This is a genomic window from Streptomyces sp. NPDC003077, from assembly GCF_040611095.1.
Taxonomy (GTDB): Bacteria; Actinomycetota; Actinomycetes; order Streptomycetales; family Streptomycetaceae; genus Streptomyces.
Genome location: NZ_JBEXNM010000030.1, coordinates 1 through 93,014, shown reverse-complemented (window position 1 = coordinate 93,014; position 93,014 = coordinate 1). Strand labels below are relative to the sequence as shown.

General features: G+C 71.1%; 62 protein-coding genes, 1 tRNA gene and 2 pseudogenes. 28 read left to right on the top strand and 37 right to left on the bottom strand.

Features of this window, described 5'->3' with window-relative positions:
- Window positions 1-58 precede the first annotated feature (58 nt).
- The 3 genes from ABZX96_RS20880 to rfbA form a co-directional block, all read right to left on the bottom strand.
- A complete protein-coding gene (locus ABZX96_RS20880) occupies window positions 59-925 on the bottom strand; it encodes a methyltransferase domain-containing protein (RefSeq protein ID WP_355546488.1) in 867 nt (288 codons plus the stop codon).
- A 53-nt stretch (window positions 926-978) separates the two neighbouring features.
- Complete coding sequence (locus ABZX96_RS20875; RefSeq protein WP_355546486.1) at window positions 979-2,505, bottom strand: aromatic amino acid ammonia-lyase; 1,527 nt, start codon at window positions 2,503-2,505, stop codon at window positions 979-981.
- A 293-nt stretch (window positions 2,506-2,798) separates the two neighbouring features.
- Complete coding sequence (gene rfbA, locus ABZX96_RS20870; protein WP_355546484.1) at window positions 2,799-3,671, bottom strand: glucose-1-phosphate thymidylyltransferase RfbA; 873 nt, start codon at window positions 3,669-3,671, stop codon at window positions 2,799-2,801.
- A gap of 285 nt (window positions 3,672-3,956) precedes the next feature.
- Here rfbA and ABZX96_RS20865 point away from each other — a divergent pair, with 285 nt between their 5' ends.
- The 3 genes from ABZX96_RS20865 to ABZX96_RS20855 all read left to right on the top strand — a co-directional run bounded on the left by ABZX96_RS20865 (window position 3,957) and on the right by ABZX96_RS20855 (window position 6,959).
- Window positions 3,957-5,183, top strand: a complete 1,227-nt coding sequence (locus ABZX96_RS20865; protein ID WP_355546482.1) for a class I SAM-dependent methyltransferase — start codon at window positions 3,957-3,959, stop codon at window positions 5,181-5,183.
- 12 nt (window positions 5,184-5,195) lie between these two features.
- Entirely contained in the window at window positions 5,196-5,849 is a 654-nt protein-coding gene (locus ABZX96_RS20860; protein WP_355546480.1) for a 4'-phosphopantetheinyl transferase superfamily protein, read from the top strand.
- A gap of 282 nt (window positions 5,850-6,131) precedes the next feature.
- Window positions 6,132-6,959 (top strand): phytanoyl-CoA dioxygenase family protein, encoded by an 828-nt coding sequence (locus ABZX96_RS20855; RefSeq protein WP_355546478.1) that lies wholly within the window; start codon window positions 6,132-6,134, stop codon window positions 6,957-6,959.
- A gap of 169 nt (window positions 6,960-7,128) precedes the next feature.
- On the opposite strand, the gene ABZX96_RS20850 is transcribed toward ABZX96_RS20855, so the two are convergent.
- The 7 genes from ABZX96_RS20850 to ABZX96_RS20820 form a co-directional block, all read right to left on the bottom strand.
- Window positions 7,129-8,397 carry an ATP-grasp domain-containing protein gene (locus ABZX96_RS20850; RefSeq protein ID WP_355546476.1) on the bottom strand — a complete coding sequence of 423 codons (1,269 nt, stop codon included), beginning with the start codon at window positions 8,395-8,397 and terminating at the stop codon, window positions 7,129-7,131.
- Window positions 8,390-9,592 carry an MFS transporter gene (locus ABZX96_RS20845; RefSeq protein WP_355546474.1) on the bottom strand — a complete coding sequence of 401 codons (1,203 nt, stop codon included), beginning with the start codon at window positions 9,590-9,592 and terminating at the stop codon, window positions 8,390-8,392. The genes ABZX96_RS20850 and ABZX96_RS20845 overlap by 8 nt, the downstream gene beginning before the upstream one ends.
- A gap of 10 nt (window positions 9,593-9,602) precedes the next feature.
- On the bottom strand, window positions 9,603-10,172 hold the full coding sequence (locus ABZX96_RS20840) for an alpha/beta hydrolase (protein WP_355546472.1): 570 nt from the start codon (window positions 10,170-10,172) through the stop codon (window positions 9,603-9,605).
- Window positions 10,173-10,179: 7 nt separating this feature from the next.
- On the bottom strand, window positions 10,180-10,980 hold the full coding sequence (locus ABZX96_RS20835) for an arylamine N-acetyltransferase (RefSeq protein WP_355546470.1): 801 nt from the start codon (window positions 10,978-10,980) through the stop codon (window positions 10,180-10,182).
- A gap of 179 nt (window positions 10,981-11,159) precedes the next feature.
- A complete protein-coding gene (locus ABZX96_RS20830) occupies window positions 11,160-12,089 on the bottom strand; it encodes an iron-sulfur cluster-binding domain-containing protein (RefSeq protein ID WP_355546468.1) in 930 nt (309 codons plus the stop codon).
- Window positions 12,086-13,087, bottom strand: a complete 1,002-nt coding sequence (locus ABZX96_RS20825) for a diiron oxygenase (RefSeq protein WP_355546466.1) — start codon at window positions 13,085-13,087, stop codon at window positions 12,086-12,088. Before ABZX96_RS20825 ends, ABZX96_RS20830 begins: the two co-directional genes overlap by 4 nt.
- A 281-nt stretch (window positions 13,088-13,368) precedes the next feature.
- Window positions 13,369-14,118 carry a helix-turn-helix transcriptional regulator gene (locus ABZX96_RS20820; RefSeq protein WP_355546464.1) on the bottom strand — a complete coding sequence of 250 codons (750 nt, stop codon included), beginning with the start codon at window positions 14,116-14,118 and terminating at the stop codon, window positions 13,369-13,371.
- Window positions 14,119-14,299: 181 nt separating this feature from the next.
- Between ABZX96_RS20820 and ABZX96_RS20815 the strand changes: the two genes are divergently transcribed.
- On the top strand, window positions 14,300-15,622 hold the full coding sequence (locus tag ABZX96_RS20815; RefSeq protein ID WP_355546462.1) for a beta-ketoacyl-[acyl-carrier-protein] synthase family protein: 1,323 nt from the start codon (window positions 14,300-14,302) through the stop codon (window positions 15,620-15,622).
- Window positions 15,623-15,706: 84 nt separating this feature from the next.
- Here ABZX96_RS20815 and ABZX96_RS20810 read toward each other — a convergent pair whose 3' ends face one another.
- From ABZX96_RS20810 to ABZX96_RS20800, 3 genes are all read right to left on the bottom strand, one after another.
- On the bottom strand, window positions 15,707-16,141 hold the full coding sequence (locus ABZX96_RS20810) for a hypothetical protein (RefSeq protein ID WP_355546460.1): 435 nt from the start codon (window positions 16,139-16,141) through the stop codon (window positions 15,707-15,709).
- 187 nt (window positions 16,142-16,328) lie between these two features.
- Window positions 16,329-19,121, bottom strand: coding sequence for an ATP-binding domain-containing protein (locus tag ABZX96_RS20805; protein ID WP_355546500.1), 2,793 nt, complete (start codon window positions 19,119-19,121; stop codon window positions 16,329-16,331).
- Window positions 19,122-19,424: 303 nt separating this feature from the next.
- Window positions 19,425-19,814, bottom strand: a complete 390-nt coding sequence (locus tag ABZX96_RS20800) for a hypothetical protein (RefSeq protein WP_355546458.1) — start codon at window positions 19,812-19,814, stop codon at window positions 19,425-19,427.
- A 662-nt stretch (window positions 19,815-20,476) separates the two neighbouring features.
- Between ABZX96_RS20800 and ABZX96_RS20795 the strand changes: the two genes are divergently transcribed.
- The 3 genes from ABZX96_RS20795 to ABZX96_RS20785 all read left to right on the top strand — a co-directional run bounded on the left by ABZX96_RS20795 (window position 20,477) and on the right by ABZX96_RS20785 (window position 30,393).
- A complete protein-coding gene (locus tag ABZX96_RS20795) occupies window positions 20,477-21,670 on the top strand; it encodes a serine/threonine-protein kinase (RefSeq protein WP_355546456.1) in 1,194 nt (397 codons plus the stop codon).
- Window positions 21,671-21,779: 109 nt separating this feature from the next.
- A complete protein-coding gene (locus tag ABZX96_RS20790; protein WP_355546454.1) occupies window positions 21,780-24,836 on the top strand; it encodes a helicase-related protein in 3,057 nt (1,018 codons plus the stop codon).
- Between the two features lies 1 nt (window position 24,837).
- Window positions 24,838-30,393 carry a DNA methyltransferase gene (locus ABZX96_RS20785; protein ID WP_355546452.1) on the top strand — a complete coding sequence of 1,852 codons (5,556 nt, stop codon included), beginning with the start codon at window positions 24,838-24,840 and terminating at the stop codon, window positions 30,391-30,393.
- Between the two features lie 59 nt (window positions 30,394-30,452).
- Here the strand turns inward: ABZX96_RS20785 and ABZX96_RS20780 are convergent, their stop codons facing one another.
- Together ABZX96_RS20780 and ABZX96_RS20775 are read right to left on the bottom strand one after the other, a co-directional pair.
- The gene (locus ABZX96_RS20780; protein WP_355546450.1) at window positions 30,453-30,641 is read right to left on the bottom strand and encodes a DUF397 domain-containing protein; all 189 of its coding nucleotides are present in this window, start codon (window positions 30,639-30,641) and stop codon (window positions 30,453-30,455) included.
- The gene (locus ABZX96_RS20775) at window positions 30,638-31,423 is read right to left on the bottom strand and encodes a helix-turn-helix transcriptional regulator (protein ID WP_355546498.1); all 786 of its coding nucleotides are present in this window, start codon (window positions 31,421-31,423) and stop codon (window positions 30,638-30,640) included. Before ABZX96_RS20775 ends, ABZX96_RS20780 begins: the two co-directional genes overlap by 4 nt.
- A 254-nt stretch (window positions 31,424-31,677) precedes the next feature.
- Between ABZX96_RS20775 and ABZX96_RS20770 the strand changes: the two genes are divergently transcribed.
- The 7 genes from ABZX96_RS20770 to ABZX96_RS20740 all read left to right on the top strand — a co-directional run bounded on the left by ABZX96_RS20770 (window position 31,678) and on the right by ABZX96_RS20740 (window position 45,421).
- The gene (locus ABZX96_RS20770; RefSeq protein ID WP_355546448.1) at window positions 31,678-32,136 is read left to right on the top strand and encodes an ATP-binding protein; all 459 of its coding nucleotides are present in this window, start codon (window positions 31,678-31,680) and stop codon (window positions 32,134-32,136) included.
- Between the two features lie 97 nt (window positions 32,137-32,233).
- Window positions 32,234-33,535 (top strand): DUF262 domain-containing protein, encoded by a 1,302-nt coding sequence (locus tag ABZX96_RS20765; RefSeq protein WP_355546446.1) that lies wholly within the window; start codon window positions 32,234-32,236, stop codon window positions 33,533-33,535.
- On the top strand, window positions 33,532-34,719 hold the full coding sequence (locus tag ABZX96_RS20760) for a DUF3696 domain-containing protein (RefSeq protein ID WP_355546444.1): 1,188 nt from the start codon (window positions 33,532-33,534) through the stop codon (window positions 34,717-34,719). Before ABZX96_RS20765 ends, ABZX96_RS20760 begins: the two co-directional genes overlap by 4 nt.
- Window positions 34,720-34,773: 54 nt before the next feature.
- The gene (locus tag ABZX96_RS20755) at window positions 34,774-35,715 is read left to right on the top strand and encodes a hypothetical protein (protein WP_355546442.1); all 942 of its coding nucleotides are present in this window, start codon (window positions 34,774-34,776) and stop codon (window positions 35,713-35,715) included.
- 115 nt (window positions 35,716-35,830) lie between these two features.
- Window positions 35,831-42,703, top strand: coding sequence for a DEAD/DEAH box helicase (locus ABZX96_RS20750; protein ID WP_355546440.1), 6,873 nt, complete (start codon window positions 35,831-35,833; stop codon window positions 42,701-42,703).
- Window positions 42,700-44,988: a UvrD-helicase domain-containing protein gene (locus tag ABZX96_RS20745; protein WP_355546438.1), complete on the top strand. Its 2,289-nt coding sequence runs from the start codon at window positions 42,700-42,702 to the stop codon at window positions 44,986-44,988. The genes ABZX96_RS20750 and ABZX96_RS20745 overlap by 4 nt, the downstream gene beginning before the upstream one ends.
- Window positions 44,989-45,160: 172 nt before the next feature.
- The gene (locus tag ABZX96_RS20740) at window positions 45,161-45,421 is read left to right on the top strand and encodes a hypothetical protein (RefSeq protein ID WP_355546436.1); all 261 of its coding nucleotides are present in this window, start codon (window positions 45,161-45,163) and stop codon (window positions 45,419-45,421) included.
- A gap of 720 nt (window positions 45,422-46,141) precedes the next feature.
- On the opposite strand, the pseudogene ABZX96_RS20735 reads toward ABZX96_RS20740, so the two are convergent.
- The 5 genes and pseudogenes from ABZX96_RS20735 to ABZX96_RS20715 form a co-directional block, all read right to left on the bottom strand.
- Window positions 46,142-46,689 (bottom strand): annotated as a pseudogene (locus ABZX96_RS20735) (AraC family transcriptional regulator); the annotation flags it as partial.
- Between the two features lie 948 nt (window positions 46,690-47,637).
- Window positions 47,638-48,339: a hypothetical protein gene (locus tag ABZX96_RS20730; protein WP_355546434.1), complete on the bottom strand. Its 702-nt coding sequence runs from the start codon at window positions 48,337-48,339 to the stop codon at window positions 47,638-47,640.
- Window positions 48,336-49,628, bottom strand: a complete 1,293-nt coding sequence (locus ABZX96_RS20725) for a putative T7SS-secreted protein (protein ID WP_355546432.1) — start codon at window positions 49,626-49,628, stop codon at window positions 48,336-48,338. The genes ABZX96_RS20730 and ABZX96_RS20725 overlap by 4 nt, the downstream gene beginning before the upstream one ends.
- The gene (locus ABZX96_RS20720; protein ID WP_355546430.1) at window positions 49,625-50,023 is read right to left on the bottom strand and encodes a type VII secretion target; all 399 of its coding nucleotides are present in this window, start codon (window positions 50,021-50,023) and stop codon (window positions 49,625-49,627) included. Before ABZX96_RS20720 ends, ABZX96_RS20725 begins: the two co-directional genes overlap by 4 nt.
- A 108-nt stretch (window positions 50,024-50,131) precedes the next feature.
- Entirely contained in the window at window positions 50,132-50,338 is a 207-nt protein-coding gene (locus ABZX96_RS20715; protein ID WP_355546428.1) for a hypothetical protein, read from the bottom strand.
- Window positions 50,339-50,718: 380 nt separating this feature from the next.
- Here ABZX96_RS20715 and ABZX96_RS20710 point away from each other — a divergent pair, with 380 nt between their 5' ends.
- From ABZX96_RS20710 to ABZX96_RS20700, 3 genes are all read left to right on the top strand, one after another.
- The gene (locus ABZX96_RS20710; protein WP_355546426.1) at window positions 50,719-51,417 is read left to right on the top strand and encodes a hypothetical protein; all 699 of its coding nucleotides are present in this window, start codon (window positions 50,719-50,721) and stop codon (window positions 51,415-51,417) included.
- 40 nt (window positions 51,418-51,457) lie between these two features.
- Window positions 51,458-52,357, top strand: a complete 900-nt coding sequence (locus tag ABZX96_RS20705; protein ID WP_355546424.1) for a DNA methyltransferase — start codon at window positions 51,458-51,460, stop codon at window positions 52,355-52,357.
- 300 nt (window positions 52,358-52,657) lie between these two features.
- A complete protein-coding gene (locus ABZX96_RS20700) occupies window positions 52,658-54,565 on the top strand; it encodes a recombinase family protein (protein ID WP_355546496.1) in 1,908 nt (635 codons plus the stop codon).
- On the opposite strand, the gene ABZX96_RS20695 is transcribed toward ABZX96_RS20700, so the two are convergent.
- Window positions 54,527-54,599 (bottom strand) — tRNA-Arg (locus tag ABZX96_RS20695). The genes ABZX96_RS20700 and ABZX96_RS20695 overlap by 39 nt on opposite strands.
- A 312-nt stretch (window positions 54,600-54,911) precedes the next feature.
- On the opposite strand from ABZX96_RS20695, the gene ABZX96_RS20690 reads away from it, so the two are divergent.
- From ABZX96_RS20690 to ABZX96_RS20660, 7 genes are all read left to right on the top strand, one after another.
- Window positions 54,912-56,906, top strand: a complete 1,995-nt coding sequence (locus ABZX96_RS20690) for a GTPase domain-containing protein (RefSeq protein WP_355546422.1) — start codon at window positions 54,912-54,914, stop codon at window positions 56,904-56,906.
- A 74-nt stretch (window positions 56,907-56,980) separates the two neighbouring features.
- Window positions 56,981-59,296: a GTPase gene (locus tag ABZX96_RS20685; protein ID WP_355546420.1), complete on the top strand. Its 2,316-nt coding sequence runs from the start codon at window positions 56,981-56,983 to the stop codon at window positions 59,294-59,296.
- A 318-nt stretch (window positions 59,297-59,614) separates the two neighbouring features.
- A complete protein-coding gene (gene ssb, locus ABZX96_RS20680; protein ID WP_355546418.1) occupies window positions 59,615-60,229 on the top strand; it encodes a single-stranded DNA-binding protein in 615 nt (204 codons plus the stop codon).
- A 774-nt stretch (window positions 60,230-61,003) separates the two neighbouring features.
- The gene (locus ABZX96_RS20675; protein WP_355546416.1) at window positions 61,004-62,482 is read left to right on the top strand and encodes a Cys-Gln thioester bond-forming surface protein; all 1,479 of its coding nucleotides are present in this window, start codon (window positions 61,004-61,006) and stop codon (window positions 62,480-62,482) included.
- Window positions 62,483-63,156: 674 nt separating this feature from the next.
- Entirely contained in the window at window positions 63,157-64,821 is a 1,665-nt protein-coding gene (ettA, locus tag ABZX96_RS20670; RefSeq protein ID WP_355546414.1) for an energy-dependent translational throttle protein EttA, read from the top strand.
- A gap of 5 nt (window positions 64,822-64,826) precedes the next feature.
- On the top strand, window positions 64,827-65,282 hold the full coding sequence (locus ABZX96_RS20665) for a thioesterase family protein (RefSeq protein ID WP_355546412.1): 456 nt from the start codon (window positions 64,827-64,829) through the stop codon (window positions 65,280-65,282).
- The gene (locus ABZX96_RS20660) at window positions 65,279-66,151 is read left to right on the top strand and encodes a hypothetical protein (protein ID WP_355546410.1); all 873 of its coding nucleotides are present in this window, start codon (window positions 65,279-65,281) and stop codon (window positions 66,149-66,151) included. Before ABZX96_RS20665 ends, ABZX96_RS20660 begins: the two co-directional genes overlap by 4 nt.
- Window positions 66,152-66,442: 291 nt before the next feature.
- On the opposite strand, the gene ABZX96_RS20655 is transcribed toward ABZX96_RS20660, so the two are convergent.
- Window positions 66,443-66,847 carry a globin gene (locus ABZX96_RS20655; protein ID WP_355546408.1) on the bottom strand — a complete coding sequence of 135 codons (405 nt, stop codon included), beginning with the start codon at window positions 66,845-66,847 and terminating at the stop codon, window positions 66,443-66,445.
- Between the two features lie 216 nt (window positions 66,848-67,063).
- Between ABZX96_RS20655 and ABZX96_RS20650 the strand changes: the two genes are divergently transcribed.
- Window positions 67,064-68,425 (top strand): methyltransferase domain-containing protein, encoded by a 1,362-nt coding sequence (locus ABZX96_RS20650; RefSeq protein WP_355546406.1) that lies wholly within the window; start codon window positions 67,064-67,066, stop codon window positions 68,423-68,425.
- A 215-nt stretch (window positions 68,426-68,640) separates the two neighbouring features.
- Here ABZX96_RS20650 and ABZX96_RS20645 read toward each other — a convergent pair whose 3' ends face one another.
- The 6 genes and pseudogenes from ABZX96_RS20645 to ABZX96_RS20620 form a co-directional block, all read right to left on the bottom strand.
- Entirely contained in the window at window positions 68,641-69,273 is a 633-nt protein-coding gene (locus tag ABZX96_RS20645; RefSeq protein ID WP_355546404.1) for an FHA domain-containing protein, read from the bottom strand.
- A 1,504-nt stretch (window positions 69,274-70,777) separates the two neighbouring features.
- The gene (locus tag ABZX96_RS20640) at window positions 70,778-72,151 is read right to left on the bottom strand and encodes a VWA domain-containing protein (protein ID WP_355546402.1); all 1,374 of its coding nucleotides are present in this window, start codon (window positions 72,149-72,151) and stop codon (window positions 70,778-70,780) included.
- Window positions 72,152-72,431: 280 nt separating this feature from the next.
- A complete protein-coding gene (locus ABZX96_RS20635) occupies window positions 72,432-73,787 on the bottom strand; it encodes a protein phosphatase 2C domain-containing protein (RefSeq protein ID WP_355546400.1) in 1,356 nt (451 codons plus the stop codon).
- 928 nt (window positions 73,788-74,715) lie between these two features.
- Complete coding sequence (locus ABZX96_RS20630) at window positions 74,716-77,892, bottom strand: tetratricopeptide repeat protein (RefSeq protein ID WP_355546398.1); 3,177 nt, start codon at window positions 77,890-77,892, stop codon at window positions 74,716-74,718.
- A gap of 249 nt (window positions 77,893-78,141) precedes the next feature.
- Window positions 78,142-79,455: pseudogene (locus ABZX96_RS20625) on the bottom strand (hypothetical protein); the annotation flags it as partial.
- 157 nt (window positions 79,456-79,612) lie between these two features.
- Entirely contained in the window at window positions 79,613-80,578 is a 966-nt protein-coding gene (locus ABZX96_RS20620; protein ID WP_355546494.1) for a glutamate ABC transporter substrate-binding protein, read from the bottom strand.
- Here ABZX96_RS20620 and ABZX96_RS20615 point away from each other — a divergent pair.
- Window positions 80,568-80,735, top strand: coding sequence for a hypothetical protein (locus tag ABZX96_RS20615; protein WP_355546502.1), 168 nt, complete (start codon window positions 80,568-80,570; stop codon window positions 80,733-80,735). The genes ABZX96_RS20620 and ABZX96_RS20615 overlap by 11 nt on opposite strands.
- A gap of 25 nt (window positions 80,736-80,760) precedes the next feature.
- Here ABZX96_RS20615 and ABZX96_RS20610 read toward each other — a convergent pair whose 3' ends face one another.
- Window positions 80,761-82,137 carry a hypothetical protein gene (locus ABZX96_RS20610; RefSeq protein WP_355546396.1) on the bottom strand — a complete coding sequence of 459 codons (1,377 nt, stop codon included), beginning with the start codon at window positions 82,135-82,137 and terminating at the stop codon, window positions 80,761-80,763.
- 519 nt (window positions 82,138-82,656) lie between these two features.
- On the opposite strand from ABZX96_RS20610, the gene ABZX96_RS20605 reads away from it, so the two are divergent.
- Window positions 82,657-83,313, top strand: a complete 657-nt coding sequence (locus ABZX96_RS20605; protein ID WP_355546394.1) for an FCD domain-containing protein — start codon at window positions 82,657-82,659, stop codon at window positions 83,311-83,313.
- 134 nt (window positions 83,314-83,447) lie between these two features.
- On the opposite strand, the gene ABZX96_RS20600 is transcribed toward ABZX96_RS20605, so the two are convergent.
- The 8 genes from ABZX96_RS20600 to ABZX96_RS20565 all read right to left on the bottom strand — a co-directional run bounded on the left by ABZX96_RS20600 (window position 83,448) and on the right by ABZX96_RS20565 (window position 92,140).
- Entirely contained in the window at window positions 83,448-84,431 is a 984-nt protein-coding gene (locus tag ABZX96_RS20600) for a BadF/BadG/BcrA/BcrD ATPase family protein (RefSeq protein WP_355546392.1), read from the bottom strand.
- Entirely contained in the window at window positions 84,422-85,675 is a 1,254-nt protein-coding gene (locus ABZX96_RS20595; protein WP_355546390.1) for a 6-phospho-beta-glucosidase, read from the bottom strand. Before ABZX96_RS20595 ends, ABZX96_RS20600 begins: the two co-directional genes overlap by 10 nt.
- Window positions 85,676-85,680: 5 nt before the next feature.
- Window positions 85,681-86,589 carry a carbohydrate ABC transporter permease gene (locus ABZX96_RS20590; RefSeq protein ID WP_355546388.1) on the bottom strand — a complete coding sequence of 303 codons (909 nt, stop codon included), beginning with the start codon at window positions 86,587-86,589 and terminating at the stop codon, window positions 85,681-85,683.
- A 5-nt stretch (window positions 86,590-86,594) separates the two neighbouring features.
- Window positions 86,595-87,563 carry a sugar ABC transporter permease gene (locus tag ABZX96_RS20585; RefSeq protein ID WP_355546386.1) on the bottom strand — a complete coding sequence of 323 codons (969 nt, stop codon included), beginning with the start codon at window positions 87,561-87,563 and terminating at the stop codon, window positions 86,595-86,597.
- Window positions 87,564-87,576: 13 nt separating this feature from the next.
- Window positions 87,577-88,917, bottom strand: coding sequence for an ABC transporter substrate-binding protein (locus ABZX96_RS20580; RefSeq protein ID WP_355546384.1), 1,341 nt, complete (start codon window positions 88,915-88,917; stop codon window positions 87,577-87,579).
- A 12-nt stretch (window positions 88,918-88,929) separates the two neighbouring features.
- Entirely contained in the window at window positions 88,930-89,307 is a 378-nt protein-coding gene (locus ABZX96_RS20575) for a hypothetical protein (RefSeq protein WP_355546382.1), read from the bottom strand.
- Window positions 89,285-90,421 (bottom strand): ROK family transcriptional regulator, encoded by a 1,137-nt coding sequence (locus ABZX96_RS20570; protein ID WP_355546492.1) that lies wholly within the window; start codon window positions 90,419-90,421, stop codon window positions 89,285-89,287. The genes ABZX96_RS20575 and ABZX96_RS20570 overlap by 23 nt, the downstream gene beginning before the upstream one ends.
- A gap of 630 nt (window positions 90,422-91,051) precedes the next feature.
- On the bottom strand, window positions 91,052-92,140 hold the full coding sequence (locus ABZX96_RS20565; protein WP_355546490.1) for a mechanosensitive ion channel domain-containing protein: 1,089 nt from the start codon (window positions 92,138-92,140) through the stop codon (window positions 91,052-91,054).
- Window positions 92,141-92,435: 295 nt separating this feature from the next.
- On the opposite strand from ABZX96_RS20565, the gene ABZX96_RS20560 reads away from it, so the two are divergent.
- Window positions 92,436-92,972 (top strand): HNH endonuclease, encoded by a 537-nt coding sequence (locus ABZX96_RS20560; protein ID WP_274915681.1) that lies wholly within the window; start codon window positions 92,436-92,438, stop codon window positions 92,970-92,972.
- The last annotated feature ends 42 nt before the right edge of the window (window positions 92,973-93,014 follow it).

Below are 93,014 nucleotides of genomic sequence, written 5' to 3'. Positions count from 1 at the left end.
GGCGGGGCCGCGTCCGTACGGCCCCGCCCCGGGCACCCCCGCACCCGCCAAGGCGCGCCTAAACCTCGGCGACGACGATGACGACGCCGTCGCTCTGCGGGAGCTGGTCGAAGTCCATCCACTCGATGTGCTCGTGCATGTCGTGCAGCAGCCTCAGCTCCTCCGACGGGCGGGGGTGCTCCCTGAGGTGCGCCCCGATCGCCAGGCAGAGGCGCCCCCGGGTGTACTTCGTGTGCTCGGTGATGTCGGTGATCTCCACCGGCTCCAGTCCGGCGTCCCGCAAGAGGCCCGGATAGTCCTCGGTCCGCACCATCGGGGCCGTCCGCAGCGCGGTCAGCATCCGCGCCACCGCGGCCTTCTCCTCCTCGTCCTCGGTCTCGGGCCCGAGGAGGACGAAATCGGTCAGGACGGCCCGTCCGCCCGGCTTCAGCACACGGGCGATCTCCCGCAGCACCGCCACCCGGTCGGCGGCGTGCACCAGGCACTCGATCGCCATCACCCGGTCGAAGGCGGCGTCGGGGAACGGCATCCGGGCCGCGTCGGCGCGCTGGAACGCCACCCGGCCGGACACCCCCGCGGCCTCGGCCCGCGCCGTCGCGCGGGCCACCTCCCCGGCGCCGAGCGAGATCCCGGTGACCCGCGCCTCGCACCACTTCGCGAGGCGCACGCCCGGACCGCCCGCGCCGCAGCCGACGTCGAGCACCTTCATGCCCGGCCCGACGTCCAGCCGGTCCAGCACCTGGTCGGTCATCCGGGCGCTGGCCACCTCGAAGCCGCTGATGTCGTGCGGCCCGTGCCAGTAGCCGCTGTGCATGTCGCCGCCGCACATGCCGGTCAGCAGGTGGTGGTGACGCTCGTAGAAGTCGCCCACATCGGCGGGCTCGGGCAGTGTCGGCCCGTCGGCCGTCACGGTCTCCTGACGCATCCGCGCATCACCCCCGGCCGGCTTCACTTGGCTTCATCCGTCGTTGTTCGTCTTCACTTGGTCCGGGCCTCGGCGAGCAGCCGCGCGGCGTGCTCCGACACCAGCTCCGCCGCCGCGCGGACCTCCGGCGCCATGGGCCGGTCGGCGTCCAGCGGCGGGGAGATCTCGGCCAGTCGCGCCCACAGCCCGTCCTGCGGGGCGCCGGGCTCGACCATCGCGGCGAGCTGGGCGATGCCCACGGCGAGGGAACCGACGGCCAGCCAGCCCAGCTCCAGCGCGTCGCTCACGCCGTTGGCGCTGTTGAGCGCCATCGGCACGTGGTCCTGGTTCCAGCCGTTGGTCGGCAGCGTCGTCAGCGAGGCGGGCTGGACCAGTTGGCGGATGCGCGAGATGAAGGAGGTCGCGCTGATCTGCACCCCCGCCAGGCCGCAGCCGCGGCCGGCGCGCGGGGTGAGCATGGTCGGCAGGCCACCGTTGGTCGTCGGGTTCACCAGCAGGGCGAGCTGGCGTTCGGCCAGGTACGCCACCGTGTGCATGGCCAGGCCGATCTGCTCCGAGGCCAGGCCGACGGGCATGCCGTGGAAGTTGCCCGCGTGCAGCACCTCGCCCTCGTAGGTGATCGGGTTGTCGGTGCAGCCCAGGGCCTCGCGCAGCAGCACGTCACCGGCGTACGTGAGCTGGTCCAGCGCGGCGCCGAGCACCTGCGGGCCGCAGCGCAGGCTGTACGGCTCCTGCAACGGGCGGTCCTCACTGCGCACCAGGCCCGCCGGCAGCTCGTCGCGTATCCAGGCCGCGGCGGTCCGCTGGCCGACCTGGCCGCGCGCCTCCTGCACCCCGACGTGGAAGTGCTCGGGGTTGGCCTTGAGCAGGGTCGCGAGCCGGCCGGTGAGCACGGAGACCGCCCGGACCAGCCGCACCGCCGACTGCTGGTTGAGCAGGGCGACGGCCAGGCACACGCCGGTGCCGTTGACGAAGGCGAGCGCCTCCCGGACGGGCCACTCGAAGGGCTCGACGCCCAGCTCGTCCAGGGCCTCCTTCGCCGGCCGTCTGCGCCACTGCCCGTCCGCGTCGCGCAGCCACGCCTCCCCCTGCCCGGCGAAGGCGAGCGCCGCGCAGGCCAGCGGCTGGAGGTCACCGCTCGCGCTCACCGTGCCGTCGCGGGGGATCACCGGAGTGAATCCGCGGTTCCACATGTCGGCCAGCCGGTGCCACAGGTCGGGCGAGACCGCGGAGAACCCGCTGCGCATGCTGTTCAGCCGGAGCCACAGGACCAGCCTGCTGGTCTCGGGCGGCAGCGGCGCGCCCTGGCTGGTACCGAGGTGGGCGATCAGCGAACCGCCCTGCTCCATCTCGGACGTGGCCCGGTAGAGCACCAGCGGGCCGAACCCCTGGGTGAGCCCGTAGATGGGCCGGCCGTCGGCCAGGTGCCGGTCGATGGTCTCCGCGGCCTTCTCCAGGCGGGCGACGTCCGCGTCCGTGCACGGGTCGAGCTTGGCGTCCCACGCCGCGTTGCCGACGATCTCGGACAGCCGGTCCGTACTGCTCTGGTCGATGCCCGGCGCCTCGGTGACAAGGGTCATGTCGTTCCTTCGCGTTGGAGTGGTGGGGTGTGCGGCCGGGACGGACGCGTGCGCCGGCCTTCCGTGGATGTGGGCCGGGACGGACGCGCGCCGGCCTTCCTCGGGTGTGGGCCGGGCGGGGCGCGCGCCGGCCTTCCGTGGGAGAGGGCATGAGGCGCCGGACGTGTCCCGCCGGCAGGACCGCCGCGGTGCGGCGACCGGGCGATGCCGGTCCGGCGACCGCAGATGCCGAGTCGGCGACCGGGCACAGGCGATTCGGCGACCGGGCAAGGCCAATTCGTCGGCCGCGCGTCTCAGTTCAGCGACTCGGCGACTTCCATGAGATAGCGGCCGTAGGCGGAGCCCCGCATTTCGGCGGCCATGCGCGCGCAGCTTTCCTGCGAGATGTAGCCCATGCGGACCGCGATCTCCTCCAGGCAGGCGACCCGCTCGCCCTGCCGCTGCTCGATCACCTGCACGTACTGGCCGGCGGCGAGCAGGGAGTCGTGCGTGCCCGAGTCGAGCCAGGTGAATCCCCGGCCGAGGCGTACGAGCTTGGCCCTGCCCTGTTTCAGGTACGCCCTGTTGACATCGGTGATTTCGAGTTCGCCGCGTTCGGAGGGCGTGACGGACCGGGCGATTTCCACGACTTCGGAGTCGTACATATAGAGCCCGGTGATGGCGTTGTTGCTGCGCGGCCGGAGCGGCTTTTCCTCGATCGATACGAGGTTTCCCAGCTCGTCCGTCTCACCGATGCCATAGCGCTCGGGATCGGACACAGGGTAGCCGAACAGTGTGCAGCCGTCGACGTTCGCGACGGATTCGCGGAGCAGCCGCGGGAATCCGGCCCCATGGAAGACGTTGTCGCCCAGAATCAGCGCGGACGGGCCGCCGTCGATGAAGTCGGAGCCGATCAGGAACGCGTCCGCGATGCCCCGTGGCGTCGGCTGGACGCGGTAGCTGAAGTTCAGGCCCAACTGCGACCCGTCGGACAGCAGTCCCCTGATCATCGGCAGGCTCGACGGTGAGGAGATCACCAGGATGTCGCGAATGCCGGCCAGCATGAGAATGGAGATCGGGTAGTAGATCAGCGGCTTGTTGTAGACGGGGAGAAGCTGCTTCGAGGTCCCCAGAGTCAATGGATGCAAGCGCGTTCCATTGCCACCCGCGAGCACTATTCCCTTCATCGGTCCACCTATTCGTCATGAGAGCGGGATTCGGCGGCACGCTATCAGCCTTCGGCGGCACGGCCGAGTGGTCACCGGCATACTCTTTGCCGCGAGACTGTCCTGCCGGCGGGACAGCGGCCCCATTCGATAAAACCCGGTCGGCCACCGAACGGCTCTCTTCCGCGCACGGTGCGGTACGGTCCCGTTTCCGACAGGCCGGAAGAGGCTTGTTCAAGCGTGTTGCCGCGGGTACGTTTCCCCGGAACCGTTTCCTTCTCCCGGAGCGGCAAGTCAGGAGTGTGAATGTCGCGTACTACTCGTTGTCGTGTATGCAACGGCACAGTCACCGAGTTCTTTGATTTCCGGAGGCAGCCGCTCTCCGACTGTTTCCTCGCCCCGGGCAGCGCGGTGGAGAAGGAGTTCTTCTTCCGCCTCGCCATCGGTGTCTGCGCGGAGTGCTCCATGGTGCAGTTGATGGAGGAGGTCCCGCGCGAGAACATGTTCCACGAGGATTATCCGTACCATTCCTCTGGTTCCGCCTATATGCGCGCCCACTTCGAGCAATTCGCGAAGCGGCTGATCTCCACCGAATTGACGGGGGACTCCCCGTTCTTCGTCGAGATCGGCTGCAACGACGGGATCATGCTGCGGGCCCTCGCGGACGCCGGCGTCCCGAGCCTGGGCGTCGACCCGTCCGGCGTGGCCGACCTCGCGGCGGCCAAGGGCCTCCGGGTGCGCAAGTCGTTCTTCGAGGACGCGACCGCCCAGGAGATCCTTGAGGCCGACGGCCCCGCCGACGTGATCTACGCGGCGAACACCCTGTGCCACATCCCGTACATCGGATCCGTCCTGTCCGGCGTCACCAAACTGCTCGCCCCGGGCGGCGTGTTCGTCTTCGAGGACCCCTACCTCGGGGACATCGTGGAGCGTACGTCGTTCGACCAGATCTACGACGAGCACTTCTTCCTCTTCAGCGCGCGGTCGGTGCGGTTCATGGCCGCCCGGCACGGCCTGGAACTCGTCGACGTCGAACGGCTGCCGGTCCACGGCGGCGAGGTGCGCTACACGCTGGCCCACCGCGGCGCCCGGCAGCCGAGCCCCGCGGTGGCCGAACTCCTCGCCGAGGAGGAGCGCAGGAAGATCTCCGACCTGCCGACGCTGGAGAAGTTCGGCGAGAACGTGCAGAAGATCTGCAAGGACCTGACGACCCTGCTGCTGGACCTGAAGAGCAGCGGCAAGCGGGTCGTCGGCTACGGCGCCACCGCCAAGAGCTCGGTGGTCACCAACTTCTGCGGCATCGGCCCCGAGCTGGTCGAGTTCGTCAGCGACATCACCCCCAGCAAGCAGGGCCGGCTGACCCCCGGAGTGCACATTCCGGTCCGTCCTCACGAGGAGTTCTCGGCGGCGTACCCCGATTACGCGTTGCTGTTCGCCTGGAACCACGCGGAGGAAATCATGGAAAAGGAGCAGGAATTCCGTGCCGCGGGCGGCAAGTGGATTATGTACGTGCCGGACGTCCGTGTCGTCTGATCCCGGTCCCGCGTGATCGGGGAACTCTTGCCGCCCTCCGTGGCCTGGGTGGAGCGTTTCGACGACGAGACCGCGGTCTCGCCGTACGCGGAGGAAGAGGCCGTGATCGAGGGCGCGGGCGCGGAGCGCCGCCGCTCCTTCCGCACGGCACGGCACTGCGCACGGCGCGCCATGGCCGAACTGGGGCTGCCGCCCGCACCCGTACTGCCCGGCCGCCAGGGGGAACCCCGCTGGCCGGACGGTGTGGTCGGCAGCATCACCCACTGCGCCGGCTACCGCTGCGCCGCCCTCGCCCCGGCCACGGCCCTGCGCGGGCTCGGCATCGACGCCGAACCGCACCGCCCGGTGCCACCGCGCTTCCTGCGGTCCATCTCCCTCCCCCAGGAGCGCGCCGCGCTCGCGCGCCTGGCGGACGGGGACCCGTCGATCCACTGGGGCCGGCTGCTGTTCAGCGCCAAGGAGGCCGTCTACAAGGTCTGGTTTCCCTTGATGCGGTGCCGGCTCGGTTTCGGCGAGGCGGATATCAGGTTCTCGCCGGACGGCCGGTTCACCGCGCGGTTATTGCTGCCGGGGCCGGTGGTGGGGGAGCGCCCTGTCGGTACGCTTCACGGGCGCTGGTCGGTCCGCGACGGCCTTGCTCTGACGGCGATCGGGCTGGAGGCGTAAAGGCGGACCGGCCCCCAGGCCCTTTCAAGCCTGTGTGCCCGGCCGCGAGACCGCACCGGGTGTCCCGCGCGGCGGGACACCCGCGAAACCCGGGCGCGGCGCTCGCCCGGGGCAACAGAACGGCGCGACGTCCGAATACGAAAAGCCGACGTGGTTTTCCGCCGCGCCCAACCGCAACTCGATGACGAATCACCGCTGCGGTAAGCAGCGTTTCGCTGGAGGGTTGACTCCCCATCGCCCGGCCCTGATATTTCGTCATCCATGAACAAAGGGAGGTATTCAGTGAGTGAACTCAGCCTCACCGATACCGAAGTCGAGAACTTCATTCAAGACGGCTACGTAAAGATTCCCGGAGCGTTCTCGAAAGAGACGGCGGACATCTGCCGGGAACGGCTCTGGCGGGAGACCGGAAAGGACCCGCACAATCCCAGGACGTGGACCGAACCCGTCGTCCGCATCCCCCCGATCAACGATCCCCCGTTCCTGGAATCCTGCAACACTCCCCGATTGCACCGCGCCTACGACCAGCTTTACGGCGCCGGCCGCTGGATCGACCCCGACTGGCCCGGAACGTTTCCCGTACGGTTTCCGCACCCCGGTGATCCGGGAGACACGGCCTGGCACTTCGATGCCGGCTGGCATGTCGACGAGCACTGGTTCGAGGCGCTCGAAGACGGCGGCGACCTGTCCAAGGTCGACCCCTACGGCTTCCGGGTCAACATCCAATCGCGCGGCCGGGCCCTGCTGATCCTGCTGCTCTACTCGGACATCGGACCGGACGACGCGCCCACCGTCATCCGCGCCGGCTCGCACTTCGACGTCCCCCCGATGATCGCCCCGTTCGGCGAGGAGGGCACCCCCCTGCTCCGCGACGACGTCATCGACAAGGCGACGGCGCACCGTACGGAGGTACTGGCCACGGGCGAGGCCGGCGACGTCTTCGTGGTGCATCCCTTCCTGGTGCACGCCTCGCAGCCCAACCGGAGAGGCAAGCCCCGGTTCCTGGCGCAGGCGTCGGTGGAACCGCGCGAGTTGGTGCGGACCGAGCGCCCCGACGGGGACTACAGCCCGGTGGAGCGCGCCGTCCGCATGGGCCTGGGACTGAGCTGAGAGCGGGGTGGGCCACTCCACCCCGCTCGGCACCCCACGACGGTGACCGGCGCGCCACGCGCACCCCAGGGACGGCCTGCTTCCCAGAATCCGAGAAGCAGGCCTCCAGCCCCGCGCCGACTGCTCGCGGCGCGGGGCCGCGTGCGCTGCCCGCCGGTCCGCCTCCCCGTCAGTCGGCCACCACGTCCAGCAGCGCCCCCCGCCGATCGAGATCCAGAACGCGCTCCACATCCCGTGCGAGCCGTTCCCGATCCGCGTGGGCGAGGACGACCCGGCCGTACGAGGTGATCAGGTCGGTGGTCTTCTCGACCCGGTCGCCCGGGACCTGCGGACACGTGTCGAACAGATAGCTGTCGAGTCCCCCGCAGGCATCCTTCACCCGGTTCGCCGCGACCACGCCCGCCACCGGCGAGAAGAGGAAGCACTCGACCACTCCCCGCCGCAGGGACGGCCGGACCCGGGTTCCGTCGAGGTAGTCCTCCGGGGCCACGCGCGAGGCCAGCGTCAGGTCGATCAGGGAGTGCGTGGAGGACTCCTCGACCAGCGTCGGTCCGAGGCCGCCGTGCATGCGGGCGCCCGTCTCGATGAGGACCGGGCCCCGTTCGGTGAGGACGAGTTCGCTGTGGGCGGGCCCGTTGTCGATGCCGAGCGCGGCGAGGGCCCGTTCCACGTACGCCACGATCCCGGGGTGGTCGCCGACCTCCACCGCCGTCATGGCGCGGTAGACCGGCGTCCCGTCGATCGTCTCCTTCGTGTAGCGGAACATGTCGACGACGAACGGCGTGCCGTCCAGGGACACCGAGTCGACCACGTACTCCGGCCCGACGAGACGTTCCTGCACGAGGAGTTCGGTGATGACCTCGCCGGTGAGGGCGGTCCGGCCGAAGAGCCGGTCGCACGCGGAGCGCACCTCGTCCGGGGTGGAGCAGAAGAACACGCCGTCGGTGGCGAAGGACTTCACCGGCTTCACGACGTACTCGGCCAGGCCGCTGTCCGCGCACCACCGCACGAGGGACTCGGTGTCGGAGGCCTTGTGGTGCGGGATGTACGGGACGCCCGCGTCGCGCAGCCGGGCCTGCATCAGGAACTTGTCCCGGCGGGCCTCCGAGGGACCGGAGTTGGGGCGCATTCCCCAGTGGGCGGCCAGCGCGTCGTACACCTCCACGCCCGGCTCGGACCCGCAGACGAGGTGGTCCGGCCGGCGACCGCCACACAGGCGCTCGATCTCCGCCGCCGTCCGCGCGACGTCCGAGAACCGCAGTTCCGCGGCGAAGTCCTGGCGCGGGTGGCTCGCGAGGAGGGAGGGCGGCAGGGTCTGAGAGGTCAGGACGGCGATGGCGTCGAGGCCGTACCGCTCCTTCGCGCGGCGGGCGAAGACCGAGCCGCTGGAGTACGGGTCCACCACGACGAGCGTCTTGGTGTCCGGCGCGTCAGGCATGTTCGAGAACCTTCTCTTCGGGGGCGGTCCGCGGCGCGGTCCCGGCGTTCCGTACGAGGGCCATCGCGAGGGACCCGACCAGGGCGCAGCCCGCCGAGACCCACAGGGCCGCCTGCCACCGCCCGCCGTCGAGGAGCCCGCCGTAGACCGCGGCGGCGACGGCGCCGCCCAGATAGAACGAGGACTGCCGCAGGGCGATCGAGACCATCTGCCGCGCCGGCGCGAAGCCCGCCATCGCGACCGTGTCCAGCAGCGGCATCAGGCAGTAGTTGAACAGCAGCCGCAGCAGGTAGAGCACGATGAAGACGATCAGCGGGACCGTCAGCGACTGCAGGACGAGGCCGAGGACGGCCAGCACGCCGAAGAACACGGCGCTCGGGCGCAGCGAGAACCGCTTGACCAGCACGGGCGCGAAGATGGCACCGAAGATGCTGATGATCTTGTCGCTGCCCAGGATCAGCGAGATGTCGCTCACCGATATGTCGTAGATCTGGGAGAACAGCACGTTCGCGAAACGGAAGAACAGCGCGATCGACGCGCCCAGGAACCCGGCCGCCACGAACAGCGTCACGAAGTTCCGCTTCTCGCCCGGCGTTTCGGCCGCCGTGTGCGCGACCTTCGCGGCCGTCTTCGGGACCGATCGTGCCGAGGGGATGCGCAGGACGAGCATCAGGCAGGCGGCGACGAAGGACAGCAGCAGGAAGAAGCGGTACTTGTCGAGGGCGTCGGTGTGCAGCAGGCCGCTGATCCCGGACACCAGGGCCGACCCGATGACGCCCGCGCCCAGGTAGCAGATGAAGAAGGTGCTGAACAGGCGGGTGCGCCCGGACTCCGGGACCTGGGCGCCGGCGATCGCGTTGCCCACCGAGAGCAGGCCCAGCATGCCCGACAGGATGAGGCTCAGCACGACGGAGGCCGAGGCGACCGAGGACACGAAGGGCAGACCCGCGAAGGGGACGGTGTAGAGCACCGACGCCCCGATGAGCAGGGCCCGCTGCGAGACGTACCGGCCGAGGAGGAGGAGCGGGACGACCGCGACGGCCATGGCGCCGGTGGCGATGGCGTAGATCAGGCCGGCGTCGCCCTCACTGATGCCGCGTTCGGCGAGGTAGAAGTTGAACACCACGTCGAAGATGGTGTTCGCGAGGCCCATGAAGAACGAGGCGGCCAGGTAGAAGTAGACGGGCCGGGGCACCGCCGCGAGCTTACCGCGCAAAACGGACACGTCCCTCGGTCGTCTCCAGCGTCGTGCCGGAGTAGCGCTCGATCAGCCGGGCCACGTGGTCCCACGGCCCGTAGCCGTCCCGCGTGGCCAGGTGCCCGCCACCCGGGACGACGTCGACGGTGCTGCCCCAGGTCTTCGCCAGGGCCCTGCCCCGCTCCAGGGACAGGAACGGGTCGTTGTCGGACACCACGAGGTGCGAGGCCATCGGCAGCGCGGTGGCGGGCAGGGGCGCCTGCGGCTTGATGGCGGGCAGCGTGTCGGGCGCCTCGACATCGGCCGGGGCGACCAGGAGGCCGCCGACGACCCGGCGGTCGAAGCGCGTCGCGGCCCACTGCGCGACGGTCACCGAGCCGCAGCTGTGGCCGACGAGGAAGACCTCGCCGTCGAGGGCGCGTACGGTCTCGTCGAGCCGGGCGACCCAGCGGTCGCGGTCGACGCTCGCCCAGTCGTCCTGGATCACCCGGGAGAAGCCCTCGTAGGTGCTCTCCAAGTGCGTCTGCCAGTGGTCCGATCCGGAACCCGTGTAGCCCGGTACGGTCAAGAAGTGCATGGGCTCGTTACCTTTCGATCCCGAGGTCGTGGGCGGAGACGGTGATGCCGAAGTACCGGCCGACGAGTTCCTGGAGCTCCGCGCCGTCGTCTATGGGCGTGGTGGTGCTGCCGCCGTCCGCGACGACCGTCAGGTGCCCGTCCCGCACGCTCACCCGGCCGGTGGGAGTGGGGATACTCGCTACTTTGTGCCGGTTCAGGAGGCTGTGGGGCGAGGCCGTCGTGTAGAAGTGCGCCATCTCCAGATCGAGCGCCCGGGCCGGAGTGTCGACAAACCGGTAGATGTCCTGCCATTCGGTGGCGTTGACGGCGTGCTCCTTGATGGAAACCGTCCACACCGGGGCACCACCGGCGTGGTCGAGGCGGACCCTGGTGGAAAGGGCAGGGTGGGCCAGCTCCGCGCCGTCCGCGAGCAGGACCGGGCCCCGCGGGCCCCGGGCGCCGTACCCGATGTCGAACAGCCAACGCTCGCCGTCCACGGTCACGACGAAGACCTGGTGGGTGGCCGGGGTGGGGTGCGGCTCGCAGCCGCTGCCGAGCCGGATCTCGTAGTCGAGTCCGCACGCGTCGAACAGCGACTGCATCATCCGCCCCGTCTCGAAGCAGATCCCGCCCCGGCGGCGGTCCACGATCACCTCGCGGAGCGCCTCTTCGGTGAGGCCCCGCTCGGCGTTGCGGTGCATGCTGAAGTTCTCGAAGGGGACGCGGTACAGATGCGCCTCGTGCAGGCGCCGCAGGCACGCGAGGGTCGGCTCCAGTGGCGCGTCGAAGCCGATCCGGCTCGTGTAGCCGGTGATGAGCTGGTTCACAGGGGTCTTTCCGAGGGGTGGGGGAGCAAGGGTTTTCCGAGGTGGATGGGGGCCGGGGTCTTTCCGGAGGTGTGGAAGACCGGGGTCTTTCCGGAGCAGTGAGGGAGCAAGGTCTTTCCGGAGGGGTGGAAGCCCGGGGTCTTTCCGACGGAGGCGGAGGCGGAGGCGGGGGAGGGGCGTCAGACGTTGAGGACGAGCCGCCGGCCGATCGACTTGCTGACGCACGGGAGCATGTAGCCGGACTCGGCCTTCTCCTCGTCGGTGAGCACCTCGTCGCGGTGGTCGATCCGCCCGGCGCGGACCTCGACCTCGCACGTCCCGCAGATGCCCTGACGGCACGAGGACGGGACGGCCACCCCGTTGCGGTTCAGCGCGTCGAGCAGCGGCTGGTGCTGGGCGGCCTCGAAGGTGACGCCGGTCTTGACGCACTCGACTTCCACGGCGCGGGGCATGTCGGCGGTGCCGCCCGCGGGCCCGTCGGTGATCAGCTGCCGCGCCCCGGGAACCTCGTCGACGGCGGCGCGCACGGCCGCGACCATCGCGGGCGGACCGCACACGCCGATGACGGCGCCGACCGGGATCGCGGTGACGACCTCGGCCCAGTCCGGACGGCCCTCGGTCTCGGTGTCGAGGGTGACGACGGTGCCGTCCTGCTCCCGCGCCAGCTCCCGCAGGCGCCCGAGGAACGGGAACTCCGCCGCGCCCCGGTCGACGTAGACCAGCCGCCACCCGCGCAGCCGCCCACCGTCCAGGACCGCCAGGACCGGGTTGACGCCCACGCCCGCCGCCAGGAAGTGCGTGAAGGGGGCGGAGTGCTCGGCGGTGAACCGCCCGCTCGGCGCGGAGACCCTTACGGGTGCCCCGACGTGCAGGCGGGGCGAGAGGTGGTCACGCCGGTCGCCCTGGTGACGGTTGCGGATCGCCAGCTCGTAGCCGTCCTCGTCGGCGGCCACGACCGTGAAGGTCTTGACGCGCGGACCGACCCGCAGTGTGACGTGCCGGCCGGGCACGGCGACCGGAAGCCGCTCGCCGCCGGGCGGCGGGGAGATCCAGTACCGGGTGACCGTCGGCGTCAGGACGTGCGCCGCCCGGACCATGGCCGTCCTCATACGATCAGCCCCGATTCCTGGAACGCCTCCAGGGTCGCGCCGTGCTCCAGCGCGCCGGCCTCGACGAAGTACTGCAGCGTGGGCGCGGCTCCGCGGCGCACATCGGCCACGATCGTGTCGCGCGCGTAGACGTCGCTCATGACCTGTTCCACTTCCGGGCCGGTCAGGCCGGCGGCCCGCAGCCCGAGCGCCGCGCTCGTGTAGTCCGGCTCCAGGAACGCGAAGATCAGCTGGGGGATGTACGGGCCCGCCAGCTCCCGCTCCTTGCGCGTCATCGAGGGCCACAGGTACCGCAGCAGCGTGGAGAAGTAGGTGTGGTGCTTGGCCTCGTCCACCGCGTGGTCGGCCACCATCTCGCGGACCCCCTCGGGAAGCCGCTCGTCCCGCGGAAGGTCTTCGAGCACCGAGGAGATGAGCGTCTCGCTGACGATCGCGAAGAGCATCTCGTCCAGGCCGCGGATCTCCGGCGGCAGGGCCTCGTGGATGCGGGCCAGCTCCGCGGTGAACGTGGGCGCGGCCGGGAGGGCCGGGGCGACACCGGTGCGCGTGCGGACCTGGCTGAGGATCTCGTAGGTGAACTGGGCGTGCCAGGCCTCGTCCGTAACGATCTTGAACGCGTCCGCGCGCATCCCCTCGGGCAGGTCCAGCCCGGACATGCCGCGGCTGATGTGCCCGGTGACCGGGATGACCGCGCTCTGCTCCAGGTCGATGGTGAACCGGAGGTACTCGTAGAGACGGTGGATCAGCACCGCCTCGCGGACGCGCGGCTCGGCCCGCTGGAGCAGCGGGTGGGACAGGGCGGGGACGAGTTCGGGGCTGAAGAACAGCTCACCGTCGTCCTCAAGCGCCCGCAGGGGGGCGTTCCGGACGGTGGCGACGCGTTCCCAGGTACGGAAACGGCTGCGGTACTCGGCGGTGACGAACGCCTGGTCGAGGCGTTTCTGGTGACGGCGAACGAGAATGGTCCGGTTGGCCGCACTCGCAAATTGCAGTGCCATTACTTCTCTGAAACCTTCGGGATGGTCCGAAAAAAAGTTCGCGAGACGCGGATGCTGCCAGTGGGGGAAGGGGCCGTCAACCGGCAAGAATTTGCCGCCGGCCGGTGTTGTCCGGATTCGCCACCGTTGGTGATTTCTCGAAGCTTCCCGAAGGTTTCCGAAGTTTCCCGAAGCGGAACAAAAGGAAAGGCGACCGGCAAAAAATTGCCGGTCGCCTGAGGTGAAGGGGAACAGGCAAAAACTTGCCGGTTCACACCGGGGACGCCGTGTGTAAGGTGTGGCTACGGCAGCAACAAGGTGCAGCGGAGGCCGTGTTGATAGGCGGGGAGAAGCACTTGAGAGGTCACGCTGATCTGTTCGGGGGAGACGTGCGGAAGGTTTAGCCGGTACCGGTGACCCTGGCGGAAGGCGACGACCTTCGGCCCCTGCTCCCAGAGCCGGCGGCACTGGGAATCCCGCAGGATCTCTTCGAGCAGCCCGTCGAGGAAGGCGCTGCGGGGAGAGCTCGTGGCCAGGGCGAACCGGAGCATCGCGAGATACACCTCGGCGTGCTGCCACCAGTCGAGCATCTGCTCACGGGCCGAGGGATCGGTCAGCGCCCAGCGCAGCAGATTGGCGCCCGGCTCACGCACCCACGGAAACCAGGCGGCCATGAGGGCGTTGTAACCCAGCATGTTCCAGGAACCGTCGGTGAGATAAGCCGGGAATCCGCTCTGCGCCGAGACCAGCCGCAAGAGCGCGAGCTGATTCTCGGTCTCACCCGCCTCGTCCGCGAGAGTGATCCCGGCGGCACCGGCGACCGCGTGACTGTATAGGACCATGCGTTCGTCGGGCCCCAGGGCAAGCGCCTCGGTAAGCCGGCTCAGCATATCGCTGGAAAGCACTATGGAGCCCCCGGCTTCCAGGCTGCGGTACCAGCGTTCGCTCACGCCCATGCGTTCGGCGACTTCCTTTTGCGGAATCGCCTTTCCGCGCCCGAGCTTTATTCCCGCATCGACCCGCCAGAACCGCAGAAGGTGTGGCAGTTCCATGACCTTAAATCACCCCTCGTCATGGGCGCGATTCTAAGCGCGCACGAAGAAAACGGAAAGTGACGAGAGTCTCAAGGCCTTGGCACGGGTCCCGGAAATGGCTCCCTGCAAGCCGACCACCCCAACTGCCCGCCCAACGCAAGGCAGTTGCATCACCGCGACAACAGGAAAGCGGATCCCCATGCAGTACGCGCCCCCGTCCGGCGACCGGCCGGGAGTGACCCGGACAACACCGCGCCGGGTGGTCGTCACCGGCCTGGGAGCGATCACCCCGCTCGGTGTCGGCGTCCCGGCCCTGTGGCAAGGACTCCTCGAAGGCCGCAGCGGCGTACGGACACTGGAAGGCGCGGAGTTCTCCGGCCAGCCCGTGCGCATCGCCGCGACCGTACCGGCCGACCCCGCCGAGCTGCTGCCCCGGGTCCAGGCCCGGCGGATGAACCGCGCCGCCCAGTTCGCGGTGATCGCCGCCCGCGAGGCATGGCGGGACGCGGGTTTCGCCCCCTCCGGAACCGTGGAGAGCGGCATCTCCCCGGAACGGGTCGGAGTCTGCCTCGGCACCATCATCGGCGGCGCCCCCGTCCTGGTCGACGGCGACCGGCGGCTGTGCGACAAGGGCCCGCGGAACGTGCCCCCGCTCACCGCCCCCATGACCGTCCCCTCGCAGGCGGCGGCCCAGGTCTCCCTGGACCTCCGGATCACCGGCGAGGCCCGCACCGTCGTCAGCGCCTGCGCCTCCGGCACCGAGGCCATCGGCCAGGCCATCGACCGCATCCGCCACGGCCACCTCGACCTCGCCCTGGCCGGCGGAACGGAAGCGGCCATCACCCCCTCCGTCATGGCCGCCTTCTCCGCGATGCGTGCCCTGTCCACACGCGACGACGAGCCCACCCGCGCCTCACGCCCCTTCGCCAAGGACCGGGACGGCTTCGTACACGGTGAGGGCGCCGGGCTCGTCGTCCTGGAATCCGAGGAACACGCGCGGGCCCGCGGCGCACGCGTCTACTGCGAGGCCGCCGGCTGGGGCCTGTCCGCCGACGCCCACCACATCGCCGCCCCCGACCCCACGGGCGAGGGAATCCTCCGCGCCCTCCACCGAGCCCTGGCCGACGCGCACGCGTCCCCGGCGGACGTCATCCACATCAACGCCCACGCCACCGCCACCATCGAAGGCGACCTGGCCGAGGCCACGGCCCTACACCACCTCCTGAACGAACGCGGCCGACAGGCCCCACCCCTCCCGGTAACCGCGATAAAGGGCAACCTGGGCCACCTCCAGGGAGCGGCCGGCGCCGTGGCAGCCGTGACATCCGCCCTCACCCTCCACCACGGCCGTATCCCGCCCACCATCGGGTGCGACGACCCCGATGACGCGTGCGACCTGGACGTGGTCACGCACGTTCCGCGGCCCTTGCCGACGGGTGGCGGTGTCGTCCTCAGCAATTCCTTCGGGTTCGGGGGGCACAACTGTGTGCTGGCTTTGCGGGGTGGGTGGGGTGGGGCTTGAGCGGTTTTTTTGGAGGGGGCTGGGGTCGGCCCTCCCCCAGCGCGTGACCAGCCGGCCAGCGAGTCCGGCCGGCTGGGGTGAGCCTTACGTCCGCTGGCTCACGGTGAGGAGGGAACCGAGCGTGGCCCGCAGACCGGCACGGATCTCATTCCGCGGCGTGTCGGGGCGCTTCCAGTGGACGGCGCGCACATGCCGGAATCCCGGCGCCTGGTCGGCGCGGTAGCGGTAGTCGCCGGTGAGGTAGCCGATGGCGACATGTCCGTCCTTCCGCGGAAGCACGATGAGGTTGCCCGGGGCCATGACCGACCGGAAGCGCCACAGCTGCCCCTGCCAGTTGCTCAGCACCCGCGGGCTCTCGCGCGGATAGGCCTTGCCGAGCTCGGCCCCCAGGCCGTCCCAGGACACACAGTGCGTGAGATCACCGAGCTCCGGCCACCCCGCGATGCTGAGTCCTTCGCTCAGCGAAGCCTCCTCCCGTTCCCCGTCGGCTCCGGCACGCACCATCCATGCTCTCGCCATGCCAACCCCCGTGCACCCGCCGATAGTTGTGGGTTATTGACGACTCTGAGGCGGACGGGTAGCCGAAACTCCCCGGACGGTGGACCGGCACTGCACGAAGCGCCAGATGATCTCGCGCCGGGCCTGACCGGCCGCCGAAAACCCCAACAGGAGCACCACCCCCGCCGACCGTCCCCTCTCCGGCACATCACGCCCCGGGAGACCCCAGAGCGATGTCGGTGTCCTGCCCGCCCCATCCTTCGGGGCTGTGCCAGATGACGTGGACGTTGAAGACGTCGCGAAGGGTGGCCGCGGACCATTCCTCGGCGGGCGGTTCGCAGAGAACGAGGTGAAGGCGGTCGGCCGGCGTGGGCAGCGTGTGGTTGATCTCGATCAGCCGGGCCGCGCCGGAGCGGAGGTCGGCGTAAGCGGAACAGCCGGGGCCCAAAGCCTCGTAGAGGAAGAGGCCGCGCTCGGTGACACAGCTGACGTCGACGACCGCGGAGTCGGTCGGCTGGAGGTCTGCCCAGAGGAGGGCCCCTTTCAGCGTATGCCGGACCGCCTCGTGCTTCTTGCACGCGCGGTCGGCGGCGGCAGCCGCCTCCAGCGCGCGGAGGAGGCCTTCCTGAGCGGTCGGGGTCGCCTGAGCGGTCGGGGTCGCCTGAATAGCTGGGGCCGCCTGAGGGGGCGGGGCCGGTCTGGCGGAGGTGGTGTCCGCGGTGGTCATCTGTACTTCTTCCTTCTGCTCGGGTTGCCGCGGGGCGACGGGGACCGTGTCGTCGGGTTGCTGCTCGGCCTCAGTGGCGAAGCGGGCCCGGAGCGCCCGTCCTGCTTCGGTGAGGGGCTCCGCCCAACCGGAGGCCACCATGTCCTCCTTGAGGCGCCCCGCTTCCAGGGTGCCGTCCTTGAGCGCGCGGTTGGTCGTCGTGGCGAGGTCGCGCAGAACGACGAGGCTGTCTCTGTCCGGATCACCGAACAGGTGCAGTACGTCGACCCAGTCGGCCTGGTCCCGCCTCAGAATGCGGTTGGCCATGCCCTGGAGCTCGGAGAGGCGACTGCGGGCATCGGGGACGTCGCCGTCGCTGTGGATCAGTTCACCGAGCACGCTCAGTGCCGCGAGATAGCGCCCCGCCATCCGGGCCGAGATCGGTGAACGGCCGCGCTGATCGGCCGTGAGCAGCGTCTGGTTCGTCTCGTTCGCGAAGACCCAGCAATTCAGCTTCTCGCCCAGCCCCGGAGGGACCGATCCGTGGCGGACGGTGAGAACCAGCGGTCGGTCGATCACGGGCGACAGCGGCCTGACCTTGTAGCGACCGCCAGGGGTCCGCCCGACGACCTCCACCCTGACATCGGTGCCGATCCGGGGAAGGCGTCCCTCGGCGTCATGCGGCTGGGCGTCGGATTCCGCCGGCTCCCCGTCGTTCTTGGAGCCAAGGAGCACCTTCGGGAGCGGGGCGGTGTGCAGGACGGTCAGGCTCTGGGTGCTGCGGGTCAGGGCCACGTAGAGCTGCCGCAGACCGGCGGGGCCCCGGTCGGCGATGGTGGCGGGCTCGATGACCAGGACGTGGTCGTATTCCATGCCCTTGGCCTGGGCGGCGGCCAGGACGGAGACGGCCTCGCGGTGCTGCTCGCCGATGTCGCCGCACTCGTCGATCCTGCGGCTGATCGCGTCCAGCCAGTCGGAGTCGTCGGGGACGATGACGGCGACGGAACGGAGGGTGCTGCCGTCACTGGTACCGACCAGGCGGGTCACCTGGGTGACGGTGTCGTCGAGGAGCTGCCACGGCTCGGTCGCCACCGTCCGCACGGCGTCTTCGCCCGCCTCCCGCACGGCCCGCGGGTAGGGCAGTGCCGGCGCGACCGCCCGCGCGAGCGGGGCGACGAATTCCATGATCTCGGCAGGGACGCGGTAGCTCGTATGGAGTTCGGCCACGCGCCAGTCGCCGTGGTCGGACAGGAGCGCGCCGGTGCGGTCCCAGCTCGTCGGGATGTGGGGGCCCGTCGCCTGTGCCAGGTCGCCCAGGACGGTCATGGAGCCGCCCACGGCGCGGCGCCGTCGCAGGGCACGGGCCTGCATGGGAGTGAGGTCCTGTGCCTCGTCGATCACGATGTGCCCGTACCGCCTCGGGGCGTCCCCGCTGATGAGCACCCCGAGCTCTTCGAGGCAGACCTGATCGTCGAGCGTCCACGGGTCGGCGTCGGCGCTGGCGGCGCGGGCGCGGAGCAGGGCGGCCTGCTCGTCCTCGTCGAGGATTCCCTCGGCGCAGACGCGGAGGAGGTCGGGTGAGTCGTAGAGGGTGCGCAGGGCCTCCCGAGGCCCGGGTGACGGCCAGACGCGTTCGACGAGCCGCTCGACCCGGCGGTTGCGCTCCAGGTCGCGGCGGATCGTGCTGGGCTGTCCGCGCCGGGGCGCGATGTCGGCGAGCTCCTGGAGGAGACGGTCGACGAGTAGGCCCCGGAAGCGGTCACGGCGTTCCCGGAAGGGTCCGTCGCCGCCGTGGGCCTGGTCGAGGAGCGCCAGGACCTCCGACCGCGGCACCCGCAGGGTCGTGCTCCCCGCGGTCACGACGATCGCGGGCTCGTCGCCTTCGAAGGCGGGCGCGGTGGTGAGGCCGTCGAGGGCTTCGGGACGGTAGTCCTTCTCGACACGGCGCCGCAGGACGGCCGCCATGCGTTCGTCCGACTTCACGAGCCGGGCCTGCGGGGAGTCGGTACCGAGGACCTCGCCCTCCAGCAGCCGGCTCAGCTGGACGGCGTTGACGTCCCGGGTACCGAGGGTGGGCAGGACCTGGCCGACGTAGTCCAGGAACCGCTGGTGGGGGCCGATGACGAGGATGTCCTGGGCCTTGAAGTGCTCGTTGTTGACGAGCCAGGTCACGCGGTGGAGGCCCACCGCGGACTTGCCGGTGCCGGGACCGCCCTGCACGACGAGGATGTCCGAGGGGGAGCCCGTCACCAGGTCCATCTGGTCACGGCGGATGGTCTCGACGATGTCCCGCATACGGCCACCGCGGGAACGTTGGAGTTCCCGCAGCAGGAAGTCGTCCGGCTGCGGCGGTTTCCGCCGCAGGCGCCGGACGACGTCGCCGGGAGTGGGGGCCGGCGCACGGTGCTCAGCCGGTGGCGGAACGGAGACTCCTTGCGCGTCCTCTGCCACATCCTCCGCCGCCCCCTCTCCCACTTCCTCTGCCGCAACGCCTTCGTCAGCGGCCGGCCGCGGCTCCGGGACGGTTGTGGGAGCGGGTTCGCGCACCGGCGGGGCGATCTCGTCGAAATAGCCCTCGACGACACGCTGCACGCAGCGCTACTGGCGCCGCAGGACCACCTCACCCGGGTCCTCCGGCAGTGCCTGCGCCCACCTCTTCGCCAACGGGCTGGTCCACAGCAGGACCACCGGCTCGTTGGAGGCATCCCGTACGCCTCGACGCCCGATGTACCAGGGGCGGGGCTCCGCGCCGGGTTCCTCCGGCGCGTCGACGCGGGCGAAGACGAGGGCCTGGTCGCCGAGCCCTCCGTAGGCGGCGGCACGCGCCTCCGCCTCGACCCGGTTGGCGATGCCGTCCTTGCCGGTCGCCGATGCCATGGCGGCCGAGGTCCCGTCCATCTCGGCCAGTCGCGCGGCGTAGCAGTCGTACGCGTGGTCCACGGCCTTCTGCTCGACGGCGAGGATCTCGGCCCGAGTGATGGTGCTCATGTGCGTCCTCCCTGCGGTGCCGAGGGGACACCGCTACGGGGCTGTGCCCGTACCCCGCCGAAACACCTATCAGAGGTCGTGTGGTGACGAACAGTCAGGTCCCTGGTTGGTGGACGAGGCACCGATCTCCGTCTGCCGGACCTGCGCACAGTCGTACGTGGCGTCCATACCGTGCCGGTGGCAGGGGACCCGCTCGGCCGGGACCGGGCGGTCTGAGGGCGAGAGGGCTGAGCCACCCGCTCGGCGCCGGCGGAATGGGGACGGCCTGGCACAGCCCGCGACGAGCGCTGGGACCGGTGGTCGGGGTCAAGATCATGCTCGTCGGCACCCGAGGTCAGCCCGAAGACTCGCCGGCACGGGAGCCGGGCGCACACCAGGTATGGGCGGTGATCGCGGAGACGCGGATCGTGCGTCTCCGATCCGCGCGCCTCGATGAGGGCATTCCGCACGGCTGCGGCTGCCGTCAAGGCAGCCGTCTGGAGGCGCTGGATGCGTACACCGCCCACCTCTCCGTTCTGCTCAGGTCGTATAGGCGTCGGTACGGACGAGCGCCACAGAGGGAGCCGGGCGGCCTTGCATAAACTGCTGGGACCCAGGCAGCTCGTGCCCAGAGCGGCGCGCACAGGCCGCAAGCGCACAGGCCACAAGGAGGGCACAGCACCGTGGAGCCACTGAGGGACGGGGACCCGAAGGAGATTGGCGGCTTCGCTCTCGTCTGCCGGATCGGGGCCGGCGGTATGGGCCAGGTGTTCCTCGGCGAGTCCGCGGCCGGCCACCAAGCGGCCGTGAAGGTCATCAAGCCCTCCGTCCTGGACGAGGACACCCGCGCGCGTTTCCTGTCCGAAGTGGAGAGCCTGCGCACGGTGTACGGGCCGTTCGTCGCCGCCTTCGTGGGGGCCGACGCGAACGCCGATCAGCCGTGGCTCGCGGTGGAGTACGTCCCCGGGCCGGATCTGCGCACCCTTGTCGCCGGGCGCGGACCGCTCCCGCTCGCCGAGACGGCCAGCCTCGGGGCACTGCTGGCGGAGGGCCTCGGCACGGTGCACGACGCGGGGCTGCTCCACCGTGACCTGAAGCCGCAGAACATCCTGCTGTCCCCGTACGGCCCCAAGGTGATCGACTTCGGTCTCGCCGTGCTCGCGGAGCGCCGCACCACCTTGACGGCGACCGGTTTCGTCGTCGGCAGCGTGCTGTGCATGCCGCCGGAGCAGGCCCGGGGCGAGCAGCAACTCGACCGGTCGGCCGACGTCTACGCGCTGGGTGCGGTGCTGCTGTTCGCCGCGACCGGGCACTACCCCTACGAGGGGCCGACGTGGCAGGCCGTCGCCCTGAAGATCGAGGACCCGGAGACTCCGCCCGACCTGACGGGCCTGCCACCGGAGCTCGGGTCCCTGATCACGGACATGCTCGCGCCGGACCCCGGCGCCCGGCCGGCCCTGCCCGAAGTCATCGAACGGCTGGTGCAGGTCATCCGCGGCCAGGGCCTGACCGCCCTCCAGGCCAAGTACCGCCTCACCGACCTCACGCCCGAGATCGTCGCGCCCCAGCTCCCCGCACCGGAGGCGCCCACCGCCGTCGACCCCGCCTACACACCCACCGTCGTCGACGCGGCGGCGGTGGAGGACGACGAGCAGCCGGGCGCGCCGGCACCGGCCGGGGACGAGCAGAACGCCGCCAAGGAGGAAACCGAGGAGGAAGCCGAGGAGGCCGCCGTTCCCTCCACCCCGCAGCCCGTCGTCCCCGGACCGGACGGGCCCCCGCCCCCGAGCGGCAGAGCCACCGCCGTCCGCCCCTCGACCCCCCTGCGCATCGCCGAGCGCATCCGTGCCGCGTACGCCCGCGAGGCACGCTTCTGAGCTGCTCACATTCGCTCGCCGAAGCCCGCACAGCCCCCTCTTTTTCCGCCCCGTGACAAACTTGCGGTCGCAGGACCGCACGAGGAACGGAAAGACGGAGGGGCCGCAGGTGACCGACCAGGGGGCGACGCAGGACGGGACCCGGTACCCGCCGGGGGCGCAGATCCTCGTACGGGACGAGGAGTGGCTGGTCCGCAACACCACCTCGACCGATCACGATGGGGAGCGGATCGAGGCGGTCGGCGTCTCCGAGTTCGTCCGGGACGAGGAGGCCGTCTTCTTCAGCGGGATCGACAGGGTGGAGCTGCTCGATCCGGAGAAGACCCGCCTGATCCCCGACACCTCCTCCTACTTCCGGCGCAGCCGCCTGTTCCTGGAAGCCGTCCTGCGCAAGACGCCGCTGCCCCAGTCGGAGCGGGGCCTCGCCCTCGCCGACCGCTTCCTGCTGGACCCGCTCGTCTACCAGCAGCGCCCCGCCGAGCTCGCCCTGTCCATGCGCAACCTCCGCCCGCGGGTGCTGATCGCCGACGTCGTGGGCCTGGGCAAGACGCTGGAGATCGGCCTGACGCTCGCGGAGCTCATCCGCCGGGGCCGTGGCGAGCGCATCCTGGTCGTGACCCCGCAGAGCATCCTGGAGCAGTTCCAGCACGAGCTGTGGACCCGTTTCTCGATCCCCCTCGTGCGGCTCGACTCCCTGGGCATCCAGCGCATCCAGCGGGAGATCCCGGCGGGCCGGAACCCGTTCACGCACTACAAGCGCGTGATCATCTCCGTGGACACGCTCAAGAACATCGGCCAGTACCGGCACCACCTGGAACGCATCCGCTGGGACGCCGTCGTCATCGACGAGTCCCACAACCTGATCAACCCCGGCAGCCAGCGCCGCGCCCTCGCCGAGATCCTCGCGCCGCGCACGGACGCCCTGCTGCTGGCCAGCGCGACCCCGCACAACGGCGACAAGCGTTCCTTCGCCGACCTGATCTCCCTGCTCGACCCGGCCGCCATCGCCGATCCCGAGCGGTACGACCCGGCCGAGGACCTCGGGCACCTCTACATCCGAAGGACGAAGATCAGCCCCGAGGTGCGGGATGAGATGGGCACCGAATGGCCCGACCGCGGCCCCACCGTCTCCCTGCACTGCGCCGCCACCGAGGCGGAGGAGAAGATCTTCGCCGAGCTGGCCGAGCACTGGCTCCCCGCCCCGCCGACGAGCACGGAGTTCGGCACGGCCGACCAGGAGCGGACCTCGGTCGCCACCGAGCAGCTCTTCGCCTACAACCTGCTCAAGACCTTCCTCTCCTCCCACGTCGCCCTCGGCGAGACGGTCGGCAACCGCATCGCCACGCTCGGCGACCGGGTCCGCAGGGCGGAGGAGAAGGGGCTCACGCCCGATCCGGCCATCGGCCTGGAACAGCAGGCCCTCGCCCGGCTCCAAGAGATCATCGCGGGCATGGGCGACGGCACCGCCCCCGGCGACTCCGCCAAGCTCGACGCACTCGTCGAGCAGCTCAAGGAGATCGGTGTGGGCCCCCGGTCCACCACCCGCGCCGTGGTCTTCTCCGAACGCGTCCGCACGCTCACGTGGCTGGCCGAGGTCGTCCCCGCCCGGCTGGGCTTCCCGGTCGGAGCCGACGGAACGTCGAAGGCCGTGTCCGTCATGCACGGCGGCCTCAGCGACGACGAGCAGGCCAAGGTGCTGGAGGCGTTCGGTCTCGCCGACACCTCCGTCCGGCTGCTGTTCACCGGCGATGTGGCCTCCGAGGGCGTCAACCTGCACCGCCAGTGCCACCACCTGATCCACTACGACATCCCGTGGTCGCTGATCCGCATCGAGCAGCGCAACGGCCGTATCGACCGGTACGGGCAGAAGTACGAGCCCCAGTTCCGGGCGCTGATCCTGACCTCGTCCGTCCCCGGCGCCAAGGACGACCGCACGGTCGCCGAGAAGCTGCTCCGCCGCGAGGAGGAGGCGCACAAGCTGGACGGTACGGCCGAGGCCGTGTCCGGTTTCTACCGGGCCGAGGAGGAGGAGCGCCGCCTCATCAGGGAACTCGTCCGCGGTGGCACGGTCGAGGACTTCTTCGAGCACGCCCCGGCCGAGGACACCGACCTAGCCCACCTGTTCGGCCAGGTGGACACGATCACCGAGCAGGAACTGCCCGCCCGCGCCGAGCTGATCTCGCTCTTCGAGGACGACACGGCCGGCTTCGTCAACACCGCCCTCGAAGAGGTCTACCAGGAGCGCGCCGAGGACCTGATCGGCCTGTCGTCCGGCGCCGACGCCAAGGGCGGCGCGTACTTCTCCCTCTCCCCGGCCATGGCCCCCGACCTGCTCCACCGCCTCAAGGCCCTGCCGCCCTCCTACCTGAAGGAGCAGCGCGTCGCCGAGCGGATGCTCGTCACCTTCGACCGCGCCCTCGCGCAGCGCAAGCTCACCGAGGCCAGGGACAGCAGCACCACCATGTGGCCGGAGGTCTCCTTCCTCACCGACATCCATCCGGTGGTGGAGTGGCTGACGGACAAGGTCCTCGTCGAGTTCGGCCGGCAGGAAGCCCCCGTCATCACCACCCCGCACGTCGACGGACCGGTCTTCCTCGTCCAGGGCATCCACTCCAACGCCCTCGGCCGCCCCACCGTTGTGCGCTGGATGGCCGTGTCCGGGCTCAACGCCGACGGCACCGGGACGCCTGAGGTGCGCCCCATGGCGGACGCGCTGCGCGACGCGAAGGTCGGCCCGCGGCTCGCCCGCACCGGCGGACCGGGTGACCTGGACCGCCTCCAGGCCCTCGTCCCGGCCGCCGTCGCCGCGGCCCGCCGCCACCTGGACGCGGGACGGGCCGAGTGGGAGGAGCAGATCAGCGAGCCCCTCGCCAAGTACCGCGCGCACGTCGCCCAGTGGCGTGCGGAGTCCCTGCTGCCCGGCATCACGGGCCGCCGCGAACGCCTCGTCGAGGAGACCGCCGACGAACTGGCCCGGCTCCTGGACCAGCTGCACACCACCGGCCGCCCGCTGCTGCGCGTCCTGGCCGTCCTCGACCGCCCCGGCACCCCGGACGAGACCGACTCCCCGGGCCCCTTCGCACCCGACGCCGGGAACGACGACGCCGACTCCTCGGGCCCCCACGCACCCGACGCCCACCCGTCCGACGCCCAGGCGGAGAACTGACGTGACGTACGACTCGCTGGTCAACCACGGCGACTACCTCTCGGCCCACTACCTCGCCGAAGTCCTCCCCAAGGACCTCAAGGCCAAGGACGGCCTGCTCGCCCGTTGGGCCGCCTTCGAGGAGCGGGAACGCCGCCGGCACGCCGACGCCGTCGCCGAGGCGAAGCGCCAGGGTCTCGGCGCCGACTCCGTGCCCCCGCGCGCCCGCACCCCCCGCGAGGGGCTGCGCGCCCTGCGCGGCCCCTACTTCGCGGGCCGCGCCGCCCTCGCCCAGGACGCGGAGGCGCTCGCCGCACCCGGCGCGCCCGCCCCCGCGGGCTGGCAGAAGCGCGTCACCGAACTCCACCTGGACACCCTGCACGCCCTCGGCTACACCGACGCCCACGAGCAGACCGTCACCGTCCACCGGGCCGACCACGAGTACACCGTCCAGGTCGCCCACGCCGAACCCGGCCTGTACGCCGTCTCCTGCGGCTGGACCACCCAGCCCGACGCCGCCCTCGACCCGGACGGCGCCGGCCGCCTGCTCCACCCGGTGCAACTGGAGGCGTCGGCGACCGTCGAGGACGCCAAGGCCCTCACCGACTTCCTCTTCGCCTGCGACACCCCGCCGCGCTACGTCCTCCTGCTCGTCGGCGGCGTCATCGTCCTCGCCGACCGCCTCGCCTGGCCCGAGGGCCGCTACCTGGCCGCCGGCCTCGACGCGGCGCTCAACCGGCGCGACGACCGCCACGGCGGCGAACTCGACACCATCGCCGCGCTGTTCGGCGCGGACTCGCTGCGCGTCCCCACCGAGGGCGGCACCGCGCCGCTCGCCGGCTTCCTCGACAAGTCCGGCAAGCACGCCGTCGGCGTCTCCACCGAACTGCGCGAGGGCCTGCGCCTGAGCGTCGAGTGGATCGCCAACGAGGTCCTGGACCGCCTGCGCGAACCGGTGAACGGCATCACCCCGGCCGACCTCGACGACCCGGCCCGCCTGGCCAAGGAGCTCAGCCGCCAGTCGCTGCGCTACCTGTACCGGATCCTGTTCCTCCTGTACGCCGAGGCCAGCCCCGCGCTGGGCATCCTGCCCTCCGACTACCCCGAGTACGAGCAGGGGTACGGCCTCCAGCGCCTGGGCGATCTCGTCCTGCGCGACCTCGTCGGCGACCGCTCCCGGCGCGGCTTCCACCTGTACGAGTCGCTGGACCTGCTCTTCGAGAAGGTCGAGAAGGGCCACCGCCGCTACGGCACCGAGCCCGAGGACCTGGCGGCCGAGGCCGCCGCCCGCGAGGCCGCCGAGGCGGAGAGCGAGGCGGACCGGCTGCTCGCCGACGGCGCGATCACCCAGGCCGAGCACACCGAGCGGGTCCGCGAGGCCGACCGCGTCCGCCGCGCCGCCGCCCGCAGCACGAGCGCGGGCCTGCGCTTCGAGGCCCTGCGCTCCGAACTGTTCGCCAAGGAGGCCGTCCGCCTCATCGCGGACGACCAGATCGAGAACCCGAAGTACCGGGGCGGCGAGGGCGAGCGGCGCCGCCCGTGCCTGGACACCCGGTTGCGCAACGAGACCCTGCACAAGGTGCTGCGCCGCCTGATGCTCACCAAGGGCAAGGGCCGGGAACGCGGCGGCTTCATCTCGTACGCCCAGCTCGGCATCAACCAGCTCGGTGCGGTGTACGAAGGCCTGATGTCCTACACCGGCTTCATCGCCGAGGAGGAGCTGTACGAGGTCGCCAAGGGCGGCGACCCCTCGGGCGGCAGCTGGATGGTCCCCGCCTCACGCGTCCAGGACTACCCGGACGACGTCTTCGTCCAGCGGACGAACGAGGAGACCGGCCGCCCGGAGCGGGTGGTCCACCCCAAGGGCACGTTCGTCTACCGCCTGGCCGGCCGCGACCGCCAGACCTCCGCCTCGTACTACACCCCGAAGTCCCTCACCGAGGTCACGGTCGAACTCGCCCTCAAGCACCGGCTGGACCAGCACGACACCACCACCCCCGCCAGGGAACTCCTGGAGTGGAAGATCTGCGAGCCGGCCCTCGGCTCGGGCGCGTTCCTCAACGAGGCCATCGACCAGGTCGCCGCCGAGTACCTGAGGCGGCGCGAACACGAGCTGGGCCGCCGGGTGGACCCCGAGCAGCGGCAGATCGAACTCCAGAAGATCAAGGCGTACATCGCCCTGCACAACGCGTACGGCGTCGACCTCAACGCCACGGCCGTGGAGCTCGCGGAGGTCTCCCTCTGGCTCAACTCCATGCACCCGGGAATGCGGGCCCCCTGGTTCGGCCTCCACCTGCGGCGCGGCAACTCGCTCATCGGCGCGAGCCGAAAGGTCTACCCGGCGGACGCCCTGCCCGGCGGCCAGTGGCTGGCCAAGAAGAACACCCTCCCGCCGGCCGACCTGCCCTTCCGGGACGGCCCGCTGCCCGAGGGCGCGGTGCACCAGTTCCTGCTGCCCGCGATCGGCTGGGGCGCGGTCGCCGCAGAGCCGGAGGCCAAGAAGCTCGCCGAGGACGCGGCGAAGGCCCTCGGCAAGTGGCGCAAGGGAGTGCAGAAGGCCCCGAAGGCGCCGAAGCCGTTCCAGGAGCGCGGCGACGAGAGCGACGAGGCCCGGCGCAAGCGCTACGACAACTGGCGCCGGAGGGCGGACAAGACCGAACTGGGCCGGTTGCAGGCCCTGGCCCGGCGCACCGAATTCCTGTGGTCGCTGGTCGCCACCCGGCTGGAACTCTCCGAGCGGACGGTCGCCCGCCGGATCGACGTCTGGGGCGCGGACTGGCTGGAGCAGTCCTCGGAGGCGGAGGACAAGCAGAAGGTCCTCGACGACCTGACCCGGCAGGGCACGCCGTACTGGCGGCTGAAGACCGTGATGGACGCGTGGTGCGCCCTGTGGTTCTGGCCGCTGGACAAGGCCGGGGAACTGGACGGCACCGACCCGGTGTACGGAACGGGCGGCGCGCTCGTCGACGAGTCCTCGGTGGCGGGGCTGCTGGACGGGGGCCGCGCGGCGACCACCCCGGAGGAACCGGCGGCGCCGACCGGACCCGCGCCCGGGGACCAGCTCTGGCAGGCGGCCGGACTGTTCGACAACCCGGACGGCGAGCAGGGCGAGTTGGGCGTCGCGGACGAGCAAGCTGGCCTGAAGGACCCCAAGAAAAAGCGTGCTCCTGAGGGCCGTACAGCCCAGATCACCGACGCACGCCGCCCCTGCATTCCCCTCCAGAACATGGGGGACTGGCTGGACTTCCTGGAAGCCCTACTCGGCTCAAGGGACCCGGAGGGCTCCCCCCTCGAAGGCATCGAGAACATGCCGGTGGACAGAGCGCTGGAATTCCTGTCGGACATAGAGACCCGCCTCGACGGCCTCCTCGGCATGGACCCGCCCAGCCGCCTGCCCTTCCGTTTTCCCTGGCTGAGCACGGTCGAGGACATCGCCGGCACGACGGAGAAGGACATCAAGGCGGAGGACGGCCACGGCTTCTTCCACTGGGAGCTGCACTTCGCGCATGTTTTCCGGGGGCCGGGGGGTGGGTTCGATCTCCAGGTGGGGAATCCGCCGTGGGTGCGGCCGACGTGGGAGGAGAACCCTGTCCTCGCCGAGCATGAACCGTGGTTCATGCTCACCGAGAAGCCGACGAAGGCGGAACGGACGCGGCGGCGTGAGGAACTGCTGAAGTCGGAGCGGGCACGCGCGCATTTGCTCGCCGAGCTTGCGTCGACGAGCGGTATGGGCGAGATGCTGGGTTCCGGTCCGGTGTATCCCCTGCTCGCGGGGACGCAACCGGACTTGTATCGGGCCTTCATGTGCCAGACGTGGCAGCACATGGCGAGCAACGGCTCCGTGGGCCTGGTCCACCCGGACTCGCACTTCAGCGGTGACCGGGAAGGACGGCTGCGCGAGGCCGCTTACACCAGGCTACGGATACACGGTGATTTCGTGAACGCGGGCAACAGGTTCTTCCCGCCGCCCGTCGGCCGGTCGAGTCACTTCGGCGTGCACATCTACGGGCAGGCGGGCGAGATCGGCTTTGACCATCTGTCCTGGCTCTTCTCCGTTGACGCCTTGCGCCTGTCGGCGGACGACGATGGCACGGCACCCGACCCAGGCGTCCGCTACGGCGAGAGCTGGGACGAACGACCGCACCGCAAGCGGATCGTCCGGGTGGACGAGGCGATGCTCGCCCGCTGGCAGAAGCTCACTGGCGACGAGGCACAGCCAGTGCGTCAGGCCCGGCTGTTGTCGCCGGTGAGCACGGCGGAGGCGCAGGCGATCGAGGCGCTCGCGGACTACTCGCTGCGGCTCGCGGAGTACGAGCCGCAGATCAGCAGCGGCTACCACGAGAGCGGAGCCAAGGCGGCCGATCTCATCGACTACAACACGCCGGATGACTCGGGCGTCGTCCGGCGACCGGCCAACTGGTCCGAGGTGATCCTTAAGGGCCCGCAGATCGGTCTGGCCAATCCCATGTTCAAGCAGCCGAGCCAGGGCGGCGGCGAGGTCCTGGGCCTCAACCCGATGACTCTGGCGAACGACGCTGTGCCCGAGTCCGAGTACGTCTATGTTGCCAAACCCGAGGTGTACCGGGCCGAGCAGGACGTGTGGGACGACGGCAGGACGCTGGATCAGCTCAAGGCGTCCGAGCGTGAGGTGGCGCGAGCGCGGAAGGCCGCAGCTGGACGGTTCGGAGTGGAGCCGTCGGATGTCACCGAGGAGCAGATAGAGGCGGAGCTGCTGCGGCGGCTGCGGAGGCCGTACACGGAGTTTTATCGGGTGGCATGGCGAGAGTTCATCGCTCCCGATACGGAGCGGAGCTTGTACACAGTAATTGCTCCGCCCGGACCGGCTCATATTCATGCGATCCGCAGTGCGGCGTTGACCGATAACCGGACCACCGCTCTCACAGCGGGTTTCTGGTCCGGAATCCCGGTCGACTACCTTCTGCGTACCACGCGGGTTAGGCACCTTGATGTCGCTCAGGCGCGACGGCTACCAGTCCCTTCCAGCAGTCACCCGCTGGCGTCGGCGCTACTCCTTCGTGCTTTGAGGCTCAATTGCCTCACATCCGCCTACACAGAGCTCTGGGAAGAGCTCTACGACCCGTCGTGGCGAGGCTACGAGCCATGGGCGGTGAAATGGTCGGGTATGCAGCCTCTTCACGAGGTCGGCCCAACGTGGGAGCGGGCAACTCCGCTGCGGAGTGAGCGCGCGCGCAGAGCCGCACTGGTAGAGATCGATGCCCTGGTCGCTGTTTGGCTTGGAGTGAGCGCAGACGCGCTCGCGGCCATGTACAAGTCCCGGTTCCCGATCATGCAGGACTTCGACGCGGTTACTTGGTTTGACGCCAATGGACGAAAGATCGCAGGTGACCGATACACCTTTGGCTTCGGCCAGACAAAGGACCACTACGAGCATTTCCTAGCCTTCCGGAAGAAGGAGCGGCCCGAGCCTCCCGAGGGCTACACCGCCCCCTTCTACAAGGCCAACCGCGAGAAGGAGATGCGCGAGGCGCACGCCTACTTCTCCAAACGGCTGCAAGAGGCCATCGACAAGGGGAAGTGGACGCCGCCTTCCCGGTGAACATCAGCGCCCCGCGTCGGACAGGTCCGATGCGGGGCGCTTGTCTTGCGGTCTGGGGGTCAGCTCTGGGCGGCGTAAGAGATGAAGTCGGCCCACGCGGCGGGGGAGAGGACGAGTTCGGGGCTCTGCTGGTCTTTGGAGTCCCGGACGTAGATCAGCTGTGTCCCCTTCGCCACCTCGACGCAGGCGTCGCCGTCGGAACCGCTGTAGCTGCTCTTGAACCACGCCCGTTCGTCGATGCTGCTCATAGTGCTCCTCGCAGTTGCTTCAACAGGCTCCTAGAATCCGCGGGGGTGAGGGCCTGTGAGCGCAGTCTTGCATACCGCTGGAGCATGATGCTGGCCGCTTTCGGGTCCGAGATCAGGATGCCGCTGCGCTGTCCTTCCGCGTAGCCGAACCATTTGTTGTCGGGGGACTCCAGGAGCATCAACGGCCCGTCGAAGCCCGCGTGATCCGGCTGGTAGCGCGGCATGATCTGCAACTCGACGTTGAACTGCGACGACTGCTCCAGCAGATGGTCGAGCAACTCCCGCGTCACATCAGGTCCTCCCGTGCCGCGTTCCAGGAGCGCCTGCTCGACGATGAAGCTGAACGCGATCGGTGGTTTGCGGTCGAACAGACGCTGGCGCTGCAACCGGGCCGTCACCTGCTTGATCACCTGCTCTTCGTCCTTCACCGGCGGAACACTTTCCGTTATGGCTCGCGCATAGCGCTCGGTTTGCAGCAGCCCAGGCAGAACGCGGCACTCATACGTCCACAAGGTCAGTGCGTGCGCCTCCAGGCGAGCCCACTCCCGGAACCAGCTCGCCAGTCCCGCCTTTCGCGTCAGATGAGGCGCAGCCTTCCGCAGCGCACCCGTGTTCCCGAGCGCCACCTCCCCACGCTCCACGAAGTCGTTGTCCGGCATCCGGCGGCCCTGTTCGACCGAGGCGACCGTGTGCTTCGAGTAGCGCACCATTTCGGCGAACTCCTCGCGGCTCAGGCCCGCGTGCTCCCGTAGGGCCTGGACGACCGCGCCGAAGGTGCGCAGACTGTCCGATGCCTCGGGCTCGGCGCTGGATCGCGCGCCCGTTCCTCCCTCTGCCGCTTCCGCATCGTCGTCGTCAGTGTTCTCATAGGCCACCGTCGGCCACCTCCCGCGCATCGGCCGCGCCGTACCGCTTCTGACTCGGCTCCATCGTTACGCCGAGTGATGAGTACTGTCCACTGTCCGTACGCGTACGCTGACGCTGCGTACGCGAGTGAGTGGTGGTGCCGACCTGTATCCGCCACCAGATTGGGCGCATGGCACCAAGGCCCACCTCCAAGATTCGCGAAGAGCTCGTCCCGGTACACGTCTTCGCCCAGCGGTTCAGCTCCACCCCGCGCGGTGCTCGCCTCGCCCGTCGGCTCGCGCTGCATCAACTCGACGTGTGGGGTGTGCCGTACGGCAGCGAGGCGTCCGACACCGCCGCCCTGCTCGTCGCCGAGCTCGCCGCCAACGCCGTCACGCACGGCCGTGTCCCCGGCCGGGACTTCGAAGTCGTCGTCACGCTCCTCGGCCGGACCTTGCGCATCGAGATCTCCGACACCCGGGGTGAGGCCCGGCCCGCCACTCCCGACGTGCCCCGTACCGAGCCCCCGCCGACGGCGGAGTCCGGCCGGGGCCTGCTCCTCGTGGAGGCGCTCGCCGACCGGTGGAACGTCCAGGACCGCGTCCCCGTCGGCAAGACGGTCGTCGCCGAGCTGGATCTGCGTCCCTGACCACGCCGACGGCCCCGGACGGTCGCACTGACATGCCATGACGCCGTCTATAGGGTTGGCCGGGCACGGCATCGGGCGGCGGAGGGCGACGAGGAGCATGGCGGAGTTGGAGGGTGGCGGCGGCCGGGGCACCGGGCGGGCCCAGCCGGCGGGGCCCCGGGGGTACGCCGTACCGGCGGACGTCGACGGGGAGCAGGACGCGCTCTTCCTGCCGCTGGGGCCGCCGCTGGAGATCGGGTCCGACGGCCGGCCGACCGGCGTCGAGCTGGAGCTCCCCTCCGACGAGGAAGACGAGGGCGATGGCACGGGCCAGGCCTACAGCGATTCCGACGGCATCTCCGCCCCGTTCCGGCCCGACAGCATCAAGATCCACACGGAGACCACCACCGTGGACCTGCTGCTGTCCCGGCTGCGGGAGGGCATGATCGACCTGGCACCGGACTTCCAGCGCCGGGCCGGGGTCTGGAGCGATGCCGCGCAGAGCCGACTGATCGAGTCGCTGCTGCTGCGCATCCCGATCTCCAACTTCCACATGGCCCAGGACGACGAGGACAAGTGGGCCGTGGTGGACGGCGTCCAGCGGCTCACCGCCATCGCCCGTTTCATGGCGCCCGAGATCACCGGCCTGGGCCCGCTGGCCCTCCGGGGCATGGACTACCTCTGGAACTTCCACGGCAGCACGTTCCAGGACCTGTCCGGGCGGCTGAAGATCCGGCTGCGCGAGACCCAGCTCACGGTCCACATCATGCAGCAGGGCACCCCGGAGGCCGTGAAGTACAACGTGTTCTCCCGGATCAACACCGGCGGCGTGCCGCTGAAGCCGCAGGAGCTGCGGCACGCGCTGGTGCGGGGACCCGTCCGGGCGTTCCTCGCGGACCTCGCCGAGGACCCGTCGTTCGGCGAGGCCACCCGGTGGAGCGTGTCCAACGAGCGGATGGCCGACCGGGAGATGGTGCTGCGCTTCCTCGCCTTCCGCCTGTCCAACCCGGCCGAGCACACCGAGAAGGACTTCGACCGCTTCCTGACCGACGCGATGTACCGGGTCAATGCCCTCACCGAGGAACGGCGGGAGGAACTGGCGCGGGAGTTCCGGGTGGCCATGCGGTGCGCGAAGGACCTGTTCGGCGAGCACGCCTTCCGCAAGTGGCGCGGCGGACCGGGCCGCTCCCCGATCAACAAGGCCCTGTTCGAGACGGTCGCCGTCCACCTCGCACTGCTCGATGAGCGGGAACGGGAGAGGCTGGTAGCGTCTCGGGGGGTTCTGCTCGAAAGGTTTGTCGAGCTGATGGGGGACTGGGACTTCGACCGGTCGATCTCCATCGGCACCGGGGACCCGGCGAAGATCCGCACGAGGTTCCAAGAGGTGGCACGGTTGTTCCGGGGGGTAGCTGAGCAATGATCGACCGTCTGACGCTGCACAACTTCAAGGCGTTCCGCGACACGTCTTTGCCCCTGGGCCCGCTCACCCTCCTCACCGGCCTCAACTCGTCCGGCAAGAGCAGCGTCCTTCAGGCGATCGCGCTGCTTCGTCAGTCGTACGAGACCGGTGACCTCGTGGTCTATCCATCTCTGAGGACGTGGCAGACCGGACATCTTCCCGGCCTGGCCAACCGGGGCTTCCTGCTCAACGGTGAACTCGTCGGTCTCGGGACCGGAGAAGACGTGCTGCACGAGGACTTCGCGGGGGACGAGGCCCGCATCGGCCTCAGCGTCGACGAAGGGCCGTACCACTACGGCTGGACCGTCGAATACGACCCCGAGCAGAACCTGCTGCCGCTGCTCGACGTCGACGTGCCGTTGACCTCGGAGGGGGGGTACGACCGGCCAGCCGGGCCCGAGGCTGTATCCCCGTCATTCTTCACCGCCCCCTTCCAGTACCTGCACGCCGACCGGATCTCGCCCGCCGAGTTCTACCCGCGCGACCACCACGCGGCCATCGGCCGCCGTTTCCTCGGCGTCCGCGGCGAACACACCGTCAACTTCCTCCGCCACCACGCCGGGGACAAGGTCCCCGAAGGCCCCCTGCACCACCCGCGTGCCGCCTCCGACCTCCTGGGCGACCAGGCCGCCGCCTGGATGGGCGATCTGTGCCCCGGGGTGGACATCCGGGCCGACACCATCGAGGGCGCCGACGCCGTACGCCTCTCGTACGGATTCCAGGGAACGCTGGGCCCCACCCGGCGCCGCCGCCCCACCAACGTCGGCTTCGGCCTTACCTACGTTCTGCCGATCGTGGTGGCCTGCCTCACCGCCCGCCCCGGCTCCCTGGTCCTCTTGGAGAACCCGGAGGCGCACCTGCATCCCCAGGGGCAGACGCAGATGGCCATGCTCGCCGCCGCAGCCGCTGCGCAGGGCGCACAGGTGATCATGGAGACCCACAGCGACCACGTCATCAACGGCGTGCGGCTCGCCGTCAAGCAGGGACGGATCACTCCCGACGGGGCGGTGTTCCACTACTTCCGTGGCGACGGCACCGGCGTGGAGGTCGTCAGCCCGCGGGTCGACGCGGACGGGATGCTCGACCAGTGGCCCACCGGGTTCTTCGACGAGCTGGAGAACACGCTCGACCAGCTCATCGGCTGACACCCGCCTGGGGAGGGCGGGACAAGGCGCACACATCGTCGCGGAGGGGAAGACGTGCCGCAGCTGTTCCTGAACGAGAGATCCTGTGAGACGACGGCCGATCCGGAGCGGGTCAACCGTGCCATGACCGAAATGGTCAGGTCCGTCCTCGCGGTGGCCAAGGAGGACCGGGCGGGAACCCGGCTCTTCTCCCGGGAGCCTGTCAACGCGTTGCGGCTGGCCCAGGGGCACGCCATCGGCAAGTGGGTCGGCACCCCGGGCGCCAGGGACCTCTACCTGCGCCTGCTCCAAATGCAGACGAAATGGCCCCATCGCGAGGCCTTCCCCGAGGGGGAGACCTACTCCGACGTCGAGTACCGGCACGACGGGGACACGGTCGACGGGCTCGGGGCGGCCCACCTGACCGGCGGCCTCGCCGTCTCCCTGCCGGTCGAGCCGCGCTGGGACGCCGACCGGCTCACCCTCGTCCGCGAAGAACTCCTCGACGACGAGGACGGCGGCTCCGCGCTCACTGAGGTCGAGGTGCCGCACGCCTCCAGCCGGGAGCACGTCGCCACCCACCTGCCGTGGATCCGGCGCGGCGCGAACGCCGACCGGCAGAAGGCCGTCGAAGGCCTGCGGACCGGCACCGAACTGTGGGGCCGGCGCTCGGACCTTTTCCCGCTCCTCCAGTTCACGCCGCTCGCCGAGCAGCACTTCGCCGAACTGCCCGAGGTGTGGGTGCGGCCGGTGGGCGAGCGGCTCGGAGAGCTCCAGGACGCGGTCAGCGACTGGGACCCGGTCGGGCAGCCGATCTCGCCCCAGTGGCGTTCCTACGTCCGCACCGAGTTCGAGGGCCGGCGGCGGCTGTGCTGGTTCCCCGACGTCGATGGCGAGAACCGCCTGTTCGAATGGCACTGCGACTTCCTGCCGAAGCCGGGCCGCATGCATTTCCGGCTGCTCCACGAGGAGCGCACCCTGCGCATCGCGTACGTCGGGCGGAAGCTCGGCGTCTGAGGCGCCGGAGCCGCCCCCGGGGCCGCCCACCACCCCCGATACCGTAGACCGGTGAACGGGCACCCCCGGTCTGCCCCGCTCCCACCAGCACCACCAGCACCAAGGAGGACCGCGCGTGCGTCCCACCCTCGCCGCCGATCAGGTACGGGCCAGCCTGAGCCAGTACCTCGCGACGACGTACGCGCTGGCCGACGAGAGCACCCGCCGGGCCCTGGAGAACTTCCTCGGTGACGCCGAGGACGGCATCTTCCGCGGGCCCTACCTGCGGGTCCGCACCCCCTTCCGGAGCGCCGAGGGCACGGACTGGCGGCGGCACCTGACCTGGTATCCCCGTGACGAGAAGTTCACCCCGTACCGGCACCAGGAGCTCGCCTGGGAGCGGCTGTCCACGCTGCACGGTCCGGCGCGGCCCACCCTCGTCACCACCGGCACCGGGTCCGGCAAGACCGAGTCGTTCCTGATCCCGGTCCTCGACCACTGCCTCCGGGAGCGCCAGGCGGGCCGGGAGGGCGTCAAGGCGATCCTCCTCTACCCCATGAACGCGCTCGCCACCGACCAGGCCCACCGCATCAACGATCGGCTCGACGACGCCGAGGACACGCGGCTGCGCGACGCCGGGGTCCGGGCGGCGCTCTACATCGGCGACACGCCGTCCCAGGAGTTCAAGCGGGCCAATCCGGCGGTCGCGGTCGACCGGGAGGAGATCCGGCGCACCCGGCCGGACATCCTGATCACCAACTACAAGATGCTCGACCTGCTCCTCCAGCGCCCCGAGGACCAGCGGCTGTGGCAGGACTCGGCGCTCGCGTACGTCGTTCTCGACGAGTTCCACACCTACGACGGGGCCCAGGGCACGGACGTCGCCATGCTGCTGCGCCGCCTCGGGTCGGTCACCGGGCTCGCCGAGCCGGGCCGCCCGCTGGGGCCGGTCTGCCCTGTCGCCACGTCCGCCACGCTCGGCGAGAACGGTCCGGGGGCGGCCGGGCGGCCGGGCGGCGGGCCCGGCATGTTGGAGGTCGCCGAGCAGGTCTTCGGCGTGCCGTTCCCGCCCGAATCGGTCGTCGGCGAGGACCGGGAATCGACCAAGAGCTTCACGGGTGAGAGCGACTTCACCCTCCCGTTCCCCTCGCCGGAAGAGGTCGTCGCACTCGGCGACCCCACCCGCGACGCGGGCGCCATGGACGCCCTCGTCAGCGCGTTCACACGACTGAGCGGGCCGACTCCCGCGGAACTCGGGGCCGTGCTGCGCCGTCACCGGCTCACCGCCGCCGTCCTGGAGATCCTCGACGGCGCCCCCAAGACACTCGCCGAGATCACCGAGGTCCTGCCCCGCTACGCCTACCACTGGGGCACGGCCGTGCAGCAGCGGCCGGGCATCGCCGCCCAGGCGCTCGCCCGGTACGTGGCTCTCCTGTCGTACGCCCGCAAACCGGACGACCCCGAACGGCCACTGCTGTCCATCGAGATCCACCACTGGGTGCGCTCGGTCTCCCGCGTGCTGCGGGGCATCAGCGCGGCACGCCCCGAGTTCCGCTGGGACGACGAACGGGTGACCCCCGGTGGCGCACTGGCGCGCAAGGACCGGGGCCCGGCCGCCCGGCCGTCCCCGTACGACGGGGAGGGCCCCGCCGTACCGCTCGGCGCCGCCGAGCCGGCCGCCGTACCGGCCGACGACAGCGCCCCGCAGCCCGCCGAGGTCTTCCTGCCCGCCATCTTCTGCCGCGAGTGCGGGCGCTCCGGCTGGGCCGCGTACTCGCCGGAGATCGACCCCACCGAGCTCGACCTGAACGCGACGAAGATCCGCCGCGCCTCGGTCGGCCGCGACAAGCGCCGGGTGCGCAACATGATCGCCGCGACCCCGCAGGAAGTGCACGAGGCCGCCTTCGGGGCCGGGGCGGACCGCCGGCGCGGCGGGCCCGCCGTCATGGTCCTGGAAGGCATCGGCGGACGGCTGCGCCCGCTGGCGCCCGAGTCCGACTTCACCGGCCCGGCGGACGGCGGGGGACCGCGCCGCCCGACGCTCCCGCACGACGCCGCGTTCGTCCACGCCGACCTCGAAGGCGACCGGGCGGCGGAACGCGACCAGTGCCCCGCCTGCCGCACCTTCAACTCCATCCGCTACCTCGGCACCGGCCTCGCGGCGCTCGCCGCCGCCGCCATCACCCAGCTCTTCACCGGTGGCGAACTGGACAAGAACCTGGGCGAGAACAAGACCCTCCTGTTCAACGACTCGGTCCAGGACGCCGCCCACCGCGCCGGATACGTCGCCAGCCGCTCGTACACGTTCTCGCTGCGCGCGCTCCTCGCCAGCCGCATCGACGAGGACGCGCCGATCACCCTGAACGACCTGGCCGCCGACCTGATCGCGGACGTCGTCGACAGCAAGGCGGTGCAGGCCGCCGTCATCCCGCCGGACCTGCACCTGATCCGCGGCGTGGACACCCTGCTCTCCGGCCGCAGCCGGGGTTCGCGGGCCACCTGGGAACTGATCGCGCAGCGCCTGTCGTTCGCCACCGTCATGGAGTTCGGCTTGCGGTCCCGGCAGGGCCGCACGCTGGAACTCACCCGCACCGTCGCCGCCGACGTGCCCGTCCCGGACCCCGACGCGGTGGCGGACCTCGTTCACGAGGTCCTGGTCACCACGCCGGGAGAGGTCGCCCTGCCCGACGGGTCGGCGCCCGGACCCGACCGGTACGTGGGTTTCGTCCGGGGTCTGCTGGAACGGCTGCGTACCCGGGGCGCCGTCCGGCACGCTTGGCTGGACCCCTGGCTCGACCAGGCGGGGGTGCGCCGGTGGGCGATCTGGGGCGGACGGAAACCCGGTATGCCGGCCTTCCCCCGCGGCGTCTCCGCGCCCGCCTTCCTGCTCGGCTCGCCCAAGCAGGGCAGCGAGGACTTCGACGTGCTCACCGGCCGGCTCGGCTGGTACCAGGACTGGGCCGTACGCGCCCTCGGCCTGCGCCGGGAGGCCGCCGCCGCCTTCCTGACCCGGCTGCTGCCCGCGCTCGCCGAGGCGGGGATCGTCTCCGCACGCACCGCGCTCGACGGTGCCACCCGTATCTACGGACTCCAGCCCGGCCACATCCAGGTCCGCAAACTCGCGGACGAGGTCGTGCCCGACGCCACCGCGCACTGCCCGCGCTGCTTCTGGGAACAGACCGTCCACCCCGACCTGGCCGACGCGTGGCACGGACAGCCGTGCCCCCGCTACCGCTGCTCGGGAATCCTCGGCACCGGCCGCGACCTGGACACCGGACTGCGCCAGCGGGACTTCACCGAGGACTTCTACCGGCGCATGTACCGCGAGGCCGGGGTCTTCACCATCAACACCGCCGAACACACCGGCACGCTCAGCCGCGCCAAGCGCGAGGCGGTCGAAAAGGCCTTCCGCGAAGGCACCGACGTCCACTACGCCAACCCGCAGGTGCTGTCCTGCACCCCCACCCTCGAACTCGGCATCGACATCGGCGACCTGTCGGCCGTCGTCCTCGCCTCCCTGCCGAAGGGACCGGCCAACTACATCCAGCGGGTCGGCCGGGCGGGCCGCTCCACCGGCAACGCGTACCTGCTCACCATGGTCGACCGGGGCCCGCGCGACCGCTACTACCTCGAAGAACCCCGGCTCATGATCGCCGGAGACGTCCTGCCGCCCGGCTGCTACCTGTCCGCGGCCGAGATCCTGCGCCGCCAGTACCTGGCCCACCTGCTCGACCTCGCGGGTGCCGGACGGCTGACCGCCCCCGATGGGACGCCGCTGCGGCCGCTGCCGGGGCGCGCCACCGAGCTGTTCGGGGCCTCGGCCTGGCAGGAAGAGTTCGCCGAAGCCGCGCTCGCCGCGGGACACCGGCTCGTGAAGCAGTTCCTGGACCTGTTCCCTCCGTACGACGAGAGCCGTGGCACCGGCGTCAGTCCGCAGGCCCGCGCCGCCCTCGTCACCTACGCGACCGACCCCGGCAAGGAGGGATTGAAAGGCGCCCTGGAAGCCGCGTGCCGGCGCTGGGAGGACCGCCGCGCCGACCTCCAGCACCGGATCGAGGCCATCGACCGCGCCCATGGACTGCTCGTCGCCGGCGACCCCGACCACGAACGGCAGGGCCGTGAACTGCGCGCCGAGCGCCGGGACGTGGCCCGCGTCTCTCGCGAGATCAGCCGCACCACCGCGCACGGCGCTCTCGTCGATCTCGGCCTGCTGCCGAACTACAGCCTGATCGACTCGGCCACCGAGTTGGAAGCCACCCTCACCTGGACCGAGGAGATCGACGGCAACAGCAAGAAGGACGGCAAGAGAGACGGAAAGGAGGGCGGCAAGAGGGACGGCAAGAAGGAGCGCAAGAACCACAGCAAGACCCTTCGCCACAGCCGTCCCGCCCGCCTCGCCCTCTCCGAGTTCGCCCCCGGCAACCACTACTACGCCCAGGGCTACAAGCACCGCATCACCGGACTGGACATCGGCAGTCCGGGCCGTCCGGCCTGGACCTGGTGGCGCGTCTGCCCCGACTGCGGGCACGTCCGCACCCACCGCGCCGAAGGGGACCCCTCGGCCTGCCTCCGCTGCGGGTCCCCGGCCATCGGAGACGTCGGCTGCCTGCACAAGGTGCTCGTGCCGCGCCGCGTCACCTCCCGGGACGAACGCGACGACGTGCGGGTACGCGACGACAGCGACGAGCGGGAGAGGCGGCACTACACGATCGTCCCGGCCGTGGACATCGACGCGCGCGACGTCGAACAGGCGTGGAGGCACCAACACGTCACCTTCGGATGGGAGTTCACCCGGCAGGCGCACGTCCGGCACATCAACGTCGGCGCCACCCGGGTCGACGGCGGGACGGACACGGCCTTCGCCGGACAGGAGGTCCGCCTCAACCCCTTCTGGGTCTGCGACGCGTGCGGCTTCGCCGACCCGGACGGCGGGCCCGCCGCGCACGACGCCGCCGACCCGTCCGCGTACGGCAGGTACCACCGGCCCTGGTGCCCCCGGCGGCGCGCCGGGGCCGAGGCCGCGCAACGGGGCGAGCGGGTGCTGCTCGCCCACGAACTGCGCACCGACGCGCTGCGCATCCTGATCCCCGCCGTCACCGTGCACACCCGGGAACGGCTCGCGTCCTTCAAGGCGCTGCTGCTGGCCGGCATCGCCCGCAGCTACGGCGGCGACCCCGACCACCTCGCGGTCGTCACCGACTCCATGCCCGCGGAACGCGGCGAGGGCGGGTACCGCCGCCACTTCCTCGTGCTGTACGACACGCTGCCCGGCGGCACCGGATACCTGCACCGCCTGGCGGGTCAGGACGGCCTCAAGGGCGTCCTGGAGGAAGCCCGCCAGGTGATCGAGACGTGCGTGTGCGTCGGGCAGGGCCGGACCGCGTGCCACCGCTGCCTGCTGCGGCACGTCACCGACAGCGAGTACGCCCTCGTCTCCCGTGAGCACGCCCTCGCCATGCTGGGCGACCTGTTCGGCCGCACCGCGGACGGATGGAGCGTCGCACCGGTCGCCACCACCCGGGACATCACCCTGGTGCACCAGGTGGAAAGCGAACTGGAGGCGCTGTTTAGGCGCGGGCTGCTGGAATGGGCCGAACGGATGGACGAGGTCAGCGTCCGCACCGCGCTCGGCGCCGACGGCACCAGGGACACGACGCTGCGGTTCACCGCACCCGACGGAACCGTCCGCGGCTGGCAGATGGAGACCCAGGTCCCGCTGGACTACACACGGCCGGACGTGGTCTTCCGCAGCACCGACGACGACCGCCGAGTGGCTGTCTACCTCGACGGTTACCGCTACCACGCGAGCCCGGAGAACCTCACCGCCGAGGCGGACGCGGACAAACGCACCCGGCTGCGCGCGGAGGGCTGGCAGGTCTTCCAGCTCACCTGGGACGACGTGCAGGCATGGACGGGGCGGACCAGGCCGCCGGCCGACCCCGTGTGGAAGCCGTACCCGAACACCGCGCAGAAGACGGCCATGGACGTCCACCGGCGCATGCACGCGGGGGACACCCGCGACCTGCCGCGCCTGGTGTGGGCCAACCCGGTCGAGACGCTGATCGGCTACCTCACCGACCCGGACCCCGACGTCTGGCGGCGGCGCGTCCAGAGCGCGCTCGCGGGGTTCGCGGCCGTGTCGGCGACCAGCAGGGCGCTGGCCGACGGCGAGGAGATCGGGCACCGGATCGGCGAGGCACTGCACGGGCGGCGGCTCGCCGGGGGACGGGGCGCCGTCCAGGTGATGGCCACCCGCGACGCCTCGGGTTGCCCCCTCACCATCGCGCTCGACCTGCGCAGGGGACAGACCGGCGCGGCCTGGACGGCCCTGACCGTGCTGGACGACAGCCCGGACCGGGTCACGGCCGACGAGGTCGCCCATCGCAGGCGCTGGCAGGCCTGGCTCTACTGGAGCAACCTGCTCCAGTTCCTCGACGCGGGCGAGGGGGAGGGGGCCCAGCTCACGACCGGCATGCTGCCCGGGTTCGACCCGGCCGAACTGGCGGTCACCGGCGGAGCCGGATGGCTCACCTCCCAGCGGCGCGCGCACGAACCCGAGGCGGCTGCAGGCGAACCGGCAGCGGACCGGCAGGAAGCCGAAGAGGCCCCCGCCGCCGTCCGGGATCCCGCCTGGGACGAGGTCATCGAGTTCCTCATCGACGATCCCGGCCTGCCCGCTCTCGCCCGGACCCTCGCCGCCCGGGGCGTGCCCGCACCGGTCGCCGGTTACGAATTGGGCGCGGCGGCATGGCCCGCCGAACTCGCCTGGCCCGACCGGCGCGTCGGCGTCGTCCTCGCGCACCGTCCGGAGCCGGGCGGCGAACGGGACATCGACGCCGAACAGCGGGACGAGGCCTACCGCAAGGCGGGTTGGCAGGTCCGCACCGCGACGGAATGGGACGCCGACGAACTCGCCGGGCTGGTGAGCGGCGACACCGACGAACGCGCCGGGCGGGTGGGCGGCGACGTCGACAGGGCAACGAACGACCATGAGGGGAACGAAGGATGACGGTCACCGGCGCGCCGAGGACGGGCGTGACCCTGCGCCTGCTCGACAAGGCCGACAAGGAAATCGTCAAACTGGATCGACCGGTCCTCGGGGCGTTCTACAAGTTCCAGCACGACTTCCGCCGCAACCCGGACGCCGGCGGATTCCACCTCAAGCAACTGGACGGCCACGACCGGCTCTGGTCGGCCCGCATCAACCGCGAGTGGCGGGCCCTGATGATCCGCCTCGGCGGTGACGACTGGCTCCTCGTCTCGGTCAAGCACCGCAACCACGTCTACAAGAACCTGGACCGGCTCAACTACGGCATCAACCACGTCACCGGTGCCATCGAGTACGTCGACCTCCAGGTCGTCGAGGAGAGCGTGCTGCGCCGCGAACTCGCGCAGCGACCCGCTCCCGCCCAGGCTCCGGAACCTGTTCCCGCTGTGGAACCCGACCGGCAAGAGCCGGTGGAGGAGCCGCTGTTCGCCGCGTACACCGACGAGCAACTCGCGGACCTCGGCGTCGCCGAACCGCTCGTCCCGATCGTCCGGAAACTCACCACGGACGACGAACTGCTCGGCCTCGTCGAGTACGCGCCCCGCCACACCGGGGAGGTACTCCTCCGGCTGCGCGACGGCGTTTCGTACACAGCGGTCATGGAACAGGTCACCGCGCCCGTCGCCGTGCCCGAGAAGGAGCAGAAGCACGTCACCGACGACTGGCAGGTGGCCGTCGACCGCTCCCAGACCGTGGTGATCACCAGCGACGAATCGCTGCAGAGCATCCTGGAGGAGGGGGACTTCGGGCGGTGGAAGATCTTCCTCCACCCCACCCAGGAAAAGCTGGTCCACCGGCGCTACTCCGGCCCGGCCCGGGTCGGCGGCGGCCCCGGAACGGGCAAGACGATCGTCGCCCTCCACCGCGTGTGCCACCTGGTGCGCAAGCTCCCGCCCGGCCGCAACAAGCCCGTCCTGCTCACCACGTTCAACCGGAACCTCGCCGCGGACCTGCGGGCCCGGCTCCTCTCGCTCGGCGGCCCCGACGTGCTGGCCCGGGTCGACATCACCCATGTCGACCAGCTCGCCACCCGCATCGTCAGCGAGGCCGACCCGGGCCGCGCGAAGCGGCGGATCGACGACGCGGCGGCGCTGCGCGAGTGGCGGGAGCTGCTGGTGGAGGCGGGGGAGACCCGCTGGAGCCCGGAGTTCCTCAGCGACGAGTGGAACCAGGTCATCCTCGGTCAGGCCGTGACCTCCCGGAGCGCCTACTTCGCCGTGCGCCGCGCCGGACGGGGACGCAGCATCACCCGCGCCGAGCGCGCCGGAATCTGGCAGCTCGCCGAACGCTTCACCCAGCGGCTCGAAACCAAGGGACTGGAGACCCACCGCCAGGTCGCGGAACGGGCCGCACGGCTGGAGATGGCCCGCAAAGCCAAGATCGACAAGCGGGCGGAGGAACGCGAGGACCGGGGCGGCCTGGACAACCTCCACGTCGAGGCCGGCTCCGGCGCCTGGCTGCGCTACCGGTACCGGCACATCGTGGTCGACGAGGCCCAGGACCTCAGCGCCGCTCACTGGAAGATGCTGCGCGCCATGGTGCCGTCCGAGCCCGACGACATCTTCCTCGTCGGCGACACACACCAGCGCATCTACGACAACCAGGTCACCCTCGGCAGCCTGGGCGTCCACATCCGCGGCCGGTCCTCCCGGCTGACCCTCAGCTACCGCACGACCCGGGAGATCCTCCGCGACGCCATCCGGGTACTGGGCGACGCCGTCTACGACGACCTCGACGGTGACGCCGACACCCTCGCCGGATACCGCTCGGTCCTCCACGGCCTGGCCCCGTCGCTGCGCAGCGCGCGGAGCTGGGATGAGGAGATGGACCTCGTCGTGGAGCAGCTGCGCGCCTGGCACGACGTGCCCCGTGAGTCCACGGCGATCTGCGTCCCGACCAATGACATGGTCACGCAGCTCGCCGACCGCCTGATCCGACGCGGCATCACTCCGACGGAGATCACACAGGACGGACCGCGCAGCGACCAGGGCGTCCACATCGGCACCATGTACCGCTTCAAAGGGTTGGAGTACCGCTGCCTGATCATCGCCGGGGTGGCCGAGGGGCTCGTCCCCCGCGCCTCCGTGGACGCGTGGGAACACTCGGACCCGAGCCGCCACCAGCGAGAACTTCACCGCGCGCGCTCCCTGCTCTTCGTCGCGGCGACCCGCGCCCGTGACGCGCTCACCATCACCTGGCACGGGGAGCCGAGCCGGTTCCTGGCGCCGTTGCTTCCGCCCAGGTGAGGCGGGCTTCTTTATCGACGCCGGAGTGTGCGGGTCACCGTTCGCGACCGTCTGACTCGTCACTTCGGTGTGACGAACGCTCCATCGCGGAGCAACGTCGACACGTATGCGACGTCGGCAGAGGGCTTTACGCGGCGCACGCGGTTCGGGCCGTGAGCAGGTCAGTGAAGTGATGGAGGAGGCCAGGCAAGCCCATCACGCCGCGTTCGCCGAAGCTCAGATGATCGCCTCTGCGCAGGTCCTGATCGAGCTTGACGGAATGACGGTGGCCCTCTCCGAGGTGTACCGCCGGGGCCTGTGCCTGGAGGAGGGGAATCCGGACCCGGATGGCTCTTTCGACGAGGTCCGAGCGGACTTCCAACGACTGTGGCTTCGTTGGGAAGGGATGCGTGACGTCATGCGTGTCGACCTAGGAGTGGCACCAGGCTCCTGACACGGTTGGCCGACCCGGACATTCCGGTGGGAAGTACATTTACTCAGCCTATACCTACGACCCGGCGGAAGGCCCCGGTCCAGGCGCTCGACGTGCCGCTCACCGGCAACCCGGGCGGCGGCCCCCCAAACCGTGGTAGCCGCTCGACAAGGACCTCAAAGCCTGGGCCGGCGGAGAGTCTGTGTTCCTGATCTACTTGGCGGTTTGACCAGGTCACCCGGGCGGCGGTCGCCCGTACCCGCGGCAGTTGGCTTGCCGACACGGCCGTTCTGGGGGATTGGGGGCCCGGTGCGTCGCTGGTCAGTTGGTCACAAGTTGATCGAGGCCGCTGCTGCTGCCGCCTCTGTCTTCGCGTCGGAGGACCCGCCTACCATGGTTCTCCTCCCGGTTTTCCCATGGCCCTTGGGATCCTTGGTATTTCTGTGGCCGGAATCCTTGCTGTCCCCCTTGGCTTTGTTGAACAACAACTCAATACTCTTTGAGTAGGCGGTACTTTGGCGCTACCTGCATGATGCCAAAGGTGGCTGGGTGTGAACGGCAGCGGGTCGGCAGGTCGAGGGTGGGGGCATCATCTGATTCATCGACTTGTTTCCGGGTGGCGAGGGCGGCACATCAAGGTGAAATTCGAACAAGTTCCCTAGCTTAAGTCAGCTTTTATATGCGGCTTGCCCATTGTTTGAGATACATCACCAGTTGCCGGGCCACCGCCAGCGCGGTCTACTCGCCCAGGTCCTCCGCGACCAGGGACAGGGAGAGATCGAGACAGGCACTGATCCCGGCGCCGGTCCACAGCCGGCCGCGGTCGGCACGGACGAAGATCGGGTCGGGGTCGACCGTCACGTCCGGGTGGTCGGCGGCGAGTTGGGCGGCGGTCGACCAGTGGGTGGTCGCCGTCTTCCCGTCCAGCAGCCCGGCCGCCGCCAGCACGTGCGCGCCGACACACACCGACGCGACCCGCCGGGCGTGCGGGGCGGTCTCCCGCACCCACTCCACGACGGTGCCGTCGATACGGGGGAGGGGGCCCTCGTCGGTCATGTCGACCGCGCCGGGCACCAGCAGGGTGTCCACGTGCCCGCCGACATCGTCGAAGGCCATGTCGGTCAGCAGCCGCACCCCCGCCGACGTGCGCACCTCACCCGCGACCGGGCCGGCGAGGCGGACCTCGTATCCGGCGCGGCCCGCGGTCTCCCGGTTGGCCAGCGAGAAGACCTCGGCCGGGCCGGTGACGTCGAGGAAGACGCGATGACGACACGGTGCGAACTGGGCATGCCCCCATCCTCACCACGGCACCTCATGGCCGCAATGACGATTCCCTGTCACATCCGGACGTACCGGTCGTGCGGCTTGCCGGGGGGCGGTCCCTCTGGAAGGAACGGGGTATGTGAAGCCCCGATACGGACCTTCGGTGCGGCCCGCAGCTGGTGCCGGACTCGGAGTGCGGCGATGGGCGGCCGGGGTGTTGGCGGTAAAGCGGTTGAGCCGCACGCCGTCCACGTCCGCGTTGCTCAACAGGGCCCCGGCCCCCGGCCGTCGCTTGCGGACGATTGGCCGCAAGCGACGGCCGGCCCTCCCCGGCAGATCGCCGGTGAGTCCGGCGCCCGGGGCCGGGTCGCAGATCTCGCCGCCGGTACCGATCGCCGGGGTCTTCGGGCCGATGCCAGCAGGACAGCTGGCGGCTCCGGCCGGCACCCTTGGGCGCCGGCCGGAGCATTTCCTATTCATGACCTACTGATTTGGTCGACGAAAGGCTCGAACAGCTCCCGGGTGCCACTGGTCTCGACTGTCGGGGATTAATTCTGTCGACCATCCGAGGGATTGGGCACACTGAATCGCATATTCTGGACCGACCCCCCGGAAAAATCGGGCAGGGATGGTGACAGCAATCTCGCCGCCTCTGGGTAAAGATGGATGTACAGTGTGCCAAGTCGGGTTTGCTGCTACCTTTTCAAGCCGTCCGACAATTTTCTCACGCGCATAGTGGCGCCAGGCCTCCGGGTCGCGGGACCACTCAGCTTTGAAGCGCCTCCAACTGAGCAACCCGCGCGCGGGGCTGAACCAGCTCCTGGGAGGGTTGAGCCCAGCCGAGGCGAGCACAACCGCAATGCCGAGCGCAAGTACCAGCACGCACCAGAGTGGAAAGTACACCCACTGGGTCAGGAATTGAACGAGCAGCCCGAAGCGATGTCTGGGACGGGCAACGGATGGGAGATCATTGGTCATCCGAAAACATCCCGTATGCTTTTTTGGGAGGCATTATCGTGCTGCATGGCTGTGGGCGTGTCGCTTTCTGTAAGTTCGCCTGTCCTGACCTGCACTGTGTCGGTGATACGTGCCAGCACTCCGATGTAGTCCGGTAGGTCCTCGATGCTCGGCGTGCTGAGTGTGAGGACGAAAAGCTGTGAAACCGATGGGAGCGGCAGGTAGGCTACGGCCTGAGCCATAATCAATGAGTCAGAATTTCCCGTTTCCCCCTCTAATTCTGCCTGTGTGAGCTGCATGGCTGATAGGGAGAGAACCGCTGGTCCCGCTTTCGTGTCCACCCGTGTCACTTCTGTGGAGGAGTCAACAGAAAGCGTTTCAAGGAGTCCTGCAATCGTCACTGATATCTCGGTATCAACTTCGAAGGGCCGGGCCATGATGGACAGAGTGGCGGTCGTTATCCTTTCGTCGATACGCATAGCGCAGAATGCTGCCTCCAATGCGCCATCTTGTGCCACTGCTTCGGCGATCTGCTGATACCAATTCGAAACGGTCTGCCGCTGATATTCGGTACCCGTTGCCCAAAGCTCGGCTGCAAGACGATCCAGGTACGCTGCTCGGTCGGCAGGCCCTAGCTCCAGACCCAACGAGTAAAATTCTTCGGGGATCTGCCATTGAATGGAATCGGCTTCGTTGATTTCCGCTGGTGTAACACTCACAGCTTGGCTCCTGCCGCTGGCGGGTCAGAGTTCAAGAGTCCAGGAACCTTGAGGGCAGTTCCCCCACCCGAGATGCCGAGCCAAGACCCTCGGTACCACCATGCTTTTGGATCCATCGGCACGTTGTTCAGTTTGTCGGCCAACTTACTCAATGGAGCTTCAGCAAATTTGAGTTTGTTGATCTCTGACAGCTTTTTTGCGGCATTTGTAGCTCCTTGAACGGGACGTTGGCCCGTTAGTACGAATTTGAGGCCGCCGGTGATGGCTGCATCACTCTTTACCGCATTGAACGCCTTCCCTACTTTTCCCGTCGCGCCGATTGCCAAGAATTTTCCGCCGGGGAGCGCGCTGAATGCGTCCAATCCGATGTCCTTCCAGCTGACATCTGCACCACCAATCTTCGCTGCTCCGTGTGCCCCGAGTGCACCCAAGGCTGTTACACCACCGGCGAGCGCGAAAGCTCCGGACAAGGGCGGGCACCACATCGTGAGAAGTGAAGCGACGGCAAGTACCCCGGATATCGCACTGAGAATATCTCCCAGTTTCTTCAGCTTATCGGCGTGTTTTGTGCACCAGTTCTGGATTTTATGGCCGAGTCTGGTGAAGGCGTCGCTCATGCCTTCCCAAAATCCTGGATCGGGCGCCCTGTCGTTTGCTTTGCGTAGCTGTTGGGCAATAGTTCGCGCGTCCGCCTGGTGCTTTGCCAGCAGTTTCTCGGCTTGTTTTATGATGCCGTCCAGCTCATCACGGGCATCGTTCAAGTGCTTGCCCGCTTCATCCAGTTTATTTCCCGCCTCTTGCAATCGGTTGCTTGCTGAATCAAGGCGTGCTTGTGCGCTTTGCAGCTGGCTTTGCGTAGTGAAGGTTTGCCCCGCCAGTTTCAGGTCGGGATGCGATGCCGCTTGATTGTAAGTGGATGTTGCCCGATCGCGAGCGGCTTCTGCAGAATCCAATCGGGCCTTCGCGGCCTTGGCGTCAGCCTCATATTCTCGCGCTTTCGACTGATGCGTGGTAAGTTTCCCGTGCCAGGCATCCAGTTGTTTGGAGGCTGAGCGTAGGGCATCCAAGCTGTCTTCCAAGTATTTCGGCAGATCGCCGACCTTTTCAGTGAAAGCGTTTGCTGCCTCGCCCTCCCAGGTCTTCCCTCCTCCGCCAATGCGCCGGAGTGTTGAGTGTGCACTCTCTATGCTTGATGTCGCTTTAGTTAATTGGCGTGTGAGGTTGGATACGCTTTCCAATTTCCCAGGGGCGGGGTTGAAACCAATGTTAGGAAACTGGTCAGAGCTCATTTATTTTCTCCGCTGGGACTGGGTTGGGGTGAGGGGGAAGGGGTGGAAGGGGCGGATTCTGCGGGTGGCTTCGACGGGGTTGGTCGAGGCTCGGCGGACGGTTTTTCGCCCTGCTTCAATGCATTGCGTATGGCTTCTTCTGTCGCCTCATAGTTTTTCTTGGTTGCCCTGAGTTTCTCCTCGATCTGCTCTGCCCCGTCTGCGATTTTCTTAATTGCGTTGTCCCAGCTGTCGTGAAATTCGTCGCATGAATTGTCCAAAGCTTCGCTGCCGGTGCTCTTTGGTCCAACATCCTTCAAAGCGGTCAGCGCCGAACGCATATCTGACTGGCTGTTCTTCAACTGAGTCAGCAGCCGGTCGATATCTTGCGTTTCGATGCGGAAATATCCCCCCATGTTTCTCCTTCTGCTCAAAACCTGTGATTGCTGTCCCCGTTGAGGCCGCCACGGGGGTGCTGATGTTCCAGCCACAGAGAGGCACGCTACCGACTTCGGAGTGGAGATTCAGCGGGTCGGGAACGATTTAGACGATCTCCAGTTGGACCTTGCCCTGGACAGGTGGTTCGGGGTCAGCTTGCGCCGTCCAGTCGGGCGGGTGATGACCTGGTTGCTGACGGCCTGCCAGAGCACGGTGTACTCGTCGCCGTCCGGGCCGGCCGGGGTGGGGGCGAGCGGCGGCATGGGAGACGGCGAGGTGCGGACAGTCGCCATCGCGCCAGGCACCCCTGCCACCACCGCGCCGTTCCCCGGCGATCCCCTGACTCGGTTGGCGCGATCCCGTCATCTCCCGACCATTGGGCCCGGCTCGGTGGTGGCGGATCGGCTGCAGAGCAGCCGAGATCCGCCCCATGAGCCGGGCAGGCGGAGGCACCTAAAAAATTTTGAAGAAAGTTTCCGCCGCTGAAGTCGGGTCGGGCACGGAAGGTGTCCGTCCGGCGTGGCAGGGCACTTGCACATAGGCCGTTGACCTGGGTGTTTTCCCATCGGTGCGGTGACGAGTGGCTTCAGCCAGGCGTGGGGCGAAGCGCGCAGTTGTCTCCGTCCTGGAGCCGGGTTCGTGGCATTGGCAGGCCCGGATCTGTCCATAGAAGGTGTCAGCACGAGGGCAGGACGCACCGGCGCGTTCACATGAATCCGAACCGCCACCCCGCTTCCGCCCAGCCCACCCGCCCGACCGCCGCCCAGCCCCCGGCCGCCATCTGGGTCCCCGAACACCCCCACCCGCCCCCGCCGCGACGGACGAGGCCGCACCGATTGCCGCGCGGTCCGCCGTCCTGCCGGACTGGGCCATCGACCGCATCCGGGACGAGTTCACCCGCCCCCGCCTGGCCGGCCAGCCCCTGCTGCGCCTGACCATCCCCGACGCCCGGCCGGGCATGGACGCCCGCACCCACGTCTCGGGGAAGCCCCTGGAGCCGATGGCCCGCCGGGCGGTGATCCTGGCCGAACTCCACCTCGACGCCCTGTCCACCCTCCCCACCGGGGCGCACCCGGAGGCGGTGGCGGGCGATGACTGGCCGGGCTTCTTCCACCGCACCCACCACCTGCTCGCCGGTGGCGGCCTGCTGCTGATCGCGGCCCGGCAGCAGCGCATCGCCGGGCGCCTGTGCGACCCGCTCGGCGCCCTGGTCGCCGGGGCCCGCGCGGCCGGGTTCACCTATCTGCAGCACATCGTGGTCGTCCACGGTCACCTGTCCGGCGACCGCATCGAGCCCACCCCGCCACCCGGGATGCCCACCGGGTTGGTCCACAGCGACCTGCTGGCCTTCGCCGCCGACCAACGGCACTGAGCCCCACCCCAGCACCCGTCATCTGTTGAAGGGCTTTCCCATGTCTGCTTCCGTCTGGCTGACCGCCCAGACCTCGGCCCCGGCCCAGCGCGCCGACCGCTACGTCGAGGGGTCAGCCGCCCACCCGGCCAAGATGCTCCCGGCCATCGCCGCCCAGGCCATCACCCGCTACACCGCCCCCGGCGATCTCGTGCTGGATCCGATGTGCGGCATCGGCACCACGCTGGTGGAGGCCGTCCGCACCGGCCGCCACGCCCTCGGGGTGGAGTATGAGTCCCGCTGGGCGCAGCTCGCCGCCCGCAACCTCTTCCACGCCACCCAACGCGGCGCCACCGGATCCGGGGAGGTGTACTGCGGTGACGCCCGCCACCTGCCGGACCTGGTCCCCGAACGCCACCACGGCCGCATCGCCCTGGTGGTGACCTCCCCGCCGTACGGGAACTCCCTGCACGGCCAGGTCCGCTCCAGCCGGGAGACCGGGCAGCGTGGAGTGGTCAAGCGCGACTACCGCTACGGCAGCGACCCGGCCAATCTCGCCCACACCGGCACCGACGACCTCCTGACCGGCTTCACCCAGATCCTCACCCACTGCCGCCCCCTGCTGCGCCCCGGCGGCACGGTCGCGGTCACCGCCCGCCCGTGGCGCGAGCGCGGTGAGTTGATCGACCTGCCCTCCGCCGTCCTGGCCGCAGGCGAACAGGCCGGGCTGGTACCCGCCGAACGCTGCGTGGCCCTCCTGGCCGGCGTGCGCGAGGGGCGTCTGATCACCCGGCCGTCGTTCTTCCAGATGAAGAACGTCCGCGCCGCCCGCCGCCTGGGACTCCCACTCCACCTCATCGCCCACGAAGACCTGCTCCTCTTCACCGCCCCGCCACGCCGTCACCGACGCCGATCCACCGAGGAACTGCCCGCCCCGGCAGAGCCCACCAACCGCCGATGACCAACGATCCGGAAGATTTCGGCGGACGCGGGGCGGATGGTCTTGACGACGCGGCCGAAGCGGAGCCTCCATGGCCCCCCGTCCACCCCACCGGGGACGCGACAGCCCCTCGCGCCCCGGCAAAGCCCCCGCTGACGGTGAGCGTGCGCTACGTCACGGTTGAGGGCGGCGACGGCCAGGCGCTCCAGCAGCGCCAGACCGCCGCGCTCCATCAGGCCCTGACCTGGCTCGCCGCCCACCCGACCCCCGCCCCCCGGCCACCCTCCCAAGCCGGCAGCGGCCACTAGCCGAAAGGTAGGAATGCCCATGTCCACGGACCCAGGCCCGTTCATGTCCCTCGCCCCCTCCCCGCCGGGCCTGCCGTGGTCGCCCCAGGAGTCGGGCCGGCCGGTACCGGAGGCCCCGGTGCCGGTGGCCTGGCTGGGCCGTACCTCCACCGAGGACGCCCAAGACCCGACCCTGTCCCTGCCCCGCCAGCTGCGCAACGCCCGCGCCGCCCTCCCGCCCGGCTGGGTGATCGTCGCCCACTTCTACGATGTCGAATCCGGCCGCAAGGACCTCGACGCCCGCGGCCGTGGCACCGCCCACGAACGCTTCGCCATCCCCATCCCCCGCGACGGCGGCATCAACGACCTCCTGCGCGAAGCCCACGCGCCGGACCGCCGGTTCGCCGCGGTGATCTGCGAGTCCATCGAACGAGTCGCCCGCCGCACCTACTTCGGCACCAAGATCGAGCACGAGCTGGAACAGTGCGGGGTCGCCCTGTGCGCGGCCGACGAACCGATCCTGACCAGTAAGAGTTCCAAACGGGCCACCCCCACCCTGACCCGGCGGGTCAAGCAGGCGGTGGCGGAGTGGTACGTGCTGCAGATGCTGGAGCTGTCCTGGGACGGCTTCATCGAACACGTCCAGCAGGGCTGGAACGTCGGCAAACCCCCCTACGGCTACCAAGCCGAACGCGTCCCCCACCCCGTCCCCGCCAAGCGCGAACAGGGCCTGACCAAGCATCGGCTGATCCCCGACCCCGCCCGCGGCCCGGTGGTCACCGAGATCTTCCGGCTCCGCGCCCTGGAACGCCTCGGCTACCAAAAGATCGCCGACCGCCTCAACGAGGACCTCACGACGTATCCGGCGCCGGTCGCCAACCGGCCCGAGGTCACCGTGGGCCTGTGGACCGTGCAAGCGGTGCGCGGCGTCCTGGAGAACCCCAAGTACACCGGCTACCAGGTGTGGAACCGCAAGGCCCGCAAGAAGCGCGGCAACCAGCTCAACCCCGTCTCCGAATGGATCTGGTCCCCCCGCCCGGTCCACGAGCCCCTGGTCACCCGCGAAATCTTCGACCTCGTCTGGACCAACAAGAGATTCCGGCAGGGCTCGCGCAGCGGCTCCGAACCCAACACCCACCCCGCCACCCAGCGCACCTACCCCCTGCGCTCCTACGTGCGCTGCGCGCTGTGCGGACGCCGCATGTACGGCAAGACCAGCAAGGGCCTGTCCTACTTCGTCTGCTACCGCGACGAGGTCGACCATCGCAACGCCGACTGGTTCGACCAGCACCCCAAAGCCCTGTGGGTCAGCGAGAAGATCCTCTTGGGCGCGGTCCACTGGTTCTTCGGCGAACACGTCTTCGGCCCCCGCCGCACGGAACACCTCCGCGCCCAGCTGGCCGCCGCGGCCACCGCCTCCGACGACGCGGACGCACGGCGAGCGGAGGAGCTCCGCAAGGAGATCAAGGCCATCGAACGCCGCAAGCAACGGCTCCTGGACGATCTCGACGACCAGGACGAGGACGGCGACCCGGACACCAGCCGCGAATACCGCCGCACCCTCCGCGAACGCTTCGACCGCCACGAGCGCAAGCGCCGCGATCTGCTCACCCGGCTGCACCACTACGAGAACAGCATCACCAAAGGCGACAAGAGACCCAACACGGCCCTCATCGACCTGCTGCCCCGGCTCGGCACCAGCATCGCCCATCTGCCCGAAGCCGAGCAGCGCCGCCTCTACGACGCCTTCCAACTGGAGGTGCACTATCTTCGGCCCCGGCGCGAGATCCGGCTCCAGGTGACCGTCCACGCCGCCACGGCGCAAGAGCTAAGCCGCTTGACACAACGCGTCGTGGCGCCGCTCACACCGGCCGACAACGGCTCTGACCAGCAATGTTCGAAGCGCCCCCGGCAGGACTCGAACCTGCGGCCAAGTGCTTAGAAGGCACCTGCTCTATCCACTGAGCTACGGGGGCCGGATAGTGGGCGTGGATCTAGGACCGCGGACCAGGATAGGGGGCCGCGTGCCTCGTCCCGGTTGCTTCACCTCCGTGGCACGTTGTGGAGGTTCGGTGAAGCGGTCCCGATAATCGCAGGCAGGTACGAATCCTGCATCGCTTTTGGCCTCTCGCGCGTCGGGTGTTGTGCACTCGTTATGCCTCAGCCTCTCCTGTCGCGGTCGCCTCCTGCGTCACTGATCCCTATTTGTACAAGTTCGCGTGGCGTACACGAGGGGGCATATGCTTCAAAAATCCATCAAATTTGGGCATTCTGCACGAGTGGCAATCATGGACGCACGCCCCCGGCTGATCGACGCCCTGTCCGCACTGCGCGACCGCGTCGGTGACGCACGCTTCCCGCTGCCACTGCCCGGTGCCGCGCGCGCCCGGTGTGGGCAGGCCGAGCTGCTCGCGCAACTCGACGACTATGTGATGCCCCGCCTTCGCTTCCCTCAGGCGCCGCTGCTCGCCGTCGTCGGCGGGTCGACCGGCGCGGGGAAGTCCACACTGGTGAATTCGCTGGTCGGGCGCCGGGTGACGACGGCGGGGGTGCTGCGGCCCACGACGCGTACGCCGGTACTCGTATGCCATCCCGATGATCGGCACTGGTTCGCGGGGCAGCGGGTGCTGCCCCGGTTCGCCCGGGTGTGGCTGCCGGAGCAGGACGGCCCGGATGGACCGGAAGGGACGTACGAAGGGGAGGGCGTCTACGAGGGCACCTACGAGGGCACCTACGAGGACATCTATGAGGATCTCTGCGAGGGCACCTATGGGAGCGGCGCGTACAGAGGCGTCTTTGAGGGTGCTTATGAGGGTGTCCATAAGGGCGTCTATGAGGACGGGGAGACGACGGATGGGGTGGTGACCGGGGGTGCGGTGACCACGGGCCGTCCGACGGCGGGCGGGAAGAGGTCGGCCGGGGGAGGCCCAACCGGGGGAGGGCTGGCCGGGCGCGGTCCGGGGCTGCCGCCCCTGAGGGTGGAGGTGGACGAGGCGCTGCCCAGTGGCCTGGCGTTGCTGGACGCGCCCGACATCGACTCGCTCGTCGCCCGCAACCGTGAGCTGGCCGCCGAGCTGATCTGCGCGGCCGACGTCTGGGTGCTGGTCACCACGGCCGCGCGGTACGCGGACGCGGTGCCGTGGCACCTGCTGCGGACGGCCAAGGAGTACGACGTCACGCTGGTGAGCGTGCTGGACCGGGTGCCGCACCAGTTGGCGGCCGACATCTCCGAGCGCTACGCGGCCATGCTGGAGCGGAGCGGCCTGGGGCACGTACCGCGGTTCACCATCCCCGAACTGCCCGAATCGGCGGGTGGCGGCAACGGTCTGCTGCCCGCTACCGCGGTGGCCGGCCTGCGGGACTGGCTGATCCGGCACGCCCGGGACCCGGTCGCCCGCGCCGCGGTGGCCGATCGCACGGCCACGGGGATCCTCGCCTCCCTGCGCACCCGCGCGCCCGCGCTGGCCGCCGCGTCCGCCGCGCAGCACGCCGCCACGCTGCGGCTGGCCGACCGTGTCGAGGAGGCGTACGAGGAGGCGGCCGTCCGGGTGCGCGCGCAGGTCGCGGGCGGGGACGCGCTGGCCGGGGACGCGTTGGCGCACTGGCGGGACCGCGCCGCCGGCGCGCATCACGAGGAGTTGCTGGACGCACTCACCCGAGGGCTCATCGCCCTGTTGCGGTGCGCGGTGGAGGAGGCGGACGAGCGGGCCGCGGATTCCTGGCGCCGCGACCCCGCCGCGGCGTCCCTTCAGGGAGGAGCAGGGGAGGGCGCGGAAAGGGACGAACGGGAGGCTTTCGGCGAATGGGGGGTCCGGGGGCTGGCGGAGGCATCCTCGGGGACGGAAGGCCGGTTGGGCGTCGTCGTCCGCAGGTGGCGCCGTTGCGTGGAGGAACTGGCCGAGGACGAGGTACGCGCGGCACGTGAGGAACGCGGGGCGCGAGCCGGCGAGCGTGCGGGCGGTGCCGACGCGGAAGGGGTGGCGGCCTTGCTGGCCGCCCTGCTGGTCGGTGGCCGCCGCGCTCGTAGGGCGGGGGAAACGCTGGCCGACCTTCTGGGAGCCCGGGGCGCGCTGCGGCTGCGCGACCGGGGCGGTCGGCTGCTCACCACCTGTGTGGAACGCGCCCTGGATGGCGAGCGGGAACGGCGGCTGGCTCCTTTGGGCGGGGTACGGGTGCCGTCCGCCCATCAGGTGGGACTGATCGCCGCGCTGTCCGTGGTGGAGCGGGAACGGGCCAGGGAGCGGGCGAAGGACGCGAAACGGATGGGAATGGTGGCGCGGTGACGGTGAGGGAGGGAGCCGGCGAGGCCCCCAAAGGGACGGGACCGGGATGGGACGGAGGGGCGTCCACCAGGCAGATGGCAGGTGGGCGGGCGTCCGGCGGGCCGGGCCCGGAAGGACGCGGGGCTCGGCAGCTTGGCCTCTTCAGCGGTCAGGAAGGACAGCGGAGTGGGGAGGAAGCGCGATGCGACGATCAGGATGGGCGAGACGGCGGGCGCGGAACGCAACGCGGTGATCACGTGGGGCGGGACGACGAACGTGAAGCGTTCAGTGATGAGCATGTAGGGCGCCATGACGGATCGGTAGGGCGCCGCGACGGATCGGTAGGGCGCCGCGACGGATCGGTAGGGCGCCGCGACGGATCAGAGGGGCGTCGTGGTGCGTCTTCAGGGAGCCCCCGTGGTGCGTCTTCAGGGGGTCCCCGTGGAGTGTCCTCAGGGAGCCCGGTGGCGGCGTCCGCCATCTGGGACGACGGGCTGATCGCGCGCCGGGCGCGGGAGGGGGACGAGGCCGACGCCGAACGCCGGCGGGCCGTGGACGCGGTGCTGGAAGCGGTGTACGGGACGACGGGCGCGGTCTACGGCCCGGTGGCCACGGGGCCCCGGAAGGGAGGCCGCGACCATGGCTCGTCGGAGGAAGCGGGTGGTGGCGCGTACGAACGCACCGCGCGCGAGGAACGGCACGAGGTGGCGGCCGGGCTGCGTCCCAGGCTGGAGGCGCTGCGCGAGCTGATCGGCCTCTCGCGCACGCGCCTGGACGGGCGGACGCTGGCCGAGGCGAGCCGGGTGCTGGACGCGGCGGAGGAACGGGCCCGGCTGTCGGGCGAGCACACCGTCGTCGCCATCGCGGGGGCCACTGGGAGCGGGAAGTCGTCGCTGTTCAACGCGTTGGTCGGGGCGCAGCGCTCCGAGGTGGGGGCGCGGCGGCCGACGACCGCCGAGCCGGTGGCGTGCGTGTGGGCGGCGGGTGAGCGGTCCGCCGCGGACGGGCTGCTGCGGCGGCTGGCCGTCCCGGCGCGCCGCCGCCACGCGCCGCTGTCCGGCGTCGCCGAGCTGCGCGGACTCGTCCTGCTGGACCTGCCGGACCACGACTCGGCGGCCACCGGACACCGCGAGCAGGTGGACCGGCTGCTGGAACTGGTCGACGCGGTGATCTGGGTGGTGGACCCCGAGAAGTACGCGGACGCGGTCCTGCACGAGCGGTACCTGCGTCCGCTGGCCGGTTACGCCGAGGTCAGCTTCATCGTGCTCAATCAGGTGGACCGGCTGCCCGGGGAAGCCGCCGATCAGGTGGTGGACGACCTGCGCCGGCTGCTGGACGAGGACGGGGTGGCCCTGGGGGAACACGGCGAACCGGGCGCCACGGTGCTCGCCCTGTCCGCGGCCACCGGGGAGGGGGTGGGGGAGCTGCGCGAGCTCCTCGGCCGGTTCGTCGCCGGTCGCCAGGCCGCTGACCGGCGGCTGGCCGCCGACGTGGACGCCGCGGCGGCGCGGCTGCGGACGGCCTGCGCGGCGGAGGGGCAGGTGGGGCTGACGGAGCGGGCGCGCACGGAGTTCGAGGACCGGTTGGCCGAGGCGGTCGGCGCGGTCGCCATCGGGTGCGTCGCGGAACGCGACTGGTTGCGGTGCGCCCGGCGGGCCTACGGGCTGCCGTGGCGCCGGCCCGCCGGAGTCCGCACCGGACTGTGGGCGGTGCGGCGGGCCGCGGGCCGGATGGTGCGGTGGGCGGCCGGACGCTCCGGAACGGGTACGGACAGTGGTACGGGTCTTACGGGCGCGCGGCACGGACAGGCGGGTGGGGGGACGGGGTACCGACGCGGTGCGGGGACGGTGGAGCCGGGCGCGGTGGACGGGCGGGCCGCGGCGCGTCCGGTGGTGGAACAGGCCGTGCGGGCGGTGGCGGCCGAGGCGGCGTACGGGCTGCCCGCCCCCTGGGCGCAGGCGGTGCGCGAGGCCGCGGAGCGGGGCGCGTACGGGTTGCCGGAGGCGCTGGACGAGGTGGTGGTGATCGCCGACGCGGCGTTGCGGACCGGGCCTTCTGTGCGGCCACGCTGGTGGGCGGTGGCCGCCGCTGCCCAGGCGGTGCTGCTGGTGCTGCAAGCGGTGGGGCTCGTGTTGCTGCTGGGTGCGGTGACGGGGCTGCCCGAACCCGCGGCCTGGTGGGTCAAGGCCCTGCTGCCGGTGGCCGTCGGCACGCTCGGCGGGCCGCTGGTGGCCTGGGTGTGCGGGGTCGCGGCCCGCGGCCCTGCCCGGCGCTACGGACACGAGGCCGAACAGCGCCTGCGCACCGCCGCGGCGGGCTGCGGCCGGGCCCGGGTCCTGGAGCCCGTCGCGGCCGAGTTGCTGCGCTACCGGGAGGTCCGGGAGCGGTACGCGGTGGCGGCGGGGTTCTAGCGCGAATTCAAGCGCTGGCGGGGGAGCGGGCGGCGGCTCGGTGGCGAGGGGGCGGGGCGGGTGCTGCCGTGCATCTGCGTCTTTCGTTGCCGGTGGACGGGCTGGAATGGGCCGCACGCGGACCGGGGGTATGGCGGCGAGGCGCGGTGAGCGTCCGGGGTCACCACCCACACGGGTGACGGGATTTTCCCCAGAGGGCAGTGGGCGGATTCGTTGTCCACAGGCCCCGGCGGGACTTGCCGATTCCCTGCACCATGGCTTTCACGCACGGGACACCGGTGGTCGAGGAAGCCGGTGACGACGGGGGAGGCGAATCGCATGAACGAGACGACGGTGACGCTGGTGGGAAACGCCGCGACGGCGGTGGAGCACCGGCAGACGGTGACCGGGGTGCCGGTGGCACGGTTCCGGCTCGCGACGACGACCCGGCGGTGGGACAAGGAACGCGGCTGGACGGACGGGGAGACGAGTTTCTACACGGTGCGGGCCTGGCGGTCGCTCGCGGACAACGTCGCGGCCTCGGTGGCGGTCGGCGAGCCGCTCGTCGTACGGGGACGGCTGCGCGTCCGAGAAGGGGAGCAGCCCCAGGAGCGGGGAGGCAAGCGCTGGTTCTCGGCCGACGTGGACGCCGACGCGATCGGCCACGACCTCGCACGGGGCACCGCGGCCTTCCGACGGGTGTCCCGCGTACGGACGGAACCGGTCCCGCAACACCGACCGCCGACGGCACGGGGCGCGGACACCACTGCGGGGCTGCCGACGGGGCGGGGTGAGGACGGCGCCGGCCATGACGGTGGAGAGGGAAGTGGAGGTGGAAGCGGAGGCGGACGGGCGAAGGCCGGGTCGGCAGTCCAGACGGTGGCGGTAGCGACCGGCCCCTCGGCGACAGAAGACATAGAGGGGGAGAGGGAGGGAGCAGCGGCGCGGCGGTGATGACAGCAGCCGGGGCGAAGGGGGGCCGGTGCGACGTGGGCTGCGGAGCCGCGGCGAAGGGCCCGGGTGACGCGAGCTGGGGTGCCGAGGGCGAAGGGTGCCGGGTTGCCGCAGCGGACGAGGGCTGGGCCCGGGTGAGCCTTTCTGACTATGGGCGTCACGGCTGTGGTGCGGGACGTCGGGGCGAAACGGCGGCCCGGGGAACAGAAGGTCGGTCATCACGGCATGGGGACGGAAGGCCGGCACGGCAAGGGGGACAGAGGACCAGCAGCACGGCATGGTGCGGAAAAGCCCGGGAGAGCGTCGGAAAAACGGGTTCGGTCCTCGGTTCTCCGTCGTGCGAGAAGGCGACTTGTAAGGGGAGGGGGGAGGGAAGTGGGAGGGGCGGGGGGAGGGGGGAGGGGGGAGGGGGCGCCCCAAAGTGCGGGGGAAAGTCGCCCTCGGTCGAGACGAGGAAAGCCCGATCTCGGTCCATGCTTCCGCAAAGGTGGCGGAATGGGGGATCTGGCCATCCGGGCGGGACTTGCCTGATGGGGCGTCAGTGTCCGGAAACGTCCTGACGATTTGTCGATAATCCCAGGTCAGAGGCGTGGTTGCCGGTAACGATTGTGATTCGGATCGCTTATGCGACGGTCTTACCAGGGGTTGTGGTGTAGCCGCTCTCTAGGATCCGACGGGTACTCACGGGGACTGAAGCACTGCGGCTGTTGGGCCATTGGGCCCGTACCGGCGAGGCACCCCCCCCATCACGCGCCTCGCCCAGAGGGGAAATTCATGATTTCTGTGAAGAGGCGGGGTGTCGCGCGCTTTGCCGCCGCAGCCCTGGTGCCCGGGCTTGTGGCGGTGGGCGCGATAGCCACCGCGGGGCCCGCCGCGGCGGAGGACACCGTACCTTCGCACGGAGGCGCCACCGCCACCCTCAGCGGCTTGAAGGTCTACGACCAGGCGATCGTGCGTGACGGCGGCGGGGAGCAGAGAGTCGGCGCCGGGCTCTTCGAGATGGCGGTCGACAACGGCGGGGCGTTGCAGACCTACTGCATCGACATCCACAACCCGACCCAGCAGCAGGCAAAGTACAAAGAGGTGGACTGGAGCGAGTCCTCCCTGCACGACAACAAGGACGCCGGCAAGATCCGCTGGATCCTCCAGCACTCCTACCCCCAGGTCAACGACCTCGCCGCGCTCGCCAAGCAGGCCAAGATCAAGGGCCGGCTGACCGAGAAGGCAGCCGCCGCCGGCACCCAGGTCGCCATCTGGCGGTTCTCCGACGACGTCAAGGTGAAGGCGGTGAACCCGGCCGCCGACAAGCTGGCGGACTATCTGGAGAAGGCGGCCAAGGCGAATGCGCGGGCCCTCGCGGAGCCCAAGGCCTCGCTGACGCTGGACCCGCCGGCCGTCTCCGGCAAGACCGGTGGTCGTATCGGCCCGGTGACGGTCCGCACCAGCGCCGCCGGTGTGACGGTCAGCCCGGGCGTGGGCACCCCGAAGGGCGTCAAGATCGTCGGCGCCGACGGCAAGCCGGTTTCCCGCGCGACGAACGGCAGCAAGCTCTTCTTCGATGTGCCGGCCGGCGCGCCCGACGGCGCCGCCTCGCTGACGGTCCAGGCCACGGCGAAGGTCGCGGTCGGCCGTGCGTTCACCGGCATCGGAGCGCTCGCCAAGAGCCAGACCCAGATCCTGGCCGGTTCCAGCGACTCCACGGTGACCGCGACCGCCACGGGCTCTTGGAAGAAAGAGGGCGCCATTCCCGCCGTGAGCGCCGAGAAGAACTGCGCCAAGGGCGGCGTGGACGTGACCGCCACCAACAAGGGCGACAAGCCGTTCCACTTCGAGGTGTCCGGCAAGGCCCACGAGGTCGCCCCGGGCAAGTCCGAGACGATCACCGTCCCGGTGGGCGAGGACCGGTCGTACGAGATCGAGGTCAAGGGCGACGAAGGCTACGAGAAGACGTTCTCCGGCGTCCTGGACTGCGAGACCGCCAGTAACAGTGGCGGCAACCAGCCCTCCGCCAATCTGGGTCCGGCCGCGGCCGGCGGTACCGGCGCCGACCACGGCGGCACCGGTGCCATGGAGCACGCCACGGTGCCCGGCAACGGCAACAGCAGCGGCAACGGCAACGGCGGCTCGGCGGGCGACCTCGCCGCGACGGGTGCGTCCAGCGCCACGCCGGTGATCGCGGGCGTCGCGGCCGTCCTGGTCGCGGTCGGCGGCGGCACGGTGTTCCTCCTCCGGAGGAAGAAGGCCGGGAGCTGATCGCTCCGGCAGTCGGTGCCGAGTGATCCCGGGGCCGGGCGCCGGGGCCGTGCGGTGATCGGGCGGCAGTGCGGGGCATCCCGGGGACGGGCCACCGGGTCACGGTCACGGCATCCAGTGCCCGGACCGCCGAGCGGCTGAGCGGACGAGGGTCGAGCCGCTCGGCCGCAGGCCCGTCCGACCGAGCGAACGAAGCGGGCTGGGCGAACGAAGCGGGCTGGGCGAGGGAAGCGCACGGGGCGACGGAAGCGGACAGGGGGAAGGAAGCGGACGGGCCGAAGGCAAGGCCTGAACGCCTACAAACGGCTGAGTGATCGAGCGGCCACGAACCGTCCCGTCACTCCCCGTGCCCAGTCCCCGTGGCCAGCCCCGCGACCGGTCCTCGCGGTCATCCCCCGCGGTCGGTTCCACGGCCCCCCACCGCCCACTCCCGATCACGAACCGGCGACCGGTCGGACCCCCCGCTCAGGCCCGCCGCCAAGCCCCCGATCCGGTGTCCCGCCGGGCCCTGCGGCCGTCGTCGCGCCCGTGCCCCCGGCACCACCCGTTTCCTTCGTGGGGTGGCGGTACGGCAAGATGGGGTGTATCTGCCTCGCGCGGCGGAGCCGCACATCGGCCCACGCGGCGGAGCCGCATGTTGACCATGACAGATCCAGACTGCCGGACGGTTTCTCTTGGCTGAGTACATCTACACGATGCGCAAGGCGCGCAAGGCGCACGGCGACAAGGTCATCCTTGACGACGTGACGCTGAACTTCCTGCCTGGCGCGAAGATCGGTGTCGTGGGCCCCAACGGCGCCGGCAAGTCCACGGTGCTGAAGATCATGGCCGGTCTTGAGCAGCCGTCGAACGGCGACGCGTTCCTGTCCCCGGGCTACTCCGTCGGGATGCTCCTCCAGGAGCCGCCGCTGGACGAGAGCAAGACGGTCCTGGAGAACGTCCAGGACGGTGCCCGCGAGCTCATGGACAAGCTCAAGCGCTTCAACGAGGTCGCCGAGCTGATGGCGACCGACTACTCCGACGCGCTGATGGAGGAGATGGGCAAGCTCCAGGAGGACCTGGACCACGCCAACGCGTGGGACCTGGACACCCAGCTGGAGCAGGCCATGGACGCGCTGGGCTGCCCGCCCGGCGACTGGCCGGTCACCAACCTCTCCGGTGGTGAGCGCCGCCGCGTGGCCCTGTGCAAGCTGCTGCTGGAGGCCCCCGACCTGCTGCTCCTCGACGAGCCCACCAACCACCTGGACGCCGAGTCCGTGCAGTGGCTGGAGCAGCACCTCGCCAAGTACGCCGGCACCGTCGTCGCCGTCACCCACGACCGGTACTTCCTGGACAACGTCGCCGAGTGGATCCTTGAGCTCGACCGCGGCCGTGCGCACCCGTACGAGGGCAACTACTCCACCTACCTGGACAAGAAGGCCACGCGCCTGAAGGTCGAGGGCCAGAAGGACGCCAAGCGCGCCAAGCGGCTGAAGGAAGAGCTGGAGTGGGTCCGCTCCAACGCCAAGGGCCGCCAGGCGAAGTCCAAGGCGCGTCTGACCCGCTACGAGGAGATGGCCGCGGAGGCCGAGAAGACCCGGAAGCTGGACTTCGAGGAGATCCAGATTCCGCCGGGGCCGCGCCTGGGCAACGTCGTGGTCGAGGTCGAGCACCTCTCCAAGGCGTTCGGTGACAAGGTCCTCATCGACGACCTGTCCTTCACGCTGCCGCGTAACGGCATCGTCGGCGTCATCGGCCCGAACGGCGCCGGCAAGACGACGCTGTTCAAGATGATCCAGGGCCTGGAGACGCCGGACTCCGGTGACATCAAGGTCGGCGAGACCGTCAAGATCTCGTACGTGGACCAGGGCCGCGCCAACATCGACCCCAAGAAGACGCTGTGGGCCGTCGTCTCGGACGAGCTGGACTACATCAACGTCGGCCAGGTCGAGATGCCCTCGCGCGCCTACGTGTCCGCGTTCGGCTTCAAGGGCCCGGACCAGCAGAAGCCGGCCGGTGTGCTCTCCGGTGGTGAGCGCAACCGCCTCAACCTGGCGCTGACCCTCAAGCAGGGCGGCAACCTGCTGCTCCTGGACGAGCCGACCAACGACCTCGACGTCGAGACGCTGTCCTCGCTGGAGAACGCGCTGCTGGAGTTCCCGGGCTGCGCCGTGGTCGTCTCCCACGACCGCTGGTTCCTGGACCGCGTCGCCACGCACATCCTGGCGTACGAGGGCGACTCCAAGTGGTTCTGGTTCGAGGGCAACTTCGAGTCGTACGAGAAGAACAAGGTCGAGCGGCTCGGCCCGGACGCGGCGCGTCCGCACCGCGCCACGTACAAGAAGCTCACCCGGGGCTGACCGGCGTGCGACACCTGTACTCCTGCCCGTTGCGCTGGTCGGACATGGACGCGTTCGGCCATGTCAACAACACGGTGTTCGTCCGCTACCTCGAAGAGGCGCGGATCGACTTCATGTGGCGGCTGGCGCCGGGCGACGGGGGCACGGCGTTCTCGGGCGGGTCCGTGGTGGCCCGCCACGAGATCGACTACGTGCGACCGCTGGTCCACCGGCACGAGCCGGTGACCATCGAGCTGTGGGTGACGAAGATAGGTGCCGCGTCGCTGACGATCGCCTATGAGATCAAGGACGTAGACGTTGTCTACGCCCGGGCTTCGACCGTCGTCGTTCCCTACGACCTCGACAAGGGCCGTCCGCGCCGTGTCACCGCGGAGGAACGGTCCTTCTTGGAGGTCTACATGGACGACAGCGCCGACGGGGGCGACGGAGCCGGGGCGGGCGAGAGGACCGTCGCCGCATGACGGTGCTGCGCCTGGCCGATGCCGGGGAGGCGGCGGACCTCGCCGCCTTCCTGGCCCGGCTGATCCACTACGACCGGGCCGCCGCGGTGCGGCTCCAGGTCGGTGACGGGGTGCTCGCGGTCTTCGGCCGCCCCCCGTCGTTCGAAGTGCTGGCGATCCGGACGGCGCGGCTGGCGCCCGAGGAGACCGGCACCGCTGCCGGGGCTGGTGCTGCGTCCGGGACTGGCACCGCTCCCGGGACTGGCACCGCTCCCGGGTCTGTCGGAGATCCCGGGCCTGATGACACTTCCGGATCCGGCGCCGTCCCTGGGACGGACACCCCCGGGGCGGACACCCCCGGGCCCGGTTTCGATGTGACCGTGTCCGCCGGGGAGCTGCTGGACGGCATCGCGGAGGAGACGGGCACGCTCGTCGTCCCCGGGGCCGTCACCGGGCCGCCGTGGGCGGGGGTGCTGCCGCCGCGCGGCGGCTGGCGCCAGGTGCCCGGGTTGCCCGCGCCGGAGGCGCTGGGCCGCACGTTGGCCGCGGCGGTCGGCGAGTTCCGCGCCCGTGACGAGGGGCTGCCGCCCGAGCGGCGCACCCGCGCCGAACGCGACCGCATCGGGCGCGAGATCTGGTCCCGGACGCTGGGCGACACCCACCTCCCGCTGCGGGCCCTGCACGCCGCCCAGGCCCTGGGCTTCCTGCGCGCCCCGCGCGCCGTCCCCGCGGCCCGCACCGGCGAGAGCGACGCGGGAGCGGCCACCGCCCTCGTCCCCTCCCCGTTCACGCTCCTCGCCGCGGGGAGCTGGCTGCGCCTGCGCACGCCGTACGGGTCGGTGGCGGTGCGGGTGAGCGGGATCTCGGGGCTGTCGGTCAGCCCTGCTTGAGCCGCGTCGGGCCGGCTGGTTCGTACGGTCACAGGGTGTTTTCTTGTGGCCCTGGCCCGTGTCCGACGGTGTCACTGACGCTGTACGACTTGTGGCGGGGATCCCATAACGACAACGGAAAGCCGGGCCGGAATCATGTTCCGGCCCGGCTTCCCGTGCTGTTCAGGGGCAGTTGCCGTGTCTGGGGGCGGGGCGGGCCCGGTTTCCGGGGCGGGGGCGCCGAACTCGTCCGCTCCACGGCGTCCGTCCCACGTCGTCCGATCCTCGCCCCCGTGTCCGTCTGCTGGCTCCTCAGTCCGGAGTGTTGATCATCGACGCGGCGGCGTACGTGAGGTAGTTCCACAGCTGCGTCTCGTGCTCGGCGGGCAGGCCGAGGGAGTCCACGGCGTCCCGCATGTGCTTGAGCCAGGCGTCGTGCGCGGCGCGGTTCACGGTGAAGGGCACGTGCCGCATCCGCAGGCGCGGGTGGCCGCGCCGGTCGCTGTACGTCCGGGGGCCGCCCCAGTACTGCATGAGGAAGAGCGCGAGTCGCTCCTCGGCAGGGCCCAGGTCCTCCTCCGGGTACATCGGCCGCAGCAGTGGGTCCTCGGCCACTCCCTCGTAGAAACGGCGGACCAGCCGTCGGAAGGTCTCCTCGCCACCGACCTGCTCGTAAAAGGTCTGCTCCTGAAGCGTGCCGCGCGGAATCTCGTTCACCCATCCATGGTGGCAGACGGCTCGGCGGAGGACTTCGGACGTAGGACGGTGGACGGTGGCGGTGACGTAGGACAGTGGACAGTGGGGGAAGGGCCGGACGGACGTCGGGCCGCGGCCGGGCTGGTACGGGGCTCCTCGTAGGTGCGCCAGGGCGGTGGGCGGCCCGGCCCCCGGGTTCGGCGGACGGACGCGCGTGGGGACGCGGGACGGTGCGACATGACGAACGGCATGGCGGACGGCACGGCGGGCGGCGGGCGGAACGATGCCCGGGACGGTGTGTGTGAGGTACGCGACGCGTGTGGTGCGGGTGGTCGGTGGGAGGCCGAGGGGGCTCAGCGGCGGCTGGAGTGCACCCGTAGCAGCGGGGATCCCGTGGCGCGGGAGGCGGCCGTCGCGCGGGCCGGGCTGGTGCGGTCGATCAGGGAGGCCGGGCGGCTGACGGATCCGCGGTGGCGGGCGGCGTTCGAGGAGGTGCCGCGCCACCTCTTTGTGCCGCACTACTTCCTGAACGTCCTCGGCGGCACGTACGAGCGGCTGTCCGCCACGGACCCCGATCCCCGGCGCCGGGCGCGCTGGCTGGCGGGCGCGTACGCCGACGACGCGCTGGGCACGTGGCTGCGGGACGGCGCGCTGGTGTCCTCCAGCAGCCAGCCCTCGCTGATGGCGATGATGCTGGAGGCGCTGCGGGTGGAGGACGTCACCGACCGGGGCGGGGCGGGGGCGGACGCGTACGGCTGCGAGGTGCTGGAGGTCGGGACCGGTACCGGGTACAACGCGGCGCTGCTGGCCCACCGGCTGGGGGACGAGCGGGTGACCACCATCGACGTGGACGAGGACATCACCAAGGCCGCGCGGGAACGGCTGGCCGCGACGGGTCACCGGCCCGTCGTGGTGACCGGCGACGGCGCCCTCGGCTGCCCGTCCCGGGCACCCTTCGACCGGGTCGTCGCCACCTGCGCGCTGCCCTCCGTACCGCCCGCGTGGGTCGAACAGTGTGTGCCCGGAGGACTGATCCTCGCTCCGCTGGCGACCGGTCTGATCGCGCTCCGGGTGGCGGAGCGGCGGGGTGGCACGCCGCGTGCGGAGGGACGGTTCCTGCCCACGCCGGTGTTCTTCGTCCCGTTGAGAGGGGAGGGCGCGGACGGGCGGGACGGGGGCGTTCGTGCAGGGACAGGCGCGGCCGGTGGCGCCGGGCGGGCGCGGCGGCCGGACGCCGGGGGTGGTGGCGGTGGCGGTCCCGGCTTCGGTTCCGACTTTGGTTCCGGCTTGCGATCCGCCTCTGATGGAGGGGCCGACGTCGGTTCCGGTGGCGGGAGCGGCGTCGGTTCAGGTGGCGGGAGCGGCCGGTTCCGGGGTGGTGCTCCGGTGTACGGGCTGCCGCGGGCGGCGCTGCGGGACGGGGGGTTCCGTTTCCTGCTTGCCCTGGCCGCAGGTGCCCGTTCACCTACGCAGGTGTACGAGCTGTGGCGGCGCGAGAACCGCCCGGCCCGGAACCGCTTCGGCCTGACGGTGGAGGGCGACCGCCAGTGGGTGTGGCTGGACGACCCGGGTGGGCCGGAGCGGTGGGCGTTGGGGTGAGGGAGCGGGGGAGGGTGACGAGCCTTCGGCCCTCTGAGTCCTCTGCCCCTCTGACCGGCTCTCTGATCCTCCGGCCGGCCCTTTGATCCTCCGATCCTCCCGCTCCTCAGCCCTTCCACCCCCTCCGGCTTCGGGGCTCGTCCGTCTCCCGCCCTCCGCTTCCGGGCTCGTCCGTGTCCGGAGTGCTTCAGCCCCTCAGTCCCCTGAGCAGCCCCTCAGCCCCTGCGCACCGTCAACGTCGTCCAGGCGCCGACGTGGACGCGGTCGCCCTCGTGGAGGGGGACCGGGACGTACGGCTGGATCGGGTCCTCGGCGAGGTTGACCGTGGTGCCGTTGGTCGAGTTCTGGTCGACCACGGCCCAGCTTCCGTCGGGCTGCTGCACCAGCAGGGCGTGCTGGTGCGAGACGCCCGGGTCCTCCGGCGGGCGGCCCAGGTCGATGTCCGGGGACTCACCGGTGCTGTGCCGGCGGCGTCCGATGGAGATCTGGGGACCGGCGAGCGGGTGTTGCTGCTCGGGGAAGTACGCGGGCAGGTTCAGCCCGGCGGCTTCCGGGCCGCTGCGGCCCATCATCGCCGTGAAGTACTCGCGGTCGGCCGTGATCGCCACCACCCAGCCGTTCCCGACGACGGGAGCCGGGCCGGGCGGAGCCATGGCACCCGCGGGAGCCTGGCCGCCGGGACCGGCCTGACCGGCACCGTGGGCACCGCCGGGGCCCGTGCCGGGACCACCGGCAGGACCGGGAGCGCCGTTCCACCCTTGCTGCTGCGGCTGCTGCTGCTCGTAAGGGAACGGCTGCTGCGGCGGCGCGGGGCGCTGGTGCTCGAACGGAGGCGCTTGCTGCGGCATGCCCTGCTGCTGGTGCGGCGGGGTGTGCTGCTGCGGCTGGTGCGGCGGCGGGGTCTGCTGGGGCTCGTACGGACCAGGCTGCGGCGGCGGGAAGCCGTACCCACCACCGGGACCACCATGCCCACCCGGAGCACCGGGCCCACCGGGAGCACCGGGCCCACCGGGAGCACCGGGCCCGCCCGGACCACCCGGACCACCCGGACCACCGGGACCGTTCGGACCACCAGGCGCACCCGGACCACCAGGACCGTTCGGACCACCGGGAGCGCCAGGCCCTCCCGGGCCACCAGGTCCCATAGGCCCGCCCTGACCGCCGGGGCTTCCCTGACCCATCGGCGGCCCGCCCTGACCTCCAGGCCCACCGTGCCCCCCAGGCCCGCCCTGCCCCATCGGCGGAGCGGGCGGCGGAGCCATGGACGGCGCGCCCTGAGGGGACGCGGGGCCGGAGCTCGGCGGGGGCAACGGCCAGTCGTCGCCCTCCGTGCGCCGGGGCGCCTGAGGGGGCGTCGGCTGTCCGGCCGGGCCCGGGCCGGTGAGGCTGGGCGGCGGGCCGGGCTGTGACGGTTCGGGGGAGAGCGGCTCGGCCGGGCGGTTCACCTGTGAGGGGCGGGACGCCTGGTACTCGTACTGCTGGGGCGGCAGGCCCTGCTGCGGGGGCACGGGCGGCTGCACCTGCGTGGGCTGCGGCGGCGGGAAGCCGTAACCGCCGCCCTGCGCGCCCTGCGGAGCGGGCGGCGGCGGGGCGTACGAGGTCGCGGAACGCGTCAGGAAGTTGTAACGGCACTCTTCGCAGAAGGGGGCCACGCCCTCACGCGGGGTGCGGCACTGGGGGCAGAGTTCGGGCGCGGAGCCCTCCGGGCCACCGGGCGCACCGGGTCCACCCTGAGCGCCCGGGCCCGGTCCGCCCGGTCCGCCCTGAATGCCCGGCCCCGGACCCCCAGGCCCGCCGAAGCCACCCGGACCGCCGGGACCACCTGGCCCACCCGGACCCGGATGCGGCGGCGGGAAGCCGTACCCACCGCCCGGCCCGCCCTGCGTCCCCGGCGCAGCCCCCTGAGGAGGCGGCGGCGGACCGGGCTGCCCTTGGGGCGGGCCCCCGGCGGGCTGGCTGGACGGCGTGTTGAGGAACCCCGGGGGGAGGGAGGGCGGCGGGGGAACAGCGCCCGCCATACGGTGGCCGCACACCTCGCACCAGTCTTCGGCCACCGACTGGTGGCCGTTCGGGCAGGTCGGCATGTCGGTTCTTCCCCCTCCGTACCGTTGGGCATCGGTAGTACGTTCGGCGTTGCTGATTGTCTTGCTGCTTCGGGACTGCTTCAGGACTGCTCGGGACTGCTCGGGACTGCTTCAGGATTGCTTCGGTACTGCTTTGCTACTGCTCTGGCACTGCTCTTGTACTGCTTTGGTACTGCTTTTTGTTACTGCGCGCGGTACCGCATGATCGTTACTGCGCTGTCGGTATTGCGTGGCTGTCGGTACCCGCATCGCTGCGGGTACCGCGTGGCTATTTCTTGACGCGAACGGTCTTGGTCGACCGGGTTTCGAGTGTCATCTCGTCCGCTTCCGCGACCTTCGCTTTCAGTCGCACAGTACCTGTCGCCGCGTCGACGACGTCCACCACCTTCGAAAGCAGTTTCGCAGTGTCCTCGTTCCCCGAGGCGCTCGCCAACTGCACGGCACGTCCCAGCTTGGCCGTGGCTCCGTCGAGGTCGCCCGACTTGCGGGCGTCCAGTCCCTGCTGGATGGCCTGTGCCAGTTCGGCCTGCCCCGTGTAGTGCGCGACCTGCGGATTGATGGACGTGGACACCGCCATGTCGTCCGTCCACACGGCCCGTACGAGTCCCTGGGAGAGCGTCTGCGCCGGACCGCCGCCGGGGCCGGGGAGCACCAGGGAGACCCGGGCGGCCAGCATCTCCTGGCCCACGCCCGCGTCCGGCACGCGGACGCATATGTGGTAGTCGCGGGACTCGTCCCCCCAGGAGCCGGTCGGGTAGTCGCCGGAACGCGGTCCGGACGGGCTGCGACGGCCGGTCAGGTCCTCGACCGTGGGCGCGACCTGCTTGACGAAGACGACCTCCGCGTTCTGAGGGGTCCACAGCCGCAGACTGACGTCCGCCACCTCCTTGCCCATCGCGGCCTCCATCATCCGCGTGAAGTCCTCGGCGAGGTGGTCGGGGTCGGCGACGATGTCGGCGCTGCCCAGCAGGGCGGACGCGATGCCGGTGACCTCCTTGACCTCCCAGTCCGTGCCGACACCGCGGGCGTCACAGGTGAACCGTCCGGCACAGGCGTCCAGCGTGGCCCGCAGGTCCTTCGCCGACTCGTGCTCGTTGCGGCCGTCGGTGAGCAGGATGCCGTGCCGGATGGCGACGTCGGCGGAGGACAGCAGCCGGTCGGCCAGCCGCAGCCACGTACCGATGGCGGTGCCGCCGCCCGCCGTCAGCTTGCGCAGCGCGGCCTTGGCCTGCGAGCGGGTGGTCGGATCGGCGACGGCCAGCCGGCCGCCTCCGGGATAGACCTCGGCCGCCTGGTGGGTGCCGGCCACCACCGCGAAGGCCACCCCGTCCCGCACGGTGTCGATCGCGGCGGCGGTCGCCTCCCGCGCGTTGCGCATCTTGGTGGGCGGCTGGTCCATGGAGCCGGAGCAGTCGATCATGACGATGACGGCGGCGTTCCCCGGGATGGCCGGGTCCCGCATCCCACCGGTCGTCGCCGCGTCCGTACCGGCGGCGAAGAGCGGCACCCCGCCGGTCGTCCCGCCCCCGGTGGCGGTGACCGTCACGATGGCGTTGACCTCACGGCCGCCCTCGGGGAGGTACTCGTTCTGGTAGACCTCGGCCGAGAACCGCGGCACGTGGGATTTGGCGAAGTTGGCCATGTGGTCCGCTCCTTGAGGCTTCATGGTGGTAAAGCGACAAATGAACGTGAACGGGCGGAACTCCCGCGAACATGCTCGGATCTCGGCCGTGCCCCGGCCATCGTGCCGGTGGCGGTGCCGGTGGGCGCCATGGTGACGGCCGTCCCCGCACGGGAACGGCCGTGTGGCCGGGGGCCGGGACGGAGCCGCGTCCGACGGGCCTCCGCAGCCCCGCGTCCGCCCCGCCGCCACCCATCCACGGCCGTCCCCGTATGGGAACGGCCGCCGTCCGGACGTTCCGTCACCGCGCCGGGAACGGCACCACCGCGACGGTCACGTTGTCGTGGCCCCCGCCGTCCAGCGCGTGGCGGACCAACGTCCGTGCGCCGTGCAGCGGACGGATCCGGGCGTCGGCGGGCACCGCGGCGGCCATCTGCGCCGCGGACTCGGCGTAGTTCCACAGCCCGTCCGTGCACACCACCACTACACCCGGTCCGTCCGGTTCGAAGGAAGCGGTGTGCGGATCGAGTTCGTACGCGTCCGCGCCGAGCCACCCCGTGATGGCGTGCGCGCGGTCGTCCGCGTACGCCTCCGCCTCCGACATCAGGCGGTTGGCCACCATCTGGGCGGCCCAGGAGTCGTCCTCGGTGAGGCGGGCGGCGGGCGCGCCGCGGTCGTCGGGGATCCAGTACGCGCGGCTGTCGCCCACCCAGCCGACGGTCAGCAGGCCGCCACCGACGACCGTGCCGACGAACGTGCAGGCCGGAGCGTTCTGGTGCCGGTGCGGATCGTGTTGCCGGGGCTGGTGGGGTTCGTGGGCGAGGGCCGATACCGCTTTGGCGGCGGTGACGATCGCCTCGTGCAGGGCCTGCTGAGGGTGCGTGCCCTGAGGCAGCGCGGCGAGCAGCGAGCGGCTCGCGGCCTCGGAGGCGGCGGCCGAGGCGTCGTCCGGGCGGACCGCGGACGAGACGCCGTCGCAGACCACGGCGATCACGGCCGGCGCGCCGTCCGGCAGCGCCGTGCCGGCGACCGCGAAGAAGTCCTCGTTGCGGTGGTGCCGGTGGCCCCGGTCGCTGGCCGCCGCGACGCCCGGCAGCTCGCGTTCGAAGTGGTCGCGGACGCGGGGCTGGGCGTGGCCGCAGTTCTCGCAGTAGCCGTCCTCGGCGATGACGCCGGTGCTGCAGGCGGCGCAGACGGTGGGGCCGGGGACGGTGTGCTGGGCGGTGGGGGTGTCGTCGAGGGTGGGCGGGGGCGGGGGGTCGCTTGCGGGGGCCGGGTGAGGGGTGGAGTGCGGGGCTTGCGTGTACGGGTCCTGTGCGGGCGTTTCCTGTCCGTACGGGTCCTGTGCGGGAGGGCTTTGGACGTGCGGGCCTGAGGGCGTGGTGGGCGCTTCGTCCGGACGGTCGTCCGAGTGGTGGGCGTCCGTGGGGCGTGCGGTGTCGGTGATGCCCTCGTACCCGGCGATGCGCGGATCGGCGGCCCGCGGGTCGGTCGTGCCGGGCTCGTTCGCACGGGGGGCGGTCGCTCGGGGGTCGGCTGCCAGGGGATCGCCCTGCCGCGGATCGGAGGGGTATGAGGTGCCCGGCGGGGTGGCGTGAGGGGCGCCGGGGTCGTGGGAGGCGGTCGGGTACGGGGCGTTCGTGTGCGCGGGGTCCATGAGCGGTGCGTTCTGTGGCGCTTCCGTGTGAGGGGCGTGCGCGTACGGCGTACCGGTGGGCGGCCGGTCCGTGCGCGTGTGGCGGGGTTCGGCGGGCGTGGCTGAGGACGGGGTGCCGTATCCGGGAGGGGGCGGGGGCGGCGCGTATCCGGGCGGGGCGGGCGGAGTGGGGTGGCCGGTGCCCGGCGGGTGCTCGGGCAGTGGCGGGTGCGGCGGATGCAGGGGTGCCTGTGGTTGCGGGACGTGTGCCGCAGCGGGGGATTCCGGGGGGTGAGCGGCGGCCGTTGCCGGTACGCCACCCGCCGTCGGTACGGCGGTCGGGGACGAAGGAGCCGCCGGGGACGGAGATGCCGCAGGGGCCGGAGAAGTCGCCGGGGACGGAGAAGCCGCAGGGGCCGGGGGAGTGGCCGGGGCGTGGGGAGGAGCCAGCAAGTACTCGGGCGCTTCCGCGTACTCGGGTGCGTCCCCGTACTCGGGCTCCGTCGGGTACGCAGGCGCCGCCGCATACGAGGACGAGGCGACGTGCGCGGACGAGGTGACGTGCGCGGGCGGAGCGTCATGCGCGGGCGAGGCGGCGTGCGCCGGTGGGGCGACGGACACAGGTGGGGCGACGGACGCAGGGACAGAAGGGGCGGAAGGAGCGGAACGGGCGGAGGCCGGGGACGAAGGATGCGACGGCCCCGAATGGCCTGAATGCCCCGAAGCCCCTGACGGCCCCGAAGCCCCCGACGCCCCCGACGCCCCCTGTGACGGGCCGAAGGCGCGGCGGCGGGGGCCGCGGCGGAGGGCGACGGTGGGACGCTCCCCGGCCGCGGGCGTCGCCGGACCCGGCCGGGCGGCGCCGCACAGTCCGCAGAAGTTGTCCTCCGCTTCGAGCGGCTCGTCGCAGCTCGGGCACCGGGAGCCCCCGGTCACACGCACACCCATGTCACACCCACGTCCTGGGGCGGAAGCGGTTGGCCCGTTCCACCAGCTCGATCCTTTCCTCACCGCCCGGCGCCAGCCGCGCGAGCAGCCGGAACGACCGCTCCAGGCCGAAACGCAGGCCGCGTTCGTCCAGCTCGCTGCCGAGCAGCAGCGGCCGGGCGGGGCTTCCCCGGCCGCCGGGCGACCGCGTTCCGCCCTGCTCCCGGGCGCCTTGGCTCCCGGAGAGTACCCAGTCCAGCGCGGTTCCCAGTACTTCGGTCGCCAGCCTCTCGCGTCGCTGCGCGTCCAGGCCGGATTCGGCGAGCCGTTCCACCTGTTCGGCGGCGGCCCGCAGGTCGTCCAGCAGCGCGTCCCGGGCGGGGCGGCGGCGCAGCCGGGCGCGGACCGCCGCGATCCGGGCCGCCGTGTAGTGGATGGAGGATTCCGGTACGGACTCCAGGGCGGCGACGGCGCCCGCGCGGTCACCGGCCGCCAGCCGGACCCGCGCGAGTCCGAAGGCGGCGCTGACGTAGCTGTGGTCCGTCGTCCACACGAGGCGGTAGTAGTCGGCCGCGTCGTCCAACTCGCCCAGCGCCTCCGCGCAGACGCCCAGCGCCAGCTTGGGCGCGGGTTCCCCGGGGAAGGCGTCGTGGACCGCGTCGAAGGCCAGCGCCGCCGTCGCCCGGTCCCCGCGCGTCAGGGCCACCAGGCCGCGGTACCAGATCACCCGCCAGTCCTCCGGGTGAGCGGCTTCGATGGCCGACAGCTCCTCCTGGGCCGTCGCCGTGTCGCCCATCTCCAGCCGGGCCCGCAGGCCGCGCAGCCGCGTCTCCAGGGAGTGGGCGGGTGCCGCCTTCAGGGCCGTGAGCAGTTCCGCCGGGGCGGAGGCCGACAGGGCGGCGAGGAAGCCGGCGTCCGGATCGGCCGGGTCCACCCGGGGGACGGGCAGGGCGAGCACCGTCAGGCCGGTGTCCAGGGGACGGAGCGCGGGCGAACCGGGGGCGGGCGGTCGCGGGCCGGGCATCCCCGTGCCGCCGGTCGCGGGGGTCACCTCGTACGCCGCCTGGACGGGGAGGGCGGCCGGATCGGGCCCGGTGACCTGCGCCGTCCCGGCCCCGGAGGGCATCGCGACCCCACCCGGGGCGCCGGGGCCCATCGCGCCTTGGGTGGCGCCGACGCCTCCCGGCGCCCCGATACCCGCCGCCGGGCCGACCACCGCGGCAGCCGTTCCCGAGCCGCCCGCCGACCCCGCGCCGACCGACCCGGCCGACCCGCCCGCCGCCGTTCCGGAGCCGCCCGCCGATCCCACGCCGACCGACCCGGCCGACCCGCCCGCCGCCGTTCCGGAGCCGCCCGCCGACCCCGCGCCGCCCGCTGCCGGAACCGGTCCGCCTCCAGCCCGACGTCGCCGCGGCGCGACCGCCCGCGCCCCCAGCAGCGACGTGTCCCCCTCCCAACGGGCCACCACCTCGGTGTCCACCACCCGCAGTTCCGGCCCGAACAGTTTGGACAGCGCCGGGCGCGGCTCGCCCGTCCGCAGTGCCACCACCTCCCGCAGCACCCCCGTCAGCTGCTCCGCCATCTCCTCGGCGGAGGCGAACCGGCGGGCCGGGTCGGGGTCGGTGGCGCGGACGAGGAGCCGGTGGAAGGACTCGTACGTACGGAAGACCTCGACGGTGTCCGGGTCCGGGAGCGAGTCCGCGTAGGTGGTCGTGTAGCCCTGGAAGTCGAAGGTGAGGACGGCCAGGGTGCGCGCGACCGTGTAGAGGTCCGAGGCGACGGAGGGGCCGACCTCGGCGACCTCGGGCGCCTGGTAGCCGACCGTGCCGTAGATCGCGCTCTCCTCGTCGTCCATCCGGCGGACCGCGCCCATGTCGATCAGCTTGAGCCGGTCCTGCTGCTGGATGGCGTTGTCGACCTTGAAGTCGCAGTACAGGAGGTTGCGGCTGTGCAGGTGGTGCAGCGCCTCCAGCGCCTCGATGCCGTACGCGCACGCCTGGTCCACCGGGAGCGGGTCGCGTCGGCCGTCCGGGGTGCGCCGCTCGTTGGCGATCTCCTTGAGCGACTTGCCGCCGACGTACTCCATGACGATGTAGCCATCGAGGGTGCCCCTCGCGGGATTGGGGTGCTCGACGAAGTTGTAGATGCCGACGATGTTGGCGTGCTCGATCTCGGCGAGGAAACGGCGCTCGGACACCGCCGCCGCCAGCGCTTCCTCGTCCCCGGTGTCCAGCAGGCCCTTGAGCACCACCCAGCGGTCGGCGACGGCGCGGTCGATCGCGAGGTAGATCCAGCCCAGGCCACCGTGCGCCAGGCAGCCCACGACCTCGTACTGCCCGTGCACGACGTCGCCGGGCCGCAGTTTGGGGACGAAGCTGTACGGGTGGCCGCACTTGGTGCAGAACCCCTCCGTGCGGCCGGGCCGGTCCCCGCGCGAGCGGCCCACCGGGGCCCCGCAGTCGGCCCGGCTGCAGAACCGCCGCCGCTCGGGCACCTCGGGGTTCTCCAGCACCGCCGTCCTTGGGTCGGGCCGGGGCACTTCCGGCACCGGCACCAGGCCCGCCCCCAGCCGCCCGCGGCCCGTACCGGACCCCGCGGACTGGCCGGAGCTGCGCACCGAGACGGGCGTGGCCCGGGGGGACGTGCCGGACACCGACCGGGAGAGCCGCCCGGAGGCCGAGCGCCGAGAGGACGCGGAGCCCTTGGACGACGCCGAGCGCCGCGACGCCGCGGACTCTTTGGACGACGCCGAGCGCCCGGAGGCGGCGGGAGCACGGGACCGTGAGCCGGAAGCGGCCCGTCCGGACGAGGCCGACCGGGCCCCGGAACCAGCGGAGCCGGGAGCCCCGGAGGGATGCGAGGAACCACCGGCCCCGGAGGGCTCGTGGGACCCGACCGAACCGTTGACCCCCACGACACCACCGGACCCGACCGAACCACCGGCCCCAGCGGAACTGCTGACCCCGGCGGAACCACTGGCCCCAACGCCACTCCCGGCCCCAGCGCCACCCCCGGACCCGATCGAACCACAGGCCCCGACCGAACCACAGGCCCCGACACCACCCCCCACCGCGCCTTCCGCCCGAACAGGCGGCGCCAGCCCGCAGGCATCGCAGTACAGCTCCCCGCCGCCCACGTCCTCGTACCGTCCGCCGCAGCCCGGCCGCGCGCACGCGGCGCCGGCCCGCCCGCCCGTCACGATGTCCCCTTACGGCCCATGGTCCCCGTTCCCCCTGCCGTCGTACTGCCCCGGGACGTCCCGGCCGTCGAACCGCCCGGGTGCGTCTCCGCCCCTGCCGTCGTATCGCCCGGGTGCGTCCTCGCCCCGGCCGTCGTACCGCCCGGACGCGCCCCGCTCGCCGTACCCGTACGAAAGCCCGCCCGCGCCCCCACGCGCAGTCCCCCCGACAGCCCCGCCGCCATACGGATCGGACGCGCCCCCGCCCCTCCCGTCGTACTGCTCCGGTACGAGTGCCTCCGCCGCCGCCTGCTGGTAGCGCAGCACCGCGTGCTCGGCGGCCCGGAGGTCGCAGGGCGCGCTCCACAGCATCCGGCGGGCGGCGTCGTACCGCTCGATGAGCAGCGGGTCCTCGGCCATGCCGTGCCGGGTGACCTTGGCGCGGTACGCGTCGAGCCGGCCGCGCAGTTCGGCGCGTACGGCCAGCGGCGCGGTCACCGCCGTCAGGGAGGCGCGGGCCCGGTCGAGCTCGTCCTCGGCGCGCCGTTCGAGACTGTCCAGCAGCGGGGAGAGGCGGTGCCACTGGGCGCGGCGGCGGTATTCGGCGGCGGTGGCGAGCTGTTCGTGCAGCGCCGTCGAGGGGCCGGAGACGGCGGGCACCTCGGACGCGGCGATCTTGGCCAGGACCTCGCCGCGGGCCTGGCGCGCCTCGGTGAGGGTGCGGTCCGCCCGGGAGAGCACGTCGCGGAGCTGCATCAGCCGCCGCTCGGCGTCCTGCCGCACGTCCAGCACCGCCTCCACCTCGCGCCGGATGTCCTCCAGGGCGAGGGCCGCGCGGTCGTAGCGGGTGGTGTCCGGACGGCCGCCGCCCGGCGCGGAGCTGCCGGCGGCGGCCGGGGTCCAGAAGGCGAGCGGGTCGGAGACGACGTGCTCGCGCAACTGGGTGAGCTCGTAGGTGATCCGTTCGAGGTCGTCGCCCGCCGGGTGCTCGCCGGGGCGTACGCCCACGGAGTGGGCCAGCGAGCGGGTGCGGCGCAGTTCGGCGGCGAGCAGGTCTATCCGGGCGGGCAGCGCGGACCACACGGTGTCGGCGGCGACGATGACGTCCAGCGCCCGCGCGTACAGGTCGTTCATCCGCTGGACGAGTTCCTCCAGGCTGAGCTGCTCGCTGAGCCGGACCGGGCCGCCCGTCCGGTGGGCGGCGTCGCTCGCCATCGCGCCGGAGACCGTCACGCCGCTGCCGAGCAGCAGTTCGGTCAGTTCGGCGAGTTCGTCGGGGGAGGGCCAGCGGCGGCGTCCGCGGATCTCGCGGGCGGCGGCGAGCGCCTCCGTGTAGGCGTCGAAGTGCGCCCACAGCAGGGCGATCGACTGTTCGGTGGTGGCCCAGCGGTCCTTCGTGATGCCGGTCAGCTCGGCGCCCTCCAGGAGCCGGCGGCCCGCGTGGTCCTGCAGGGCCAGCAGGGAGGTCTCGATCGCCTCGTGTTCGGCGCCCAGCCGCAGCAGGGCGCGGTCCGCCTCCTCCCGGCTCATCACCGGGGCGTCGGGCCGGCCGGCAGAGCCGGGGACGGGTCCAGGGGCCCCCATCGATCACCTCTCCAAAGTGCGGGTGCCGCGCCGTGTTCGGCGTGCGGCGGTTGCGTCGGCGGCTCTCCCGGGGGTGGCCTTCGGGCCGTCCGGGCGGGCCGGGTCGGTGGTGCCGGCTCTCTCCATAGTTACGCCATCGGCCGGTTTGGTGCGGGAATCAATCGCTGTATTCGGGGGTCGGTGGCCCTGATATGTCCGGCAAGTCATCCTTGAGCCATGTACGGTACGCGGTCATCCACGGACTGCCCGCCCCGCCCCTTCGGTAGTCGTCCAACACCTTGTTGACCCGCCGGACGAGGTCGGTGTCACCCCTGTTCATCGCCACGCCGTACGGCTCCTTGGTGAACGGGGAGCCCTTCAGTTCGACGGTGGGGTCCTGCGCCGCCTGGGCCGCGGCCAGCGCGTTGTCCGTGACCACCGCGTCGGTCTGGCCGAGTTGGAGGCGTACCAGGCAGTCGAGTTGGTTGGGCACCGTCACCACCGTGGCGCCGTGCCGCCGCCGGGCCAGCTCCGCCTCCCCGGTGGAGCCGGCGGCCGTGCAGACCTTCTTGCCCTTCAAGGAGTCGTCGAACGCGAGCCGGGAGTTCTTGGGGGCCAGCACCTGCTGCCCGGCCAGGAAGTAGGCGGTGGAGAAGGCGACCAGCTTCTTGCGCGCGCAGTTGATCGTGGTGGTGCGCACGACCATGTCCACCTTGCGCTTCTGGAGGGCCGGGATGCGCTGGTTGGTGGGGATGGCGAGGAAGACGACCTTCGGGGACGGCCCGAGGATGTCCCGGGCGATCGCCCGCGCCAGGTCGATGTCGAACCCCTCCAGCCGGTTGGTGCCGGGGTCGCGGTAGCCCCACCGGTAGGTGTTCTGGTCGACGCCGACGACCAGTTGGCCCTTGGCCTTGATGCGGTTGACCGCCGGGCCCGCGCCGGGCGACGGCCGCAGGCTCTCGGCGGCGTTCTCCGGGGTGCAGGGCGCGGCGGCGGGGGAGGCCGGACCGCTCCGTCCCCGCTCCACCGCGTCCACCGCGGAGGCCGTCGCCCGCCCGGCCGGGTCCGGCCCGCCCGTCCTCGTCCCCGGCTCCCGGACCAGGACGGGGACGAGGACGGCCGCGGTCGCCGCCATGACGCACATCCCCGCCGCGACCGGCCCCAAGGCGGCCCGCAGATCGGCCGTCCGGCTCGCCCGCATCCTCATGCCCCCCTCACGTCGTTCCCCCGAACCCCCTTGGCGCGGGCTGCCCGAACCCCCATGGCACGGGCTCGCCGCCGCCGCGCCCGTCTGCGTCTGAGGACGCTTCCCCGGCTCCATCGGCCTCACCGGTACTCCGCGAGCCTGCGGCCGATGCCCAGGACGGCGCCGGTGGCGGCGATCACGGCCAGCACCGCGGCGCCTATGGACAGGCCGTCCAGCGCGGCGCGCCCGTCGTCCGCCGCACGCCGGAACTCCCGCTGCTCGTGGACGAGCGCCTCGCGCAGCTCGGCGTCCACCCGGTCGAAGGAGGCGCCGGTGGGCCGCTCGCCGCCGATCACCATCGCCAGCGCCCGTTCGTAGTCGCCCGCGTCGTCGGCGGCACGGGCCGCGCGGTGCCGGGACTGCCACTCCCGGACGTGCAGCAGGGCCGTCCGGACGGGGCGGCGGCCCGCCTCGTCGTCCGCCAGCGCGAGCGCCCGGCCCAGCCCGCTCTCCACCGCGGCCGGCCCCCGCCCCGGGCCCGCCAGCTTCTTCATGCCCGCGCGGTACCCGGCCTCGTAGAAGTCCTGCTGGTCGGCGGTGAGCACCGCGCCGCGTGCCACGAGGGTGAGGTTCTCGTCGCCGCGGGCCTGGAGGGAGTCGATGCGCGCCTCGTTGAGGACGCGCAGGGACTTCGCGCCGTGCTCGTAGGAATCCGCCAGGCCGGAGCGGGCGACGGCGTGCCCCGTCGCCAGCCACAGCAGGACCACGACGGAGGCGGTGGTGGCGGCCAGCAGGCCCCGGTTGAAGACGCGGTGGGTCCGGCGGTAGTCGCGCCGCTGGGCCCATATCAGGGCGGCCAGGGCGAGTACGCCGGTGCCGAGCGCGGCCCAGGGCCAGGACTTGGCGTCGGCGTAGTCCTCGTTCAGCCGGTCCGTCTCGGTGACGTACAGCTCCCGGGCGGCGGGGAGCAGGTGGCCACGCATCCGTTCGTTGGCGTACCGCAGGTACGCGCCGCCCAGGGGCAGGCCCTGCCGGTTGTTGGCGCGGGCCGTCTCCACCAGGCCGGTGTAGCGGGGGAGTTCGCTGTTGATGCGGGCTATCCGGCGGCTCGCGGCGCCGGAACCGGTGCTGTTGGCGGCGGCGCTCGCCAGCAGCTCGGACGCCCGCGCGATGTCGGCCTCATAGCGCTCGCGGGTGGCCCGGGTCTCCTTCGCCCCGGCCAGGAAACCGCTGGTCGCGGTGGTGTCGGCGTCGGCCAGCGAGCGGTAGATGTCCGCGGCGTCCGCGCTCAGCGGCTGGCTGTGCTCCACCACGTCCCGCGCCGCCGCCGCGCGCTCGGACACCTGCCAGGCCGTCACCGCCCCGAACGCCACCACCAGCGCGGCCAGCACCGCCCCGATCGCCCGCAGCCGACCGGGCTCGGTCGTGGCCGCGGCCCGCAGCCGCTCCGCCCCCTCGGCCCAGGCCGTGCGGCGGACGGCCGGAGGCGGGGCCTTGCCGGTCGGTGCGTAGGACACGGAACCTCCCCCTGAATCCGCGGACCCTCGACAGCGGACCCGCCCCGCGCGGCGTACGTACGCCCACGGGAACAGGTGCACGGTCAACAGCAGTATGGCGGCAGGCACTGACAAGCACACCGATCCTGACCGGATCATGTGGGCAACGGGCCGATACCGGTGGTCATTTGCGTGGGGCGGGGTGGGGCGTCCGCCGCGTCGGGCGGCCGGGCACGCGGAGGCCGGTCGTTTGCGAGACCCGCACGAACGCCTCCCGTCCGCCGCCCCGATGACGCCTTCGTGCCCACGGCCCCGACGACGCCCCGCGCCCCGACGCCTGCCTGAGCACCGCCCGTCGACATCGCCCGTCAACACCACCCCCATGCGGCCGATCAACGGCCCCCACTACAGTTGCCGAGGTCATGTGCATCCCGTCGAGGCGCGGAAGCGGCGCCGGTCCCGGCCGGTACCGCGCGCGGGGCGGGCGAGGCGGAGCGGAGTGATCGAGTGCGGGCCGTCCGCAAGGGCAGGGTGTCGCTGGTGGAGTCCGCGACCGACGAGATCCGCGGCCACGTCCTCGACGGCTCCTGGCCTGTCGGCAGCCGCATCCCCTCCGAGAGCGCCCTGTCCGAGGCGCTGGGACTGAGCCGGGCCACGGTCCGCGAGGCCGTACGGTCCCTGGTGCACGCGGGCCTGCTGGAGACCCGGCAGGGCGACGGCACGTTCGTGATCTCCGTCGACGACAGCGCGGTCGCGCTCCGCCGCCGCCTGGAACGCGCCGAACTCACCCATGTCACCCAGGTCCGCCAGGGCCTGGACGTGGTCGCCGCCCGCCAGGCCGCCAAACACCGCACGGACGAACAACTCGCCGCGATCGACTCCGCGCTCGCCCGGCGCGGGGCGGCGCTCGCCGCCGGCGACCCCGACGCGTTCACCGCCGCCGACGCCGACTTCCACGTCCTGGTCGCCGAGGCGAGCGCCAACCCGGTGCTCGCCGACATCTACCGCTCCCTCAGCACCGCCCTGCGCGCCGAACTCCGCCGCGCCGCCTGCCCGCTCCCGACCCCCACCACCGCCGACCCGCACACCCGCCTCACCGACGCCATCCGCGCCCAGGACCCGCAGGCGGCGGTGGACGCCGCGGTGGCGCTGCTCGCGGGGCACGTACGGGACTTGGCGCTGCCGCTGGAGGAGTGAGCGGGAGAACGAGCGAGGGCGCCACCGGACGGTCTGGGACCTGTCCGCCACCGCCTGAGCGGCCCGCGCGGCGGGGGCCGAAAGCTCACGCCCTTCGAAGGCGCGAGCCCCGGCATCCCCGCCAGGAGCCCCCTTCACCCAAACGCCCTCCGCAACCTCTCGTAAGCCCCCGCCCCCGCCCCCGCCCGGTCCAGGGCGTCCAGCGCCGCCCCCAGAACCGGCGGCGCGGTCACCACGTGCGGGATCGCCTTCGGCGCGCGTTCGGCGAGGAGCTGAAGGACCCGGTCGTGCAGAAGAGGGTGCTGCGCGGCCAGGACCCCGCCCCCCAGCACGACGGGGACCGGCTCGGACAGCAGGTCCAGCCGGCCGAGCGCGACCGTGGCCAGCACCGCCACCTCCTCCGCCTGCCGCCGCACGAGGGCGCGGGCCACCGGGTCCCCGTCCGCCGCGACGGCGAACAGGACGGGGGTCAGCTCGTGACGGCGCTCCTCGAAGGAGAGGCGGCCGAGATGGAACGCCTCGATGAGCTCCGGCATCCCGGACACCCCGAAGTGCGCCGGGATCGCCTCCGCCAGGGCGCTCGGCTCGCCGCGGCCGTCGTCCGCGCGCGCCGCCCACCACACGGCCTCTTCGGCGAGGTGCCCGCCGCCGCCCCAGTCGCCGGATATCCGGCCGATGGAGGGGAAGCGGGCGGTGCGTCCGCCGTGGCCGAGGCCGGCGCAGTTGATGCCCGCGCCGCACACCACCGCGACGCCTACGGGGTCGCCGGTGTCCGGCACTCCGGCGCGCAGCAGGGCGAAGGTGTCGTTGCGGACGGTCACCGTCCGGGCCCACCCCCGGGAGGCGATCTCCGCCGTGAGGGCGTCCTCTTCCGGCGGCAGGTCGGCGTTGGCCAGGAAGGCCGACACGTGGTCCACCGGGCCGTCGGTCCCGGCCGTGGCCAGGACCGACGCGATCAGGGGCGCCACGCCGTCCACGGCCCGCGCGGTGCCCACGACGGGCGGCTGGAAGCCGCCGCCGCGGGCGGTGGCGAGCACCGTTCCGTCCGCGCCCACCAGGGCCACGTCCGTCTTGCTGTTGCCCGCGTCGATGGCGAGCGAGGTGCCGGTCAGGCCCACGTGAGGTGCTCCCGGTTGTGCGCGATCAGGTCGTCGGTGAGCCGGTCCGCGTAGGCGATCTGGCCGATGAGGGGGTGGGCGAGCAGGGCCTCGAAGACCCGGTCCCGGCCGCCCTTGAGCGCCGCGTCCAGCGCCAGGTGCTCGTATGCGGTGACGCCTGCGACCAAACCGGCGTACAGCGGCTCCAGCGGGCGCACGGGCACCGGGCGCGGGCCGTGCGCGCCGACCGCCGCCGGGACCTCGATGACCGCGTCGTCCGGCAGGAACGGCAGCGTGCCGTTGTTCAGCGTGTTGACCACCTGGATGTCGCCGGTGTCGCGCAGCAGGGAGGAGGTCAGAGCCACGGCGGCCTCGGAGTAGAAGGCGCCGCCGCGCTTGCCCAGCAGCTCCGGCTTCTCGTCCAGCGCCGGGTCGCCGTACATGTCCAGGAGCTGCTTCTCGATCGCGGCGACCTCGGCGGCGCGCGACGGCTTGCTCTTCAGCTCCCGCACGACCTCGTCGTGCTGGTAGTAGTACCGCAGGTAGTACGAGGGGACGACGCCCAGCCGCTCCACCAGGGAGCGCGGCATGTGCAGGTCCTCGGCGATGGCGTCGGCGTGCTCGGCGAGCAGCTTGGGCAGCATGTCCTCGCCGTCGACGCGGACCGCCCGCTCCCAGGTGAGGTGGTTCAGTCCGACGTGCTCCAGCTCCACCTGGTCCGGCGTGACGTCCAGCAGTCTGGCGAACTTGCGCTGGAATCCGATCGCGACGTTGCACAGTCCGACCGCCTTGTGCCCGTGCGTGAGCAGGGCGCGGGTGACGATGCCGACCGGGTTGGTGAAGTCCACGATCCAGGCGTCCGGGTTGCGCCGCCGGACGCGCTCGGCGATGTCCAGCACGACGGGGACGGTGCGCAGCGCCTTGGCCAGGCCGCCCGCGCCGGTGGTCTCCTGGCCGACGCAGCCGCACTCCAGCGGCCAGGTCTCGTCCTGGTTGCGGGCGGCCTGCCCGCCGACGCGGAGCTGGAGCAGCACCGCGTCCGCGCCGTCCACGCCGGCGTCCAGGTCGTCGGTCCAGGTGATGCGTCCCGGGTGGCCCTGCTTGGCGAAGATCCGCCGGGCCAGGCCGCCGATCAGCTCCAGCCGGTCCGCGGCCGGGTCGATCAGGACCAGCTCCGTCAGCGGCAGGTCGTCCCGCAGCCGTGCGAAGCCGTCGATGAGTTCGGGGGTGTAGGTCGAGCCTCCGCCGACCACTGCGAGCTTCACGGGAATCAGCCCTTTACTCCGGTGAGGGTGACGCCTTCCACGAAGGCCTTCTGTGCGAAGAAGAAGATGATGATGACCGGGGCCATGATCAGAAGAGTCGCGGCCATGGTCAGGTTCCAGTTCACGTTGTGCGCGCTCTTGAACGATTCGAGTCCGTACGACAACGTCCAGGCGGCCGGATTCTGAGCGGCGTAGATCTGCGGGCCGAAGTAGTCGTTCCAGCAGTAGAAGAACTGGAAGAGCGAGACGGCGGCGATGCCGGGCTTGGCCATCGGCACGATGATCTTCAGCAGCGTGCGGACCTCGCCGCAGCCGTCGACCTTCGCCGACTCGATGTACTCCTTCGGGATCGTCAGCAGGAACTGCCGCAGCAGGAAGATCGAGTACGCGTCACCGAAGGCCATCGGGATGATCAGCGGCCACAGCGACCCGGACAGGTGCAGCTGCTGCGCCCACACCAGGTACATCGGGATCACGATGACCTGCGGCGGCAGCATCATCGTCGAGATCACCAGCAGCATCGCCGTACGCCGCCCGCGGAAGCGGAACTTCGCCAGCGCGTACGCCACCGGGATGGCCGACCCGACGGTGAACAGCGTGCCCAGCAGCGCGTACATCAGCGAGTTGCGCCACCAGTCCAGGAAGCCCGGCGTCTCGAAAACCTTGGCGTAGTTCGACCAGTTCCATTCATGCGGCCACAACTCGCCGCTCATCGCCTGATCGTCGTTCATCACCGACGTGAGAAAAACGAACACGAACGGCAGGACGAAGAACAGCGCGGCGGCGATCGCGACGGAATGCACCGCGATCCAGTGCAGGACGCGCTTGCGCCGGGCGCGGGCGGTGGCCGGTGCGCCGCGGCGCCCCGTACGGGATGGGGCGGAGCCCGGCGCGGTCAGGGTGGTGGTGGTCATGTCGATCAGTCCTCCGCCTGGAGCAGGCCCGCGCGCTTGCGCATCAGCAGGGTGGTGACGGCCATGGCGATGGCGAAGAGCACGAGCGAGAGCACGCACGCGGCGCCGGTGTTGAAGTTCTGGAAGCCGAGCGAGTACACGAGCTGCGGCACCGTGATCGTGGAGTGATCGGGATAGCCCGGCTGGATGACCGAACCGGGACCGATCGAGACCCCGGATGCCAGCTTTCCGGCCACCAGTGCCTGCGTGTAGTACTGCATCGTCTGCACGACCCCGGTGACCACCGCGAACAGCACGATCGGCGTGATCGACGGCCAGGTGACGTACCGGAACCGGGCCCACGCCCCGGCCCCGTCCAGCTGCGCGGCCTCGTACTGCTCCTTGGGCACGTCCAGCAGCGCCGCCATGAAGATGACCATCAGGTCGCCGATGCCCCACAGGGACAGCAGCACCAGCGACGGTTTGGCCCACGCGGGGTCGTTGAACCAGGTCGGCGCGTCGATGCCGACCGCGCCCAGGATCTCGTTGACCGGACCGGTCGCCGGGTTCAGCAGGAAGACGAACGCGACGGTCGCGGCCACCGGCGGCGCCAGATACGGCAGGTAGAAGGCCGTGCGGAAGAACCCGACCCCCGACTTGATCTTCGTGACGAGCAGGCCGACACCCAACCCGAAGACCACCCGCAGCGCCACCATCACCACGACCAGCCACAGCGTGTTCCACAACGCCGGGCCGAACAGCGGCATCTGCGTGAAGACGTACTTCCAGTTCCGCAGCCCGACGAATTCCGGCGGCTTGATCTGGTTGTAGTGCACGAACGAGAAATAGACGGTGGCCAGCAGCGGATAGGCGAAGAAGACCGAGAAGCCGACCAGCCAGGGGGAGAGGAAACCGAGCGTGCGCAGCCGCTCGCGGAGGTGTTTGCGCCGCAACTCCGGCGCGATGGTCGCCTTGTCGGCGGTGGTGAGGGACATGGCGGTCGCTCCGTCAGTTCTCGGCCTGGAGGGTGTCGGCGTTTATCTGGGCGTCGAGTTCACGAAGGCCCTTGTCGATGTCCCGGACTTTCCCGGCCTCGACGGAATACGAGAAGTCCATGAAGGACACGACGTACTGCCCGCCATTGGTGGAAGGAGGCAGCGCCGTACTGTGCTCGTTCGCCATGATGTCGAGGAAGGAACGGAACGTCGGATCGGCGTCCAGCTTCGGCGACTTCAACGCCGCGTACGTCGACGGAATGTTGTGGATGGCATTGGCGAACCGCACCACCTGATCGGTGTCCGCCGTCAGGAAGCGGACGAGTTCCCACGCGGCGTTCTGGTGCTTACTGCTGTGCGCGATGCCCGCCACGGTGCCGGTCAGGAAGCCCCGCCCGTACGTATCCGCCCGGTCGTCCGGCACCGGCAGCGGCGCCGTGCCCCACGCGAACTTCGCCTTGGCGTCGTTCAGCATCAGCCCGCGCCATTCCCCGTCCAGGTGCATCGCGAGCTTCCCGGTCAGGAATCCGTTCTGCGAGGACATCTCGTCCCCGAACGACGCCCGCAGCTTCTCCAGCGCGTCGAACCCGCCCTGCGACCGCACCAGCTCGCCCGTCGTCCGGTAGAAATCCTTGACGGCCGGCTCCTTCGCCAACCGGGACTTCCCCTTCGCGTCGAAGTACTCCGGCCCCCACTGCGCGAAAAAACGGTCCGGGCTGTTCTGGTACAGCCGGAAGTTCGGCATGAAACCGGCCCGCTCCAGATCCCCGTTCTTCTTCCGCTTCGTCAGCTTGGCCGCGTCCCGCTTCAACTCGGACATCGTCCGCGGCGGCCGGGATATCCCCGCCTCCTCGAACGCGTCCTTGTTGTAATACATCCCGAACGCGTCCGCGAGCAGCGGCAGGGCGCACTGCGTCCCCTTGTACCGCGTGTAATCCAGCAGCGTCTTCGGGAACACCTTCTCCTTGACCATCCCCGTCCGCTTCATGAACGGGTCGAGGTCCACCCACATCCCCGAAGAGCAGTACTGCCCCACGTTGTTGGTGGTGAAGGACGACACCACGTCCGGCGCCTCGTCACCCCCCGCCCGCAGCGCCTGGTTCATCGTCGCGTCGCTGACGTTCCCGGTCGCCTCGACCTTGATGTTCGGGTGCAGGTCCTCGAAACGTTCGATGCTGTCGTTGATCGCCTTGACCTCACCGTCCGCCGACCACCCGTGCCAGAACTTCAGCGTCACGGGTTTCGTCGGATCATCGCGGTCGGAGCCGACACTCGGGTTGGCACAGCCCGACGCGAGCAGGCCGGCACCGACGAGCACGGCGGCCACATATCGGCGCATGCGGGTTCGCGGCATGGCGCACTTCCTTTATGGCAGGAGGAATTCCGGAAGGGGGGATGGGGGAGAGCAGGAGCGGGGGAGCGCGGGGCGTAATAAGGGGTGGGGCGTGTAGGCGGGGGCGTACGCGTACGAGGTGCCGCCGACCACCGCGCCGCGGACTTGTCGGCCGTACGAGGCGCCGTTCGTCACCAGGGACGCGAACGAGTCCCCGACGGCCGCCGCGTCACCAGCCGTCACAGCGGACGCGGACGAGGCGGCGTTCGTTACGAGGGACGTGGACGCGGACGAGGTCCCGACCACCGCCGCGCCACCACTCTCAGGCCCGAAGGCGCCACCCGACAGAGACACGCCCTCCGAGGCACCCGCCGCCCGCCCGGCGGCCTCAAGCCGTATCGAAGAGGGCATCGCGCGCCTCGGCGAGCGCCACGCGCAGGGCGCCGGTCAGGATCGGATTGCCGTCGAGGTCGCTGATCCGCAGCTGGGGCCGCGGCAGCGCGAGCCCGGTGAACTCCTCCTCCACCAGCACCCGCAGCTCCTCCCCGCCGGCCTGGGCGACCTCGCCCGACAGCACCACCAGCCGCGGGTCCACGACGGCGACCACGGCCGCCAGGCCGGTCGCCAGCCGGCGCGCGACCTCCGCCCGCACCGCGGGCCGGGCCAGCGCCTCCGCGACCGTACGGGCCTGCGGCAGCCCGTAGTCCCACGCCAGCTCGACCACGTTCGGCGACCCGACGAGCCGCTGGAACCCACCGCCGCCATCGGGCCGCGCCGCACTGAGGTCGCCGCCCCGGGACAGCGGTGCCCCCGGCAGCGGCATGTAGCCGATCTCGCCGGCGCCCCCGGTGGCCCCGCGCAGCAGCCGGCCGCCCAGCACGATGGCGGCGCCGACGCCCTCGTCGACCCACACCAGGACGAAGTCCTCGACCCCCTGCGCGGCACCGTCGTGCTGTTCGGCGACGGCCGCCAGGTTGACGTCGTTCTCGATGACGATCGGCACGCCGAGCTCGGCCGCCAACTCGTCCTTCAGCGCGCGCGACTGCCACCCCGGGAGGTGGGGCGCGTACCGCAGCAGCCCGGTCTGCGGGTCGAGCGCGCCGGGCGTGCCGATCACCGCGCCGTGCAGGTCCTCACGCGTGAGCCCGGCCTCGTCCAGCGCGCCGTCCACGGCCCCGGCCACCAGCCGCGCGGTCCGGTTCGGCGTGTCGGCCTCCACCGCGTCCGTCCCGACCCGGCTCTCGCCGAGCACCCGCCCGGTGATGTCGGCGACCACGGCACTGATCCCGCCCTGGTCAACGGCGAGCGCGGCAACGTGCCCGACCTGCGGATTGATCTCGTAGAGCTGCGCGTTGGGCCCCGGCCGCCCGGTCACGTTCCCGGTCGTCCGCACCAGCCCCGCGGCCTCCAGGCGGGCCAGCAACTGCGACGCGGTCGGCTTCGACAGCCCGGTCAGCTCCCCGATCCGGGTCCGGGTCAGCGGCCCCTGCGCCACGAGCAGGTCGAGCGCCGCCCGGTCGTTCATGGCCCGCAACACCCGCGGCGTGCCAGGAGTGTTCCGCACTCCGTGCCCTCCGCCCATGACGCCCGCCCACCTGCTCCCGACACCACGGCCGGGTGCCTGCCCGGACGCCGTGTCATTGGTCTGTTAGGAAACTTTCCAATCGGTGAACAGGAAGGTAAGCGCCGTGTCAGTGCGGCGTCAATGGTTTGGTCCAATCCATTTCTCGGGGGCAGTCGAGGGGGATCGGGTTTTTGGGGTGCCGAAGACGACCGGACGATGTCTGGGAGATCCAGTCCAAGGGTCACTCCGCAACGGTGCCCTCTGGCGCAGGAGGCTGCGTGCGGGGACTACCAGCACTGGTCGGGTTGCTACTTCGCAGCCGACGACGTGTACGGACTCCTCATGAACTGGGCGCGCGGCGCACGTGGATGCCGAAGAGTTCTACGTCTGAGGTAGGAGCCCGGTGACCGCAACGAATCAGAGCGGGTGTTGGCTGGGGCGCTCGCTACCAGAAGAGTGGAGGACGAGCTCCCTCCTTTCGGCGCCACCGGGTGCGGGATGGCGCGGCTTCGGGCCCCAGGCGGCAGAAGGCCCGCCCTCCCCGGTCCCGGACCAGGAGGACGGGCCCCGTCACAAGGCCGAGCCGCCGCCCTACTTCCCCAACCGCGGCCCCGTCCCGTTCCCCGCCCCCGGTGCCGGAGAGGCGCCCGGGAGCGCCGGCGGGATCGGGGATGCCGCCACGGACTGCGGCGAGGTCGGGTTGGCCAGGGCCGACGGGGCGGCGACCGAGGCGGTGGGGTCGGGGGCCGGTTCGGGGTCCTCCGTATCGGCGGGGCGGGGGCCGAGGCGGATGCCTTCGGCGTCGAGGGCCTTCTTTATGCGCCAGCGGAGTTCGCGTTCGACGGCGGTGGCCTGGCCGGGCATGGTCTTGGCGCAGACGCCGATGGTGACGGAGTCGAGGTGGACCTCGTTCAGGCCCAGGACCTCGACGGGCTTCCACAGTTGCTCGTTCCACGGCTCGGCCTGGGACATCTCGCGGCCGACGGCGGTGATGACCTCGCGCGCCCGGTCCAGGTCCTGGTCGGCGCCGATCTGGACGTCGACCATGGCCGTGGACCAGCCCTGGCTGAGGTTGCCGATGCGTTTCACCTCGCCGTTGCGGATGTACCAGATGGCACCGTTCTCGCCGCGCAGCTTGGTCACGCGCAGGCCGACCTCGATGACGGTGCCGGTGGCCACGCCCGCGTCGATCTCGTCGCCGACGCCGTACTGGTCCTCAAGGATCATGAAGACACCGGAGAGGAAGTCGGTCACCAGGTTGCGGGCGCCGAAGCCGATGGCCACGCCGGCCACGCCCGCGCTGGCGAGCAGCGGCGCGAGGTTGATGTTCAGGACGGACAGGACCGTCAGGGCGGCGGTGCCCAGGATCACGAAGGACGCGACGCTGCGGAGGACGGAACCGATGGCCTCCGAGCGCTGGCGGCGGCGTTCGGCGTTGACGCGCAGGCCGCCCAGCGCCGAGCCGGGGGCGGCGGCGCCGCGGTTCATGCGGCCGATGAGACGGGTGATCGTGCGCCGTATCACATGGCGCAGCACCACCGCGATCACGATGATCAGGACGATCCGCAGACCGGCGACCAGCCAGTTCGCCCAGTTCTCCTGGATCCAGCCGGCGGCGTCGCCGGCTTTCTCCGTCGCTTCGTCCAGCGAGCTGGGGCCGGACGACTCGGTCGCGGACACGAGTGACGCGGTGGCCGGGAACGTCGACCAGGGCACAGCGGGAACCTCCGTAAGGCAAGGGGCCCGGGACACGACCGGGCTCCGGGCAGACCATCCACACTAACGGGGCAACGGGTGCGATCCGCGCCGCTGTTCGAGGGACAAGGGCCCGGACGGAGGGAAGTAAAGAGGTGTGGTCGAAAACACCCCGGGCCCGTTACCCGGTCGTGGTGGCGCCGCGACCAGGCACCGGGGGACACTGTGGGGAGATCGTCCCGGCGCGAGCCACGCGCCGCCGGCGTACAAGGAGGCACCCGTGCCGCATGTCCTGGTCCTCAACGCGTCGTACGAGCCGCTCGGCGTCGTACCGCTCCGCCGCGCGCTCATCCTCGTACTCAATGAAAAGGCCGTGAGCCTTGAGGAGTCCGGCGCCCTGATGCACAGTGCGACCCGCGTGATACCCGCCCCCAGTGTGGTCCGCCTCAAGCGGTTCGTGCGGGTGCCCTTTCGCGGTCCTGTACCCCTGACCCGCCGTGCCCTGTTCGCCCGCGACGGCGGACGGTGCATGTACTGCGGTGGCGTCGCAACCAGCGTCGACCACGTCGTTCCACGCAGTCGCGGCGGACAGCACACCTGGGAGAACGTGGTGGCCGCGTGCCGCCGCTGCAATCACGTCAAGGCAGACCGCCACGTCGCCGAGATCGGCTGGCGGCTGCGGCATCAGCCCGCCCCGCCGTCAGGACTGGCGTGGCGGATCATCGGCACGGGGCATAGGGACCCGCGCTGGCTGCCATATCTGCAGCCGTACGGCGCGGATGACGCCCTGGCCCGGATCGACGCCGTATCGGCGTGACCGGGCCTTTCAGTTGCCGTGGCGCGCGTGCGGACCGGTCGG

Excerpts from the sequence above, each read along its gene's own strand:
- ABZX96_RS20880 (WP_355546488.1), bottom strand. The coding sequence starts at position 925 with ATGCGTCAGGAGACCGTGACGGCCGACGGGCCGACACTGCCCGAGCCC.
- ABZX96_RS20875 (WP_355546486.1), bottom strand. The coding sequence starts at position 2,505 with ATGACCCTTGTCACCGAGGCGCCGGGCATCGACCAGAGCAGTACGGAC.
- rfbA (WP_355546484.1), bottom strand. The coding sequence starts at position 3,671 with ATGAAGGGAATAGTGCTCGCGGGTGGCAATGGAACGCGCTTGCATCCA.
- ABZX96_RS20865 (WP_355546482.1), top strand. The coding sequence starts at position 3,957 with ATGTCGCGTACTACTCGTTGTCGTGTATGCAACGGCACAGTCACCGAG.
- ABZX96_RS20850 (WP_355546476.1), bottom strand. The coding sequence starts at position 8,397 with ATGCCTGACGCGCCGGACACCAAGACGCTCGTCGTGGTGGACCCGTAC.
- ABZX96_RS20840 (WP_355546472.1), bottom strand. The coding sequence starts at position 10,172 with ATGCACTTCTTGACCGTACCGGGCTACACGGGTTCCGGATCGGACCAC.
- ABZX96_RS20830 (WP_355546468.1), bottom strand. The coding sequence starts at position 12,089 with ATGAGGACGGCCATGGTCCGGGCGGCGCACGTCCTGACGCCGACGGTC.
- ABZX96_RS20825 (WP_355546466.1), bottom strand. The coding sequence starts at position 13,087 with ATGGCACTGCAATTTGCGAGTGCGGCCAACCGGACCATTCTCGTTCGC.
- ABZX96_RS20820 (WP_355546464.1), bottom strand. The coding sequence starts at position 14,118 with ATGGAACTGCCACACCTTCTGCGGTTCTGGCGGGTCGATGCGGGAATA.
- ABZX96_RS20815 (WP_355546462.1), top strand. The coding sequence starts at position 14,300 with ATGCAGTACGCGCCCCCGTCCGGCGACCGGCCGGGAGTGACCCGGACA.
- ABZX96_RS20810 (WP_355546460.1), bottom strand. The coding sequence starts at position 16,141 with ATGGCGAGAGCATGGATGGTGCGTGCCGGAGCCGACGGGGAACGGGAG.
- ABZX96_RS20805 (WP_355546500.1), bottom strand. The coding sequence starts at position 19,121 with ATGCGGGACATCGTCGAGACCATCCGCCGTGACCAGATGGACCTGGTG.
- ABZX96_RS20800 (WP_355546458.1), bottom strand. The coding sequence starts at position 19,814 with ATGAGCACCATCACTCGGGCCGAGATCCTCGCCGTCGAGCAGAAGGCC.
- ABZX96_RS20780 (WP_355546450.1), bottom strand. The coding sequence starts at position 30,641 with ATGAGCAGCATCGACGAACGGGCGTGGTTCAAGAGCAGCTACAGCGGT.
- ABZX96_RS20770 (WP_355546448.1), top strand. The coding sequence starts at position 31,678 with ATGGCACCAAGGCCCACCTCCAAGATTCGCGAAGAGCTCGTCCCGGTA.
- ABZX96_RS20765 (WP_355546446.1), top strand. The coding sequence starts at position 32,234 with ATGGCGGAGTTGGAGGGTGGCGGCGGCCGGGGCACCGGGCGGGCCCAG.
- ABZX96_RS20760 (WP_355546444.1), top strand. The coding sequence starts at position 33,532 with ATGATCGACCGTCTGACGCTGCACAACTTCAAGGCGTTCCGCGACACG.
- ABZX96_RS20745 (WP_355546438.1), top strand. The coding sequence starts at position 42,700 with ATGACGGTCACCGGCGCGCCGAGGACGGGCGTGACCCTGCGCCTGCTC.
- ABZX96_RS20740 (WP_355546436.1), top strand. The coding sequence starts at position 45,161 with ATGGAGGAGGCCAGGCAAGCCCATCACGCCGCGTTCGCCGAAGCTCAG.
- ABZX96_RS20725 (WP_355546432.1), bottom strand. The coding sequence starts at position 49,628 with ATGAGCTCTGACCAGTTTCCTAACATTGGTTTCAACCCCGCCCCTGGG.
- ABZX96_RS20720 (WP_355546430.1), bottom strand. The coding sequence starts at position 50,023 with ATGGGGGGATATTTCCGCATCGAAACGCAAGATATCGACCGGCTGCTG.
- ABZX96_RS20715 (WP_355546428.1), bottom strand. The coding sequence starts at position 50,338 with ATGGCGACTGTCCGCACCTCGCCGTCTCCCATGCCGCCGCTCGCCCCC.
- ABZX96_RS20705 (WP_355546424.1), top strand. The coding sequence starts at position 51,458 with ATGTCTGCTTCCGTCTGGCTGACCGCCCAGACCTCGGCCCCGGCCCAG.
- ABZX96_RS20700 (WP_355546496.1), top strand. The coding sequence starts at position 52,658 with ATGCCCATGTCCACGGACCCAGGCCCGTTCATGTCCCTCGCCCCCTCC.
- ABZX96_RS20690 (WP_355546422.1), top strand. The coding sequence starts at position 54,912 with ATGGACGCACGCCCCCGGCTGATCGACGCCCTGTCCGCACTGCGCGAC.
- ABZX96_RS20685 (WP_355546420.1), top strand. The coding sequence starts at position 56,981 with ATGGCAGGTGGGCGGGCGTCCGGCGGGCCGGGCCCGGAAGGACGCGGG.
- ssb (WP_355546418.1), top strand. The coding sequence starts at position 59,615 with ATGAACGAGACGACGGTGACGCTGGTGGGAAACGCCGCGACGGCGGTG.
- ABZX96_RS20675 (WP_355546416.1), top strand. The coding sequence starts at position 61,004 with ATGATTTCTGTGAAGAGGCGGGGTGTCGCGCGCTTTGCCGCCGCAGCC.
- ABZX96_RS20660 (WP_355546410.1), top strand. The coding sequence starts at position 65,279 with ATGACGGTGCTGCGCCTGGCCGATGCCGGGGAGGCGGCGGACCTCGCC.
- ABZX96_RS20650 (WP_355546406.1), top strand. The coding sequence starts at position 67,064 with ATGACGAACGGCATGGCGGACGGCACGGCGGGCGGCGGGCGGAACGAT.
- ABZX96_RS20645 (WP_355546404.1), bottom strand. The coding sequence starts at position 69,273 with ATGCCGCAGCAAGCGCCTCCGTTCGAGCACCAGCGCCCCGCGCCGCCG.
- ABZX96_RS20640 (WP_355546402.1), bottom strand. The coding sequence starts at position 72,151 with ATGGCCAACTTCGCCAAATCCCACGTGCCGCGGTTCTCGGCCGAGGTC.
- ABZX96_RS20635 (WP_355546400.1), bottom strand. The coding sequence starts at position 73,787 with ATGGACCCCGCGCACACGAACGCCCCGTACCCGACCGCCTCCCACGAC.
- ABZX96_RS20615 (WP_355546502.1), top strand. The coding sequence starts at position 80,568 with ATGACGCACATCCCCGCCGCGACCGGCCCCAAGGCGGCCCGCAGATCG.
- ABZX96_RS20620 (WP_355546494.1), bottom strand. The coding sequence starts at position 80,578 with ATGTGCGTCATGGCGGCGACCGCGGCCGTCCTCGTCCCCGTCCTGGTC.
- ABZX96_RS20590 (WP_355546388.1), bottom strand. The coding sequence starts at position 86,589 with ATGACCACCACCACCCTGACCGCGCCGGGCTCCGCCCCATCCCGTACG.
- ABZX96_RS20585 (WP_355546386.1), bottom strand. The coding sequence starts at position 87,563 with ATGTCCCTCACCACCGCCGACAAGGCGACCATCGCGCCGGAGTTGCGG.
- ABZX96_RS20580 (WP_355546384.1), bottom strand. The coding sequence starts at position 88,917 with ATGCCGCGAACCCGCATGCGCCGATATGTGGCCGCCGTGCTCGTCGGT.
- ABZX96_RS20575 (WP_355546382.1), bottom strand. The coding sequence starts at position 89,307 with ATGCCCTCTTCGATACGGCTTGAGGCCGCCGGGCGGGCGGCGGGTGCC.
- ABZX96_RS20570 (WP_355546492.1), bottom strand. The coding sequence starts at position 90,421 with ATGAACGACCGGGCGGCGCTCGACCTGCTCGTGGCGCAGGGGCCGCTG.